Here is a 113,761-nt window from a genome sequence, read left to right on the forward strand (position 1 = left end):
CACCGGCGGCATCCAGGAAGCGGGTCACGCGATCCGACGGCTGCGCGCCCTTGGCGAGCCAGGCCTTGACCTTGTCCATGTCGAGCTTCAGCCGCGACTCATTGTCTTTCGGCAGCAGCGGGTTGAAGTGGCCGAGACGCTCGATGAAGCGGCCATCACGGGGAAAGCGCGAGTCGGCGACGACGACGTGATAGACCGGGCGCTTCTTGGTGCCTGCGCGAGCGAGGCGGATAACGACTGACATTTGGTTCTCCTGAGTGTGGGTTCGATTAAGTGTTGGTCGGGTACGCCGTCATTGCGAGGAGCGAAGCGACGCTCGCAATGACGGAAGAGGTCATTTCTTCTTCCCCGGAAAGCCGCCGAGGCCCGGCAAGGTCGGCTTGCCGCTGAGGCCCGTGAGGCCCGGCACGTTCGGCAGGCCCTGGCGCAGGCCAACGGGAAGATCCTTCGGCAAATTCGGCAGGCCGCCGGCGCCGCCCTGCATCTTTTCCGCCATCGCCTTCATCTCTTCGGCTGAGGGCGGCTTCATGCCGCCGCCAAAGCCCATCGCCTGCGCGATGCCGGCCATCGGGCCGCGCTTGCCCGAACCCATGGCCTTCATCATGTCGGCCATGTTCCGGTGCATCTTGAGCAGCTTGTTGACTTCCTGGACCTCCAGCCCGGCGCCGGCGGCGATGCGCTTCTTGCGGCTGGCCTTGAGGATGTCGGGATTCTTGCGCTCCTGCCGCGTCATCGAATCGATCACCGCGACCTGGCGCTTGATGATCTTGTCGTCGATCCCGGCCGCCGCGATCTGGTTCTTCATCTTGGCGACACCGGGCATCATGCCCATCAGCCCGCTGATGCCGCCCATGTTCGCCATCTGCAGCAATTGCTCGCGCATGTCGGTCAGGTCGAACTGGCCCTTGCGCATCCGCTCGGCGGTGCGCGCGGCCTTTTCTGCGTCGATATTTGCGGCTGCCCGCTCGACCAGCGACACCACGTCGCCCATGCCGAGGATGCGGCCGGCGATCCGGCTCGGATGGAAATCTTCCAGCGCGTCGGTCTTTTCGCCGGTGCCGATCAGCTTGATTGGCTTGCCGGTCACCGCGCGCATCGACAGTGCGGCGCCGCCGCGGCCGTCGCCGTCGACGCGCGTCAGCACGATGCCGGTGAGGCCGACGCGCTGATCGAAGGCGCGCGCGAGATTGACGGCGTCCTGACCGGTGAGCGAATCCGCGACCAGCAGCACTTCATGCGGATTGGCGGTGGATTTGATCTCAGCCGCCTCGCTCATCATTTCTTCGTCGAGCGTGGTCCGGCCGGCGGTGTCGAGCAGCACCACGTCGTAGCCGCCGAGTTTGCCGGCCTCCAGCGCGCGCTTTGCAATCTGCGCAGGCTTCTGGCCCGCCACGATCGGCAGTGTCGGAATGTCGAGGTCGCGCCCCAGCACGGCCAATTGCTCCATCGCCGCCGGGCGGTAGATGTCGAGCGAGGCCATCAGCACCTTGCGCTTGTCGCGCTGGGTCATGCGGCGGGCGAGTTTTGCGGTGGTGGTGGTTTTGCCGGAGCCTTGCAGACCGACCATCATGATGGCGACCGGCGGCACCGCGTTGAGATCGATGGTCTGGCCGTCGGAACCAAGCGTGGCGACCAGTTCGTCATGGACGATCTTGACCACCATCTGGCCGGGCGTAACCGACTTGACGACGGTGGCGCCAACCGCCTGCTCGCGGACGCGATCGGTAAAGCTTCTGACGACCTCGAGCGAAACGTCGGCTTCCAGCAACGCGCGGCGCACCTCGCGCATCGCGGCGTCGACATCGGCCTCCGACAGCGAGCCGCGGCCCGTCAGACGATCGAGTATCCCACCAAGCCGTTCCGACAGATTGTCGAACAATGCCGTTGTCCTGTTGCTGCCCTCACCCTGACGAGCAGGCGAAGCCTGCGTCTCGAAGGTGGCGGCGACCACCGTGGCCTCATCCTTGGAGACGCCGCTACGCGGCTCCTCAGGATGAGGGTCATCCAAACACTTTCGCGCCCGAGGGCGCATCGCGCTGTCGGGCGTTGGCCTCCGGTCTCAAGGGCCGGGCGGCAGGTCGAAAAGAAGATCTTTCCGAGAAAGTGCGCGGGTTAAACCCCCGGGGAGGGCCAAAGTCAAGGAAAGTCTAGTCGGAGGTTTGATATTACCTCGATCAAGCTGCTGTAATATTTAGCTTTTGCGGAATCATAACATTTTCACCCGGTCTCCTCGGCGCCTCGGTGCCGCAGGTTCCAACTTGGCTTTCGCACGCCATATAACGTTCATGTCTTACCTCCCCTCCCGCCTTTTCTGATCTCGCCCGTGGCCATCACCCGACGCCGTGTTTTTGCCGTGCTTGCCGGTGCCGCCGCGGCCGTCGGTGTGCCGTCACTCTGGATGAGCAACATGAAAACCTATGACGGCCCAGTCTCCGACCATTTTGACGGGACGCACTTCTTCGATCCCGACGGGGTGCCGCCGAAATCGCTCGGCGAAGTGCTGCGCTGGCAGTTCGGTACCGACCGCAAGCGCGCGAACTGGCCGGATTGGGTGCCGAATGCCCACGGCGATACGCCGCCGCCGCGCGTTTCCGGCGACAAGGTGCGGCTGTCGTTTGTCGGCCATGTCACCTGGCTGATCCAGACCCGGGACCTCAACATCCTCGTCGATCCCGTGTGGTCGATGCGCGCTTCGCCGGTTTCCTTTGCCGGGCCGCATCGGCACAACGATCCCGGCATCGCCTTCGACGCCCTGCCCAAGATCGACGTCGTGCTGGTGTCGCACGGCCACTACGACCATCTCGATATTGCGACGCTGTCAAAACTGTCGGTAAAATTTTTGCCGCGCGTAATCACCCCGCTCGGCAACGACGTCACCATGCGCGACTCCGATTCGGCGATCAAAGCCGAGGGTTTTGACTGGCAGGACCGCGTCGAACTCGGCAACGGCATCGCGGTGACGCTGGTGCCGACGCGGCACTGGTCGGCGCGCGGATTGTTCGATCGCAACAAGGCGCTGTGGGCGAGTTTTGTGCTGGAAACGCCGGCGGGGAAAATCTACATCGTCTGCGATTCCGGCTATGGCGAGGGCAAACATTTCCGCCGCGTCGCCGAGAAGCACGGCCCGCTGCGGCTGGCGATCCTTCCCATCGGCGCTTATGAGCCGCGCTGGTTCATGAAGGACCAGCATATGAATCCGTTCGATGCGGTGCAGGCGCTGGCCGATTGCGGCGCGAGCCAGGCGCTGGCGCATCATCACGGCACGTTCCAGCTGACGGATGAGGCGATCGACGCGCCGGTCAATGCGCTGGCGGACGCGCTCAAGGAGGCGAATATCGCGCCGGAGCAGTTCGCGGCGCTGAAGCCGGGGCAGGTAGTGGAGATCTAACGTTCGTCGCGTAGGCCAACCTCAGTCCAAACCCGCCCGGCGAAAGCCTTCCAGATAATGCTCGCGGTCAGCGTCGTGCTGGATAGGTACGTGATCCGCAACCCAAGCCAGCGAGATGTTGGGCTGAGCGCGGCGAAGCTCCTGCAACGCTGTCGCAGCGACCTCCGGAGATGCGGCCATGCCGGCGGCGGCGGTCAGAACGCGGTGGGCGCCGGCGTAATCGCTGCGAAGGCGCACGGCGATGCGCGCCAGTCGTATCGCTTCCTCGTAATTGCGTCCGATGTACTGGGCGAGGCAGGCCGAGCCGTAATACAGCGCCAGGAACGGATCGCGCGGACTCAGCTGGATCGCGCGATGCGCCGCCTCGACGGCTTGTTCCCAGCGGCCGCAAAACCCCAACGCCGCGGCGTAATAGTTCTGGGCCTGCGAGAAATTCGGATTGAGGCGCAGCGCCAGTTCAAATTCGGCCAGTGAATCGTCGAAGCGTCGCGTGATCAGATAGAAGGCGCCGAGTGCGTAGTGCGCCCAAGAGTCTTCGCTGTCGGCCCGAATTGCCGCCAGCGCGTCGCGCTCGGCGGCATGTGCGATATCTTTCAGTTCCACCCACCCCATATGGGCGCCGAAAGTATAGCTGGCGCTAAGCACGCCGAGCGCCTGGCCATAATGCGGGTCGATGGCGATTGCCTTCTCCAGCAGCTCCTGCGCGACGGCATGATCCTGCCGCGTTACCCGCCAGTAGTATGACAGCGCCCGCATCACCAGGTCCCAGGCGTCGAGGCTGCCGGGCTGCTTGCGCCGGGCACGAAAATTTTCCGCCGCGTAAAGCTGCGGCTCGATCGCGGCAACGATCGCCTCGGTGATTTCGTCCTGTACGGCGAACAGATCGGCAAAGTCCCGATCGTAGCGTTCCGCCCAGACGTGGCTGCCGTTGATGACGTCGTTGAGCTGTGCGGTGATGCGCACGCGCCCGCCACTCCTTCGCACGCTGCCTTCGACGACATAGCCGACGCCGAGTTCTTCGCCGATCTGCTTTACGTGGACAGCCCTGCCTTTGTAGAGGAACGAAGAATTGCGCGCGATGACGAAGAACCAGCGCAGTTTGGACAGCGCGGCAATGATGTCTTCGCTGATCCCGTCCGAAAAATATTCCTGCTCCGGGTCGCCGCTCATGTTGTTGAAGGGCAGCACGGCAATGGCGGGACGGTCGGGCATCGGCCTGGTCTGTTGCGCGAGCATGTCCGCGTCTGATAACGGCGACCGCATGGTGTGCTGCGGTGCGTCGTCGGTTTGTATGCGTACCTCGCCGACGAAGCGGATGCCTTTGCGGGCGATCGTGCGGATCAGATTTTGCTTCCGGCCGTTGTCGCCGATCGCCCTTCGCGCCGCGTAGATGCGGCTGGTCAGCGTCGTGTCCGATGTGATCCGCCCACCCCAGATTGACGCGATGAGATCATCCCTGGTGACGACCCGATCATTGTTCTCGATCAGGTAGATCAGCAAATCGAGAACCTGCGGCTCGACCGCAATGTGATCGGACCCGCGGCGCAATTCGCGGCGGTCGGCGTCAAGTATGTAATCGGCAAAATGAAACAGCACGTGGGTGCCCTAACCGGCGGTGGTCACCAGGTCGTGACCTGTAACACATCTGTGTTCGGGAAACTTCAGAAAATCTCGCGGACAATTCAAGGACGTCTGGAGCGCGGCTTCAAGCCAGCTGTGCGAGCGGCGGCTAACCGTGAAGCTGAGGGGCTCTCTCTTCGGAAGGATGTTTCGATCATGGCTATCACGGCGTCGTTTTCTGCCAGCAACGGTTTTCTTTCGATATTCGGTGACGCGACCAGCAACAACATTCGAGCAAGCCGCGATGCGGCTGGTAACATTCTCGTCAACGGCGGCGCTGTCCCGATCCTGGGAGGTAAAGCGACCGTCGCCAACACCGTCAAGATCCAGCTGTTCGGCCTCGACGGCAACGACACGATGACCGTCGACGAAGCCAACGGCGCAATGCCTGCCGTCCAGATGTTCGGTGGCGCGGGCAACGACACGCTGACCGGCGGCTCCGGCAACGACATGCTATTCGGCGAAGCGGGCAACGACATCCTGCTCGGCAAGGGCGGTAACGATCTGCTGTTCGGCGGCGCCGGCAACGACACCCTCACTGGTGGCGCGGGTGACGACCAGATGTTCGGCCAAGCCGGCGACGACCGCATGATCTGGAATCCAGGCGACGGTACCGATCTGATGGAAGGTGGCGACGGCAACGATACCGCCGAAGTCAATGGCGGCAACGGCGCCGAAGTCTTCACGATCACGCCCAACGGCACGCGCGTGCGCTTCGATCGCGTCACCCCGGCTCCGTTCTCTCTCGATATTGGCACCACCGAAAATCTCGTGGTCCACGCCAATGGCGGTGACGACGTCATTACCGCAAGCAATGGTCTCTCCGCCCTGATCCATCTCACCCTCGACGGCGGTGCGGGCAACGATACCATCACTGGCGGCGATGGCGCCGACCTCCTGATCGGCGGCGACGGCAATGATCTGATCAACGGTGGCCGCGGCAACGACACCGCCCAGCTCGGCGCGGGCGACGACACCTTCGTCTGGAATCCTGGCGACGGCAACGACGTCGTCGAAGGCGGAGACGGGACGGACACGCTCCAGTTCAACGGCGCGAACGTCAACGAGAACATCGACATCTCGGCCAATGGCAGCCGTGCACGGCTGACGCGCAACGTCGCCAACATCACCATGGATCTCAACGACGTCGAACAGATCAACGTCGCGGCGCTGGGTGGTGCCGACAACATCACGATCGGCGATCTGAGCAAGACCGATGTCAAGCGGGTGAACGTCGACCTGAGTGCTGCGCCCGGCAACGGCGTCGGCGACGGCCAGGCGGACACCGTGACGGTCAGCGGCACGGGGAGCAACGACCAGATCCAGATCGTAGGCTCGCTCAAGGACGTTACTGTCAGCGGGCTTTCGGAACAGGTCGTCATTACCGGCCCGGAGACCGGGGATACGCTGAGGATCAACGGCGGCGCCGGCAACGACACGATCACCGCGGCCGGCATGACGACCGCGATCATGAACCTCGTTCTGGATGGCGGTGCCGGCAACGACACCATTATCGGCGGCGCGGGCAACGACACCCTGCTGGGCGGCGACGGCAATGACGCCGTCAACGGCGGGCGGGGCAATGACACGGCCTTGCTCGGCAGCGGCAATGACACCTTCACCTGGAATCCGGGCGACGGCAGCGACACCGTCGAAGGTCAGGACGGCACCGATACGCTGGTGTTCAACGGCTCCAATGCCGTGGAGAACTTCGACATCTCGGCTAATGGCGGGCGCGCTCGGCTGTTCCGTGACGTCGGCAACATCACCATGGATCTCAACAGCGTCGAGCGCATCAAGCTTAATGCGCTCGGCGGTGCCGACGCCATCACCGTCAACGACCTGACTGGCACCGGCGTCACGCAGGTGGCCGTTGATCTCGGCGCCACGCCCGGCGCCCCCGGCGGCGATGGTCAGCCAGATACGGTGACCGCCAATGCCACCTTCGGCAACGACACCATCAACGTCGTCAACAGCGGCGGGTCGCTGACGGTCAATGGCCTCGCGGCGCAGTTGTCGATTGCGAACGCCGAAGCCGGCGACACGCTCGTCGTCAACGGCCTTGGCGGCAACGACACCATCGACGCGTCGACGATCAAGGCCGGCCAGGTCAAGCTCACGCTCAACGGGGGCGACGGCAACGACATCATCAAGGGCAGCGCCGGCGATGACCTCGTTCTCGGCGGGCGCGGCAACGATACGGCGTTGCTGGGCGCCGGCAACGACACCTTTGTCTGGAATCCCGGCGACGGCAACGACATCGTCGAGGGGCAGTCCGGCACCGACACGCTCCAATTCAACGGCGCGAACGTCAACGAGAACATCAACATCTCGGCCAATGGCAGCCGTGCACTGCTGACGCGAGACGTCGCCAACATCACGATGGATCTCAACGGTGTGGAAAACATCAATGTTACCGCGCTGGGAGGTACCGACACCATCACGGTCAACGATCTGACCGGGACCAGCGTCAGTGACGTTGCGATCGATCTCGGCAGCACGCCGGGCGGTGCCGGTGACGGCCAGCTGGACACGATTGTCCTTAACGCGACCAACGGCAATGATGTCATCACCATCACCAACAACAACGGTGTGGTCACGGTGACGGGTCTCGCCGAGGATGTGACGATCCGGGGGTTCGATGCAACCGATCGCATCGTGATCAACGGCCTCGGTGGCGACGACGTGATCAATGCGTCGGGGTTTACCGGCATGCTGGTCACCGCCAATGGCGGCGATGGTGATGACGTGCTGATCGGAAGCGCCGGCAACGACATCCTGACCGGCGGCGCGGGAGACGACATCCTGCTCGGCGGTGGCGGGCAAGACGTGCTCGACGGCGGGCCCGGCGCCAACGTCGTCATCAACGGCTTCGCGGGCAATGCCGCCGTCCTGGGCCAGTTCATGGCGTCGAGCTTCGTCTCGGCGGGTGACAGCCTGGGTGCGACGCCGATTGCCGATCCGCAGGCCGGTCACCAGCCGGTGCTGGCAATACCGCAGCACGCGTAAGCATTGCCGCCCTGGAGAATGCTGATGAGCGCTGAAACCGACGGCATGCGACGAGTCGACTCGGGACTCGAAGCTCTCGTGACGTTGTTGCATTTCCAGGGCGTCGCTGCTGATCGCCAGCAGATCAGGCATCGGATGGCAACGGACAGGATTGGCGCATCGGAGATTCTCCGGTGCGCCAAGGATTTGGGATTGAAGGCCCGGGCCTGCCGCAGTCAGTGGTCGCGGCTGGCCAAGACGCCGTTGCCCGCGATCGCGCCCTTGCGCGATGGCACCTTCATGGTGATTGCCAAGGCCGATGCGGACAAGGTTCTGGTTCAGTCCCCGGCGTATTCCCGTCCCGTCCTGATAACGCGGACCGAGCTGATTGCCATCTGGGACGGCGAGTTGATCCTGATGACGCGCCGGGCCGGGTTGTCCGACATCACCCGGCGCTTCGACATCACCTGGTTTGTTGGCGCGATCCACAAATACCGGCGCCTCCTGGGCGAGGTGCTGGTCGCATCATTTCTTCTGCAAACCTTTGCGTTGGTATCGCCGCTGTTCTTCCAGGTGGTGATCGACAAGGTGCTGGTGCATCGATCGCTGAATACCCTCGACGTGCTGGTGATCGGGTTGGTGGCGATCTCGCTGTTCGAGACCGTGCTGGGAATCCTGCGCACCTATTTGTTCTCGCATACCACCAACCGCATCGACGTCGAACTCGGGGCACGCCTGTTCAATCATCTGCTGGCGTTGCCGATGGCCTATTTCCAGGCGCGGCGCGTTGGCGATTCGGTGGCGCGGGTCCGCGAACTGGAAAACATCCGCAATTTTCTCACCAGCTCGGCTCTGACGCTGGCGATCGACCTGCTGTTCACCTTCGTGTTTCTGGCGGTCATGTTTGCCTACTCACCGTTGCTGACATGGATCGTGCTTGGCTCGTTTCCATTCTACATCGCGATCTCGGCCGGCGTGACGCCGCTGTTCCGGCGACGGCTCGACGAGAAATTTCGGCGCGGCGCCGAGAATCAGGCCTTTCTGGTCGAGAGCGTGACCGGGATCGAAACGCTGAAGTCGATGGCAGTCGAGCCGCAGATGCAGCGGCGCTGGGAAGAGCAGCTTGCCGGCTACGTTGCGGCCAGCTTCGGGGTCCTGAGCCTCGGCAATACCGCCAGCCAGATGGTGCAGTTCGTCAGCAAGCTCGTCACCGCGGGTGTGCTTTATTTCGGTGCCAGGCAGGTCATCGACGGCGGCCTGTCCGTGGGTGAGCTCGTAGCCTTCAACATCCTGGCCGGGCGGGTGAGTGCGCCGGTATTGCGTCTGGCGCAGATCTGGCAGGACTTTCATCAAGCGCGGCTGTCGGTCCTCAGACTGGGTGACATCCTCAACACAACGGCTGAACCGACCTATTCGGTAGGACGCACGCAGCTGCCGGCGATCCGCGGCAACATCATCTTCGACCACGTGACATTTCGCTATCGGGTCGACGGGCAGGAAGTGCTGCACGACGTCAGCTTCGATGTTCCCGCCGGGCAAATGGTCGGTATTGTCGGGCCTTCGGGATCAGGCAAGAGCACGTTTGCGAAGCTGGTGCAGCGGCTCTATGTGCCGGAAAGCGGCCGTGTCCTGATCGACGGCATGGATCTCGCGATGGCCGATCCGGCCGGGTTGCGTCGCCAGATCGGCGTCGTGTTGCAGGAAAACGTGCTGTTCAACCGCTCGGTGCGCGAGAATATCGCGCTCGCCGATCCAGCCATGTCGATGGAGCGCGTCATCGCGGCGGCAACACTGGCGGGTGCGCATGAATTCATTCTCGAACTGCCTGAAGGCTACGACACCATCGTCGGCGAGCGGGGCTCCACGCTTTCCGGCGGTCAGCGCCAGCGGATTGCGATTGCGCGCGCGTTGATCTCCGATCCGCGCATTCTGATTTTCGACGAGGCGACGAGTGCGCTCGACTACGAGAGCGAGCGGATCATCCAGCAGAACATGAAGGAGATAGCCAAGGGACGAACGGTTCTGATCATCGCGCACCGCCTCTCCACCGTGCGATCCGCGGATCGCATCGTAACGCTCGAGCGCGGCCGTTTGGTCGAAGACGGTACCCACGACACCCTTATCAAGACCGGTGGCCGTTATGCGACGCTGCACAGGCTGCAGGGAGGAATCTATGGAGTCGGCTAATCGCGTGTCGCCCGTCAAGCAGAAGGAAGTCGTCGTTCCCTTCAAGCGCGCGCAGGAGCGGCGCGGCAACGAACTCGCATTCCTGCCGGCGGCGCTGGAAATCGTAGAGACCCCGCCATCGCCGGTCGGCCGTTTGACCGTGGCGATCATCACTTTGCTGTTTGGCTCGGCGGTGATCTGGTCATATTGGGGGACGATCGACATTGTGGCGTCGGCAACCGGAAAAATCGTGCCGAGTGGCCGCACCAAGATCATCCAGCCGTTCGAGACCGGGGTGGTACGTTCGATCCGGGTGCAGGACGGGCAGGCCGTCAAAGCCGGCGAGGTTCTGATCGAGCTCGATCCGACCGTCAACGCCGCGGAGCGTGACCATCTTTCCAACGACCTCCTCGCCGAGAAACTCAACACCGCGCGGTTGCGCGCCGCGCTCGCGGCCGTGGACGATCGCGAGGCCGATTTCACACCGCCTGCCGGAGCGGACCCGGTATTGGTCAGCGCCCAGCGCCAGCTCCTGCTCAGCCAGGTCACCGAACACCGCGCCAAGATCGCCGCGCTGGGGCGGCAACAGGCGCAGAAGGAAGCCGAACGGGCCACCGCCGGAGCCACCATCCACAAGCTCGAGGCGATGATTCCCGTGGTCCAGCAGCGCGTCGATATCCGCAAGACGCTGATGGAGAGGGAGCTGAGTTCGAAGATCACCTATTTCGAGATTTTGCAGTTGCTGGTCGAACAGCAGGAAGAACTCAGTGTCCAGAAAAGCCATCAGCAGGAAGCTGAGGCTGCGGTGGCGGCCATTCGCGAGACGGGACGCCAGGCGGTGGCTGAATACCGGCGCACCTTGTCAGACGAACTCGCAAAGGCCGAGCAGAAGGCAAGCGGGCTTGCCCAAGACCTGATCAAGGCTGAACGGAGGACCGGACTTCAGCAGCTTGCGTCACCGGTTGACGGCGTGGTGCAGCAACTCGCGATCCACACGGTCGGCGGCGTCGTCACGCCGGCGCAGGCCCTGCTGGTGATCGTCCCGAACGACAGCCGGCTGGAAATCGAGGCGATGGTGTCGAACAGCGACATCGGCTTTGTTCACACCGGACAGCAGGCCGAGATCAAGATCGATACCTTCAATTTCACCCGCTACGGTCTTTTGCGCGGCCAGATTATCGGCGTTTCGCAGGACGCGATCATTCGCGACCAGCCGCAGGACCGCACTGGCGACCGGAGGCCGGGAATGCAAAACGGCTCCAGCGAACCGAAGGGCCAGGAGCTGAACTACAGCGCACGCATTTCACTCGATCGCACCAAAATGCAGATCGACGACCGGATGGTCGATTTGTCGCCGGGCATGGCGGTGACGGTGGAAATCAAGACTGGATCGCGCACCATCCTGAGCTATCTGCTTTCGCCGCTGTTGCGCTATCAACAGGATGTCCTGCGCGAACGGTGAGGCGAGCGGAAACTTTCACCGCCAGAGCGGGCGAGGCCTTGAAGCGACATTATTGCGTCGGCTTGATCGCCCAGGTCACGCTCACCGTCACCGACAGCGTCTCTTCGCCTTGCGCCACCGGTGCGCCGGCGGCCATCGGCGCCGCCATCTTGCCGCGGAACATCGGCGTCGGCGCGCCTTCCTCGGAAATGCTGATGGGCTCGCCGAGCGTCACGCCGGCGGCCTTGGCGTAGATCTCCGCCTTGCGGCGTGCATCGGCGATCGCCTTTTCGCGGGCCTCGTCGAGGGCTTTTGAGGCTTGCGTTACCGTGAAATTGATGCCGCCGATTTCGTTGGCGCCGGCGCCCACCAGCACGTCGATGACATTGGCGACCTTGGTGATATCACGTACCTTGACCGTGACACGGTTGCTGGCGCGGAAGCTGACGATGCCTGGGCGGTCCGAGACTTTGGACGGCGTGGCAAACTGCGGCTGCAGCGACAGCCGCGAGGTCTGGTAGTCCTTCTCGTCAATACCGGCGCCCTTGAGCGCCAGCAGCACCTTGCCCATCGCGGCGTTGTTGGCGTCCGACGCCTCGCGCGCGGTCTTGGCGTCCGACGTCACCCCGCCTTCGATCTGGGCCTGATCGGGTGCCACCGACACGTTGGCTTCGCCGGTCACGGAAATGGCGGGCGGCATCGTCTGCGCCAGCGCGGGCGCGGCGAGGAATGTCGCAGCAATGACGGGGCCGAACCAGCGCTTCATCTGTTTCACCGCAGCGGCACGTAGACGTTGATCACCAGCTTGTCCTCCGCCGTCTTCAGCGGGTCGGTGATGTATTCCTCGATGAACGTGTCCTTGGCCTCGAGCTTCTTGTCGTCGAGGTGGTTGGTGATCGCCTCATAGGTGTTGTCCATGTTGTCGTAGGAGCCGCGATGGACGAACTTCAGCGCCTTGCCCTCGGGCGACTTGGCGATGCTCATGTCCTTGGTCAGGTTCTTCGGCTCCTGGTCGACCGGGATTTCCGCCAGAAACGTGAAGCCGGTGTCGTCGGTCGAGGTGTAGACGATCATCGAATTGCCCGTGGCCTTGATGCCCTGCTTGTCGAGCAGGGCGGTCAGCGCCTTGAACGCATCGATCAGGGTGTCGAAGGCGCCATCCCAGTTGGCGGTGCCCTTGATGACCACCACTTTCTTGGGCTGGAGTGCGAACTCCTCGCCGAAGGGGTCGGCGGTCTGGACGCTGGCGGCGGGAGGCGGGGGCGCCGGCGCAGGGGCTTTTTCGGCCGTTGGGGCATCCGCCGGCGACTTGGTTTCGGCCGGCGGCGGGACCGGCACCGCCGACGGTGCGGGGCTGGGCACAGCCGACGGGCTCGGAGCCGGCGAGGCCGAGGGTGCCGGCGACTGGGCGAGGGCGGCGTCGGTGAACGCAACCATGGAGAGCGCGACCAGGGCCGCACGGAAAGTGCTGATACGGTTCATTTCAGGTATTCTCCATCCACCCCACCCGGCGGCGGAATGTCCCCCGCGCCCGCCAGGATGGTGCCATTTTCTAACACGCAAGGTCCGCGTTCGTCCCATGACAGATGCGTCATATGCCCCCGCGTACTAGGCAATGCGGCAAGTTTCGCCATATAAGGCAGGCAGAATTTAGGAAATTCCATGAGCACGCTGGCCAACCACGCATTTGCCAAGATGAACGGCATCGGCAACGAAATCGTCGTGGTCGATCTGCGCGATTCCAAGGCCACTGTCACGCCGGAAGACGCACGCGCGGTCGGCTCTCCGGCAGGCGTGCCCTACGACCAGTTGATGGTATTGCAGCCGCCGCGGCTTTCGGGCACCGAGGCCTTCATCCGCATCTACAACAATGACGGCTCGGAAGCCGGCGCCTGCGGCAACGGCATGCGCTGCGTGGTGCGCCGCCTGTTCGAAAAGACCGGCCAGACCGCTGTGACGTTCGAGACCCGTGCCGGCCTTTTGAATTGCTGGCAGGGCCCGGCGCCCGATCTCTACACCGTGGACATGGGAGCCCCGAAGTTCGGCTGGCAGGATATTCCGCTGGCCGAAGAATTTCGTGACACCCGCTATATCGAACTCCAGGTAGGTCCCATCGATGCGCCGGTGCTGCATTCGCCATCGGTGGTCTCGATGGGCAATCCGCACGCGATCTTCTGGGTCGACGACGTCAACGCCTATGACCTCGAACGCTTCGGGCCGCTGCTGGAAAACCACCCGATTTTTCCCGACCGCGCCAACATCACGCTGGCCCATGTCGTCGATCGCGACCACGTCACGATCCGTACCTGGGAACGCGGCGTCGGCCTGACCAGGGCCTGCGGCTCGGCCGCGTGTGCGACCGCGGTCGCCGCCGCCCGGCTGAAGCGCACCAATCGCAGCGTCGAGATCACGCTGCCCGGTGGCAAGCTTGCGATCGAGTGGCGCGAGCGCGACGACCATGTGCTGATGACCGGCACCGCGCATTTCGAGTATGAAGGCCGCTTCGATCCCGCGCTGTTCGCCAGCGTCGCCTGAGAGCCATGAGCGTCGACGTCCTCACCTTCGGCTGCCGTCTCAACGCCTTCGAATCCGAGGTGATCGCCCGCGAGGCGGAGCGCGCCGGACTTTCCGACACCATCGTCATCAACAGCTGCGCGGTCACCAACGAGGCGGTGGCGCAGGCGCGGCAGTCGATTCGCCGGCTGAAGCGCGAGCGGCCGGACGTGCGCATCGTCGTCACGGGCTGCGCGGCGCAGACCCAACCAAAAATGTTTGCCGAAATGGCCGAGGTCGATCGTGTCGTCGGCAATGACGACAAGATGCGCGGCGAGGCGTGGCGGGACGCGCGCGCGGCGTTCGACGCGGGCTTTGGGGTCGAGACAAGCGAAAAGATCGCGGTCGCCGACATCATGGCGGTGCGCGAGATGGCGCCGCATCTGCTCGATGGCTTCAAGGCCGGCCTGCCGCGGGTTTTCGTGCAGGTGCAGAATGGCTGCGACCACCGCTGCACTTTCTGCATCATCCCTTACGGCCGCGGCAATTCGCGCTCGGTGCCGATGGGTGCCGTCGTCGAACAGGTCCGCGCGCTCACCCAGCGCGGTCATGCCGAGATCGTGCTGACGGGGGTCGATCTGACCAGCTACGGGGCTGACTTGCCGGGCATGCCGAAGCTCGGGCAACTGACAAAACAGATTTTGCGGCATGTGCCGGAGTTGAAACGCCTGCGCATTTCTTCGATCGATTCCATCGAGGCCGATCACGATCTGCTTGACGTCATCTCGGATGATGAGCGGCTGATGCCGCATTTGCATCTATCGCTGCAGTCCGGCGACGACATGATCCTGAAACGGATGAAGCGGCGGCATTCGCGCAAGGACGCGATCGAGTTCTGCGCGCAGGTGCGGCGGCTCCGTCCGGACATCACGCTCGGCGCCGATATCATCGCGGGCTTTCCGACCGAGACCGACGAGATGTTCGCGCGTTCGGAAGATCTGGTCGCGGAATGCGATCTTACGTTTCTGCACGTGTTTCCCTATTCGAAGCGACCCGGCACGCCGGCCGCGCGGATGCCGCAGGTAGCGGGCGGGGCCATCAAGAATCGCGCACGGCGCCTGCGGGCGGCTGGCGACGCGGCCCTGCAGAAGCGGCTGGCATCGGAAATCGGTGCGACGCGTCAGGTTTTGATCGAAAGCGCGACGCAGGGGCGGACGGAGCATTTCCTGCCGGTCGCGATAGCGGGCGAAACATCGGGTGCCGTGATGACGCTAGCGATCAAGGGCCGTGATGGCGCGAGGTTGACGGTGTGAGCCGCAAAATCCGCTGTCGTCGCCCGGCTTGACCGGGCGATCCAGTACGCCGCGGCCCCTCGGTTGATCTCTGGCTTCTCTGGGATACTGGATCATCCGCCTTCGCGGATGATGACAGTGGTGGCTGGGGCGGCGTGTGCTGCTACTCCCCGTTCCAGCCGCACGCCCTGAGCCGCTCGCGCATATGCTCCGGCGCGGGTGCTGTCACGCGCACTGGCTCCTTGTTTTTCGAAATCGGAATCACGATCTCGCGGGAATGCAGATGCAGGATAGGCTCGCCGAATCTTGGCCCGTTGCCGTAGATGTTGTCGCCGACAATCGGCCAGCCCGTCGCAGACGTGTGTACGCGCAATTGATGGGTGCGGCCGGTCACTGGTTCCAGCGCGAGCCAACAAAGGCCGTCGCCGCGGCCGCGCACTTTCCAGGTGGTGACGGCTTTCTGGCCCTCCGGGTCCGGCTTCTGCCACCAGCCGCGCTCGGCGTTGAGCCGGCCGATCGGCATGTCGATGGTGCCTTCGTCCTCGGCAGGTCCGCCCTCGACCACGGCCCAATAGGTCTTGCCGATCTTGCCGTGCTTGAACAGCAGCCCGATCGAGGCGGTGGCCTTGCGATGGCGTCCGAGCACCAGACAGCCGGAGGTATCCTTGTCGAGCCGGTGGGCCAGCACCGGCGGCCGCGGCAGGCCAAATCGCAAGCCGTCAAAGGATGCTTCCAGATTGGCGCCGCCCTTGGGGCCCCGATGTACCGGCAGCCCGGCAGGCTTGTCGATCACAAGCATCAGCCCGTCGCGGTGGAGCACACGAGCCTGGATTTCGTCTGCCGTTAAGCCACGGACATCAAGCGATGTCCGGGGGGCATCAAAGGATGGCCCGGGCACATCGAGGGATGGCCCGGAGACATCAAGGGATGCTCCGGGAACATTGATGGATCTGTTGTGACTTCCGCTCATGGCGCGAAACCGCTAACACGTCTCCAACATGAGCGATACCACTCCCGGAACCCCCAAACTGAGCTGGTGGCGGCGGCTTTCGAGCGGCCTGAAGCGGACCTCGAGTTCGCTAGGCTCCGCCGTTGCCGACCTCGTCACCAAGCGCAAGCTCGACCGCGCCATGCTCGACGATATCGAGGATGTGCTGCTGCGCGCCGATCTCGGCACCGCCGTGGCGGTACGGATTGCGGACGCCGTCGGCGCCGGCCGTTATGACAAGGCGATCTCGGCCGATGAGGTGAAGACGGTTGTTGCAACCGAGGTCGAGAAGGTGCTGGCGCCGGTGGCGAAGCCGCTGGAGATCGACGCGGCGCAAAAGCCGTTCGTCATTCTCGTGGTCGGCGTCAACGGCTCGGGCAAGACCACGACGATCGGCAAGCTCGCCGCGAAACTGAGTGCCGAGGGCCGCAAGATCATGATGGCGGCCGGCGACACGTTTCGCGCCGCGGCGATCGAGCAGCTCAAGGTGTGGGGCGAACGCACCAGGTCGCCGGTCATTGCGGGTGCGCAGGGTTCGGATTCGGCGAGCCTTGCCTTCAACGCGCTGACCGCGGCGAAAGAACAGAATATCGACGTGCTGCTGGTCGATACCGCCGGACGCCTGCAGAACAAGGCCGAGCTGATGAAAGAGCTCGAAAAGGTCGTTCGCGTCATCAAGAAGGTCGATGCATCGGCCCCGCATGCGGTGCTGCTGGTGCTCGATGCCACGGTGGGACAAAATGCGCTGTCGCAGGTCGAGGCATTTCATCGTACCGCTGGCGTCACCGGCCTCGTGATGACGAAGCTCGACGGCACCGCGCGCGGCGGCATCCTGGTGGCGCTGGCGGAGAAATTCAAATTGCCGGTGCACTTTGTCGGCGTCGGCGAAGGCGTCGACGATCTCGCCCCATTCACCGCGCGGGATTTCGCCAACGCGATCGCAGGTATCGATAGGGCATGATCCCGAAAAGTGAGAACCGGTTTTCGGACAAGATCATGCCCAAACAAAGAACGAAGTGAAACGATGGACAAGACCCAGCCGCATCCGATGTTCAAGCTTGCGACCGAACTCGGTCCGCTCCTCGTGTTCTTCGTGGCGAATGCCAAGTTCAACCTGTTTGTCGCGACCGGCGCCTTCATGGTGGCGATCGTGGCCGCGATGATCGCCTCCTATGTGGTGGTGCGGCATATCCCCATCATGGCGATCGTCACCGCCGTCATCGTGCTGGTGTTCGGCACGCTGACGCTGGTGCTGCACGACGAGACCTTCATCAAGGTCAAGCCGACCATCATCTACGGCCTGTTCGCCGCGATCCTCGGCGGCGGGCTGTTGTTCGGCCGCTCCTTCATCGCGATCCTGTTCAATCAGATGTTCAACTTGACGCCGAAGGGCTGGCGCGTTCTGACCATGCGCTGGGCGCTGTTCTTTTTCGCCTTGGCGATCCTGAACGAATTTATCTGGCGCACGCAGTCGACTGATTTCTGGGTCAACTTCAAGGTATTCGGCGTGACGCCGCTGACGATGATCTTTGCGATCGCCCAGATGCCGCTGATCAAGCGCTATCATCTGGAGCCGGCCACGCTGGAAGCCAGCGAGGCCGAAGCGGGCGATGTGAGCAAGGGGTAGGTCTGCTCCCTCGCCCCGCTCTTCGCGGGGAGAGGGTTGGGGTGAGGGGCTCTCTCCGCAAACTCTGCAGGTCGTTGGACCTGTACCCCCTCACCCGGAATTCGCGCTCCGCGCAAATTCCGACCTCTCCCCGCAAGCGGGGTGAGGTAAGAAAGAAGGCCTCAGCTCTTTTGCTTGGCGATGATCTTGTCCTTGATCTTGTCGTAGGTCGCTTGCGGGACGATGCTCTTCTGCACCAGCTCGTCCTTGCCCTTGTACGGCCGGCCCGCGATGATTTTGGCGGAATAGGCCTTGCCGACACCCGGCAGCGCGTCGAGCTGGTCGGCGGTCGCCGAGTTGATGTCGAGCAGTTCCGCCTTCGGGGCGGGCGCCATCTTCGACTCCGAGGCCTTTGGCGCGGGAGCCATCTTGCTGTCGGATTTGGCCGCGGGCTGCGCGGTCTGGGCCATCGACGGGGTCGCCGTCAGCATGCCCAGGGTAAGTGCGGTTGCGAGAAGAGAAGCGAGCGTGAAATGACGCATAGGGTGTCCCTCCAAGGACGGTTCAAGTAACGCCATCAAGCTAGCTGTGAATTCGTGGCGGCGCCATGGCTGCGAAATGAACGGCAGATAAAAGCCAAAAATTATTTGGATGCTTCGAACGGCGAACCGCGCATGGCCGACTGGTCGGTACCGCTCCGTCTCAGCGTGCCGATGCCGGCAGTCGGTCAAAAGGATCAAAGACCGTCCACGCTACCGGAAGTTTCACCTCGACCCCCGACTTGGCGCCTTCCGCGACCAGGAATTGCATCGATGCACTCATGTCGTCGAGTAGCACGGGGATCGGCCGCAGCGGCTGATCGATCGGAGCGGTGAAATCGTCCCAATGGATCGGGATCACCCGCCGGGCGCCGCTGGTCGTCACCAACTCCCGCCAATACTCCGCCATGTAGGACTGGGATTGCTTGCCAAGCTGGCCGATGCCGAGAAACACGACATCAGCGCGCCGTCCGGCAAGGGCGCCCGGAACGAATCCGGCGCTGGCGTTGACCAGCAGACGCCGGCCATCATGTTCGATCTGAACGGCGAAGCTGGTGCCCTCAAGATAGGCGTTGGCGCGCACCGGCGGGACCAGCGGCGCTGTGATTTCGCCGCCGGTGAAGGGCGACGGCACGTGCCGGCTTTGCAACAGCGTTACCGTAAAGCGGCCGAAGGTCATGATGTCGCCGGGACGGCGGGCCGCGATGTTGGCTTCCGGCAAGCCCCAGCCTCGTCCAACATTGGCCGTCGATTCGGAGCCGACCAGCACGGCGCCGGTCTGCGCGGCGACCTCAGGCGCGTCCATCGCGTGGTCATAGTGAGAATGATTGACGATCACCGCGGCGAGCTTTTCGATTCCGGCCCGCTGCAGGCTGTTCTTGATGATCGTCTTGTCGGGCGAAATCTTTTCAAGGAACAACTGCCGGGAATTCGGCCGCGTGAAAAACCCGTCCAGCAGGATTGCGGTGCTGCCGTCGTCAAACAGCAATGTTGACACGCCGAGAAACGTTACCCGCAACGGAGCATTGCGATTGATATCGGGCGCTGCCGTGAGAGCAGCAAATGAGGAGACATCAGGCCGGTGAGTCAGCCCGTAGTAGACATAGGCTCCGGCGCTGGCCAGAACGACCATGATCGCCAGCCCGAATGCAATTGCGTATTTCATTGCCCGCGGCTTCCGTAAAACGTGCCCGTTCAAGGCCTCGCCTTCAACGCCTTCTCGATCTCGACCTTCAACACGCTGTCGAGATTGGCCGGCGTCACCGGCCCGACCATCTTGTAGAGGATGGTGCCGTCGCGGCCGACCACGAAGGTTTCGGGCACGCCGTAGACGCCCCATTCGATCGCGCCGCGGCCATTGGCATCGACGCCGACCATGCTGAACGGGTTGCCGTAGCGGCCGAGGAAGCGGCGGGCGTTATCGGGAGAATCCTTGTAGTTGATGCCGACGATCTGCAGCCGCGTATCCTTCGCCAGTGCGGTCAGCAGCGGCGCCTCGTCGTGGCAAGGCACGCACCAGGACGCCCAGACATTGACGACGGAGACCTTGCCCTTGAAGGCGGCGGGGTCGAGCCCGGGCACCGGCACGCCGTTATTGGCGAGGCCTTCCAGCGCCGGAAGCGTGGTCTGTGGCGCCGGGCGGCCGATCAGGGCGGATGGGATTTTAGAGGGATCGCCGCCATACAGCCGCAGCAGGAACAGCGCGGCGACGGCGAGGAAACCGACCAGCGGCAGCGCCACCAGCCAGCGCCGGCGGCCCGGCTGTTCGTCCGATGTGGCGGGCGTGCTCATCAGATGTCCGTCGCCTGGCGGCCCGAGCGGCGGGAAACGCCGCTGGCCTCGAGTTCGCGCAGGCGCTCCTTCTGGCGGCGATAATCGATGGCGATCCAGACGATGAGAAGCGCCACGACCGCCGCCACCAGCGTGTAGGACGTCACGATAAAGGAGGCGTAGGGACCGAGCGCCATCGCGTCATGCCGCCTGCTGGCTGGCTTGCATCATCTGCAAGCTGCGCACGCGCCGGCGCAGGATCTCGTTGCGCATCGCCGCCAGATGCAGCGTGACGAACAGCAGCGAGAAGCCGACCGCCATCACCAGCAACGGAATCAGGAACGCCTTGTCGAGCGATGTGCCGCCCATGCGCAGGACGGCCGCCGGCTGATGCAGCGTGTTCCACCAGTCGACCGAGAATTTGATGATCGGCAGGTTGAGCGCGCCGACCAGCGTCAGGACGGCGGCGGCCCGCGCCGCCCGCGACGGATCGTCCACGGCGCGCCACAGCGCCATCAGGCCGAGATACATCAGGAACAGGATCAGGACCGAGGTCAGCCGCGCATCCCATTCCCAATAGGTGCCCCACATCGGCCGTCCCCACAGTGAACCCGTGACCAGCGCGAGAAACGTGAATGCCGCGCCGATCGGCGCTGCGGCCTTGGCCGCGACGTCGGCGAGCGGATGCCGCCATACCAGCGTGCCCAGCGCGGCAAGGCTCATGACGCCCCAGACGAACATCGAAAGCCACGCATTCGGCACGTGGATGAACATGATCTTCACGGTGGCGCCCTGCTGATAGTCATCGGGCGCCATCGCCGCCTGATAGAAGCCGATCAACAGCAGGATCGCGGTTGCGCCCGCCAGCCACGGCAGCAAGCGCGCCGTCAGCGACAGGAATTTGGTTGGATTGGCGAGGTCGATCAGCGTCATGGCATCCTGATAGTCGTCAGTGGCGGGGCAGGCAATGCGGCTTGGTTTGTTTCATGTTGCCTCCGCGAGAGTTGATCGGCGTCAAATCATGTCGGTCCAAGCCATCTCAGTCCAAGCCGTGCCGCAGGCTGGCCGCGGCGGCGAACGGTCCGATCACCAGGCTGACCAGCGAAAGCGCGCACAGGATGGAAAACGGTGTTCCAAACGACAGCGGCCCTGTTATGGCGGCCTGCGATGCGGCAACGCCGAAAATCAGCACCGGGATCGATAGCGGCAGCACCAGCACGGCCAGCAACAGCCCGCCGCGGTGCAACGTCACGGCGAGCGCCGCGCCGATCATGCCCGTAAACGTCAGCGCCGGCGTTCCCACCAGCAGCGTCAGCGCCACCGCCGAGGTTGCGGTGGCGTCGAGATTGAGCAGCAGCCCCAGCGCAGGGGTCGCCACGATCAGCGGCACGCCGGCGGCAAGCCAGTGGGCCAGCGCTTTTGCGGCGCAGGCCAGTTCGAGCGGCGCCCGGGCCATCACGATCAGGTCGAGCGAACCATCCTCGTGGTCGGCCGTGAACAGGCGGTCCAGCGTGAGCAGGCTCGCCAGCAGCGCGCCGAGCCACAGGATCGCGGGTCCGAGCCGCGTCAGCAGCGCCAGATCCGGCCCGATCGCGAACGGCATCAGCACCGTGACCGTGAGGAAAAACAGCACGCCGATCAGCGCTCCGCCGCCAACGCGAAGCGCGATCTTGATGTCCCGGCGAATCAGTGAGGTGAGGGCGCTCATTTTCCGCCTCCCATCTGCAGTTCTCTCGCTCCGATCCCGAGCGGGCTGTGGGTCGCGGCGATGATGATGCCGCCGCCGGCGATGTGGTCGCGCATGACGCCTGCGAACAGATCCTGCCCGGCGGTATCGAGCGCCGAGGTCGGCTCGTCCAGCAGCCAGACCGGCCGGCGCACCACCAGCAGGCGGGCGATCGACAACCGCCGCCGCTGGCCGGCGGAGAGATAGGCTGCCGGCAGATGCGTGGCATGGGCAAGCCCCACGGCTGAAAGGCATTGGCTGGTATTGCCGGCCGCGCCGCCCAGAAAATCTCGCCAGAACGACAGGTTTTCCGCCACGCTTAGCGCGGGCTTCAGCGCATCGCGATGGCCGAGATAATGGGATTGCTCCGGCAACGTCAGTTCGTCCTCGCCGCCTTCCAGGTCGACCGACCCGCCTGCCGGCACCAGGAGGCCCGCGATCAGGCGCAACAGCGAGGTCTTGCCGGAGCCGTTCGGGCCGACCACGGCCAGCACCTCGCCCGAGGAGGCTTCGAAATCGAGGCCGGAGAACACTTCGCGGCCGCCCCTGATACAGTCGATGTGACGCCCCGAGAGCCGCATATTGCCTCTTCACAGCCCTCTGAAATTAATGGGTACCGCGCCAGAATTTGTGGGTGCCGCATTGCTGAAGCACGCTTGTCGGTGTGGCGGCGCTTCTAGAAAGATTCTATAAGCCCGGAACTTGATGCAGCACACAATCGGCGGCTGCAAGCCAAGAGGCCAGCCTAGGCTGACGGTGTTTACATACCCTTGCCGGGTATAACTAGAATTTGGGATTTCCTGACATGACCTCGCTCGACAGCTTCAAATGCCGCAAGACCCTCAAGGTCGGCAGCAAGACCTACGTTTATTACAGCCTGCCCGCCGCCGAGAAGAACGGTCTGAAGGGAATTTCCAAGCTGCCCTATTCGATGAAGGTGCTCCTGGAAAACCTGCTACGCAATGAAGACGACCGCACGGTCAAGAAGGCCGACATCATCGCGGTGTCGAAATGGTTGAGGAAGCGTAAACTCGAGCACGAAGTGGCGTTCCGCCCGGCGCGCGTGCTGATGCAGGATTTTACCGGCGTGCCGGCAGTGGTCGATCTCGCCGCGATGCGTAACGCGATGCAGGCGCTCGGCGGCGATGCCGAGAAGATCAACCCGCTGGTGCCAGTCGATCTCGTCATCGACCACTCGGTGATCGTCAACTTCTTCGGCGACAACAAGGCGTTCGGCAAGAACGTGGTCGAGGAATACAAGCAGAACCAGGAACGCTACGAATTCCTGAAGTGGGGCCAGAAGGCGTTTTCGAATTTCTCCGTGGTGCCGCCCGGCACCGGCATCTGCCATCAGGTCAATCTCGAATATCTCGCGCAGACGGTGTGGACAAAGAAGGAGAAGATGACGGTCGGCAAGAAGACCGGCACCTTCGAGGTCGCCTATCCGGATTCGCTTGTCGGCACCGACTCGCACACGACCATGGTCAACGGCCTCGCCGTGCTCGGCTGGGGCGTCGGCGGCATCGAGGCGGAAGCCTGCATGCTCGGCCAGCCGCTGTCGATGCTGCTGCCGGAAGTGGTCGGCTTCAAGCTCAAGGGCCAGCTCAAGGAAGGCGTCACCGCGACCGACCTGGTGCTGACCGTCACGCAGATGCTCCGCAAGCAGGGCGTGGTCGGCAAGTTCGTCGAATTCTTCGGTCCCGGCCTCGACTTCCTCTCGGTGGCGGACAAGGCGACCATCGGCAACATGGCGCCGGAATATGGCGCGACCTGCGGCTTCTTCCCGGTCGACGCCGCGACCATCGATTATCTCAAGACCTCCGGCCGCAAGGCGGATCGCGTCGCGCTGGTTTCGGCTTACGCCAAGGCGCAGGGCCTGTTCCGTACCGCGAAATCGGCCGACCCCGTGTTCACGGAAACGCTGACGCTCGATCTCAAGGATGTCGTGCCGTCGATGGCCGGCCCGAAGCGCCCCGAAGGCCGCGTCGCGCTGCCGGCGGTCGCGGAAGGTTTCTCTACCGCGCTCGCGGGTGAGTACAAGAAGCCCGGCGAAGCCGATAAACGCTACGCAGTCGACAATCACAATTTCGAAATCGGCCATGGCGACGTGGTGATCGCGGCGATCACCTCCTGCACCAACACCTCCAATCCGAGTGTGCTGATCGGTGCGGGCCTGCTGGCGCGTAACGCTGCCGCCAAGGGCCTGAAGGCCAAGCCGTGGGTGAAGACTTCGCTGGCGCCAGGCAGCCAGGTGGTCGCGGAATATCTCACCAATTCCGGGCTGCAGACCGAACTCGACAAGGTCGGCTTCAATCTGATCGGTTTCGGCTGCACCACCTGCATCGGCAACTCGGGTCCGCTGCAGGAAGACATTTCCAAATCCATCAACGACAACGGTATCGTGGCCGCGGCCGTACTGTCGGGCAACCGCAACTTCGAAGGCCGCGTCTCGCCGGACGTGCAGGCGAACTATCTGGCGTCGCCGCCGCTGGTGGTGGCCTACGCGCTGGCGGGCACCGTGACCAAGGATCTCGCGGTCGAGCCGATCGGCACCGGCAAGGATGGCAAGCCGGTGTTCCTGAAGGACATCTGGCCGACAACCAAGGAAATCAACGCCTACATGAAGAAGTTCGTGACGGCGACGATCTTCAAGAAGCGTTACGCCGACGTGTTCAAGGGCGACACCAACTGGCGCAAGATCAAGACGGTCGACAGCGAGACCTATCGCTGGAACATGTCGTCGACCTATGTGCAGAACCCGCCCTATTTCGAAGGTATGAAGAAGCAGCCCGATCCCGTCGTCGACGTGGTCGATGCGCGGATCCTGGCGATGTTCGGCGACAAGATCACCACCGACCACATCTCGCCCGCCGGCTCGATCAAGCTGACTTCGCCGGCCGGAAAATTCCTGAGCGAGCACCAGGTGCGCCCCGCCGACTTCAACCAGTACGGTACACGGCGCGGTAACCATGAAATCATGATGCGCGGCACCTTCGCCAACATCCGCATCAAGAACTTCATGCTGAAGGGCGCCGACGGCAATATTCCGGAAGGCGGCCTCACCAAGCATTGGCCCGACGGCGAGCAGATGCCGATCTACGACGCGGCGATGAAGTACCAGGCGGAGGGCGTGCCGCTGGTGGTGTTCGCCGGCGCCGAGTACGGCAACGGCTCGTCGCGCGACTGGGCCGCCAAGGGTACCCGCCTGCTCGGCGTCCGCGCCGTGATCTGCCAGAGCTTTGAGCGCATCCATCGCTCCAACCTGGTCGGCATGGGTGTGTTGCCGCTCACCTTCGAGGACGGCACGTCGTGGACGTCGCTGGGCCTGAAGGGTGACGAGAAGGTGACGATCCGGGGCCTGCAGGGCGACCTGAAGCCGCGTCAGACCCTGACGGCGGAGATCGTCTCCGGCGATGGCGCACTGCAGCGTGTCCCGCTGCTTTGCCGCATCGATACCCTCGACGAACTCGAGTACTACCGAAACGGCGGCATTCTGCATTATGTGCTGCGCAAACTCGCGGCGTAGAGTTCTCTTTTGACGCGTTTTCTTCACGCGAACCGGTAACCACTTCGCTTGAAAACGCTTTGAAACGCGGATTTGTGATCAGTGCCTCACTTCGAAGTGAGTAGCGAGCAAGAAGAAGGCGGCCTAATGAGAGGGCCGCTTTCGCGCGTTTGGGGCACGCATTTTTGGGATCAGATCATGCCCCGTAAAAATACGGATGGACGCTACCACCGGTTCGCACAATGACAGCGATGATGGCCAATAATCTGATATCGCGATGGTCCGGCGCGCTTGGCGTCTGTGCAATCATCGCCGTCATCCGCCCAGCTCATGCCGATCCGCGTGCCGTGGTCGAACTATTCACCTCACAGGGCTGTTCGTCGTGTCCGCCCGCCGACAAGATCGTCGGCGAACTCGCCAAAGACCCCAACGTGATCGCGCTGAGCATGCCGATCGACTATTGGGATTATCTCGGCTGGAAGGACACGCTGGCGGACTCGCGCTTCAGCGCGCGTCAGAAAGCCTATTCGCATGTCCGCGGCGACCGCAACCTCTATACGCCGCAGATGATCGTCAACGGCTCCGCGGAGGTGATCGGCAGTGATCGCGCCGCCATCGACGGCGCGATCAAGAACACGAGCAAGGCCGAGGGCGTGATGTCGGTGCCGGTGACGATGACGTTGTCGGGCAAACTGATCAACGTCTCGGTCGAGGCGAGCAAGGTGGCGACGGCGGGGCGCGGCGAAGTCTGGCTTTGTTCGGTTTCGCGGGCGGTGCCGATTTCGATTGGGCGCGGCGAGAATCGCGGCCAACAACTCACCTACTACAACGTAGTGCGCAAGCTCGTGAAGGTCGGCGACTGGAACGGCGGCGCGGGAAGCTGGAGCGTTCCGCTGGAAAATATTTCCAGCGACGGCGTCGATGCCGCGGTCGTCTATGTCCAGGACGGCAGTCGCGACAAGCCGGGCGCAATGCTCGGCGCCGCCTACACGTCGCTGCACTAGTTCTCTTCCGGGGCTCGGGTGGCCCGGATGGAGCGCAGCGAAATCCGGGATTCTCAAAGCCGGATAGACCTGCCCCGGATTGCGCTGCGCTCCATCCGGGCTGCGATGCTGCTCTTCTCACGTTTCCGGAATTCGTGTCGCGCCGTTGTTGGCGAAGGCGGGGTCGCGCGTGGCTTTGCAGCCCCCGCAAACGAAAAAGGACCAACTTTCGTTGGCCCAGTATCGGGATTAACTCCCTCTGCGAACAGGCCCGATCCCGACGGCCCCGGGGGGCTGGGGGCTGAGGAATCCGGAACCGAAAGGACCGGGCCAACGCAGTATCTACTTGTCGCAACCTAGCGGGGCGGGCGGTTGGCAGAAGTGGGGCAGCAATAAGATTCCGCTAACGATCCCGTGAATCGGAATTTCCCGTGATGCCGGCGGTTCCGCCCGGTTTCCTTTGCATTTACACCCCCTTGCGGCGTCCTGCGGTTAGCGCGATCATGTCGACCTCGGCATGCTCCCGAAAAGTGGGGACCGGTTTTCGGGGCGAGGGCATGCCTGAGATGACAGGAGGCGCTCCATGAGCTCGATATCGGAGGACACCGATCCAAGCGAGGCCCGCGCGGTGGCGCGCCCTGCCACTGCAACGCCACCGCCAAATCGTGTCACGTTCAATCGTCTCGAACTCAACCGTATCCTCAATCTGTATGGGCGCATGGTCGCCGACGGCGAATGGCGCGACTACGCCATCGACTTTCTGAAAGACCGTGCGGTATTTTCGGTATTCCGCCGCGCTTCCGAGGTTCCGATTTACCGGATCGAGAAGGACCCGCGGCTCGCACGCAAGCAGGGCATGTACAGCGTGATCTCGGCGACCGGCCTGATCCTGCGCCGCGGCCACGAACTCGAACGCGTGCTGCTGGTGATCGATCGCAAGCTGGCGCTGGTGTAGCGAAGCTGCGGTAGGGTGGGCAAAGGCGCGCTTGCGCCGTGCCCACCATCTATCCCCGATGTTAGTCGCGAATGGTGGGCACGCTTCGCTTTGCCCCACCCTACGAATCTACGACGTCGGCACCGTCGAGCCGCCTTCACCGAGCGCGCGCTGCATCATCACGGTGTCGAGCCAGCGGCCGAATTTGAGGCCGACATGGCGATGCGTCCCGATCATCTGGAACCCGCATTTGGTGTGAACGCCGATCGAGCCGGCGTTGGCGGAATCGCCGATAACGGCGATCATCTGCCGGTAGCCGCGCGCCTCGCATTCGGCGATCAGCCGCTGCAGCAGTTGCAGGCCGATGCCGCGGCGGTGGGTCGAGGGCTTTAGATAGACCGAGTTCTCCACCGTGAAGCGATAGGCAGGCCGCGGCCGATAAGGGCCGGCATAGGCATAGCCGATCACATCGCCTTCGACCGATGCCGCAAAATACGGGAAGCCGCCGTCCATCAGGGCTTTGAACCGTCGGGTCATCTCGGCGAGATCCGGCGGGATCAGCTCGAACGTCGCGGTGCCGTAGCGCACCGCGTGCTCGTAGATTTCGGTGATGGCGGGGAGGTCGGCCTCGATGGCGGGCCGGATTTCAGCGGCGGACATGCAGAGAAAGATATCAGCAGCCCAATACGGATCAACATTTTCTGCCATGCCCGGGATGCGCCCCGCCATGACTCTGGCCAAAAGAAAAGCCCCGGCCGTTGGGCCGGGGCTTCGACTTTTAACTTCTGCGGCAGCGCTTAGTCGCGCTGGCCGAGCAGCTGCAACAGCAGCGTGAAAAGGTTGATGAAGTTCAGGTAGAGCGACAATGCGCCGGTAATCGCCGCCTTCTCCGCAATCTCGCCGCCCTGAGAGGCGTAGCCGTAGATGTAGTCGTTCTTCAGCCGCTGGGTATCCCAGGCGGTAAGGCCCGCAAACACCAGCACGCCGACCACGGAGACGATGAACTGCAGCATCGAGCTCGCCAGGAACAGGTTGACCAGGCTCGCGATGATGATGCCGATCAGGCCCATGAACAGGAACGACCCCATGCCGCTCATGTCACGCTTGGTGGTGTAGCCGTACAGGCTCAGCGCGCCGAAGGTCGCCGCGGTGATGAAGAACACCCGCACGATCGAGGTGTGGGTGTACACCAGGAAGATCGACGACAGCGAGATGCCCATCAGCGCCGAGAACACCCAGAACAGCATCTGGGCGGTCGCGGGACGCAGCCGGTTGATGCCGGCCGAGATCGCAAACACCATGGCCAGCGGCGCTAAGATGAACAGCCACTTCAGGGGGCTGACATACATCGCATAGCCGAACTGCGTCAGGTAGGCGTTGCCGAACTTGGCGACGGCGCCGGCCTGGTCGGTGGTCACGGCAGCCATATAGACGCCGAGCGCCGCAAGGCCGGTGATGGCCAGGCCGATGCTCATGTAGTTGTAGATACGCAGCATGTAGGCGCGCAGACCGGCATCGACGGTCGCGGCATCAACGCGCCCGGCGGCCCGGCCGAAAGGAGAAGTGTAATTACGGTCTAGGTCCGACATGGTCGAATTCCCGTTAGGTTGCCCGGCGGAGCGCAAGGGGTTTGCGGCGCCGGTTAGATTTCTATCTCAGATGTCCCGATCTGCCGACGTTAATTTTACGTCATGAACCCGGCCACTGATCTTGGCTGATATGTGGGAAACTAACACATTCGCCGCAACCTTCCACGCGCGGCTGAATGTCGCTTCTGCCGTCGTTCCCGGGCAAAAGCAGCGTTAATTCCGCCTTTCCGCCGCTACAAATTGTCACAAATTCCGCAACACGCTGGCCGGCTTCTGATTCAGGGCCAACAACGTCCCGGCGAGCCCCAGCCCTACCGTGACGACCAGGGCGGCGGCGACCACGCCGGCCGCGCTGCCGGCCTGCCAGATGAAACTGAGCGTCATCAGCCGGGTCACGATCAGCCAGGCCGCGACGGAGCCCGCGATCACGCCGAAAACCGCGGTGGCGAGGCCGATCATCAGGTATTCCAGTGCATAGGCGCCTAGCAGGCGCACCCGGGTTGCACCCAGCGTCTTCAGGATGACGGCGTCATAGACCCGGTGGCGGTGGCCGGCGGCGAGCGCGCCGCCCAGCACCAGGATCGCCGAGATCAGCGTCACCGCGCTGGCGCCGCGGATGGCGAGCACGAGGTTGGTGACGACGGCGCCGACGGTTTCCAGCGCCTCGCGGACCCGCACGCTGGTCACCATCGGGAAGGCGTCCGCCACCTGCTTGATGATCCGGGCATCGCCCGCCGGGTCCGGATGGGCCTCGGACAGCGTCGCGACATGGCTGTGCGGCGCGCCCCTGAACGCGTTGGGCGAGAACACCAGCACGAAATTGATGCCGAGCCCCTGCCAGTCAATGTTGCGCAAATTGCTGATCCTGGCCGGGATGTCGCGGCCGAGCACGTTGACCACGATCTCGTCGCCTATTGTGAGCTTGAGGCCGTCGGCGATCTTCTTTTCCATCGAGACCAGCGGCGGGCCGCTATAATCCGCGCTCCACCATTCGCCCTCGACGATCTTCGAGCCCTTGGGGATTTCGGCGGTATAGGTCAGGCCGCGGTCGCTCTGCAGTACCCATTCGGAATCCTGCGCCGGCTTGAGCTGGTCGGCCTTGAGGCCGCGGGCGCCGACGATGCGCCCGCGCAGCATCGGCACGTCCTCCACCGTCGATTGCGGCGCGACCTGCTTGAGGAAGGCGCCGAAGCGGTCGGCGTCGGCGGTCGGAATGTCGATGAAGTAGAACGACGGCGCGCGCTCCGGCAGCGCGGCCAGGAATTGCCGGCGCAGATTGCCGTCGATCTGGGTGATGGTGACGAGGACCGCGAGCCCGAGCCCGAGCGACATCACGACCGAGGGCGTCAGCGCGCCGGGCCGGTGGATATTGGCAATGGCCAGCCGCAGCATGGTGATGCGGCTGCGGGGCATGCGGCGCGCCAGCGCCATCAGGCCGGCAGCGACACCGCGCAGCAGCGCAAACACTGCAACCGAGGAGACCACGAAGACGGCCGCGACCCGCTTGTCATAGGCAAGCCCGATCGCCACCGCGACCAGCAGCGCGATCACTACCGCCATCAGCGCGAGGTAGCTCCAGCGCGGCCGGTGCCATTCGCGAGCGACCTCCTCGCGAAACAGCGCCGCCACCGGCACGTCATGCACCCGGCCGAGCGGCCATAGTCCGAACGCGAGCGCGGTGAGCAGGCCGTAGATGAACGACAGCGCCAGCTCGTCCGGATGCAGGGCAGGGATCACCGGCAACGGCAGCAGCTTGCCGAACACGCCGACGATGACGAACGGCAGGGCGGCGCCGGCGGCGAGCCCGATCACCGAGCCGATCCCGGCCAGCACCACCACCTGCGTCAGATAGATCGTGAAGACGTCGCGGCCGGTGGCGCCGAGCGCCTTGAACGAGGCGATGACGTCGCGGCGGCGGTCGATGTGGCTCTTGACCGCGTTGGCGACGCCGACGCCGCCGACCAGAAGTGCGGCGAGGCCGACCAGCGTCAGGAACTGCGTGAAGCGACTGATGGTGCGTTCGAGTTGCGGCGAGGCATTGCCGCGGCTACGGATCTCCCAGCCTGCCTCGGGGAGGGCGCTACGCGCGCTCTCGATCAACTGGGTGGCCGCGCGCTCGTCGGCGGCGTTGTCCGGCAGCTTGAGCCGGTAAATCCAGCGCACCAGACTGCCGGGCTGCAGCAGGCCGGTGGCGCGCAGGCTCGCTTCGCTGACAAGAACGCGCGGGCCCAATCCGACATTGCCGGCGAGCTTGTCCGGCTCGGCGCCGACGGCGCTGCGGATCTGGTAGCTGGCGTTGCCGATCGTGATACGGTCGCCGAGCTTCAGATCGAGCCGCGCCAGCAATGTGGAATCGACGGCCGCGCCGAACGCGCGGTCGCGTTCGGCCAACAGATCCACCATCGGCATTTTGGGATCGAGCGTCAGCTCGCCCAGCATCGGGTAGTTGCCGTCCACCGCCTTGAGTTCGACCAGCGCCAGCTTGCCGTCATTGCTGCGCGCCATCACGCGCAATGCCGCCGCGACCGAAAGCTGGCCGCGCGCGCGCAGGAAAGCCGTTTCGTCCGGCTTGGCCTCGCGCTGGATCAGCGAGAACGCCACATCACCGCCGAGCAGCGTGCGGCCTTCGCGCTCCAGACCTTCGCTGAGGCTCGCCGCCACCGAGCCGACGCCGGCAATCGCCATCACGCCGAGCGCGATGCAGGCGATGAAGACGTAAAATCCGCGCAAACCGCCGCGCAATTCGCGCAGCGCATAGCGCAGGGCAAGGGATGACGCGCGGCTGCGGTAAACGGGTTCGGAAACGACGGTCATGAGTGTCCGTCGATCCGGCCCGAGCGCAGCCGCACCACGCGGTCGCAGCGTTGCGCGAGCGATGTGTCGTGCGTCACCAGCACCAGGGTCATGCCGCGCTCGCTGTGCTTGGTGAACAGGAGATCGACGATCTGCTTGCCGGTGGCTTCATCGAGATTGCCTGTCGGCTCGTCCGCGACGAGGATCGCAGGATCGGGCGCCAGCGCCCGAGCGAGCGCGACGCGCTGCTGCTCGCCGCCCGACAATTGCGTCGGGTAGTGGTGCAGGCGATCGCCGAGCCCGACGGATGCGAGCTCCTGCGCCGCGCGCGCTGCGGCGTCGGGATTTCCGGCGAGCTCCAGCGGCACCGCGACGTTTTCCAGCGCTGTCATGGTCGGGATCAGATGAAACGACTGGAACACGATGCCGACCTGGCGGCCGCGGAAGCGCGCCAGCGCATCCTCGTCGAGGGCATTGAACGGCGTGCCGTTGACCACCACCTCTCCGCTGTCGGGACGCTCCAGCCCGGCCATCACCATCAGCAGGGTCGATTTGCCGGAACCGGAAGGTCCGATCAGACCGATCGCCTCACCCGAGGCCACACGAAGGCTGATATCTTTCAGGATATGTACACGTGCGGCGCCTGAGCCGAGCGAGAGGTTGACGTTGGAAATGGCAATGGTGTCCGGCCCGAGGCCGGTCAGCGAAGAGGGTTCGATGAGACTGTCCATGGCTCGGTCATATGGCACATCCGCCACTCGGGTCGAGGGCTTGAAACGGATGTTTGCGCACTTACGCGTGTTGATTGTGGCTTTGATGACGGCCGGACCGGTTTTGGCCCAAACCCCAGCCGCCGCGCCCACCAAATCGGTCAAAATGGTCGTGCTCGGCGATTCCTTGAGCGCCGGTCTCGGCCTTTCTGCCTCGGCGGCGTTTCCGGCGCGTTTACAAAAAGCCTTGGGTGACAAGGGGATAAAGGTCGACATGATCAATGCCGGGGTGTCCGGCGATACCACCTCTGGCGGCCGCGACCGGCTGGACTGGTCGATCCCCGAGGGAACCGAAGCGGTCATCCTCGAACTTGGCGCCAACGATGCCTTGCGTGGCATCGATCCCGCTGTCACCCGCGCCGCGCTCAGCGATATCCTGACGCGGCTGAAGGCGCGCAAGATCGCCGTGCTGATGTGCGGCATGCTTGCGCCACCGAATTACGGCAGCGACTATGCCGCGCGCTTCAACGCGATCTATCCGGAGCTTTCGAAATCCTTTGGCGTGCCGCTCTATCCATTCTTCCTGGAAGGGGTGGCGGCGGATGCAAAACTCAACCAGGCCGACGGTTTGCATCCGACCGCGGATGGCGTGGACATTATCGTGAAGAATATTCTGCCTATGGTGGAGGCATTTCTCGGCACGATCTCCGGGCAGCGGAGTTGAAAAGAATGCAAACGAATAACCTTACCGATGGTTATCCCCGTAGCATTCCGGCCTGCTCGCGGCGCGTGCTTCGCACGGTCATATAAGTCGGATAGAAATTGGTAATCGGTGATTCGTCACCGGGTTTGCTGTCAGGCGTGAGCCTCCAAAGCTGACGCCTTCGCATCGAGGATTTTGCGATGCCGCGTTTGTTTGCTGGACTGGAAATCCCGGCCGAGATCGGCCAGAGCCTTTCCAATTTGCGTGGCGGCCTTCCCGGCGCCCGCTGGATCGATCCCGAAAACTACCACGTCACCTTGCGCTTCATCGGCGATATCGACGGCATGTCGGCGAATGAAATCGCCTCGATGCTGTTTCGGGTCAACCGCAAGCCGTTCGAGGTCAAGGTGCAGGGCCTGCAGAGTTTTGGCGGCAAGAAACCGCGCGCGGTGGTCGCTTCCGTCGAGCCATGCCGGCCGCTGATCGAGCTGCAGGCCGAGCTTGAGCGGCTGATGCAGCGGCTCGGGCTCGATCCCGAGGGCCGCAAATTCACGCCACACGTGACGCTGGCGCGGCTGCATGATGCTTCAAGCCAGGATGTCGCGGATTATCTTTCGGTGCGCGGCTACTTCCCGAGCCGAACATTCATGGCCTCGCGCTTCGTGCTGTTCTCATCCCGCGCTTCTACCGGTGGCGGACCTTATGTGGTCGAGGATTCCTACGCGCTGAGTGCGTGAGGGTTGGTGCGGGTCACGTCCACCGTTGTCATCATCCGCGAAAGCGGATGATCCAGTATACCAGAGACGCCCGAGTTAGAGCTGACGGGCTACGGCGTGCTGGATGCCCGCTTTCGCTGACGTGGCAGATTGTGCTTGCATACCTCCAGACCTAATTAGCGGCTTGCAATTTTCGGCGCGCTGAGGCCGAAAGGGGGCCATGCTGTCGACCGACCCCACCTCGTTCCACGCGCAATATCAGGCGCTGGTTTCCTCCGGCGCCATCGAGGCCGATCCGGCGCAGGCCGATGCCGCCGTGGCGTTCGCAGCGCTCGAAGAGCGACTCGCCAGCTACAAGCCGGCGCGCAAGCTCAGCCTGCTCGGCCGTCTCTTCGGCGACAAGAGCGAGGCGCCGCCACGCGGGCTTTACATTCACGGTGAGGTCGGTCGCGGCAAGACCATGCTGATGGATCTGTTCTTTCAGCACTCGCCGGTCCAGCACAAGCGCCGCGCCCATTTCCACGAATTCATGGCCGAGGCGCATGAGAAGATCTACGCCTATCGCCAGAACATCGCGCGCGGAGAAATCGCAGACGGCGACGTGATCGAGCTGACGGCCAACGCCATCTTTGACGAGGCGTGGCTGCTGTGCTTCGACGAATTCCATGTCACCGACATCGCCGATGCGATGATCCTCGGGCGGCTGTTCTCAAAACTGTTCGAACTCGGCACGGTGGTGGTGGCGACCTCGAACGTCGCGCCCGAAGACCTCTACAAGGGCGGCCTCAACCGCGCGCTGTTCCTGCCCTTCATCACGCATATCGCAGATCGCATGGATGTGCTGCGGCTCGATGCGCGCACCGATTTCCGCCTGGAAAAGCTCGCCGGCGTGAAGATGTGGCTGACGAACGATCCGGAAGCCGAATTCGTCCTCAACCGCGCCTGGGGCAGGATGACCGGCAACGCGCCGTGCAAGTCGCGCGACATCGCTATCAAGGGCCGCAAGCTGCATGTGCCGTGCTCGGCGCACGGCGTGGCGCGATTTTCATTTGCCGATATCTGCGAGAAGCCGCTGGCCGCGTCGGACTATTTGCGGTTGGCGCACGACTATCACACCATCCTGATCGACCGCATTCCAGTCATGGATTACCCCGAGCGCAACGCCGCCAAGCGTTTCATCTCGCTGATCGATACGCTCTACGACAATGCCGTGAAGCTGATGGCCTCGGCCGAGGCCGATCCGGTGTCGCTGTATCTGGCGACCGAGGGCAATGAGGCCAACGAGTTCAAGCGGACCTCGTCGCGGCTGATCGAAATGAGCTCGGAATCCTACCTGGCGCTGCCGCATGGCCGGAAGGATTCCGCGGCGAGCGGGTCGAGTACGGGTTTGGTGGAGACGTAGGACTTTCGCCACCGTCGTTCCGCCGTTATTGCGAGCGAAGCGAAGCAATCCGCCTCTCCGCGCGGGGAAAGATGGATTGCTTCGTCGCTCCGCTCCTCGCAATGACGACGGGTGGGAGGGCGGTTTCCTGGCATACCTGATGGAAATCGAGGCAGGACCGAGAATCGGGCATGCCCCGGCTTGAACCGTTCAATCGAAAGGGATAACCAGCCATCCAACTTCCTTATCCACACCCCTCACTTCGTCTCAGAAGGATAAATTTCCCATGGCGCGCGACAAGATTGCTTTGATTGGCTCCGGTCAGATCGGCGGAACGCTGGCTCACCTCATCGGCCTGAAGGAGCTTGGCGACGTCGTGATGTTCGACATCGCGGAAGGCGTTCCCCAGGGTAAAGCGCTCGATATCGCGCAGTCGTCCCCGGTCGACGGTTTCGACTCCAACCTCACCGGCGCCAATTCCTACGACGCGCTCGATGGCGCCAAGGTCTGCATCGTCACCGCCGGCGTGCCGCGAAAGCCCGGCATGAGCCGCGACGATCTCCTGAGCATCAATCTCAAGGTCATGGAGCAGGTCGGCGCCGGCATCAAGAAGTACGCCCCCGACGCCTTCGTCATCTGCATCACCAACCCGCTGGATGCGATGGTGTGGGCGCTGCAGAAGGCTTCCGGCATGCCGCACAAGAAGGTGGTCGGCATGGCCGGCGTGCTCGACTCCTCGCGGTTCCGTTACTTCCTGGCCGATGAATTCAACGTCTCGGTCGAAGACGTCACCGCTTTCGTGCTCGGCGGCCACGGCGACACCATGGTGCCGTTGACCCGCTATTCCACCGTCGCCGGCATTCCGCTGCCTGATCTGGTCAAGATGGGCTGGACCTCGCAGGCGCGCATCGACGAGATCGTCGACCGGACCCGAAACGGCGGCGCCGAGATCGTCAACCTGCTCAAGACCGGTTCGGCGTTCTACGCCCCGGCCGCTTCCGCGATCGCGATGGCGGAGAGCTATCTCAAGGACAAGAAGCGCGTGCTGCCCTGCGCCGCCTATCTCAACGGCGAATACGGCGTGAAGGACATGTATGTCGGCGTGCCGGTTGTCATCGGCTCGAAGGGGGTCGAGCGTATCGTTGAGATCGAACTGGCCGGCAAGGATCGCGAAGCCTTCGACAAGTCGGTCGGCGCGGTCCAGGGCCTGGTCGACGCCTGCAAAAAGATCGCGCCCGACCTGCTCGGGCGTTGATTTTACTCGGCTTTCCGCCCGGAAACGGGCGGAGGGCATTTTCGGGTTGCAGTTCGATTGGTATATGGTATGCCAACTACCAGTGTAGGTGAACTGTAGAACTCGCCGCATCGGGTTTTGGGGAGCGTCCAGATGAATATCCATGAATACCAGGCCAAGGCTCTGCTGCATGAATTCGGCGTGCCGATTTCGCGCGGTGTGCCGGTCTTGAAGGCCTCGGATTCGGATGCCGCCGCCAAGACGCTTCCCGGCCCGATCTGGGTGGTAAAGAGCCAGATCCATGCCGGCGGCCGCGGCAAGGGCAAATTCAAGGAAGCCTCCGCCGGCGACAAGGGCGGCGTCCGCATCGCCAAATCCGTCACCGAGGTCAACGAGTTCGCCAAGCAGATGCTGGGCGCGACGCTGGTCACGATCCAGACCGGCGCGCACGGCAAGCAGGTCAACCGTCTCTACATCGAGGAAGGCTCCGACATCGACAAGGAGTTCTATCTCTCGATCCTGGTCGACCGCGAAACTTCCGAAGTGTCGTTCGTGGTCTCGACCGAAGGCGGCGTCAACATCGAGGAAGTCGCGCACAACAACCCGGAAAAGATCGTGACCTTCTCGGTCGATCCGGCGACCGGCATCATGGGCCATCACGGCCGCACGGTGGCCAAGGCACTCAATCTCTCCGGCGATCTCGCCAAGCAGGCCGAGAAGCTGGTGGCGCAGCTCTATAACGCCTTCGTCGCCAAGGACATGGCGATGCTGGAAATCAATCCGCTTGTTGTCACCAAGCAGGGCCTGTTGCGCGTGCTCGACGCCAAGGTGTCGTTCGACGACAACGCCATGTACCGCCATCCCGAGGTCGCCGCGCTGCGCGACGAGACCGAGGAAGACGCCAAGGAAATCGAGGCGTCGAAATACGATCTCAATTACGTCACGCTCGACGGCACCATCGGCTGCATGGTCAACGGCGCCGGCCTTGCCATGGCGACCATGGACATCATCAAGCTCTATGGCATGGAGCCCGCCAACTTCCTCGACGTCGGCGGCGGCGCCAGCAAGGAGAAGGTGGCGGCGGCCTTCAAGATCATCACCGCCGATCCCAACGTGAAGGGCATCTTGGTCAACATCTTCGGCGGCATCATGAAGTGCGATATCATCGCCGAGGGCGTGGTCGCCGCCGTCAAGGAAGTCGGCCTGAAAGTGCCGCTGGTGGTGCGGCTCGAAGGCACCAATGTCGACGCCGGCAAGAAGATCATCCGCGACTCCGGCCTCAACGTGGTGCCGGCCGACAATCTCGACGATGCCGCACAGAAAATCGTGAAAGCCGTCAAGGGAGGCTAGCGATGGCTGACCATCTCGCCGCACCGACTGCGCTGGAAGAACACCGCAAGCTCGCGGTCTTTGCGGGCGAGTGGACCGGCGAGGAAATGGTCTATCCGTCGCGCTGGACCGCCGGCGGTCCGGCGACCTCGCATGTGGTGGCGCGGATGGATCTCAACGGCTTCTACCTGATCCAGGACACCCGCCAGATGCGCGACGGCAAGGAAACCTTCGCCACCCACGGCGTGTTCACCTACGACCGCGACGACCGGACCTACAAATTGTTCTGGCACGATTCGCTCGGCTACTATTCGCCGGCGCCGGCCTCCGGCGGCTGGAGCGGCAAGACGCTAATTCTCGTGCGCGGCTCGCTGCGCGGGAACGCGCGCCACGTCTACGAAGTCGTCGACGACGACAACTACACCATGAAGATCCAGTTTTCACCCGATGCCGAAGGGTGGGCCGACGTGCTCACCGGCGTCTACCGGCGGATTCACTAAACCCATCGTTCCCGGTCACCTACGAAAGCGTCCTCAACCATGTCCGTTCTGATCGACAAGAATACCAAAGTCATCTGCCAGGGATTCACCGGCAAGAACGGCACGTTCCATTCGGAAGCCGCGATCGCTTACGGCACCAAGATGGTCGGCGGCACCTCGCCGGGTAAGGGCGGCTCGACCCATCTCGGCCTGCCTGTGTTCGACACTGTCGCCGAAGCGCGCGGGAAGACAGGCGCTGATGCCAGCGTCATCTACGTCCCGCCGCCGGGTGCGGCCGACGCGATCTGCGAAGCGATCGACGCGGAGATCCCGCTGATCGTTTGCATCACCGAGGGCATTCCGGTGCTCGACATGGTGCGCGTGAAGCGTTCGTTGTCGGGTTCGAAGTCGCGGCTGATCGGGCCGAACTGCCCCGGCGTGATGACTGCGGGCGAGTGCAAGATCGGCATCATGCCGGCCAACATCTTCAAGCCCGGCAGCGTCGGCATCGTCTCCCGCTCGGGCACGCTGACCTATGAGGCCGTGTTCCAGACCACCCAGGAGGGCCTCGGCCAGACCACCGCGGTCGGCATCGGCGGCGACCCGGTCAAGGGTACTGAATTCATCGATGTGCTGGAGATGTTCCTGGCCGACCCGAAGACCACCTCGATCATCATGATCGGCGAAATCGGCGGCTCCGCCGAGGAAGACGCCGCCCAGTTCATCAAGGACGAGGCCAAGCGCGGCCGCAAGAAGCCGATGGTCGGCTTCATCGCCGGCGTCACCGCCCCTCCCGGCCGCCGCATGGGTCATGCCGGCGCGATCATCTCCGGCGGTAAGGGCGACGCCGGATCCAAGACCGCGGCCATGGAAGCGGCCGGAATTACGGTCTCTCCGTCGCCCGCCCGGCTCGGCCACACCCTTGCCGAAAAGTTGAAGTCTTAATTCAGTCCTTGGTTCTTTTAGGCGGGAATATCCGTCCTAAATAGGGTAAAGGTGCTTTACCGAGCTGGTTCGGGCTTCCGGACCGGCTAAAGCGCCGTTTTCCACGCGCAAAGCGAAAATTACCAGGACGCCATCATGTCTCGCCAGGACGCGAATGCAGCATTTGCCCTCTCTTCATTTTTGCAGGGCACCAACGCCACCTACATCGACGATCTCTACGCCCGCTACGAGCAGGACCCCGCGTCGGTCGACGCCGAGTGGCAGGAATTCTTCAAGAGCCTGAAAGACACCCCGGCCGACGTCCAGAAGAACGCCGAGGGTCCCTCCTGGGGCCGCGACAACTGGCCGCCCACCCCGCGCGACGACCTGACCTCGGCGCTGGACGGCAACTGGGCCACCGTCGAGAAGGCGGTCGGCGCCAAGCTCGCCGCCAAGGCGCAGGTCAAGGGCGCCGCCGAACTGTCGACCGCCGACATCAACCAGGCGACGCGCGATTCGGTCCGCGCCCTGATGCTGATCCGCGCCTATCGCATCCGCGGTCATTTCTTCGCCAAGCTCGATCCGCTGGGCATCGAGGCGCAGCGCGATCGCGAAGAGCTGGATCCGCGCACCTACGGCTTCAGCGACGCCGATTTCGACCGCAAGATCTTCCTCGATCACGTGCTCGGCCTCGAATACGGCTCGCTGCGCGAGATCGTTGCGATCTGCGAGCGCACCTACTGCCAGACGCTCGGCGTCGAGTTCATGCACATCACCAACGCGGCGCAGAAGGCCTGGATACAGGAGCGCATCGAGGGTCCGGACAAGGAAATCAGTTTTACGCGCGAGGGCCGTCGCGCGATCCTCAACAAGCTGATCGAGGCCGAAGGCTTTGAGAAATTCTGCGACCTCAAGTTCACCGGCACCAAGCGCTTCGGGCTCGACGGCGCAGAATCGTTGATCCCGGCGCTCGAGCAGATCATCAAGCGCGGCGGCAATCTCGGCGTGAAGGAAATCGTTTTGGGCATGCCGCATCGCGGCCGGCTCAACGTGCTGACCCAGGTGATGGGCAAGCCGCACCGCGCGCTGTTTCATGAATTCAAGGGCGGCTCGGCCAACCCGGACGCGGTCGAAGGCTCCGGCGACGTCAAATACCATCTCGGCGCGTCGTCCGACCGCGAGTTCGACAACAACCGGATCCACCTGTCGCTGACCGCCAACCCGTCGCATCTGGAAATCGTCGATCCCGTGGTACTCGGCAAGGTGCGCGCCAAGCAGGACCAGCATGGCGACCCGCCGGACATGCGTATCTCCGTGCTGCCGATGCTGATGCATGGCGACGCGGCGTTCGCCGGCCAGGGCGTGGTGGCCGAATGCTTCGCTTTGTCCGACCTGAAGGGTTACCGCACCGGCGGCTCGCTGCATTTCATCGTCAACAACCAGATCGGCTTCACCACCTATCCACGCTATTCGCGCTCCTCGCCCTATCCGTCCGACGTGGCGAAGATGATCGACGCGCCGATCTTCCACGTGAACGGCGACGATCCGGAAGCCGTGGTGTTCGCGGCCAAGGTTGCGATCGAATTCCGGCAAAAGTTCCACAAGCCGGTCGTCATCGACATGTTCTGCTACCGCCGCCACGGCCATAACGAGGGCGATGAGCCCGCGTTCACCCAGCCGGTGATGTACAAGAAGATCGCAACGCATCCCGGTACGGTCGAGATCTATTCCAAGCGGCTGATCGCCGACGGCGTGATGACCGAAGGCGAGGTCGAGAAGGCCAAGGCCGACTGGCGCGCGCGGCTCGATGCCGAGCTCGAGGCAGGTTCCGGCTACAAGCCCAACAAGGCCGACTGGCTCGACGGCAAGTGGGCGGGCTTCAAGTCCGCCGATCAGGAAGAGGAAGCCCGCCGCGGCGTCACCGGCGTCGACGTCAACGTCCTGAAGGATATCGGCCGCAAGATCACCAAGGTGCCTGATGGTTTCAGGGTTCACCGCACCATCCAGCGTTTCCTGGAAAACCGTCTCAAGGCCATCGACAACGGCGTCGGTATCGACTGGGCGACCGGCGAGGCGCTGGCGTTCTGCACGCTGCTGCAGGAAGGCCGCCATGTCCGGCTGTCGGGTCAGGACTCCGAGCGCGGCACGTTTTCGCAGCGCCATTCGGTGCTGATCGACCAGGAAGACGAGAGCCGTTACACGCCGTTCAACCATCTCGGTCACGACCAAGGCCATTACGAGGTCATCAACTCGCTGTTGTCAGAAGAGGCTGTGCTCGGCTTCGAGTACGGCTATTCGCTGGCCGAGCCGAAGGCGCTGGCGATGTGGGAAGCGCAGTTCGGCGACTTCGCCAACGGCGCCCAGGTGCTGTTCGACCAGTTCATCTCGTCGGGCGAGCGCAAATGGCTGCGGATGTCCGGCCTCGTCTGCCTGCTGCCGCATGGCTATGAAGGGCAGGGGCCGGAGCATTCCTCGGCGCGGCTCGAGCGTTTCCTGCAGATGTGCGCCGAAGACAACATGCAGGTGGTGTATCCGACCACGCCGGCGAATTACTTCCACGTGCTGCGGCGCCAGCTGCATCGCGAAATCCGTAAACCGCTGATTCTGATGACGCCGAAGTCGCTGTTGCGGCACAAGCGCGCGGTCTCGCGGCTCGACGAACTGGGGGCGGACACCACCTTCCACCGCATCCTGTACGATGACGCCCAGATGCTGCCCGACGAGAAGATCAAGCTGGTGGCGGACGACAAGATCCGCCGCGTCGTGCTGTGCTCGGGCAAGGTCTATTACGATGTCTACGAGGAGCGCGAGAAGCGCGACATCGACGACATCTACATCATGCGCGTCGAGCAGCTCTATCCAGTGCCGCTCAAGGCGTTGGTGCAGGAACTCGGACGCTTCAAAAACGCCGAAGTGGTCTGGTGCCAGGAAGAGCCCCGTAACATGGGCGCATGGCACTTCATCGAGCCCTATCTCGAATGGGTGCTGAACCAGATCCATGCGCCGAACCGGCGTCCGCGTTACGCGGGCCGCGCGGCATCGGCGGCAACCGCTACCGGTTTGATGTCGAAGCATCTGGCGCAGCTCAAGGCGCTGCTGGATGAGGCGCTGAACTAGGAATCCGTCATGCCCCGCCTTGTGCGCAATCGCGCACAGCGGCGGGGCATCCAGTACGCCGGGCTTTTCATTTTTTAGATCACGAGCGTCTCGAAGTACTGGATCGTCCGCCCCAGTACGCAATTGCGTACAAGGCGGACGATGACCGTGGAAGCAATTGAGGAAAAAGATCATGACTGAAATTCGTGTTCCGACGCTCGGCGAATCCGTGACGGAAGCCACCATCGGCCGCTGGTTCAAGAAAGCCGGCGACGCCGTCGCGGTGGACGAGCCGCTGGTCGAGCTCGAAACCGACAAGGTCACCATCGAAGTGCCGGCGCCCTCCGCCGGCGTGCTCGGCGAGATCGCGGCCAAGGACGGCGAGACCGTCGCCGTCGGCGCGCTGCTCGGTCAGATCAACGAAGGTGGCGCCGCGAGCGCGCCGAAGCCCGCCGCCGCACCTGCCAAGGCGGCTGCGGCGCCCGCCGCAGCGCCTGCCGCGGCGCCGAAGGCTGTCGCAGCGGATGCGCCGCTGGCGCCGTCGGTTCGAAAACTCTCCACGGAGAGCGGAATCGATGCCGCGACCGTTCCCGGTTCCGGCAAGGACGGCCGCGTCACCAAGGGCGACATGCTGGCCGCGATCGAGAAGGCGGCGTCCGCGCCGACCCCGGTCAATCAGCCGGCTGCCTCGGTGCAGGTGCGTGCGCCTTCGCCGGCCGACGACGCCGCGCGCGAAGAACGCGTGAAGATGACGCGGCTGCGCCAGACCATCGCGCGGCGGCTGAAGGACGTGCAGAACACCGCCGCGATGCTGACGACCTTCAACGAGGTCGACATGACCCACATCATGGCGATGCGCGCGCAGTACAAGGACGTGTTCGAGAAGAAGCATGGCTCGAAGCTCGGCTTCATGGGCTTCTTCACCAAGGCCGTCGTGCAGGGGCTGAAGGATATCCCTGCCGTTAATGCCGAGATCGACGGGACCGACCTGATCTACAAGAACTACTACCACATCGGCGTCGCCGTCGGCACCGACAAGGGCCTGGTCGTGCCCGTGGTGCGCGACTGCGATCACAAGTCGATCTCCGACATCGAAAAGGGGATCGCCGATTTCGGCCGCCGCGCCCGCGATGGCCAGCTCAAGATCGACGAGATGCAGGGCGGCACCTTCACCATCACCAATGGCGGCATCTACGGCTCGCTGATGTCGACGCCGATCCTGAACGCGCCGCAGTCCGGCATTCTCGGCATGCACAAGATCCAGGAGCGACCGATGGTGGTCGGCGGCAAGATCGAGGTCCGCCCGATGATGTATCTGGCGCTGTCCTACGATCACCGCGTGATCGACGGCAAGGAAGCGGTGACCTTCCTGGTTCGCGTCAAGGAGAGCCTGGAAGATCCGGCGCGGCTGGTGCTGGATCTCTGAGGGAGGCCTTGATGGAGGAGCCATCGCTTTCGCAAGCGCTGATTTCTATGGTGCCATTCTTGCTGGTCACTTTTATTTGCTTCCTCTTTGCGATTCCGATCAGTCGCAGGAAGGGTAAGGGCGTCGGCTTCGCTAGGTGGTGCCTAATCCCATTCGCCACTCCTTTCATAATGTTCTATCTGGCGAGTCTAACCGACAGCTCTGTGCTGGAGCGGTTGGCGGCTCTCGAGGACAAGACTCAGTAGCGTCGCAGCGAAGAACGAAAGAGCGGATCCGGCCTTGAAGGTCGAAATCGAGACAGTTGGTTTGGCGCGAGCGTCCATTTTGAGGGGGCCGATGTGACGGATAAGGTTGCGATCATCACTGGCGGCAGCCGCGGCATCGGCCGCGCTACCGCGCTCGCCGCCGCCGCGCGCGGCTATCGCATCGTGGTCGGCTACGCCAGCAACAAGGCGGCGGCCGACGAGGTTGTCTCGCTGATTGAGGGCAAGAACGGCAAGGCCGTCGCGGTGAAATGCGATGTCGCCGAGGAGGGCGATATTCTCAAGCTGTTCGAGGCTGCCGACAAGTTCGGCACGCTTGGGGCGCTCGTCAACAATGGCGGCATTGTCGGCAAGAGTGGTGTGCGCGTCGACGAGATGTCGGCCGAGCGCATCCAGCGCGTGATGGCGATCAATGTCACCGGCAGCATTTTGTGCGCGCGGGAGGCGGTGAAACGCATGTCGACGAAGCACGGCGGCAAGGGCGGCGTCATCGTCAACCTCTCCTCGGTCGCCGCCAGGCTCGGCGCACCCAATACCTATGTCGACTATGCCGCCTCCAAGGGCGCGATCGATTCCTTCACCATCGGTCTTGGCTATGAGGTTGCGGGCGAGGGCATCCGCGTCGCAGGAATTCGCCCCGGACTCATCGATACTGAAATCCACGCCGCTGGCGGCGAGCCGGACCGCGCGCATCGGCTGGCGCACATGGTGCCGATGAAGCGCGTCGGTACCGCGGATGAAATCGCCAACGCCATCGTCTGGCTGATGTCGGACGAGGCTTCCTACGTCACCAGCACCATCCTTGATGTCTCGGGTGGGCGGTAATACCTGACACGTTTCTCAGCGACAGGACTTCATCATGGCTTCCTACGATCTCGTCGTCATCGGCACCGGCCCGGGCGGATATGTCTGCGCGGTGCGCGCGGCGCAACTCGGCATGAAGGTCGCCGTGATCGAGAAGTGCTCGACGCTCGGCGGCACCTGCCTCAATGTTGGCTGCATGCCGTCGAAGGCGCTGCTGCATGCCTCCGAAATGTTCGAGGAGGCCGGGCACTCCTTTGCCAAGATGGGCGTCAGCGTTTCCGTGCCGAAACTCGATCTGCCCTCGATGATGAACTTCAAGCAGCAGGGCATCGACGGCAACGTCAAGGGCGTCGAGTTCCTGATGAAGAAGAACAAGATCGACGTCATCAACGGCAGGGGTAAGATACTCGGCGCCGGCAAGGTCGAGGTCACGGGCAGCGACGGCAAGGCGCAGACGGTCGAGACCAAAAACATCGTCATCGCCACCGGCTCCGATATCGCGCGTCTGAAGGGCATCGAGATCGACGAGAAGCGCGTCGTGTCGTCGACCGGCGCGTTATCGCTCGACAAGGTGCCGTCGAACCTCCTGATCATCGGCGCCGGCGTGATCGGGCTCGAACTCGGCTCGGTCTGGCACCGGCTGGGAGCGAAGGTCACCGTCGTCGAATTCCTCGACCGCATCCTGCCCGGCACGGATGGCGAGATCGCCAAGCAGTTCCAGCGCATCCTCGAGAAGCAGGGCTTTGCGTTCAAGCTCGGCGCCAAGGTTACTGCCGTCGACACATCAGGAAAAACGCTGAAGGCAACCGTCGAGCCGGCGGCAGGCGGAACGGCTGAGACGCTGGAGACTGACGTGGTCCTGGTCTGCATCGGCCGCGTACCCTACACCGAAGGGCTCGGCTGCAAGGAGGCCGGCATCGCGCTCGACAATCGCGGCCGCGTGCAGATCGACGCGCATTTCTCGACCACCGTGAAGGGCGTCTATGCGATCGGCGACGTGGTGGCGGGACCGATGCTTGCGCACAAGGCCGAGGACGAAGGCGTCGCCTGCGCTGAAATTATCGCGGGCCAGGCGGGCCACGTGAACTACGATGTTATTCCAGGCGTCGTGTATACCACGCCGGAAGTGTCGTCGGTCGGCAAGACCGAGGAAGAGCTGAAGCAGGCGGGCGTCGCCTACACTTCGGGTAAATTCCCGTTCACCGCGAACGGCCGCTCCAAGGTCAACCAGACCACTGACGGTTTCGTGAAGATTCTCGCAGATGCGAAGACCGACCGCGTGCTCGGCGTGCACATCATCGGCCGTGAAGCCGGCGAAATGATCCATGAAGCCTGCGTTCTGATGGAATTTGGCGGCTCCGCCGAAGATCTGGCGCGCACGTGCCACGCCCACCCGACTCGCTCGGAAGCCATCAAGGAAGCCGCGCTTGCGGTCGGCAAACGCGCCATCCATATGTGATCCATATCCGGAACATACCGGGTAGAGTGTGATTGAAGAAGCGGGTATCCGATTACTCGAAAAGATCATGCTTTAAACAAACAGATAGAGCGCAGTGACCAATCAATAGACGTCATTGCGCTCTAGAGATCACTTAGATGATGCGACGCCTGTTACAGCCGTTCTGGGTCCTGCTTGCGGTCATCTTCCTGATCGAAGCCTGGCTGTGGGATCATCTTGAACCGATCGTCGAGCGCATCGTTGCGCTGATCCCGCTGCGCGCCTTCAAGCAATGGCTGTCCGAGCGCGTCGATACGCTGTCGCCGGCGATGACGCTGATTGTATTCGCGGTGCCGGTGATCCCGCTGTTTCCGCTCAAGCTGGTCGGCCTCTGGCTGCTGGCGAATGAATATTGGCTGAGCGCCTGCCTTGTCATCGTGCTCGGAAAATTCGTCGGCGTCGGCGTCACCGCATTCATCTTCGACGTGACGCGCAAGAAGCTGCTGCAGATGGCGTGGTTCAAGAAGGTCTATGAATTCATCCTGGCGATGCGCGCCAAGGCCGCCGCCCTGGTCGAGCCGATCAAGCAGCGCATCAGGGAAATGCTGCGAGGCAACGGCGACGGCTGGTCATCGCGGACGCTGCGGCTGATCCAGCGCTTTCGCAAGAGCGTGCACGAGGCGAGGTGAGGCTTCCGCTCTGTCGTCACCCGCGAAGGCGGGTGACCCAGTATTCCAGAGACGTCAATAATTGAACCGAGAAGCCGCCGCGTACTGGATGCCCCGCCTTCGCGGGGCATGACGGGGAGTGTATTTTTAACGGCTCCCCGAAGCCTCAATGCAAATGCAGCAGATGCGGCGCGTAGAGGCCAAGCGCGGTAATCGCGATGCCTGCGGCCGCCAATATGCCTGACACCCAGGCCAGCAGGATCATGCCGGTGATGATGGTGGCGGACGCCAGCACGATGCCGATCTGGAAGGCGGCCGAGGCGATTTCGTAGTGATGGTATTTCGCGGTGGCCTCGTCGCGCTCGTGCTCGGCGTGCTTGGCGCGTTTGGCGAGTTCTTCCGAACCTTCGCCGGTTTCCGGCTCTGAGCGATAGCGCGCCGCGGTCTTGTTCCAGTCGTCGATCTGCTTCTGCAGCGCCGCCTTCGAAGCATCATCGCCGACGGTGCCGAGGCTGAGCTTGGCGTGTTCGGCGGTGGCCTGCACCACGGTGCGGCGGATACTCTTGGCCTGGAAGAACGCCCACAGGTTGGAGGCCTCGACGTTCTTGCTGATGGCCTCGGTCTGCGCGCCCTTGCCGAGCGTCTCCGACAACGCCAGAAACAAGGCGATCACCGCGATCAGCAACGCGATCTTCTTGTTCGAGCCCGAAGCGTGCTCGGCATGCTCTGCGTGCTCCATGCTTTCATGTGCGCTCATACTTTCCCCTCTCCAGTAAAGTCCAAATCCACGATTGCCGAACAGCCAGTTCAAAGCAAGCGTCTGGCTGCCATTTGAACGGTTGCTTTAAGGGATTTTTTTGTCACTCCTTTTAAACTTTCAATATGACAACCGCCGATTTCGTCGCGGCATGCTTTTGGCCGCTCATCATTCTTTTCGCCGTGCTGCTGAACACCGTCCGCGATCCGGTGCTGTTGCGGTGGATCGGCGCTATCATCGGGCCTTTCATTGCGCTTTGCGTCATACTGTGGGTTGCTTATGGCCCTGGTTCGCTGGTCGGTGTCGTCGACTTTTATCTGTTCTTGTTCATTCTTGGGCTCGGGCTGATCTGGTTCGGACTGCGAGAGTGGTACTTCTTTCGGTCGATTCCGAAAACGACATTGAAGGCCTGCGCAGCCGTACCCGGCGGTGCCGCCCTTGCGGTCGTAATGGGCACGATCCTGATCCAGGACTTCTTTCAGTCACCGATCGTGCTTGAAGGCCGCGTTCAGAACGTGCGAACGCGAGGGAGGCACAACTCCGAATACGTCGCCGACATCGCTGGCCGCACAGTTAAGGTGACGACGCCCGTCTATGACCGGCTGAAATTCCTGCCAGTCGTCCGCGTGGAGGTCGGTCGCGGATCGAACTACGTGTACGCGATTGAATATCTTGCCAACTAACGCATTTCACCCGCGCGGGTGCGCGTTCTTGTACACTTCGAGCAGCCGCTCGGCATCGATGCCGGTGTAGATCTGCGTGGTGGAGAGCGAGGCGTGGCCGAGCAGTTCCTGGATCGCGCGCAAATCGCCGCCGCGGCTGAGGAGGTGGGTCGCGAAGGAATGCCGCAGTGCGTGGGGCGTGGCGCTGTCAGGTAACCCGAGCGCGCCGCGCAGCCGCTCCATGGTGAGCTGGATGATTCGCGGCGACAGCGGTCCGCCGCGCGCGCCGACGAAAATCGGTCCGGCCGGGGGCAGCGAATGCGGGCACATCGCAACGTAATCGGCAATCAGCGCCAGCACGTTTTGCAGCACCGGCACCATCCGGGTCTTGTTGCCCTTGCCGGTTACGATGAGAACGTCGCCTTCGCCCGGCTTGGGCACGTCACGCCGTTTCAGGCCCAGCGCCTCGGAGATGCGCAGGCCCGAACCATAGAGCAGCGCCATCACGGCGGCGTCGCGCGCCCAGATCCAGGGATCGCGCTCCTCGCCGGCACGCTCGTCGGCATCCGCAAAACGCTTGGCGGCGTCGATCTGGATCGGCTTCGGCAGGCTCTTTGCGACCTTCGGCGCGCGGATGGCGGACAGGGCGCCGACCCTGCCTTTGCCCTCGCGTTCAAGATAGCGCCCGAACGAGCGCAAGCCCGCCAGCGCCCGCATCAGCGAACGGCTGCCGATCTCGTCGGCGCGGCGCATCGCCATGAAGGCCCTGACGTCGGTGGCCTCCAGCGCCGCAAATCCTTTCAGCGTGACCTTCCTGGCCCAATGCTGGCTGAGGAAAGTCAGGCACTGGCGGAGGTCGCGGGCATAGGCTTCGAGCGTTTTTGGCGAGAGCCGCCGCTCGGCGCGCAGATGCGTCAGCCAGCGCGCCATCTCCAGCGCAAGACCCTCGTCGGCACAGTCGAGCTCGATCGGTTGCAGTGCCGGAACTTCCTTGGCCATGAGCCCTGCCATGTGCCCTGTCCTGGAGGCGGTTCTTGGAGGCGGTGATTCCATCCATTATATCGCACCTCTTTCGTTTACCGTTCGCTAACTTGGCGGCACGGCGCTAGCCTTGCCCCAAAACACCTCAAGCCGATTCCCCGATGGACCACGCCACAAGCGAAGCCACCTCCTCCGCCTCATCGACCCGCGTCGTCGACGTGCTGGTGCCGGTCGCGCTCAATCAGAACTATTCCTATCGGGTACCGCGCGGCATGGAGCTGAAGCCCGGCGACGTCGTCTGCGTGCCGTTGGGCGCGCGCGAGGTGGTCGCGGTGGTGTGGGCGGAGAACGCCAAACCCGATCCGCGCCTGCACAACCGCCTGAAAGACGTCGGCGAAAAGCTCGACGTACCGCCGCTGAAAGAGGAACTGCGCTCGTTCGTCGATTGGGTTGCCAACTACACCCTGTCGGCGCGCGGCATGGTGCTGCGCATGGCGTTGCGGATGGGCGAAAATCTCGGGCCCGAGCGGATGCGTCTCGGCGTGCGGCTGGTCGGCGAGCCGCCACGGCGTCTGACGCCGGCACGGCGGCGGCTGATCGACGTGCTGTCGGACGGCCTGCTTCACGGCAAGTCCGAAGCGGCGCGGGAAGCCGGCGTCAGCGGCGGCGTGGTCGACGGCCTGGTTGATGAGGGCACGCTTGCGGTCGAGGCGATGCCGCCGCCGCTGGCGCCGCCCGCGCCCGATCCATCCTTCGCGCAGCCGGACTTTTCTCCGCAGCAGCGCACGGCGGTGGACGCGATGCGCGCACTCGCGGCCAACGGCTCTTTCCATGTCGCGCTGCTCGACGGCGTCACCGGTTCGGGCAAGACCGAAGTCTATTTCGAGGCGATTGCGGAAGTCGTCCGGCGGCGAAAGCAGACGCTGATCCTGATGCCGGAAATCGCGCTGACCGGGCAATTCCTCGACCGTTTTGCCCAGCGCTTCGGCGTGCGTCCTTTGGAATGGCATTCCGAGCTGACGCCGCGCACGCGGCAGCGCAATTGGGCGGCGATATCGGCGGGCGAGGCGCCGGTCGTGGTCGGGGCGCGCTCGGCGCTGTTTCTGCCCTATGCAGATCTGGGTCTCATCATCGTCGATGAGGAGCACGACCAGGCCTACAAGCAGGATGACGGCGCGCATTACCACGCCCGCGACATGGCGGTGGTGCGCGCGCATATCGCCAAAATTCCGATCGTGCTGGCATCGGCTACGCCATCGGTCGAAACCGAGGTCAATGCGCGCAAGGGCCGCTATCAGCGCGTCGCGCTGCCGTCGCGCTTCGGCGGCCAGCACATGCCGCATATCGAGGCGATCGATCTGCGCCGCGCCCCGCCGCCGCGGGGCCGCTTCATCTCGCCGCCGCTCGCCGAACAGATTCAGTTCGCGATCGAGAAGCGGGAACAGGCGCTGTTGTTCCTCAACCGCCGCGGCTACGCGCCGCTGACGCTATGCCGGGCCTGCGGCCACCGCTTTGCCTGCACCATCTGCGACGCCTGGCTGGTGGATCACAGATTTCGCCAGCGGCTGGTCTGTCACCATTGCGGCTTCTCGATGCCGCGGCCGAACATCTGCCCGCATTGCCAGGCCGAGGAAACGCTGGTCGCGGTCGGCCCCGGCGTCGAACGCTTGCAGGAGGAGGCAGCCGCGCTGTTTCCGAATGCGCGCACCATGGTGCTGTCGAGCGATCTCATCACCTCGATCGAGACCATGCGCAGCGAGTTGAACGAAATCGCGGAGGGCCGCGTCGACATCATCGTCGGCACGCAACTGGTGGCGAAGGGACATAATTTTCCCCGGCTCAATCTGGTTGGCGTGGTCGATGCGGATCTGGGCCTCGGCAATGGCGATCCGCGCGCCGCCGAGCGGACGTTCCAGTTGCTCAACCAGGTGATCGGCCGCGCCGGGCGCGAGCAAGGCCGCGGCGTCGGCTATCTGCAGACCCTCCAGCCCGAACATCCGGTCATGAAGGCGCTGGTCGCAAGCGATCGCGAGGCGTTCTATGCCAGCGAGATCGAGGCGCGCGAACGCGCCGGCTATCCGCCGTTCGGCCGGCTCGCCAGCCTGATCATCTCCGCGGGCGACCGGCCGACCGCGGAAGGCTTTGCGCGAAGGCTTGCGGCGATCGCGCCGATCGACGAGCGCATCCAGGTGCTGGGGCCTGCCGAAGCGCCGCTTGCGGTCATCAAGGGCCGCTACCGGTTCCGGCTCTTGGTGAAGTCGCTGCGCCATGTCGATCTGTCGGAATATCTGCGCGAATGGCTGGCCGCCGGGCCGAAGACCAAGGGCAACCTCAAGCTCGAAGTCGATGTCGATCCGCAGAGCTTTTTGTAGCGAAGGCAAACTCTTTCAGCGTCATTGCGAGCCAACGGGTCGCGCGAATGCGCGCCCGATGACAGGCTCCACGAAGCAATCCAGCTTTCCGCTTGCTGAGGCATGGATTGCTTCGCTGCGCTCGCGATGACGTGGATGGAGTGGTGGGAAACAAAAAGGCCTGCCGTCATTTGCGACGGCAGGCCTTTGTTGCCGCGGAAAGTTCCGCGACCGTACTTGATCGGATGGACCGGAAAACGGCGCGGTGACGCGCGCTTAGGAGACGACCTCGGCGGTGACGTGGCCGACACCGGCGCCGGTCAGGCCGATGGCACGGGCAGCACCCGTGGACAGGTCGAGCACGCGTCCCTTGATGAAGGGCCCACGGTCATTGATCGTGACGACGACGCTCTGGCCACGATGGGTCACCCGGAGCTTGGTGCCGAACGGCAGCGAGCGGTGGGCCGCGGTCATGGCGTTCTGGTTGAAGCGCTGACCGGAGGCGGTGCGGCTGCCGGATTCATTGCCGTAGTAAGAGGCTCTTCCCGAGAAGCCGCGCCCGGAGCTCTGTGAGCCGATCGAGGCATTGGCGTCCAGCCAGCTGCCGCCGGCTGCCTGAGCCTTGGCGTGATGGGAATGGTGGCGGTGGTGCCTGGATTTGGCGGAAGCCTCGGAGATGCTGCCGCCGACCAGGAGAGTCGCGGCGATCAAGGCGAAGGCCGTACGCGACCGGGTCAGAGTTCCCGACACCACTTTATTGGTATTCAGCATTAAACTAGTCCCTCAGATAGTATTGCCACATAAGTGACAAATGGAACCCCCGTCCCAGTTCAGTGGGTGCCGTTTGATAAGGCAATAAGGCATGATTTGGGCAGTAGTTCCTAATTGTTGGCGGCTGACATATCTTGTTACCGAGATCAACTAATCAAACGATATTCCGTAATCTTGCGCATTAACGGATTTTTAACTTATTAAATACTTACTGTTACTTGCGAATACAGTCATCCTTCGATGCGAAAAGATTTAGGCAAGTAATGGGCAAATGAAGCGGGTTGGCCTCCGTCGTTCCGCGCTGCCGCCTCATGGCCGCCATGCAAATCCGAAAGGAACGGATGCGCCCAATGGGAATGTGTGATCGCTGCCCGGTGTCGTGGGCCGGAATTCGGGCGCGCTGATCTCGGTCAAAACAGCGTTCTGCCGCACCTGAAAATAGACGTGCGACAAGGCATCGCCTGAACGCGCGGTCATGTTGCACCTGCGCGCTCGCTATGTTAGCAAAGCCGCGATTTTAACGACCCCGGCACCTCGCGTGCCGGTCGAAAATCGAAGTCCCGCTTGAATTCCAAGGGCTTGGATCGCTAGGCGCCGCTACTTGTGGCGACGGTTTTTCCCTTGCGAGTTTGACAGCTGAAAAGAGCGAGTTGTGGCTGCTGAAGATCCGTCCGTTTCGGGAGTGTCCGGTCGTTATGCTACGGCCTTGTTCGAGTTGGCGCGCGACGAGAAATCCGTCGACGCAGTGAAGGCCGATCTCGATAGTTTCGAGGCCATGCTGAACGAAAGCGCCGATCTGAAGCGCCTGGTTCGCAGCCCGGTTTTCTCGGCAGATTCGCAGTCAAAGGCGCTCAATGCCGTGCTCGACAAGGCCGGAATTTCCGGCACCTCCGCCAAGTTCCTTAAAGTCCTGACCGCCAACCGCCGGCTGTTCGCAGTCGCCGACGTGATCCGCGCCTTCCGCGCGCTGGTGGCGAAGTACAAGGGCGAGGCGACCGCCGACGTCACCGTCGCCGAACAGCTCAATGAAAAGAATCTCGACGCGCTGAAGACCGCACTGAAATCGGTGACGGGCAAGGACGTCGCGCTCAACGTGAAAGTCGATCCCTCCATCATCGGTGGCCTTGTGGTCAAGCTCGGCAGCCGCATGGTGGATAGTTCGCTTCGCACCAAACTCAATTCGATCAAGCACGCGATGAAAGAGGCAGGCTGATGGACATCCGCGCCGCGGAAATTTCCGCGATCCTCAAGGACCAGATCAAGAATTTCGGCCAGGAGGCTGAGGTTACCGAAGTCGGACAGGTGCTGTCCGTCGGTGACGGTATCGCCCGCGTCTATGGTCTGGATAACGTCCAGGCCGGCGAAATGGTCGAGTTCGAGAATGGCACGCGCGGCATGGCGCTGAACCTCGAAACCGACAACGTCGGTATCGTGATCTTCGGCGCCGACCGCGAGATCAAGGAAGGCCAGACCGTCAAGCGCACCCGCGCCATCGTGGACACGCCGGTCGGCAAGGGCCTGCTCGGCCGCGTGGTCGACGCGCTCGGCAATCCCATCGACGGCAAGGGCCCGATCCAGGCCGACAAGCGTATGCGCGTCGACGTCAAGGCGCCCGGCATCATTCCGCGCAAGTCGGTGAGCGAGCCGATGGCGACCGGCCTCAAGGCGATCGATGCGCTGATCCCGGTCGGCCGCGGCCAGCGCGAGTTGATCATCGGCGACCGTCAGACCGGCAAGACCGCGATCGCGCTCGACACCATTTTGAACCAGAAGCCGCTCAACGCGCAGCCGGACGAGAACATCAAGCTGTATTGCGTCTACGTCGCGATCGGCCAGAAGCGTTCGACCGTTGCCCAGTTCGTGAGGGTGCTGGAAGAGCAGGGCGCGCTCGAATACTCGATCATCGTTGCCGCCACCGCCTCCGATCCGGCGCCGATGCAGTACATCGCGCCGTTCACCGGCTGCACCATGGGCGAGTACTTCCGCGACAACGGCATGCACGCCGTCATCATCTATGACGATTTGTCGAAGCAGGCCGTCGCCTATCGCCAGATGTCGCTGTTGCTGCGCCGTCCGCCGGGCCGTGAAGCCTATCCGGGCGACGTGTTCTATTTGCATTCGCGCCTGCTCGAGCGCGCCGCGAAGCTCAACAAGGACGAGGGATCGGGTTCGCTGACCGCGCTGCCGATCATCGAAACCCAGGCCAACGACGTGTCGGCCTACATCCCGACCAACGTGATTTCGATTACCGATGGCCAGATCTTCCTGGAAACCGACCTGTTCTTCCAGGGCATCCGCCCGGCGGTCAACGTCGGTCTGTCGGTGTCGCGCGTCGGTTCGTCGGCGCAGACCAAGGCGATGAAGAAGGTCGCCGGCAAGATCAAGGGTGAGCTGGCGCAGTACCGCGAAATGGCGGCGTTCGCGCAGTTCGGAAGCGACCTCGACGCCTCGACGCAGCGCCTGCTCAACCGCGGCTCGCGTCTGACCGAACTCCTGAAGCAGCCGCAGTTCTCGCCGCTGAAGATGGAAGAGCAGGTCTGCGTGATCTGGGCCGGCACCAACGGCTATCTCGACGCGCTTCCGCTCAACAAGGTGCGCGCCTTCGAAGACGGCCTGCTGTCGCTGTTGCGCGGCAAGAACGTCGAGATCCTCAACGGCATTCGTGACAGCCGCGATCTCTCCGACGATCTCGCCGGCAAGCTGAAGAGCGTGGTCGAAAGTCACGCCAAGGCGTTTGCTTGATGATTTGCGGTTGCGGCCCGGCATTGGCCGGGCCCGGCCAAAAGAGTGGCTTGCGGTCGGGTCTTTGAGGGCCTGATCGCCGGGGTGAACTAAGAATGGCTTCACTGAAAGACATGCGGGTCCGCATCGCCTCGACCAAGGCGACGCAGAAGATCACCAAGGCGATGCAGATGGTCGCCGCGTCAAAGCTGCGCCGTGCGCAGACCGCTGCCGAAGCGGCGCGGCCCTATGCCGAGAAAATGGACGCGGTGATCTCCAATATCGCCAGCGCCGCAGCCGGTTCGCCCGGCGCCCCGGCGCTGCTGGCCGGCACCGGCAACGATCAGGTGCATCTGCTGCTGGTCTGCACCGGCGAACGTGGCCTGTCCGGCGCCTTCAATTCCTCGATCGTGCGTCTGGCGCGCGAGCGTGCGTATTCGCTGCTCAACCAGGGCAAAGAGGTCAAGATTTTCTGCGTCGGTCGCAAGGGCTACGAGCAGCTCCGCCGAACCTTCGAGAAGAACATCGTCGAGCACCTCGACCTGCGCTCGGTTCGCCAGCTCGGCTTCGTCAATGCCGAGGATATCGCCAAGAAGGTTCTGGCGCGCTTCGAGGCCGGCGAGTTCGATGTCTGCACGCTGTTCTATTCACGCTTCAAATCCGTGATCTCGCAGATCCCGACCGCCCAGCAGATCATTCCGCTGGTGGTGGAAGCGCCGGCAGCGAATGCCGGCCCGGCCACGTCCTACGAATACGAGCCGGAGGAAGACGAGATCCTGACGCGCCTGTTGCCGCGCAATCTCGCGGTACAGATCTTCCGCGCGCTCCTGGAAAACAACGCCTCGTTCTACGGCGCGCAGATGAGCGCGATGGACAACGCCACCCGCAACGCCGGCGACATGATCCGCAAGCAGACCCTGATTTACAACCGAACCCGTCAGGCCATGATCACCAAGGAGCTGATTGAAATCATCTCCGGCGCCGAGGCGATGTAACGGCGACAGGCACGATCAAACTGACGGTTTCTAGATACGAATTCGAAGGAGAGAGTTTATGGCCACACCAGCCAACCAGACCGGACGCATCACGCAGGTCATCGGCGCCGTCGTCGACGTGCAGTTCGAGGGACATCTGCCCGCCATTCTGAACGCGATCGAGACCAAGAACGGCGGCAACCGTCTGGTGCTCGAAGTGGCGCAGCATCTCGGCGAATCCACGGTGCGCACCATCGCGATGGACACCACCGAGGGTCTGGTCCGCGGTCAGGAAGTCACCGACACCGGCAACCCGATCATGGTGCCGGTCGGCGCCGGTACGCTCGGCCGCATCATCAACGTCATCGGCGAGCCGATCGATGAAGCCGGCCCGGTGGTTTCGGAAGGCCTGCGCGCGATCCATCAGGAAGCGCCGACCTATACCGACCAGTCCACCGAAGCTGAAATTCTCGTTACCGGCATCAAGGTCGTCGACCTGCTGGCGCCTTACGCCAAGGGCGGCAAGATCGGCCTGTTCGGCGGCGCCGGCGTCGGCAAGACCGTGCTGATTCAGGAACTGATCAACAACGTCGCCAAGGCGCATGGTGGTTACTCGGTGTTCGCCGGCGTCGGCGAGCGTACCCGCGAAGGCAACGACCTCTATCACGAGTTCATCGAATCCAAGGTCAACGCCGATCCGAAGAATCCCGATCCGAGCGTGAAATCGAAATGCGCGCTGGTGTTCGGCCAGATGAACGAGCCCCCGGGCGCCCGCGCCCGCGTCGGCCTCACCGGTCTTACGGTTGCCGAGCACTTCCGCGATCAGGGCCAGGACGTGCTGTTCTTCGTCGACAACATCTTCCGCTTCACCCAGGCCGGCTCCGAAGTGTCGGCGCTGCTGGGCCGTATTCCTTCGGCCGTGGGTTATCAGCCGACGCTCGCCACCGACATGGGCGCGCTGCAGGAGCGCATCACCACCACGCACAAGGGTTCGATCACCTCGGTGCAGGCGATCTACGTGCCGGCCGACGACTTGACCGACCCGGCGCCCGCAACCTCGTTCGCACATTTGGACGCGACCACGGTGTTGAACCGCGCGATCTCGGAAAAGGGCATCTATCCGGCGGTGGACCCGCTCGACTCGACCTCGCGCATGCTCTCCCCGCTGGTCGTCGGCGAGGATCACTACAACACCGCGCGCATGGTCCAGCAGGTGCTGCAGAAGTACAAGTCGCTGCAGGACATCATCGCCATTCTCGGCATGGACGAATTGTCCGAAGAGGACAAGATCGCTGTGGCCCGCGCCCGCAAGATCGAGCGCTTCCTGTCGCAGCCGTTCCACGTCGCCGAAGTCTTCACCGGCTCGCCCGGCAAGTTCGTCGACCTCGCCGACACCATCAAGGGCTTCCGCGCGATCTGCGAAGGCAAGTACGATCACCTGCCGGAAGCCGCCTTCTATATGGTCGGCACCATCGAGGAAGCCGTCGAGAAGGGCAAGAAGCTGGCTGCCGAAGCAGCCTAAGAGGCGAATAGGGAGTAGCGATTAGCGCGCTCCCATTCTTCCCACTCGCTACTCGCAGGTTTTCAATGGCTACCTTTCATTTCGATCTCGTCTCTCCCGAAAAGCTCGCCTTCTCCGGCGAGGTCGATCAGGTTGACGTTCCCGGCTTGGAAGGCGATTTCGGCGTGCTCGCCGGACACGCGCCTGTCGTCGCCGCGATCCGCCCGGGCATCTTGACCATCATCGCCGGCGGCACCCGTCAGAAGGTGATCGTGCTCGGCGGCCTTGCCGAGATGTCGGACAACGGCCTCACCGTGCTCGCTGACGTCGCTACCTCGCTGGAAGATATCGACCGCGCGCAGTTCGCCGAGTCGATTGCCGAGATGGAAGCCAAGCTCGCCGAAAAGGAAGGCTCCGAACTCGATAGCGCGATCGAGCGGCTGGACCACTACAAGAGCATCCAGCAGGAGCTCACTTCGACGGCTATGCACTAAGCCCCGGGGTACCACTCCGGGGCATCCTGAAGGCCCCGCTAAAGCCAGCGCTCGTCACCCCGTGACGGGCGCTTAGCTTTTTGCGGCCGCATTTTCTCTCGTGACGCCGCTCCCCGGGCGCTGCTCGGAACCGCTATGGTTGCGCCGGGGAACTTCTGGCGGCATTCTGCCGCACCAGATCGTGGTTCGGGGCTGCTTTCGATGAAACGCAAGATCGCGGCGATTTTTGCGGCCGATATTGCCGGCTACTCCAGGCTGGTCGCCGAGGACGAAGAGGAGACGCTGCGCAGGCTGGCGTCCTACCGTCAGGTGACCGACGATTTCATCGCCAAGGGCGGCGGCCGCATTTTCAATACCGCTGGCGACGCCGTGCTCGCCGAATTTCCGAGCGCGGTCGAAGCTGTGCGCTGCGCGATCGATATCCAGGAGAGTCTCCGTACCCGCAACATGGCTTATCCGCCCAGCCGGCAGATGGCCTTTCGCATCGGCATCACGATCGGCGACGTGGTCGAACGCGATGGCGATCTGCTGGGCGATGGCGTCAACATCGCGGCCCGCCTGGAGGGCCTCGCCGAAGTCGGCGGCATCTGTATCTCGCGCGCGGTGCACGAGCAGGTCGCCAACAAGCTGTCGGTGCAGTTTGCTGACATCGGCGCGCAGGAGGTGAAGAACATCCCGACGCCGGTGCACGCCTACATGGTCGCGATGCGCCGCGAAGACGGTACCTATTCGACGCCGCAGGTCAAGAAGCCGGCGAAGGCGCAAGGCGCGGCGCAGCCGAACTGGATGTGGCCGGTTGCGGTCACCGTGGTCAGCCTGGCCGCGATCGGTGTCGGTGGCTTTCTTTATTTCACCCAGCTTGAAACGTCGGCGCCATCAAAGGTCGCCGCGGCAGGCAGTGCTCCGAATCCGCCGCCGGTCGCCGCGGCGGCTCCGCCGGCAGCGGCTTCACCGGCTGCTGCTTCAGCGCCGGTCCCTGCCGCAACGGCCGCAATCGTGCCGCCGCCTTCGTCGCCGATGGCCGTATCGTCGGACAAATTCGCCGCCGCCAGCATTCCCTTCATTAGTGACAAGGTGCGCGCCACGCTCGCTTCCGACTACGCGGCGGCTGCCGATTTCAAGGCATTCTCGCTCAATGTCGGCGGGTCCAACGCTTTCGTCACCGCTCAACCGAGCGAGGAGGCTGCGAAATCGGCCGCGGTGGAGCAGTGCCAGAAGCGCGCCGATGCGGTGCAGTCGCCGCGCAAATGCGAACTCTACGCGGTTGGCGACGCCGTCGTTTATGCGCCCGGCCGGCCGCCAATGCCGCCACTGCCCTGGATCAGACACGACGCCGCGACCGAACAGCCCTTCGCCGCCAGGACTGTCCCGCTCGTCCGCGACGGCGGCAAGGCGCGGCTTGAGGCGATCTATGCGCAGGCGCGAAAGAACAAGGCGCTCGCGCTGGGCCCCGGCGGCGCACTTTTCTTTCCTATTGCGCTTGATAGTGTCGAGGAAGCCGTACGGCGTGCCCTGGAGTCATGCGGCGGAATCGCCGGCGTCCCCTGCACGATCGTCGCGCTCAACGATAATTTCGTGGTTCCGATTCCGGCCTCGCTCAAGATAACCGGCTTCTTCAAGGCTGCCGGCAATACGATGATCTCAGCCGACGCGCGCGACGACGTCGCGCGCCGGCTCGCGGATGCTTCGAGTGGCTGGAATGCCGTTGCGGTCGGTACGGCGGGCCGTCCAGGGTTGGGATTGAAGGCGGCGACCGAACAGGCTGCGGTCAATGCTGCGCTTGCCGAATGCGTCAAGCGTGACAGCAATTGCCAGGTCGTTGCGATTGGCCCATTTTCGGTCGGGCCTAACTAGACCACGACGTGCTGGCGCCTGAATTCGATTGATCTGTTGTTGGGAAAGTCTCGGAAGCCGTGAAGGCAGCGGGCCTCCGGCCGATGGCCAATAGCAGGAACAGGCTCCGGTAACCCTGGTAGCGGGCAGCCGGACGGCTACGCTCGCGCCCGTGCATGAGCAGCGTGCCATTCTGCGCGAGAACCCGCCACTCCCAACTGCGGCGGCGCTTGGTTACAGTCACTTCCATCATGTGAGGCAAGACACCGAACGGCGTGAATTATTCAAGGCTGTGCCCATTAGTCTGCGCACGATGGCAAAAGGTTCGCAGACGGCGAGCCGTCGGCGGCATCGGCGTTTTCTGTGAACGGAATGCAAAGATTTGGCGAAAGGTCGCCGCCAAAAGGTAATCGCCAGCCCGGCCCGGCCGTGCAAACCTATCGGGCGAACCCCGTAAATTCACGGGCCACCATCCGGTACACCTCGCGCCGGAACGGCACCACGAGGTCGGCGACGCGATCGAGCCGTTCCCAGCGCCACGAATCGAATTCGGCCGGCTGGCCGTTACGCGGTGTCAGCGGGTCGATCTCATCGTCGCGGCCGGTGAACCGCAGCGCGAACCACTTCTGCCGTTGCCCGCGGAACTGGGCCAGGCGATGCGTGCCCGGTCCGTCGTAGGGTGGAAATTCATATTTTATCCAATCGGTCTCGCCGAGATATTCGGCGCCGACCACCCCGGTCTCCTCCCAGAGCTCGCGCATGACGGCCTCGCGCGGGTTCTCGTCGGCGTCGATGCCGCCCTGCGGCATCTGCCATTCCAGCCCGGGAAGAATGATTTCCGGTCCGTCGTCCCGGAAGCGCCGCCCAATCAGCACCTCGCCGGAGGTGTTGAACAGCGCAATCCCCACATTGGGCCGATAGGGTTTGTCGGACATGGCGTTTGAGGGGTTACCGTGTGTAGCGCGAAGACAGTGCGTTCGACATGAAAAGAACTAGCCGCCCGCGAGGCCGGAGAATTCCTTGACCACGCGCTCGTAGACCGGCCGCTTGAACGGAACGATCAGGTTCGGGAGATTCTTCATCGGCTCCCAGCGCCAGTTCACGAATTCGGCCTTGTGTCCGCCGCCGCCAGGGCTTGAGACATTGATTTCAGCGTCCTTGCCGGTAAAGCGCACCGCGAACCATTTCTGCCGTTGCCCGCGGTAGCGGCCCTTCCAGGCGCGGCCGGCCACCGTGCGTGGAATGTCGTAGATCAGCCAATCCGGGACTTCGCCCAGCTTCTCAACCGAGCGGACGCTGGTTTCCTCGTAAAGCTCGCGCTTGGCGGCCTCCCAGGTGTCTTCGCCGGGATCGACGCCCCCCTGCGGCATCTGCCAGACGTGGGTTTCATCGACATGTTCGATGCCGCCGGCGCGGCGGCCAATGAAGACCAGCCCGGCCGCATTGATCAGCATCATGCCGACACAGGTCCGGTATGGCAGGTCCTCGTAGCGCGCCATGTCCCTCACGATTCCCTTGCTTGCATCAAGCCACATCCGCCCGCAATTGGTCGATCCGACGCAGTCCGGAAAATTCCGGATCGCCGCCATCGGCTTGATCTCTAGCCTGATTTTGATTTCAGCATCGCCGTTGTCAATGGCACAAGCATGATGCCACGGCTGTCGAGTGTCTTGATCCAGGCGGCCAGCCGCTCGATTGAAATCGGCAACGCCGAGGCTATGCCCACGGCCAGCCCTCGCTCTTTGGCGAGCGTCTCCAGCTTGACCAGCGTCCGGTCGATCTCGGCCGAGGTCGGCACGGCATCGATGGTGAAATCGGCCTTGGCGAAGGGCATCGATTGGGCCGCCGTCAGGGACGGTGCGGCGCTGCGCGGCGAGGAGCCGTCATCGAGATAACCGAGACCGCGCTTGGCCGCCTCGCGGATGATCGGCTGCATCACGGCGTCGGTGGCCGTGAAACGCGCCCCCATGAAATTGGCAATCCCCGCGTAGCCCTGGAACCGGCTGAGGTGCCAGTACAGCCGATCGATGTTCTGCTCCGGCGGCAGCGTCGTGAGCAGGGTCTGCGGGCCGGGGTCATTGTCGGGATAGTCGAACGGCTCCATCGGAACCTGAAGCAGGATCTCGTGGCGCTGCGCCCGGGCCCGCTCGGCGAGCTTGGCGGGGTCCGCCCCGTAGGGGGTGAATGCCAGCGTCACGGCCGGCGGCAGCTTCATGATGGCATCGGCCGTCTTGGCGGCACCGACCCCGAGCCCGCCGACGACGATGGCGACGACGGGCATCTTGGCGGCCTTGGCGCGGTCGGCGTCGGCCGCATAGACGGTAAAGGGCTTCAGGCCGTCGGCAACCATCGGGATCATGCCGTACTTGGACTTTTCCAGCAGCCGCTGGTCGATGCCGGTCATGGCCATCGACGGCGCGGGCTCTGCGCCGCTTTTGTCGGCCGCATCGCCGCCAATCACGATGTCCTGGCGCTTGCCGCTGGAGCCGTCGATGATGGTGACGGTCTTGTTGTCGCCGGCTGGAGCCTGCGGACCAGATTTCGCAGCCGGCTCGGGGCGGCCGGAGGCCGCCGCGGGTAGCTTTTCATCCCCCGGATTGCGCAGCGCGATGCGGGCGACCGGCTCGCCGCCAAACGGGTTGTCGGCGAAAAGCGCGACGGCGAAGAACACGACCAGGAACAGGCCAAACAGCACTGCCAGCGCCTGCATCGCAGTGAAGGGCAGCCGGAACCGGCGCTTCTGGCGCTCTGTCTTCTGTCCGAGCGGCGCGCTCAGATCGTCGGTCGTTTCCGTCATGGCCCTCCCCGAATCACCGGGGCCGACGATACCACGGCGGGGCAGGGCCACGGCAGTTCCGCCGCGGTCCCTGTCTTGGCCGAATCGCGGATGGCGCGGCTACTCCACCGCCCAGCAAAAAGGGCGACCCGAAGGCCGCCCTTTTTTCAAATGCTGTGTGCTGGAGCCGATCAGTTAGCGGCCTTGGTGGCCGGCTTTTCGACCGCTGCCTTGTCGCCGGTTGCCGGCGTTGCAGTTGCGGTCGACTTGATGCCATGCAGCAGGTCGGCGGCGGCCTTCAGCGCCTTGTCGTCCTTGGCGTCCGGCGGCACGTAGGATTGCGAGCCGGTCTTCTCGTCGCCGTCGTTCTTCAGATGGCCGCGCAGCGAGGCTTCACCCTTGGTGTCGGTGCGCGCCTTCAATTCTTCCGGCACGTCCTGCAGCACTTCGATGTCGGGCACGATGCCCTTGGCCTGGATCGATTTGCCTGACGGCGTGTAATAGCGCGCGGTGGTGAGCCGCAGCGCGCCATTGCCACTGCCGAGCGGAATGATGGTCTGCACCGAGCCCTTGCCGAACGAGCGCGTGCCGACCAGCGTGGCTCGCTTGTGGTCCTGCAGCGCGCCGGCGACGATTTCGGAGGCCGAGGCGGAGCCGCCATTGACCAGCACGATGATCGGCTTGCCCTTGGTCAGGTCGCCCGAATGGGCGGCGCGGCGCTGGGTTTCCTCGGCATTGCGGCCGCGGGTCGAAACGATCTCGCCGCGCTCCAGGAAGGTGTCGGAAACGGTGACCGCTTCCTCCAGCAAGCCGCCGGGGTTGTTTCGGAGATCGATGATGTAGCCCTTCAGCTTGTCGCCGAGCTGATTCGAGAGGTTGCCGATCTCGCGCTTCAGGCCTTCGGTGGTCTGCTCGTTGAAGGTGGTGACGCGGATATAGGCGATGTCGTCCTGTTCGACGCGGGCGCGCACCGAGCGGACGCGGATGTTGTCGCGCACCAGGGTAACTTCGATCGGATTGTCCGAGCCCTTGCGGATGATCTTGAGGCGGATCTTGGTGTTGACCGGTCCGCGCATCTTCTCGACCGCCTGATTGAGGGTGAGACCCTGCACGGCTTCGTCGTCGAGATTGGTGATGATGTCGTTGGCCATGATGCCGGCCTTCGAGGCCGGGGTGTCGTCGATCGGCGAGACCACCTTGATCAGGCCGTCTTCCATCGTGACCTCGATGCCGAGTCCGCCGAATTCACCGCGGGTCTGCACCTGCATGTCGCGAAAACTCTTTGCATCCATGTAGCTCGAATGCGGATCGAGGCCGGCCAGCATGCCGGAGATCGCCGATTCGACCAGCTTGGAGTCGTCGGGCTTCTCGACATAGTCGCTGCGCACGCGCTCGAACACGTCGCCGAACAGATTGAGCTGGCGGTAAGTGTCCGAGGTGGCCGCACGCGCACTCGATCCCATCAGTATGGAACGAGGCTGTGTAACGAAGAGCGTCAAAGCCGCACCGGTGGCGGCGCTGAGAAGAATTACAGAAGTCTTGCGCATCATCCGCGAACCTTTTCGCCTTCGTTAGCGGCCCACCATGGGCCTGAGTCGATTGGAGTGCCGTCCTTACGGAACTCGACATAGAGCACCGGCTGGCTCGCGGTCGTCGCGAGAATGGATGCAACCTGGGACGTTGTCCCCATGGTCGCGACCGGCTCTCCCGTTAATACAAACTGGCCGATGTTTACCGAAATGCGCTCCATCCCGGCGATCAGGACATGATACCCGCCCCCGGCATTGAGGATCAAGAGTTGTCCATAGCTGCGGAAGGGTCCAGCGTAAACAACCCAGCCGTCACACGGTGTTGTGACCTGAGCCCCGGCCTTGGTTGCCAAGGAAATGCCTTTTTCTACGCCACCCGCACCGTCGGAACCGCCAAATTCGCGAATCTTGCGGCCGTTAACCGGGAACGAAAACAGGGCCTTGGCGGAGGCAAAGGCGATGGCCGGGCTCAATCGGGCAGGGTCCTTCAGCGCGCCCAGGTTGGGTTTGCCGCCCGGAGCAGCCGGAGCGCCCTGCAGGCTGGCGGTTGCGGCCGCCTTGGCCGCGCTCTTCAGGTCCTGCTCCATTTTCGTGATCAGGCCCTGCAGGCCTTCGACCTGCCTGGAAAGGTTAATGGCGCGCGCGCCTTCGGCCTCGACGTCCTTTTCGATCGCGCTCTGCTTGCGCTGTCGTTCTTCCACCAGCGCAGCCAGCCTGACGGAATCGTCCTTCAACTTGTCGCGATTCCGCGCCAGATCGTCGCGCTTGGTGGCGATGCGCTGGCGCAAATTCACCAGCTCGCCGAGATCGGCGGCGAGCTTCTCCGCGCGGCCGCGCAATTCGGGCACGACGGATCCAAGCAGCATGGCGGTGCGCAGCGATTGCAGCGCGTCTTCGGGCCGGACCAGCAGCGCCGGCGGCGTGCGCCGGCCGGCGCGTTGCAGCGCCGCCAGCACCTCGACGATTTCGGCGCGGCGTGAATCGAGCGAAGCCCTGACCGCCTGTTCGCGGCTGTCGAGCGGGCGCAGCTCGACCTCGGTCTCGCCGATACGGGTCTCGACGGTGCGCACCTGGGTAGCGATGTCGATCAGTTGCTGGTTGAGCTTGGAGCGGTCCTGACCGATGGCCGCGATATCGGCCTTTAGTTTCTGCTGCAGCTCGGCCGCCTTGCGCTGCTGCTCGCGCGTCGCCTCCAGTTCCTCCTCGCGCTGCTTGATGGCATCGGGAGAAACGGCCGTCGCTTGCTGTCCGGGGGCTGCGGACTGCGCTACCGCCGGCGAAAGCGATGCCGCGGCGAGGCTAGCGGAAAGCAGCAGCACGGAAAGCGAGACAGCCGACATCAGCGGCCTGCCGCCGCCTGTGGTGTCGAATGAGTGAATGTCCCGCGTTGAATGCATCCGGTCTATTCGGCGTTGTCCGTATTCACGTCACCGTGCCTAGGCACGATGGTAGGGGTGGCCGGCCAGAATGGTCGCGGCCCGGTAAATCTGTTCAAGAAGCATGACGCGGACCATTTGATGCGGCCAGGTCGCCGAGCCGAACGCAATGCGTAATTTAGCCTTGCGCTGCAAATCGGGCGAAAGTCCGTCCGCGCCGCCGATCGCGAAAATTGTGTTGGCAATCCCTTGATCCCGCCAATCGCCGAGATGCCGGGCGAAACTCGCGCTATCGATGCTCTTGCCATGCTCGTCCAGCGCCACCAGCACGGATTTCTCCGGTATTGCCGCCGCAATCGCCGTGGCTTCCTCCGATATCCGGGTCGCGGTGTCGCGCGCGCGGCTTTCGGGAATTTCATGAATCGCGAGGCCGCGAAAGCCGAGCTTGCGGCCGATATCCTCGAAACGCTCGCGATAGCGTTCGGCCAGTTCCTGCTCCGGACCCTGCTTCAGCCGGCCAATTGAGACCACGACAAGGCGCATGAATGCTGTTTCTGGCGTGCACTTTCCGGCACGCGCGCTTTTTGGCGCACGTCAGGCAGACTACATGCGCTTCAGCCGATTCGCATCGGCCTGGCGTTCAGATCGCCGCCGCCGCCGGGTTTTGCGTCCACAACCTTTCGAGATTGTAGAATTCGCGTACCTCGGGTCTGAACACGTGCACGACCACATCGCCGGAATCAATCAGCACCCAGTCGCAATTGGGCAAGCCCTCGACATGGATGTTCTTGATGCCGTTTTCCTTCAGGGCTTTGGTGACGTTTTCCGCGATCGCGCCGACATGCCGGTTGGCCCGGCCTGTGGTGACGATCATGTAGTCGGAAAATGCGGATTTGCCGCGAAGGTCGATGGTGATCGTTTCTTCCGCCTTCATATCGTCGAGGCGGGAGAGGATCACATTCAGCGTCTTGTCGGCGTCGGGTTGCGCCTTCAAGGCCGCAGCTTGCGTCGATGTTTTACGCGGGGTCTTGGCAGACTTGCCAGGAGTCTTGCTCGTCTTGCTACCAGTCGCCTTGGGTAAAACAGACTTGGACAATACAGATGTGGCCAGGGACCATTCCTTTCACTGTATCGCGAACGCCGAATCCTGACGTCCGCCGACTATATTAGGCATGTGGGGTTAATGGTTTCAATATTCCAGTGAATCCCACGGCCGGTTCGAACCAAACTGTCACTTCTTTGCCTTCCAGCTCCCGTCGGAGTTCCGAAGCCCGGTGGACGACAGGTTCAGTTTCATGCCGGTGAGGAAAACCCAGGCAGGGGCCTGCTGATCGGCTAGCCGGGCCGCCTGGTTCTCAGGCACACGGTAGCGCGCCAGCGCCTGCGCGGCGGGGGCTGCGAGCGCCCGGAAACTCTGCGGCGGACGGTCGATCACGGCGATCGGCACCTCGGAAGCGATGCGCCGCCAATCCTTCCAGCGATGGAACTGCGCGAGATTGTCGGCGCCCATGATCCAGACGAAGCGCACGCCGGAAACGCGGCGGCGCAAATGAATGATCGTGTCGACAGTGTACCTGGTGCCGATGACAGCTTCGAGACAGCTGATATCGATGCGCGGATCGTCGGCGACGTCGAGCGCGGCGCGCGCGCGTTCGGACATTCCGTGCAGCCGGCCGGTGTCCTTGAGCGGATTGCCGGGCGTCAGCAGCCACCAGACGCGATCGAGCTTCAGGCGTTTCAGCGCAAACTGGCTGATGGCGCGATGTGCTGCGTGCGGCGGATTGAACGAGCCCCCGAGCAGGCCGATGCGCATGCCCCTGGTGTGGAAGGGGATGGCTTGCGCGGCAGATTGCGATTGCATCAACCGGGTCACCGCACGCGCTGGGTTCTGGTCACGGCCGCGTCTGCCCGGTGCCGTGAATGCGATATTTGAAGCTCGTCAGCTGCTCGGCGCCGACCGGACCGCGGGCGTGGAATTTGCCGGTGGCAATCCCGATCTCCGCGCCGAAGCCGAACTCGCCGCCATCGGCAAACTGCGTCGATGCGTTGTGCAGCACGATCGCGGAATCGACTTCGTTGAGGAATTTCTGCGCAGCGCCGGCGTCTTCGGCCACGATCGCATCGGTATGATGCGAGCCGTGATTGTGGATATGCGCGATCGCCTCGTCGAGGCCGTCGACGACCCTTGCCGAGATAATCGCGTCTTCATACTCGGTGTCCCAATCCTCGTCGGAGGCGGGCTTCACACGCGCATCGATCTTCTGCACGGCGTCGTCGCCGCGCACCTCGCAGCCGGCATCGATCAGCATCTCGACCAGCGGCTTCAGGCTCGTGGCAGCACCGGCGCGATCGACCAGCAGGGTCTCGGCGGCGCCGCAGACGCCGGGACGGCGCATCTTGGCATTGAGCACGATCTTCTTCGCCATTTCGAGATCGGCCGAACGATCGACATAGACGTGGTTGACGCCTTTCAGATGCGCGAACACAGGCACGCGGGCTTCCGCCTCGACGCGTGCGACAAGGCTCTTGCCGCCGCGCGGCACGATCACATCGACGCCGCTGTTCAATCCGGTGAGCAGCAGGCCGACGGCCGCACGGTCGCGCGTCGGCACCAGCGTGATTGCGGCCTCGGGAAGGCCCGCCTCGCGAAGCCCCTGCGCCAGGCAGTCATGGATGGCACGGCAGGAACGAAAACTGTCGGAGCCGCCGCGCAGGATCACGGCGTTGCCGGACTTCAGGCACAGCACGCCGGCATCGGCCGCGACATTGGGACGGCTTTCGAAGATCACGCCGATGACGCCGAGCGGCACGCGCACGCGCTCGATGGTCATGCCGTTTGGCCGCTGCCAGCTCTCGGTGACGGCGCCGACCGGATCGGGAATGCCGCGCACTGTGGCGACGCCATCAGCCATGGAATCGATCCGCGCTGGCGTCAGCGTCAGGCGATCGACGAAGGCAGAGGTTGCGCCGCTGGCGCGTGCTTCCGCCACATCCTCGGCATTGGCCGCCAGGATCTTTGCTGAGTTGGCGCGGATCGCCCGTTCGATGGCCTGAAGCGCACGATCCTTCTGCTCCGGCGGCGCCAGCGCCAGCACCCGCGCGGCCGCGCGCGCCTGGGCAGCGAGGTCGGTCATCAGAGCGGGCAGATCGGCGTTGCCGTCAATTGCCTTGAGGGGAGCGGTCATTCAGAGGTCTCAAGTCTCGAGTAAGGCTATGTCCTAGCACGGAAATCCCGCTCTTGCGAGGTCCGGAACCGGCATGGCTGATTGGCGAATCCGAAACAGGCAGCTCGGCCAGTGGCTTACTTTGCCGGAATGGCCCCGGCCGGCCCCACCACGAGGTCATCCCGGTGGATCATCTCCGCCCGGCCTGAGATGCCGAGGATTGCCATCACGTCCGGCGAGGAGCGGCCTTTGACCTTTTCGGCGTCCTCGGCGTCGTAGGCGACGAGGCCGCGGCCGATCTCGTGGGTGTCGGGGCCGCGCACCACGACGGCATCGCCGCGGGCGAACTGGCCGTCGATCCGGATCACGCCGGCCGGCAGCAGGCTTTTGCCCGCACGGAGTGCGGCGACCGCGCCGGCATCGATGGTCAGCGTGCCCTTGGGCTCCAGCGAGCCAGCAATCCAGCGTTTGCGCGCGGTGACAGGATTGGCCGGCGTCAGGAACCAGGTGCAGCGCCCGCCATCTGATATCGCCTGCAATGGATGCTCGATCTTCCCCGACGCGATCAGCATATGCGTGCCTGACGTCGTCGCGATCTTCGCCGCCTCGATCTTGGTGAACATGCCGCCGCGCGACAATTCGGATTCGGCCGCGCCCGCCATACCCTCGATCTCCGAGGTGACGGATTCGACGATCGGAATCAGTTTTGCGTTGGGATTGGCGCCGGGCGGCGCGTCATAGAGGCCGTCGATATCGGACAACAGGATCAGGAGATCGGCGCTCGCCATGGTGGCGACGCGCGCGGCGAGGCGATCATTGTCGCCGTAGCGGATTTCGTTGGTGGCGACCGTGTCGTTCTCGTTGATCACGGGCACCGCGCGCCATTCCAGCAGTTTTGCGATCGTCGAGCGGGCGTTGAGATAGCGGCGGCGCTCCTCGGTGTCCTGCAGCGTCACCAAAATCTGTCCGGCGCCGATGCCGTGAGCCCCGAGCACTTCCGACCAGATCCGCGCCAGCGCGATCTGGCCGACCGCGGCGGCACCCTGGCTTTCCTCAAGCTTCAGCGGGCCGCGCGGCAATTTCAGGCGGCTGCGCCCGAGCGCAATCGAACCCGATGAGACCACCAGGACGTCGCGGCCTTCGCCGTGCAGCTTGGCGATATCGGCGGCCAGCGCGGACAGCCAAGCCGAGCGCACCTCGCCGGCATGGGAGTCGATCAGCAACGAGGAGCCGACCTTGACGACGATGCGGCGAAAGTTTTTGAGCGCGGGGCGTTTCATGGGTGCGGTCGAATAATACGGGTGTTCGGAAGCAATACGCGCCAGCTCCCGGATTTGGAAGTGGCGCGGCCGGCGCAGGCTCAGGTTTGCATCAGCCCTGCGGCGGCGTTACCGGCGCCCACGGCTCCGCCTGGCCGCCCTTGGCCTTCAGCGAAACCGGAGCTTCGCCAATCACCTCGACCAGCGCCTTGAGCGCTTCCGGCACGCCTTCGCCGGTCACGCCCGAGAGCAACAGCGGCGTTTTCTTCGCGGCGCGTTTCAGGCGATCGCGCTGCTTCTTCAATTCGTCAGGCGCCACCGCGTCGATCTTGTTCAGCGCGACGATCTCGATCTTGTCGGCCAGATGCCCTTCATAGGCCTCGAGCTCGGTCCGGACCGTCTTGTAGGCCGTGCCGGCATGTTCGCAGGTGGCGTCGATCAGATGGAGCAGCACGCGGCAGCGCTCGACATGGCCGAGAAAGCGGTCGCCGAGCCCGGCGCCTTCATGGGCGCCCTCGATCAGCCCGGGAATATCGGCGAGCACGAATTCGCGGCCCCCTGCATTCACGACACCGAGCTGCGGATGCAGCGTGGTGAAGGGATAGTCCGCGATCTTCGGTTTCGCGGCGCTGACGGCGGAGAGGAAGGTCGATTTGCCGGCATTGGGCAGACCGACGAGGCCGGCGTCCGCTATCAGTTTCAGCCGCAGCCAGATCCAGCGCTCTTCGCCCTCCTGGCCGGGATTGGCGTTGCGCGGCGCTCGGTTGGTGGAGGATTTGAAATGGGCGTTGCCGAAGCCGCCATTGCCGCCTTCGGCCAGCACGAATTTTTCGCCGAGCTCGGTGAAGTCGTGGATCAGCGTTTCGCGGTCTTCGTCGAAAATCTGGGTGCCGACCGGCACCTTCAGCACGATCGATTTGCCGTTGGCGCCATGGCGGTCCTTGCCCATGCCATTGGTGCCCTTCGGCGCCTTGAAATGCTGCTGGTAGCGGTAGTCGATCAGCGTGTTCAGTCCGTCGACGACCTCGACGATGACGTCGCCGCCGCGGCCGCCATTGCCGCCGGAGGGCCCGCCGAACTCGATGAATTTTTCGCGGCGGAACGCCACGCAGCCGTTACCGCCGTCGCCGGAGCGGATATAGACCTTTGCCTCGTCCAGGAATTTCATGATGGCTTCTAGGTAAGGCAGGGGGGCCCTCGCGGCAACCCTCAAGCCGCCAAACATTGGCGAAAAGCCTTAATTTTGGGGCGCTTTTGCGATTTCGACCCAGAAAGCCGGGGGTTCTTATGAGGTCGGCCGCCGCCGCACCAGAAACTTCTGCATTCCTTCCAGCACCAGCTCCTTGCGCTGGTTGAACACGGTCGAGCGCAGCGTCACCACGCCGGTGCTGCGGCCGGGAACCAGTTCGGTCACTTCGAGCGCGGGATAGATGGTGTCGCCGGCATAGACCGGCTTTAAGAACTTGCTCGATTGTTCGAGGAATCCGACCAGCGATTCCTCGACGATGTAGGGAAACAGCCCGGCCCCCGGCGCGGTGTGGATCAGGGTCTGGAACCCATGCGCGAGCAGGTCCGGCATGCCGCGGGCGCGGCAATATTCGACGTCGTAGTGGATCGGATGGGTGTCGCCGCTCGCGGTCTGGAACGCGGCGAATACCGCCGAGGTCTGGGTCCGGCTCGGAATCACAAAACGTTCGCCGAGCACGAAGTCTTCGAACCAGCGCTGTTCGCGCACCATGCGATGCTGTCCGGGGTCGAAGTCGGTCATGTCGGGTTTCCTGCCGTTCTTTTTGATGCGACCTACCGGTACCGCAGGGGTGGAGCTGCGGCAATTCGTTCAATTCGTCATGCCCGGGCTTGTCCCGGGCATCCACGCCCTTAAAACAGCGACACAAGAAACGTCGATGGCCGGAACAAGTCCGGCCTGCAGGAAGCGCCGCATCCCTGATGAGCCTGTTCGCCAAGATCTCCACCTATGACGAGCGTTCCGCGCGGCTGGCCGGCATCGGCTTGATGCTGCTGTCGATCTTCATGTTCTCGTTTGGCGATGCGCTCGGAAAATTCATGGTCGCGACCTACTCGGTCGGGCAGTTGATGTGGCTGCGCGCCTGCGCGGCGCTGCTCGTGCTGCTGCCGATCATCTGGCGGCAGCGCGCCGAATTCAAACGTATCGAACGGCCCTGGCTGCAGCTGCTTCGCGTGTTGCTGTCGACGCTCGAAGTCGCCGCGTTCTTTCTCGCCACCGTCTATCTGCCGCTCGCCGACGTCATCACCTATTATCTGGCCTCGCCGATTTTCGTCACCGCATTGTCGGGCATCGTGCTCGGCGAGCACGTCGGCTGGCGGCGCTGGACTGCGATTCTGATCGGCTTCTGCGGCGTGCTGATCGCCCTGCGCCCGTCCACGCAGACCGTGAGCTGGCCCGCGATGATCGCGCTCGGCGGCAGCCTGTCGTTTGCGTTCCTGATGCTGATCACGCGCTCGCTGCGGTCGACCCCGGATATCGTGCTGACGACGTCGCAATTCGGCGGCACGTTTCTGCTCGGCGCGCTGATGTCACCGATCGGCTGGGTGACGCCGACCCTCGGCAGTCTGGCTCTGTTTGCGGCGGCGGGAGTTACGTCGGTCGTCGCGCTGCTGTGCATCAACCGTTCGCTGAAACTGGCGCCGGCGAGCGTGGTGGTGCCTTATCAATATTCGATGATCGTATGGGCGGTGATCTTCGGCTTTGTGGTGTGGGGCGATGTGCCGTCGCTCTCGACCCTGATCGGCGCGGCGATCATCATCGGCGCCGGCTTCTACATCTTCCTGCGCGAGCAGCAGCTGGGCCGCGAGGAAACGGTAGTCAATCCGCCGGCGTGAGCAACTTGCACAGCCGTCGTCCCTGCGAACGCAGGGACCCATAACCACCGATGCCAGTTTGTTACGAAGGCTATAACACCACCGCCCTACTGAAGAGCCGTGGCGTATGGGTCCCTGCGTTCGCAGGGACGACATCTGTTGTTGAGCGGCAGTGATCTACCGCTCTCTCCGCGTCGAACTTCCCCAGTTCTTCAGCGACGACCACACGCCGCGCGTCAGGCGGAAGCGGTCGACCGGGGTCGAGGATCCCAGCGCCTCGAAGCGGTGCAACTCGACGCCGCTCCACTGGAAGCCGCATTTCTCCAGGATGTTGCGCGAGGCCGGATTGGCGACGCGGGCGCCCGAAATCAGGTGCTCGGCATCGAATTCCTCGAAGAAGAAGTCGATCACCGCGCGCGCGGCTTCGGTGCCAAAACCCTGGCCCCAATGTTCGACGCCGAGCCAGTAGCCGAGTTCCGGCGCGTCCGGTTCGCTGCGGTCGATACCGACCATGCCGACGGGCGAATAGTTCTGTTCGATCAAGAACACCGACTCGCCGTCATTGGTGGACGTCGCGCGTACGAATTCGACCGCGTGATCCTGCAAATAGGGGTGCGGGAGGCGGCGGGTGTTTTCCGCAATGCGGCCATCATTGGCGAGATGCGCAATCGCTTTTACGTCCGCGAGCGTCGGCCGGCGCAATGTCAGCCGTTCGGTCTCGAGGACGCAGCTACTTGCCTCACGCAAGACCGGCGTTGAGATCGGGATGTCCTGCAACATGTCGGGCTCCTGATTGCGAAAATGCGCAAAAATAAAAAGGGGAGGCCGGTTTCCCGCCTCCCCTTGGAGCCCTTTTCGACTCCGCCGGTTCAACAGGACCCGGCGGACTCGGATGTGTGTCCACCGTCTATTCGGCCGCCTCCGCCATCGGAACTACCGATACGAAAGTGCGGCCGTTGGTTTTTGCACGGAACTCGACATGACCTTCGACCTTGGCAAAGAGAGTATGGTCGGTGCCCATGCCGACATTAAGGCCGGGATGCCAGGTGGTGCCGCGCTGACGCGCGATAATGTTGCCGGGAATCACGTGCTCGCCGCCATAGGCCTTGATGCCCAGGCGCTTGCCCGCTGAATCGCGACCGTTTCGCGATGAACCGCCTGCTTTTTTGTGAGCCATGGCCCGTCTCCGACTTCGCTAAATTTTAGATCAATTCCTTGACGGAATCATTTCACTTTTAATCACGCTTCAACTTTTCGTTGAAGCGCATCACTTCTTGTCGCTCTTCGCGGCGGCCTTCTTGGCCGGAGCCTTCTTTGCGGCGGGCTTCGCCGCAGCCTTTTTCGCGGGCGCCTTCTTCTTGGCGGCCGGTGCCTCGTCGCCATCGGCGGCGGGCACTACGACCTTTTCCCGCTTCGGCCGTGGGCCGATCGAAGGCTTGGCGTTATCGGTCAGGATCTCGGTGATGCGAAGCACCGTGATCTCGTCGCGATAGCCGCGCTTGCGGCGCGAATTCTTGCGGCGACGCTTCTTGAACGCGATCACCTTGGGGCCGCGCTTGTGGTCCAGCACTTCGGCCGCAACGGTAGCGCCTGCCACCGTCGGCATGCCCAGCACCGGCGTGTCACCGCCGACCACCAGAACTTCGCCAAGCTGCACGATCGTGCCGACATCGCCGGCGATCTTGCCTATCTCGAGCACATCATCCGGAACGACGCGGTATTGCCGGCCGCCGGTTTTGATGACTGCGAACATCGTTTTATTCCTTCGTGTTCGATCCCGGCCTCGGACATATTCCCAACAGGGTTTGCCCGGGTCGGCTTTTTGGTCAGTCGTTATGGGTACGATTTTCGCGCGGCCGGGGAGCAAGCCCCCAAGGAATTCGCGCAAAAACAAGCGGCGCGAGAAATCCCGCGCCGGATGCGGGGACTTATAGCCGCCGAATGCTATGAGTCAAGGCGAAATGGCCCAAAAAACCGCCAAAAGTGAACGGTTTGGCCGCGAATAGCGAGTGGCGAAGGGGGCAGCTACCCGTCGCCCGGCGCTCTCTATTTGCGATTTGCCATTCGCCGCCCGCCCTTCTCATTGAAACCAAAGGGTTCCCCGCCCGTTGTCGCCAACGAAAACCGGCAGGGGCTCAAGGCACATGGCAGAAGACACCATAACGACCACGGGCATCGCCCGCCACGGCGCCACCAGGCTGCCGTCGGTCGAGGTCGACAGTTTCAACGTCGAATTGAAGGATGACGAAGGCTTTCTCGGCGACCGCGCCAGCAAGGGGGCCTTCCGTAAGATACTGGACAGCCTGCGCAAGCCGCTGAAGAAAAACGGCGACGACCCCCTCGGCAAAAAGAGCACAGACGAGATCCCCAAAAGCGATCTCGACGCGGCGCTGATTGGCGACGATGTCGCCGCCGCAGCCTTGGTGCACGGTGCGATCGAGGAATTCGCCCAGGAACTGGCCTATGTGACCGGGCGGTTTCTCAAGACCAAGGCGTGGGCCGATACCGAACGCATCGTGGTCGGCGGCGGCTTTCGGCAGAGCCGGGTCGGCGAACTCGCCATCGCCCGCACCGATATCATCCTTAAAGCCGAGGATTTCGACGTCGATCTGGTGCCGATCCGCTTTCATCCCGATGACGCCGGCCTGATCGGCACGCTGCATTTGGCGCCGTCATGGATCTTCGAGGGCCATGACAGCATTCTCGCGGTCGATATCGGCGGCACCAATATCCGCTGCGGCGTCGTCGAGACGCGCTGGAAGAAGGCGCCCGACCTTTCCAAGGCCGACGTCTGGAAGTCCGAGCTGTGGCGGCATGCCGACGACGAGCCGACGCGTGAAGGCGCAGTGAAGCGGCTGGTCAAGATGCTGAAGGATCTGATCACGACCGCAGAGGCCGAAGGCCTCAAGCTCGCGCCCTTCATCGGCATCGCCTGTCCCGGCGTGATCAACGGGGACGGCTCGATCGAAAAGGGCGCGCAGAATCTGCCGGGCAATTGGGAGAGCTCAAAGTTCAACCTGCCGGCAAGCCTGGTGGAAGCGATCCCGCAGATCGGCGATCACGACACCGCCGTGCTGATGCACAATGACGGCGTGGTGCAGGGCCTTTCCGAAGTTCCCTTCATGCAGGACGTCGAGCGCTGGGGCGTGCTGACCATCGGCACCGGGCTTGGCAATGCGCGCTTCACCAACCGGCGCAAGGAAAACGGCAAGGACGAGAAAAAGTCGAAGAAGGGCCGGGACTAGAACATGATCCGGAAAAGTGGGTGCCGGTTTTCCCTTAGCTAACAAACGCGGAACGCGTTTGCGCGGAGATCACGCTCTAGTTCCGGAATTAACGTTTTGCGCGGGTAGTAAGGTTGACTGGTTAGGTTAAAACCGGCTTCGCGTTGCCGTTCCCACTGCGGTCGCTACCGTCGTTTCGTCGCTCCGGCTGGCTGGCGAAGCCGCACTTCCCGGCCAGAATTTCAAAGCAGCGGCACGGGACCGTCAGTTTTTTGTCGCGTCTGGCGGTCCCACCCCCTTTGCTCAACTCCAGCCGATGCGCGTAAAGAACGCCGCGATCTCAGATGCGGCGCGATCGGGATCCTCACGATGGGGAAAGTGGCCGACATCGGGAAACATCGCGAGATCGAGATTGGTAAAGGTCTCGCCGAGCCGGTCGGTCCATTGATACGGAAACAGCGGATCATGCTCGGCCCAGCGAACACAGGTCGGCACGCTAATCGGCGCTAGCGTTGGCGCTTCGCCCTTCATCATCCTGACCCGGCCGGCATGGGCTGCGCGGTAATGCGCGAAGCCGCCGGCAAGGTTTCCGTCCTTGAGAAAATTGTCGGTGAAGGCGTCGAGGTGATCGTCAAAGGCGTGCTTGCGATGCGACCAGGCTTTCAGGAAATGCCCGATATAGCGCCGGCAGCTTTCGCGGCTCGCGCCGATCAGGGCAGGCGCCATCTCCATCTGGTGAAAGGATTGATACCAGATGTTGTTGAGGCGCTCAGGCTCCGCCATCCGCGGCCCGATACCAGGATAGACGAAATCGAAGAAGAACAGCCCGGCGATCCGCGCGGGCGCCTTTCGCGCCAGCGGCTGCATCAAGGCGCCGCCGACATCGTGACCGACGATGCCGGCCTGCGGCAGCCCAAGCGCATCCATCAGCGCCAGCATGTCGGCGGCCTGCTGGTCGGGCCCGAACAGCCCGTCGGGCTTGTCGCTGTCGCCGAAGCCGCGCAGGTCGGGCGCATACAGCGTGAAGCGATCGGCGAGCCGCGTCATGACCGGCTCCCAGGTCAGCCAGAATTCCGGCCAGCCATGCAGCAACAGCAGCGGCCGCCCCGCGCCCACGCGGACCACGTGAAGTGCCGCGCCATTGGCCTGAACCGTCAAATGCTCCATTTTGGGCTCCTTTTTGCTTCCCCAAGCGGGGGCGGATTTCTTGGCGCCCCGCCTTGCCCGGCCCGCCATCCTCGCCTAGAACTCGCCCCGACCGCGGGTCGAGGAATCACCCGTCATGGCGCCTGGAGAGGTGGCAGAGTGGTCGAATGCACCGCACTCGAAATGCGGCATAGGTGCAAGCCTATCGGGGGTTCGAATCCCTCCCTCTCCGCCATTTCAGAACAGAACTGCGAACGCCGCCGGTAGCCGATTTTACGCCGGAAATCGCAGAGAGCGTTCGGAGCAAATCGCTTTTCGATCCATGATGCGGACCTCGCGGTCGTCAACCTCGACCCTCTGAGCCAGGGCGCGCAGATGGTCGCGGCGATATCCCCCGCCCTCGATCCGCATCCGCTTACGGGCCGTGGCCGCGAACTTGCGTAGCGCCGGGCCGTATGATTCACCAAGTTCGGGAAGTCGGTTTCGCGTTCGATCTTCATTCAACAACGGACTTAAGACCGTCATGCCGACATGTCTCAAATGGGCCGATATTGTTGCAAAAGTCGAAAATCGAGCGACCCGGAAAATCTCGCGAAAGTTGATCTTTTGACTTCTGCGCAGCTTCGTCGCTTTTCAACGCCACTGCGGAGGTTCGTGATCGATTTTGGATGAAACGATATGGTCCCTCACGTTGCCGCGCATAAAGCGCATCAGCGGCTCTAAGAATTTTCGTTCGCCACCCCAAAAAGACTTTCGCAACAATATCGGCCAAAAGCGGGGCTGATCCGCATCGATTAGCTCGCGTCAGTGGTTTCGGAAGGCCGGCTTGACTGCAGGAACCTCACCACCGCGTCGTGACCTTTGCGTTCGGCAATCGTCAGCGCCGTGAAGCCTTCGGCGTCCTTGACGTCGAGGTTGGCGTTTGCCGCTACCAGCAACTGTACCACGTCCAGATGACCGTTCATCGCGGCCAGTGTCACCGCCGTTCTGCCGTACTGGATCCGGGCATCCACGTTGGCTCCGGCCTCAAGCAGGATTTTCACGACCTCGATATCGCCGTTGGCCGCGGCCCCGATCAGCGCCGAAGAGCCATCCGGGCCGCTGGCATTGACATCGGCGCCGGCGCTGATCAGGCGCTGCACCAGATCGCGAAAACCGTGGCCGGCGGCCGCGATCAGCGCGGTCTGGCCGCTCTCGGCGGCGGCGTGCACGTCGGCGCCGGCCGCGAGCAGGCGCCGCGCCGTTTCAGGCCCATTCCAGGACAGAGACAGGATCAATGCCGTAAACCCATAGTCGGTGCGCGCATTCACTTCGGCGCCGGCGTCGAGCAGGTCCTGGATGATGTCGGAAAGGCCATCGCGGGAGGCCTGGATCAGCGGCGTCCAACCCGAAGAAGCCTGCACATTCGGATCGGCGCCGGCAGCCAGCAGCAGCCGCGCCACCGCGACATGGCCGGACTGGTCGATCGCGCCTCCCCAGATGGTGGCCTGATCCATGGGCCGGCTGCAGGCCAATGACAGCGCCGTGCCGCTCTCCTTCGATTGTGCGTTGACGTCAGCACCGGCTTCGATCAGGGCGCGGACGATCTCCAAATGCAGGCCGCGCGTGGCCGCCATCAGCGCGGTATGGCTGCCAGCCGCCTTGAGGTTCACCTTGGTCTTGACCTTTCCCTTGGATCTCCCATTCAGCAAGTCGTTGACTATCTCGATCTGGCCCTCTTGCGCGGCAAGCAGCAAGGCGGTGGCGCGGTCGGTGGTGCGGCGCGCGTTGACATCGGCCCCGGCGGCCAGCAGCAACGCCAGGACAGCTCGCCGGCCTTTCGCGGCCGCGGCCATCAACGCTGTCGCACCATCGGTCAGCCAGTCCGGGCCGCCCGTCATCGGCGCATCGATGTTGGCCCCGGCGGCCAGCCCGGCCCGCACCGTCTCGATGTCGCCCTCCCGCGCCGCCAGCACGAACGCCTTGGTGTCGGTGATCGATACCACGTTCGGCTGCGGGCTTCCGCTCTCGCTGGCCAGGCGCCTCGCCAGCTCCAGCCTGGATGCGAAATAGGCTCCAAGCTCCGCCTCGTTCCAGGGCCCCTGGGCTATTCTTTTGATATTGGTCCAGCCATCCATGTAGTTGGTGGCCTGCAGACAAATCGACCGCCATCTGCGATCCAGATCACCCCCGTCGTCATCGACGCCGAAGCTGCCATAGCGCCGCTCCAGCGCGTCGGCGGACAGATGCTGCTCCGCCGCTGCCGCGATCACCTCCCTGATCGAATCCAACCGTGAGCGCTTGATGTCATAGCCGAGGCCGGCAAGATGCGCATGCACCGTCACAAGAAAGGCCGCATGATCATCGGCGCCGATCGCGGCCAGCGCCTCGATGGTCTGCTCCATCACCGCCTTCGACCAATTGATCTCGTGAAGGAAATCCTCCAGATCATCCATCGGCTCAGTGCGAAGCACGAGTTCGGTCGCGCGATGGACGTGCAGCAGCGGCTTCGGCACCTCATGCTCGGCAAAGCCGAACTGCGCGAGCCGCTCGGCGTAGACACTCACCTCCATGCAGTAACGGAAGCAGTCCTCGGGCGACCGGTCGCGACGACCCGCTTCGGTGAACGGCTCAGCCGAAACGAAAATGCTGTCTATGATTTCAGTCATCTGCGCCCCTACGGAACCGAGCGACGTTAGATCGCAACCATGAACGCCTCTAGCAACCATTGCGGGTCCCGCAAAAGTCCGCAATGGGTCATCCGCGTCGTTTTGGCATCCTCCTGTCAACTTTCGGCCTACCTCCAAGACCGGACATGAGCCCAATTGCGGGGAGTTTTCGCACCCGAGGGCTCAATGGGGACGAGCGCAGCGCTGGAAACGGCCCCGAGCTGGCGGAACACCTGGTGCGTCTTCCAGGTCTGGCGAGCTGTGGGCTCCGGTATCATAGAGCTACGGCGAAGCAGTGTTGCTCATCATCGTCGCTCGTGGTCCGCCATACCGCTCACACGAAGAAGACTCTTTGAATCCAAGCGTTCCGTAGAGCGCTGATAGCCTACGCCTAATCCGGCTTCTTCGCGCTATCGAGAAATGCACTCGTTTCCCTGTTGAGGAATTCCACATCCGCCGGAATCCCGCCGCCGGCCGCCGCATGGCCGGTAACGCTGCCCGGGCTGATCGTCATCACCCTGGCGCCGGCGATGTTCTTGCCTGCCTCGATCGGCTCGAATTCGGGATTGAGCAGATCCTTGGTGCCGGTGAGGATCAACGTCTTCGCCTTGATCGAGGCGAGCGCTTTGGCGGTGTCGCCGTTGAAGCCCGGTGTGGTGCCGACGTCGTGGCGCTCATAGGCCCAGGTCTGGTAGATCCAGTCGTTGGCGTCGAACGCCTTGATCATCGCGGTCTCCTGGCTTTCCAGCCAGGGCAGCACGTCCATGCCGTTCTTGAACTGCGCGGAATACATGTCCGGCGTGCAGGCTGACAGCAGCGAGAGAATGTCGCGCCACAGGCGGATGCCCTTTTCCGGCGGCGCTTCGTAATTGCCGTCCTTCCAGGCGGCGTCGTTCATGATCGCCTTGCGTGAGGCCTCCAGCACCGCGACCGTCCACGCCGGCGTCTTGGCCAGCGGCACCATCGCGACCAGCGCGTCCATGTAATCGGGATGGCTGACGCCCCATTGCAGCACCTGCATGCCGCCCATCGAGGGGCCGACCACGGCGACGACGTGATCGATGCCGAGTTTTTCCTTCATCAGGCGGTACTGCGATTGCACCATGTCGCGGATGGTGAATTTCGGGAATTGCATGCGCGGCTGCGCCTTCGAATTGCTCGGCGAGGTCGTGAGACCGTTCGCGATCGCGTCGGTACAGACGATGAAATGTTTGTCGGTGTCCAGCGCCTTGCCGGGGCCGATCAAGAAGTCGAGCCGGTGGTGATTGCCCGAGATCGCTGTCACCATCAGGATCGCGTTGGACTTCTTGTCATTGAGTTGGCCGTGGGTGACGTAGGAGATCGAAAAATCCCTGATCACCTCGCCGCTTTCGAGCTTGAGATCGCCTTCGCTGTAGGCCTGGTGCGGCGGCTGTTGCGGGGAATGCGCTGCGGCAGGCAGCGACAACAGCAGTCCGGCGGCGACGACGTATCCGATGCGATTCATTCGGTTTTCTCCCCTTGGGCTCACAAGATCTGCGCGGCTTCTGAACGGCCCGATGCGCTTGCACACAAAACCCTCTTGGGATCAGAATATTCCCTAGCTGCGAGTTTTGGACTGGCAAAGTTTGGGGAGCGCGCGCTTGTTGGTGTTTGGCAAGTCCGAGCGAGCAGCGCAAAGGCCCGCTGCTGACAAACGAGCCGGCCATCACGATCGACTCTACGCTGAATCTGAAGCTACTGTCGCGCCAACACCGGGAGAATGTGATAGCGGCCGATCTCATGGGGAAATTCGCCGCGGTTGGCCAGGAGAAGCAACCCGATCTTTCTTGCCGGCACCAATCCCATATAGGCCGACGCATTATTGAGGCCGCCCGGCTTGTCGACGATGGCGACGTCGCCGAGATCGACATTTTCCCAGGCCATCGCTTGTCCGAATTCCTGGTCGACATGGAATGCCTCGCGCTGGGTCATGCGCAAGGCCTCGCGCAATTGCGGATCGGCCACGTTGCCGCCGGTGCAGGCGGCCATCAAGGTGGCGAGGTCCCGTGCGGACGAGAACATTTGTCCGGTGCCCGGAAAGTCGAAATAGCTCTGCTGGTTTCCGGGAGGGCCAATCGGCGTGCCCTGGTCGGAATAACCCTGGACGGTTTTCTGTAATAGCTCCGGCGGCATGATCGCACGGTTATCCTGCCCGCGTTCCGGGATCAGCGTCGAATGCATGCCGAGGGGCGTCAGGATACGGCTTTCGACAAGTTGTCCGATCGGAACGCCATAGCGACGCTCGAGTGCGAGCTGGAGCAGGACGTAGCCCGCATGCGTATAGATGCGCTGCTTGCCGGGCTCCTCGCCGGCATGCGGCGTCCAGGCATTCAACATGTCGAGGAATTCGGCGAGCGAGTACGAGGCGTTTGGCCACGGCGGATGATCGGTCGGCAGCAAAAGGCCGGAAGTGTGCGTCACGAGCTGGCCAATGGTCACCCGGCCGATATAATCGCCGTGCAATTCGGTGACGTATTTGTTGACCGGATCGTCCAGCCTCAATTCGCCGCGGAGCACGCCGAGCGCGACCAGCGTTGCCTCGAACAGCTTTCGCACCGAAGCGACATTGAACAGCGTGTCCGGCGTGACGGGCCGCCTCTTGGCCTCATCAGCGAACCCGAAATTGAAGAACTGTATCCGGCCGGCGACGTAAGCGGCGGCGGCAACGCCGCCGGGATGGTCGGCCGTCGTCACCGCCGCAAGGTTGTCCGTTACGATTTCGCGTATGTGCGCGTCCATCTCGGGATCCGCAAGAATGGCCCGCGTCCCGCCGAGCATGAATAACAGCGAGAGGCACAGACCTGCGCTTGAGCGGCAAAGCCACAATCGCGTTGAACCCGCCGTCATACAAACCTGCATGCGAGATCGCCGGGCGCAGGCAAGCGAGCCCGCGATCTGAATGTAGCCGTTTGGAAGCCTGCGTGCGGCAACCTAAAAAGCCGCAGCGCGAGAGCCCAATCACTTCAAGCGGTGGCCTGAGCACGATTGGTTGATGAAGCCGGGCTCTCCGCCAAACGTGATCCGCTCGAGCTGGTCGCGTCCGGCGCCACGCCCCAGATTGGTGGCATGGGCCGTTTCGCAACAACCGCTGCGCTGTACGAGCAATTCCGTCCACCCTATTCGCCCGAGTTCTTTGGGGCTGTCGGGGAAAGGCTGAGGCTTGGCAAGCGGCATGCGCTGATCGATCTCGGGACGGGTCCGGGACTGCTCGCCCTCGGCTTTGCCCCGTATGTCGGACGGATCGTCGGCGTGGATCCGGAGCCGGCCATGCTTGAGGTCGCGGCACGGGCCGCCGCGCGCGCAGGACATGATCTTGCGCTGATAGAGAGTGCGGCCGAAGCATTGCCGCGCGACGTCGGCTCGTTTGACGTCGTTACCATCGGTCGTGCGCTGCACTGGATGGATCTCGATCTGATCGGCCCGCTGCTGCAGCGGCTGGTCGCTCCAGGCGGCGTCGTCCTGGTCTGCTCGGCGCGCTCCGCAACCGATGGCCGCAACAAATGGCTCGAGGCATATAACGAGGGGCGGCGCTATTGGTCCGGAACGGCCGACCGCACGAATTATCGCCCGGATCTCGCGACCGTTGTTGCCGATACACGATTTCGCATCGGGGAGACGATCGCGGTGGAAGGCAGTCACGAATTGAGCGCAAGCGATTTGGCTCACCGCGTGCTTACGCTCTCGGGCTCTTCACCCGCCGTACTCAGCAACAAAGTCGACGCCATGCTGCAGGATGTCGAGCAGCGCCTGTTGCCGTTCAGCCGTGCCGGATTGCTCAGGGAAGTTGTCATTGCGAATGCGGACGTTGCGATCGCGCCCGTACCCTAGTGGATCGGGCAAGCGGCGTTGCGGGCATCTCGTGCGCCGACATCCTTCAATCAACTTCCCGTAAGGCGGGGTGGCCTGAGGCCGGCGCCGGGCTCGATGGCGTCATCGGGTCGCCTCAGCGGCGGCAAGGCAAGCGGTCCGAGTGCTGCGAACCGGCCCCATCCTACTTTGCATGGGGTTGTTTTCGATATTTTGTGTCTGGGCCGGCAATCGGGGCTTCTAACTCACCGCCTCGCAAATCGCTTCGCCCCCGCCTTGTGCGGTAATCTCCGCGATCTTGCCGTCGACGATATGGATGCGGCGGTCGGCGCGGGCGGCCAGCGCGGGATCGTGGGTCACCACAATCACGGTCTGGCCCTGGTCCGCGATGTCGCGGAGAATCGCGAAGACCTGTTCCGTCGACTTTGTATCGAGCGCGCCGGTCGGCTCGTCGGCGACGATGATCTCGGGGCGGTTGGAAAGCGCACGCGCAATGGCGACGCGCTGGCGCTGGCCGCCGGAGAGCTGGTTGGGACGCTTGTTGGCGTGCTCGGCAAGTCCGAGCGAGCCGAGCAGGGCAACGCCGCGCTCGCGCATCTCTGCTTCAGACATCTTGCCCGCCGCCCGCATCGGCAGCAGCACGTTGTCGAGCGAGGTGAACTCCGGCAGCAGGAAGTGGAACTGGAACACAAAACCGCATTTGGTCAGGCGGACATCGGCCCGGTCCGATTCCGATAATTTCGAGGTCGGCTGACCGCAGATGATGACCTCGCCTTCGCTGGGCGCATCGAGCAGGCCCAGCAAATAAAGCAGCGACGATTTGCCCGATCCCGACGGCCCGGTGATGGCGACGAACTCGCCCTTGTTCACGGCCAGATCGATGCCGTCGACGAGGGTGTGTGTAATGGTCCCCTCGATGCGGCGAACCAGCTCCACCGCCTGCAATGCAACCTCGGTCATGACGCCCCCCTGATGATTTCAACTGGATGGACCCGCGTCGCCTTGCGCGCCGGGAAATAGGCCGCGCCTGCGCAGCACAGCAGCGATATGCCGCCGGCGATCAGATAGTGCATCAGCGAGTAATAGATCTGCAGGGGCACGGTCGTGCCCGTCAGCGGATTGAAGATCGTAATCTTCGACCAGCCGAAGCAGAGCAGGTAACCCAGGACCCACCCGAACAGGATGCCGACCACGCCGATCATGGCGGCTTCGATGATGAAAATCCGTCGCACCGCATACTCGCGCATGCCGAGCGATTTCATGATCGCGATGTCCTGGCGCTTCTCGTGCGTGATCGTCGAGATGATGTTGTAGGTGGCAAAGGAGGACGTCAGCAGCATCGCGCCCATCACGGTGAGCACGATGAAATCGCGCACGGAAAAGGTCGACAATAAGTCGGCATTGGCTTCCTGCCAGGACACCGACTTGTAACCTGTCTGCGCTTCGACCTGGGCCGCGACCTTTTGCGCCGACATCGGATCGGTCAACCGCAGCCGGAGCTGGTTGACGACGCCGCCTTGCCCCATCATGAGCTGCGCCGGCCCCATCAGCGAATAGATCTGGCTCTCATCGACGCGCTTCAAACCGGAGCGATAGAGCCCGGCCACCGTCGAATTCAGCTGGACGCCCTGGCCGCCGATCAGGAGAACGGTATTGCCGGTTTTCACGCCGAGTTTTTCGGCCAGCGCCTCGCCGATGATGATGCCGTTCGGCGTACGCTGGAGATCGTCGAGCTTGCCCTCGCGCATTTGCGCGGCGAGTTTCGAGACAAGAATCTCGCGGCGCGGGTCGATACCGGACAAGGTGATGCCGATACGCGCGCCGCCGTGATTGATGATCGCGGTGGTCCTCACCGAGGGCGCCACGTCGCCGGGTATCCAGGAGCGCAGCGAGCTCATCACGGATTCCGGATATTTGATGCCGGGACGTTTGCCGACATTGGCGATGTCGGGCATCTGGACCGCCGCATATTCCTGCTCGGCGGGCTGCGTCGGCACCGAGCGCCGCTCATCCTCGACCGTGATATGCGGCATGGTGTCGACGAGCTGGCGCAGGAAGTCGATCTGCGAACCCTGCATCAGGCCCGCCATCATGATGGTGAAGCCGACGCCCATGGACACGCCGGCCATACCCACCAGGGTCTGCCGCACCCGGGAGCTGACATGGGTCCATGCAATGCTGAAAATGAGTTTCACGGCGGCTACCGGCTGTTGCTGATGAAGTTGCGACGCGCGTCACTGACGACGGAATCGACGTGGGCGGTCATGGCTGCCGAAATCACCGCATCATCGGGATCCGAAGGCGCTGTGGTGACCGAAGCTACCACGGACGCTTCGGGTGTTGCGGCAGGCTGATCGGCCGGCTCACTCGCGACCGCTGGTTCCGCGGCCCTGGTCAGGCTGTTGTCGATGCGAATCCTGGCGCCGTCAGCGAGATCCCTGCGGGCGGGCGAAAGCACAGTGGTGCCCTTGGATATGTCGCCGATGATCTCGGTGTTGCGGCTGCCGCGGATGCCGATGGTCACGGGCACGCGCCTGATCTGGCCGTCATCGACCATCTGAACCGCATCGCCTGCGATGGCCTCTGCCGGCACGACGATGGCCGCCGGCTTCTCACGGAAAATGATGTTGGTCTCGACTGACATGCCAATCCGCAGCGGCGTGTCCTGTGGCAGCCGCAAATAGACGCGGAAGGTCTTGCGGGTCGGGTCGCCCTTGGGCGTGATCTGGGAGACCGTGGCGCGCAGCGCCCTTCCGGGAAAGGCTTCGCTTCGCAGAAAAGCCTTCTGGCCAGCCGCGATGCGGTTGATTTCCTCCTCATTGATTTCAGCAACGACCTGCATCGGCGCAGGCGGTCCGACCCAGAACAGGACATCGGTGGGACCGGCGATCTCGCCGACCTCGCTGTCGCGCCGCAGGACCATGCCGTCGAGCGGAGCTCTCAGAATCAGCGAGTCGAGCCGCACCTTCTGCGCGGCGATCCGCGACTTTGCTTCCTCGAGCTTGGTCCAGCGCTGCTCGTACTCGGTACGCGTGGCGTCGTTCTTGTCGCGATCCTTCTCGGCGCGCGCCAGATCGCGTTCGAGCTGGCCGCGATTGATGTCCATCTGCTCCAGTGCGCTGCGCTCCTCGGCGTCGTCCTGGCGGCCGAGGATCTGGCCGGACTTGACCACCTGTCCCTCGCATTTGCAAAGCTCGACCAACCGGCGGCGCTGCAGGGGCACCACCTTGGCCCAGCGCTCGGGCTCGACGGTGCCTGTTCCGTAAACGGCTTCGGAAACCGCCGCGAGACTCGCAAAGCTGGTGGTCACCAACGGTGGATGAAGCAAATTGGAATAGGCGTAATAGCCGGCCCCTGCGGTGGCGATGGCCAGAATTCCGGTTGCGACGAGATGCTGAAATTTCATGGTGCGTCCCCTTAAATCAGAAGCCAAATCGCTTGCGCAGGCCAGGCGGAACCTGGTCGAGCAGCTCGCGAGCATCATCTCGCTTCGCATTCTTCACTACGGGCGCCGACGTGGCCTTGGGAGATGCCGGCAATGCCGTGACGGTGGATGGCGCCGACTGCGCGACCGTAGGCGAAGCTGCGGGCGCCGGCACCGGCTGCACGACCACAGGGGCGGGTGGCGGCGCAGCCGCCACGGGCTGGTCCTGCTCCAGAGCTCTTTCGATACTCGCAGTCTTGCCCGCGCCAGCAACCCGCACGGCGCGCCAGGCTCTTGCGGCCACCACCGCGCGGCCGATCTCATCGCTCGTCATCTTTTTCATGAGCAGCGACATCAGTTGCCGCGCACCGTTGCGGTCCTCGTCGAGCTTGCTCGCCGAGGAGACGATGTAGGCCCAGCTATAGGCCTTCACATTGTCCTTCGCGACGCCGCGCCCGCTCGCGTAGAGGCCGGCAACGATCAAGCTGGCATGGGCGTGCCCCTGATCGGCCGCGCGTGAGAACCAGCGAAATGCCTCGGCGTCGCTACGCGTACGGCCGACGCCGGCGGAATGAAGCGCCCCAAGATAGAACTGGGCGTCGTCATCGCCGGCTTGCGCCGCCTGTTCGTAATAATTGGCCATCTTCTGATCGGACACGGAATCGGCAAGGGCAGGGCGGAGGTTGATCGGCGCGACGAGGCAGCAAGCAGCAACCACAACTGCCCGGGCCATGGCCGATGAAATCGCGTAACGAAATCCTGACCGCAGTGATCGGTGCGCGACAGGGTCGATCGATCGGAAATTTGAGATGCGCGACATGGTTTGTACGCTTTCGGTTTTGATCTTTCGTGCAGGAAAGGCGTTTGAGCCGCGCTGACGCGGGCGAAATCTCCCCCAGCACCTTTCGTGAATTGAACCCTAGCGCAGCTGCGCGCCGATAAATGTGCGGGCCATCACACATCTGGCTTGCCGCCGTCAGCACTCGGACTTTCTTTTGCCGGTACCGTTTGGCGCGCATCGAATGCGAATCCAGGGCAAATGCGTTCAACAACGTGGCGCTTGAGGCAAATATCGAAGCTTAAGCTCGCAATTGAACCCAGCGCTTTGAGCGCCCGCCGGATCCTGACTGGATCTCGCCACGATCGGACGGTGCCGCTGAGCTGGTACAGCGCAGAACCGGCAGACCGCTCCGGCGGCTGCAGATGCCTTGGCGCAGCAGGGGAAGCCTGTGGCCGACCTCAGGAAAGGGCAACCTCAACAGGCGTTGCGGTCCGGCAAGCCGATGAGCGTGCAACGCGATCGATTGCAGGGCCCGGCAGAAGACCGCGGTGATCGTCACATACGAAAAACTCGCCCGAGCCTCCCGGCCCGGACGAGCTTTTTCTTCTCTTGGTCTCGAAATCAATAATAGCGGTTGCAGACATTCACCGGGCCGTAGGGGCTCCATTTCCAGCAGCTGTTATAAGCGAAGAAATGGCGATGATGGTGGTGATGACCACCCCCAAAAGGGCCGGGGCCAAAATGGCCGCCGCCGATCCCGTGGTGGCCGTGGCCGCCATGCCCGCCGTGACCTCCCGCGAAAGCCTGGCCCGGGACGGCCAGGGAAGCGGTGGTCAGCGCCAGAGCAGCAATCGCGGCGGTAGTGATCATCTTGATCTTTGTCATGGACGTCTCCTGGGTTGGGCAGAGCGGGGGTCGCTCTGCGATGATCCACCCCTAGAGGCGCGGGCTGCGATGCGATGTGACGGAGGTCACTCAATTGGCAGGTCACTCGATTGGTATGACCGGGCGAGTGAGATATCTTGCGCAGCCGGGGCGCGATGATGGGCTGAACCGGGCCTGCCCGGGCTCAAGGCGCCATGCTTCAAGGCCATTAATATGCCCATCGGCGAACTCTTCATCCTCGGCTTCTTCGGCAAGGCCGTCCCGGTGTGGCTGAAGCAATTCGCCGCCCGCTACGGCCTCGGCGGCGTGATCCTGTTCGACTATTCCTGCCGCACGCAACAATACGACAACAACATCGAATCGCCCGAACAGGTGCAGCGTCTTTGCGGGGAGATTGCCGCGTTGCCGTCAGGCCCGATGGTGTTCATCGATCAGGAGGGCGGCCTGGTGCGGCGGCTGAAGGAAAGCCGCGGCTTTGCGCCGCTGCCGAGCGCAAAGGAATTCAACCATCTCGCGCCGGATCGCAAGCGCGCTATCCTCGACGCGAGCTTTGCCGAGATGCGGCGGCTCGGCATCCACTATGATTTCGCGCCGGTGATCGACGTCGATTACAATCCTGAAAACCCCAATATCGGCAGGATCAAGCGGTCCTATTCCGCCGACATCGCCGAGGTGGAAGCCAATGCGCTGCTGGCAAGCGAGGTGGCGCGGGCACACCGCATCGGGCTGTGCCTGAAACATTTTCCTGGCATCGGCGGCGCGGCGGTGGATTCGCATCAGGAATTTATGGACATCTCCGATGGGCTTCGGGATGAACAGGAAGCGCTGTTCTATTCGCTCGCGCCAAGGATGTTCGGCGATGCGGTGCTGGTCAGCCATGCCATCGTCAGCCAATGGGACAAGGACCGTCCCATGACGCTGTCCGCGGCGGGGCTTGGCCGTTTGCGCAAGCGCCTCCCGGACACGCTGCTGATCACCGACGACATGCAGATGCAGGGATTGCAGAAGGCCCTGGGCACCAGGGAGGCCAGCCTGCAATCGCTCAAAGCCGGCATGGACATGCTCTGCATCGGCAACAACCTGTTCGATCAAGAGCAGGAAATGGCGGCGATTGCCGAATACGTCGAACAGAGCCTGCGCGACATGACCTTGTCCGGTCCAGCCATAGAGAAATCGATCGCGCGGGTGGCCAAGCGAAAGGCGCTGTTGACGGCCTGACCGGTGGAACCCGTAATCGTCCCGGGTCAAATCCGCCAAACGATTAGTTGCCTTGCGAGGCCGTTGAGTCTACAAGCCTTTTTTCCAATGGAAAGTCCGGCGATGGCCCACAACTTCGCGATCAATGACGACGTTCACCACCAGCAGCAGGGCCCGCAGGGCCGCGCCACGGCGAAGGAACGCAGCATCTACACCATCGTGACCTGCCTGCCGATCGAGGCCGACGGCCGCCCGCGCTATCGTATCAAGAGCAAGACTGAGAACATCGAGCGCGTCGTGACCGAGGAACAGATATCCAGGCTCGGCTGATCCCTTCGCGCATCGGAACGGTTCAGCGCTGCCCTACTGCGCCTGTGCCTTCTCGTGCGCCGCGATGCCGATCGCCTTGTAATCATAGGTCGGATAGAACTCGGTGCGGTAGCTGCCCCAGGCGGTGTTCTCGAAGATGCGGTTGATTTCGCGCAACCGCGACGCCGGCAGCCGCAGCGTCACCACCTGGCCTACTCCCATCATCACATACCAGCTCACGACCTCGACGCCTTCAGGCGGGAATGCCTTGTAATATCCCTGGCGCTGGAGTTGTGCGTTGAGCTCGCTCAGCGGTCGCGACTGGTCGTGCTTCAGGAATACAGTCAGCATCACGGCATTGTCGGCCGTCGGCGCCGCGTTCTCTGCGGGTGCCGGTGCCGGTGTGGTTTGTGCCGCCGCGCCCGAACTGAACGCCAGGACGCCGGCCAGCACGGCCATTCTCATCCATGATCCCCTTGCCTGCGACATCGCGGTCTCCTTTTTGGATTCGTTGCGGGATGATTGGGGCCCTGATCATTGCGGGGCTACCGGGGCCTGTAAATCGGAATCGGCGAAAATCGGCGGCGTCGCCCGCCTGCGTTTTCGTGGCCGGTTGTGAGGCAAATCATACGCACGTGAGGGAGCTTGCGTTAATCTGCAGTGAAGCGCGGCCGCCCTAGCTCAGCAAGGATCGAACCGATGAACGCGCGGCGCATGGCCTATTGGTGGTTCAGGTTTGTCGTCTCGGGACGGTTTTTCGAAAAATTCCTCAGGCTGCGTCGCCCCTGATCCGTCGCGATGGCCCGATCCTGGTCTCATCCCTTCAGACCGACGACCTCGCACTCCGCTCGATGCCAAGACACGCGGAATGTCGGGTCCGAGCCCAGGCGTGGACTCGCGTGCCGAATGGCTCGGGAAACCGGAAAGAGAAATCGGTTGAAGTCCATTAACAAAGTAAATGCAGATACCGTACTAATGCGGGGGTAACGGGCTACGGTATTTACCTTTCGGCCCTCCATTTCGATCGAAAACAGCTGAATTCCAGTAAATATCGCCCAGTTTTGGCCGGCTGACGATGTGGTTTGATCGACTTCTCCGTATTCTTACTGGCCGAGAAATTAACCATGAAAGAGGGTGCAACCGATAAAATAGTTATATGTCAGGACAAGACCATCGCGCCGCTGATTCGCACTTCACGAAGTGGATGGAAAGCATCACACCTCTCGAGGAGAATCCTGAGATCGTCCAGCTGTCCGCCGCGCGTTCGCGTGTTGCGGAAGAGGCGAGCGCTACGATCGCCCGGCAGTTGAACGGACCCCTGACGGCGTTGCTGCTCTATATGAATGAGATCAAGCAGCACAGCCACCAGTTCTCGCAGGCGCCCGGCAACCGGCTGTACCTGCAGCAGGTGGTGGAGAATGCGCTTCAGCAAACCGAGCGCGTCTGCGCCCTGGTGAAGCAGATGTCGGACTGTCATCCGGCGCCGGCCTCCGATGCCGGCGGCAAGCAGACAAGCGAGGCCCAGGCCCGCCGCTCCGCGGATGGCGTCCGCAGGTCGGGCCAAATGTTCGCCCTGGAGAACGGTCAGAAGCCGCTGACCAAGCGTGAGCGTGAGGTACTGAGCCTGATCAGCGAAGGCTGCTCCAACAAGCAGGGCGCCTTGCGGATGAGTATCAGCCCAAGGACATTCGAAAGCCATCGAGCCGAGGCCATGCGCAAGCTTGGCGCCCGCAACACCGCGGATCTGGTTCGCAAGGCGCTGCTGCAGCCGGCCTGACTTTCTTTTCCCGAATATGATGCCTGCGATGCGCCGCTAAGCGCGCAGCTCAAACCTGTCGATGTGCCGGAAGCGGGGCAGGCCGGACGTTTCGGGCGAAGCATGCCCCCGGACTTGATCCGTGGACGGAGACCACATCGCGTCGAGAACGCGCCGAATCGAGAATCCGGAGCTCCGTTTCGATTTCATCGAAACCGAGAAAGTTCCAAATCGCGCGTTGTGTCGTTCAGCGCAAATCTTCTACGAAGGAGCGCACTCGTGTCGCGGGCCGCAACGCGAGCGTCGGCTTGGGCTCTTCCGGGATGATCGTGATGGTCCACGCCGCGGGAACACTCGACTTGTTTTCCACGATCGATCGAACGTAGCCGGTGACCGGCGATCCGGCGGAACGCACGGTTGCGGTCCTGCCATTGAACTGGGCGATACGGAAACGCCGCACTTCCTTTTGATCGCTCGATTCAAACGTAAACATGAGGGGACTCCGTTGGTCCCCGCAACTATCGTCAGTCAACGTTATCCGGAAGTGAAAATCTCTAACCGTAGTAGTACGGCTAACCGCGCGTTTGCGGTGCGAGCCGGCTCTCGAAAAGATATCGTGTGAGGAGTGCCAACTCGCCGATGGTTGCGGCGGCAGCGACGGCGGGCGTGCAGCGTGGCCCAGAGGCGGCGATGCGCTCCCGGCGGGTGTCAGCCGGCTGCGTCGGGAAACACCGCTTCCATCTTGGTCTTCAATGTTGCGGCATTGAACGGCTTGACGATGTAATTGTTGACGCCCGCCTTCTTGGCGGCAATGACGTTTTCGGTCTTGGATTCCGCCGTGATCATAATGAAGGGCGTCTTGGAGAATTCCGGGCTGGCGCGGACTTCCTTGAGCAGGTCGTAGCCTGTCATCGGCTCCATGTTCCAGTCGGAGATCACGAGGCCGTACCGCTTGGTCTGCATCTTGGCGAGCGCGGCCGATCCGTCGCTGGCCTCGTCGACATTCTCGAATCCGATCTGCTTCAGGAGGTTGCGGATGATGCGGATCATGGTGCTGTAGTCATCGACCACCAGGATCGGCATCGACAAGTCAAAAGCCATGTCCTTAACTCCGCGCAAACAGCAAGCCGCCGAACACAGGTGAATGCGGGTTGCACGCGAAAAGAATCTCGATTGTCTTTTCTCGAACCCGCACCCGTCGGCACCGTGACAACTATCAGGGCTCATTGAACAGCGCGTTAACTCGGGGCCGGCGGAAACGCCGGAAAGGCCGCGACTGGTCGTAATAATACGGTAAGATTCCCGCGGATTTCGCAATCCTCGCGCGCAACGACGGCGCGATGCGTATCAGAGATCGGGATGCGCCCGCCGTCGATGGCGGAAGCCGTCATGCGGCGGCGCAGGTGATGCGCGGATGCAGCAGCCTCGTGTATTGCGACTTGACCGTCGCGTAGCACTCGCAGGAGGTCTTGATCAGGCCGTCCACGTTGGTGATTTCGATATGTCCGCGGCTATAGTGGATGAAGTTTGCCTGCTGCAGCGTGTTGGCGACCAGCGAAACGCTGTTGCGACGCGCGCCGATCATCTGGGCCATCGCTTCCTGCGTCAGAATGAGCTTGTCGCTGCCGGAGAGGTCGCGCGTATGCAACAGGCATCGCGCCAGCCGGGACTCCACCGTGTGCGAGGCGTTGCAGCCAGCGGTCTGCTGGATCTGCGCATAGACCGCGAGGCCGTGCCGCGCCAGCGCGGCACGCAAGGTGGCGCTCTGGTCTGCGGCATTTCGAAGCTGATCGAGATCGATCGTCGAGGCGGCGCCGGGCACCAGCACCACGGCGGTATTCAGCGCAGCTGCGTCGCCGAGCGCGGAGAACGCACCGAAAATGCTGTCGCGGCCGATCATCGCGATCTGGACATGTTCGCCGCGCGCGAGCTTGACGACCAGCGAGATGACGCCTTTGTGCGGGAGGTACGCGCGCTTGAGCGCTTCGTCGACTTCGACCAGCACCATGTCCTGGCTGAGATCGGCGGTACGCAGATGTGGACGAATCAGTTCGAAGTCGTCCGCAGTCAGCGAGGACAAAAATCCATTCGGAGAACGAGGGGCTGAATCCAAAGCAGTCTCCTGCCTTACGGGCCAAGCCGGTCTCTGGCGTCTACTGCGTGCAATCCGAAATGCAGGATGATCCTTGCATGTTTTATTGGCAAGCAGAAATGGCAAATAGACGCACGCGGTCGGCGCCGCGCCGGACTTGCCGAGACGCAAGCGTCCTTGGGGCAGGTGCCCGTAAGGGTGGCAGCTATTCGCCGATCAGTTGCGCAAGGACGTTGCGGGCCGGCGGCGGTGCCGTGCTGTCAGACAAATCCCGCGCGCAGCCACAAGCGATAGGCGCGGCTCGACGGGGTGCGATGCGCGGCGCGACGCAGATTGCGAGGCCTGCATTGATAGCGTCTGCTTATACCGTGTCATTTGTTTTTGAAATGCGCTGTGTCGCATGGCGGCTCGAAAATCCGCGCCGGCGAAGGTCGTGCCGGCGCGACGTGGGCCGCGTTGGTCCGCACCGGTCCGTCGTCGAGCGCCGCCGAAGCTGGTGTGAGATGTTGGCAAGTGATGCGAACTCCGCCGCGGCAAGCTCCAACACAAGGCCTCCAAACATAAACTGCTGCAACACAAGACCTGCAACAATTGATGGGGAGGGCGCGATTCCGTTCGCATCGAAGACGGGGCTTGAACGGCCGCGTCATCCATGGCGACGAGTGGCGTGCCATCTTAGGTATAAATTCACCCGCGTAGTGGCGTCAGATTGTGGAACGCGCCTTATACACTGTGGAGGGCTGACAGCCCGGTGATTTGCGACGGAAATGCGGTAGTGTGCTGATTCGCAAGGTAAAAACCGCCGCGCGTTTGAGTGAAAGGCCGTCCTTTCTTTGGCAGGGACCCGCCGACACATCGCATCCGAAGCCGCAAGGGAGGAGGTCATGCGTCGCATCTTGGAGGTCGACGACCGCCAGCACACCCGCCTTGCCATCGGCATATGGCTCAAGCAATGCGGATTCAGGGAGAGAGAGGGCAAATACGGGCTGAGCTGCCAGGGAGAGGCCATGCGGCATTCGCTGCTTTCGTCGCCCTGAGGAGGCGGCGGAAATCACCGGCACCTCCCGTCAAGCCAGAAAAGCCAGACAGCCCCATGATGATTGCGACGGATGAATGATTGGACTGAAAGTACGTTATCTGCTTCCGGGGGGCTGACATGACACGCGTTCTAATCGTCGATGACGATCCCATGGTCTGCGCGGCCATCGAGATCTATCTTGAGCGTCACGGCTTTGACGTGACGATAGCCGATGGCGGCGAAGCCGGGCTTCGTGCGCTGGAAGATGCCGGCTTCGACTTGATGCTCGTCGACATATTCATGCCGCACATGCGCGGCTTCGAATCGATCAGGATATTCCACGAGCGTGCGCCGACCGTTCCGCTGGTTGCGATGTCGGGATACGCGTTTGCCAACCTCGACGCGCCGGCGCCGGACTTCCTGCGCATGGCGCTCGAACTCGGCGCCGCGCGCTGTCTGCGCAAGCCGTTCACGCCGGGAGCGCTGCTGACGGTCGTTAACGAATGTCTTGCCGAAGCCCGCTTCAGCGGCGTCGTCAAGTCAGGCTAGCTATTCGCCTGATCTCGCGCCAGGCGCGTGGCTTTAGCAAATCCCCTCGAAACAAATGGGTTCGAGTAAACGTCCGCGCGGGCGGCTGACGGCGTGCAGTCATCAGTGCCTCTCGCGATTGATCGGCGATGCCGCATCAGCTGTCGGAAGGCCTGTAATGAAACCGTGGCCTGCGTCGGTAAGATTCTGTTTACCGTATCGAGTTTGACCGCGTGCCCCTGCCGCTTGCCGGCGAGGCATTTACATATCGTCGATCGCATCTCGATAACGTCGTTGCATCGCCGTCACGAGCGGCTGATGACCACATTATTCACCATATCCGTATTAGCACGGAGGATGAAATTAACGTGGCCGTGAAATCCCGATGGTTACTCTGCAGCAGGCCGATATCTGATTTTTTTTGGAAGGCATATTCATATGGACGACCTGTTGCGGGAGTTCCTGACGGAGACCAGCGAGAGCCTGGATACGGTCGACAATCAGTTGGTGCGATTCGAGCAGGACCCGAGCGACGCGAAGATTCTGGATAACATCTTCCGCCTGGTCCACACCATCAAGGGCACCTGCGGCTTCCTGGGGCTGCCGCGGCTGGAAGCGCTGGCGCACGCCGGCGAGACGCTGATGGGCAAATTTCGCGACGGCATGACGGTCAAGGCCGAAGCCGTGACGCTGATCCTGTCGAGCATCGACCGCATTAAAGAGATTTTGGCCGGCCTCGAAGCCACCGAGACCGAGCCCGAGGGCACCGACGAAGACCTGATCGAGCAGTTGCATGCGATGGCCGAAGGCGCCAAGCATGCGGCGGCAGAAGCGCCCGCTGCACCCGCGCCCGCGCCCGTCGTGGCCGCACCGCCGGTGCAGCCCGCGATCACCCCGGAAGTTGCCAAGGGTACGCTGGTGGACCAGGTGCTGGAACGCCCGCTGCGTCCCGGCGAAGTTTCACTCGACGACCTCGAGCGCGCCTTCCGCGAGACCGAGACCGAAGCCGCGCCCAAACCCGCGCCGGCCCCCGTCGCCAAGCAGCCGGCACCCGCGCCCGAAGCTGCTCCTGCGCCGAGCGCCGCCAAGGAAGCCGTCAAGGAAGCCAAGGCAAAGCCGGCCAAGAAGGCCGCCGTCGCCGGTGAGCCCGACGTCCAGGAAGCCGACAAGATCGCCAACCAGTCGATCCGCGTCAACGTCGACACGCTCGAACATCTGATGACCATGGTCTCCGAGCTGGTGTTGACCCGCAACCAGCTTCTGGAAATCTCCCGCCGCAACGAGGACACCGAGTTCAAGGTGCCGCTGCAGCGGCTCTCCAACGTCACCGCCGAACTGCAGGAAGGCGTCATGAAGACGCGGATGCAGCCGATCGGCAACGCCTGGCAGAAGCTGCCCCGCATCGTCCGCGATCTCTCCGGCGAACTCGGCAAGCAGATCGAACTCGAGATGCACGGCGCCGACACCGAACTCGATCGCCAGGTGCTCGACCTGATCAAGGATCCGTTGACGCACATGGTGCGCAACTCCGCCGACCACGGCCTGGAGACCCCGGCCGAGCGGCTCGCCTCAGGCAAGGGCGAGCAGGGCACCATTCGCCTCTCCGCCTATCACGAGGGCGGCCACATCATCATCTGCATCGCCGACAATGGCCGCGGGCTCAACACCGAGCGGATCAAGGCCAAGGCAGTCCAGAACGGTCTCGTCAGCGAGGCCGAACTGGAGAAGATGACGGAAGCCCAGATCCACAAGTTCATCTTCGCGCCGGGCTTCTCCACCGCGGCTGCCGTCACCTCGGTCTCCGGCCGCGGCGTCGGCATGGACGTGGTGCGCACCAATATCGACCAGATCGGCGGCACCATCGACATCAAGTCGGTGGCCGGCGAGGGGTCTTCCGTCACCATCAAGATCCCGCTGACGCTCGCCATCGTCTCGGCCCTGATCGTGGAAGCCGCTGGCGACCGCTTTGCGATCCCGCAGCTCTCGGTCGTGGAACTGGTTCGCGCCCGCGCCAACTCCGAACACCGCATCGAGCGCATCAAGGACACCGCGGTTCTTCGCCTGCGCAACAAGCTGTTGCCGCTGATGCACCTGAAGAAGCTCCTGAAGATCGACGACGGCTCCTCAAGCGACCCCGAGAACGGTTTTATCGTGGTGACGCAGGTCGGCAGCCAGACTTTTGGCATCGTGGTCGACGGCGTGTTCCACACCGAAGAAATCGTGGTCAAGCCGATGTCCACCAAGCTGCGGCACATCGACATGTTCTCCGGCAACACCATTCTGGGCGATGGCGCCGTGATCATGATCATCGACCCCAACGGCATTGCCAAGGCGCTCGGCGCCTCCGGCTCCTCGTCCCATGAGCTGGCCGACGAGGCCTCCGCAGCGCATGCGATCGGCGGCGAACAGCTCACCTCGCTGCTGGTGTTCCGCGCCGGCTCCTCGCAGCCCAAGGCGGTGCCGCTCGGCCTCGTCACCCGGCTGGAGGAGATCGCCACCGACAAGATCGAACTCTCAAACGGCCGCTACATGGTGCAGTACCGCGACCAGCTGATGCCGCTGGTGCAGATGGCCGAGGTCACGGTCCAGACCCAAGGCTCGCAGCCGATCCTGGTGTTCGCCGACGACGGCCGCTCGATGGGCCTTGTGGTCGACGAGATCATCGACATCGTCGAGGAGCGGTTGCACATCGAGGTCGCCGGCCAGAAGGACGGCATTCTCGGTTCCGCCGTGATCAAGGGCCAGGCCACCGAAGTGATCGACGTCGGCCACTTCCTGCCGATGGCGTTTGCCGATTGGTTCTCGCGCAAGGAGATGCGGGAGTCATCGACGGCACGATCGGTGCTGCTGGTCGACGACTCCGCGTTCTTCCGCAACATGCTGGCGCCGGTCTTGAAGGCCGCCGGCTACAAGGTGCGGGTCGCGGTCAACGCGCAGGAGGGCCTCGCCGCGCTGCGCTCGAGCCACACCTTTGACGTGGTGCTGACCGACATCGAAATGCCTGACATGAACGGCTTCGAGTTCGCCGAAACCATCCGTGCCGACCACAATCTGAGCACGATGCCGATCATCGGTTTGTCCTCGCTGGTGTCGCCGGCGGCGATCGAGCGCGGGCGGCAGGCCGGCTTCCACGATTACGTCGCCAAGTTCGACCGTCCCGGCCTGATCGCGGCGCTGAAGGAACAGTCCGCCGAGACCAGGAAAGCGGCATGAACAAGTTCAGCCCGGCATAAACGCGTTTAGCCCGGCGTAAGCGCGCTCAGCCGGGGCACAAGGAAACAAGATCATGACAACCAAGACCGAGACCATCGAGGGCACCGTGGCCGAATACGTTACCGCCTTGATCGGCGGACAATTGTTCGGCCTGCCGATCTCGCGGGTGCAGGACGTGTTCATGCCGGAGCGGCTGACGCGGGTGCCGTTGTCGTCGGCCGAGATCGCCGGCGTGCTCAATCTGCGCGGCCGCATCGTCACCGTGGTCAACATGCGCGCCCGTCTCGGCCTGCCCAACAACGACGACGGCAAGCCGCCGATGGCGGTTGGCGTCGATCTGCGCGGCGAATCCTACGGCCTGCTGATCGACCAGATCGGCGAAGTCTTGAAACTCCAGGATAACGGCCGCGAGGAAAACCCCGTCAATCTCGATCCCCGCATGGCCAAGCTCGCCGGCGGTGTTCACCGCCTCGACGGCCAGCTCATGGTCGTCCTCGACATCGATCGTGTTCTCGAAATCGTGCCGAAAACAACCCTCGCAGCGTAGCCCCGTGGGCATCCGCCGCTCGCAAGTAGGATAGTGGATATGAAAACGTGTCTCATTGTTGAGGACTCCAGCATTGTTCGTAAAATGGCTCGCCGCATCCTGGAAGGGCTCGGTTTTGAAGTCGTCGAAGCCGAAGACGGTGTGGATGCCTTGGTCGTTTGCAAGCGCGCGATGCCTGAGGCGATTTTGCTCGACTGGAACATGCCGGTGATGGACGGCTACCACTTCATGTGTCATCTGCGCCGCATGCCTGGCGGCGATGAGCCCAAGATTGTGTTTTGCACGACCGAAAATGGCATCGATCATATCGAGCGCGCACTCGACGGCGGTGCCAACGAATACATCATGAAGCCGTTCGACAAGGACATCATTGCGGCGAAGTTCCAGGAAGTAGGCCTGATCGAGCTCCCGGAACCGAGTCTGGTTTGAAATTCTTCTGCTTACCATCGAGAGGCCACCCGTGACCCCGCCAGACTATGAGTATCTGCGTAAGCTCCTGAAGGATCATTCCGGTCTCGACCTGTCCGCAGACAAGCAGTATCTGATCGAAAGCCGCCTGCTTCCGCTGGCGCGCAAATGCGGCGTGCCGGGCATCGGCGAACTCGTGCAGAAGATGAAGGGCGGATCGTCATCGATCATCGCCCAGGTGGTCGAAGCCATGACCACCAACGAAACCTTCTTCTTCCGCGACAAGGTGCCGTTCGAACACTTCCGCGACACGATCATGCCGGAAGCGTTGAAGGCGCGCGCCAACCGAAAGAGCATCAGGATCTGGTGCGCCGCCGGCTCGACCGGCCAGGAGCCGTATTCGCTTGCCATGTCGCTGAAGGAAATGGGCGCGGCGCTGGCGGGATGGCGCGTCGAAATCATCGCGACCGACCTGTCCACGGAAGTGCTCGAAAAATCGAAATCCGGCGTCTATAGCCAGTTCGAGGTCCAGCGTGGCCTTCCGATTCAGCTGCTCGTCAAATATTTCAAGCAGAACGGCGAGCTCTGGCAGATCAGCCCGGAACTGCGCGCGATGGTTCAGCACCGGCAACTCAACCTGCTGCACGATTTCTCGCAGCTTGGCACCTTCGACGTCATCTTCTGCCGCAACGTGCTGATCTATTTCGATCAGGAAACCAAGATCAATATCTTTGGACGTCTCGCCAAGGTGATGGAAGGCGATGGCTTCCTGGTGCTGGGTGCGGCGGAAACGGTCGTCGGCCTGACGGATGTCTTCAAGCCGTTCCCGGACAAGCGCGGTCTCTATCGGCCGAGCGGCGGGCGCGCCGCGTCTCCGCTGGGTGCGGGGTCGATGCCAAAAATAGCGGCGATGGCGGGACGGTGAACGATGTCAGAAGACGGCAAAGGCGCAGAGCGGGTTACGTTCAGCCGGGGCTATGACGTCTGCCTGATGGCGATCGACGGGACGTGGCGCAGGGACTGTCAGCTCAACTCGATCTCGGACACCGACGCCACGCTGACGGTGGAAGGCTCCATTCAAGGCCTCAATCTCAAGGAGTTCTTCCTGCTGCTGTCGTCGACCGGCCTTGCCTATCGCCGCTGCGAACTCGTTCGCGTCAACGGCACGGAAATGGACATCCGCTTCCTGAGAGGCAAGCACGCCAAGAAGCGTCCGGGCGCCTCGTCAAAGGCCGAAGAGGCGATGCACTAAGGCCCGCAGGGCCGCATACCCGGCGCTGGCCGGTTCAACGGACGCCGGCAAATTTCTCGCGCGCGCCGGCAAGACCCGCCACCAGATGCTGGTAATGCGCAATCGGCTCCGGCCGGCCGATCAGATAGCCCTGAATCTGACACGCTTCACGCGTCTCCTGCAGGTAGGACAGCGATGAATAGCCGGTGCCGAAATCGTCCGTCGCGATGCGCACGCCGAGACCCTTGATCCGGCGCAGGATGGCAAGCGCCGTTCGAAATCCTCGAACAGCACACCCTCGGTGATTTCGACTTCAAGACGTTGCGGATCGAGGCCGGTTTCGACGAGCGTCGCAAGGATCGTCGCTGCCGCGCAAATCGACCGGCGACGGGTTTACCACCCGACGCGCAGGCAGTCGGGCGCCAGTCTGTGCATTTTGACGTAGCGATCGTTCCACGGCAGCAGGCGATTGTCGGGACCGAACATGCAAAGGCCGTGGCTCATACTATTGAGCGCTGCGTCCAGTTTCTCCATCGTCGTGGCGGCATTCGGGCTCGGCGGCGCGCCCGTGGCATGCCGGAGGCCACGCAGCGATCGCAGCTGACGGTTGACCGCGCGAGAAAATCCGGGGAGAAATTTGCGGCGGAGGAGCATCGTACGCTCCAGCGGATCAGCGCCGCGTCGGCCTTACGCCCCGGTGACCGGAAGCGCGGGCAGGCTTGCGGCACAGGGATCGCTATCGCTGGAATCGAGCAGGGAGCGCAGCGCGATGCCAAGATTGACATCGCAGGCTTGCGGAGCCGCATCGGCCTTCATGTAGCGTGGAGATATGTCGTCGAGCACGATGATGTTGGTGGAACTCTCGGGGCTGCCGGGCGTCATTTCCGGTGAAGTTTCCCTCGCGATCGTCTGTTCGATCAGCCGCAGGCTCTTCTGAACGTGCTCGACCAGGCTCACGAGGTCTGAAATCACGGCGCGGTAGGTGGCATTCTGGTCGTGGGCCGCCAGTGCGACGCCGTTGCCTGCTGCATTCTGCATAGGTGCACTCCTGAGTTATTTTTTTAGGGGCGCGTTGCTACTTGTGCGTTAAGCTGTGGTCCCGTACAAATACGGTCCGGTATGGAGTTCGATACCGTTATCCGAGTGTGCGTCGCATTCAACCACGCATGGACGATGGAACATGACTGAGAAAGCCCCCTCCCGCGGGGAGATCTTTGTAGTCGATGACGACCCTGCCGTTCGCGACACGCTTTCGATGGTCTTGTCGGCAGGCGGCTATCAGGTCATCTGTTTCGCCGACGGCGCAGCTTTGCTGGCGATTGCACGAACGCGGACGCCAGCCTGCATCCTGCTCGACGTGCATATCCCCGGTAAGTCTGGTCTCGATATCCTGAGAGAGCTTCATGGCGAGGACTATCCCGCGCCGATCTTCATGATCTCGGGGCAGGGCGATATCGCCATGGCGGTCAGCGCCATCAAGAACGGCGCGCTGGACTTCATCGAAAAGCCGTTTCGCGGCAGTGAAATTGTGGCGAGACTCGATGAGGCGATCGAGGCGTACGCGCGTCGGCAGGCGCAAAACGCGCCGTCGCGCATTGCGACCCTGCATTTTCCGGGGCGCGAACCGCTCACGCGGCGCGAACGCGAGGTGCTGGAGCAGTTCACCGCCGGTGCGTCCAACAAGGAAGCGGGGCGGCATCTCGGGATCAGTCCGCGCACGATCGAGGATCACCGCGCCAATATCATGAAGAAGCTCGGCGCGCGGAATGCCGCTGACCTGGTCCGAATCGTGATGACCACGCAGCGTCAGGGACAAGCCTGACGAGAGTCTGGTCTGACGCGAGTTCTGGTCTGATTGCAGGCCGGCCGGATAAGACGTCGCGGTGGTGATCAACCGGTGAGCGCCTTTCGGATCATGATCGCCATATCCGATTTCCGATAGGGCTTGGCGAGCAGCAATACGCCTTCGTCGAGCCGGCCGTGATGAATGATGGCATTCTCGGTGTAGCCCGAGGTGAACAATACCCTCAACCCGGGCCTGACCTTCATGATCTCGTCGGCGAGCTGACGGCCGTTCATGCCGGGCATGATTACGTCGGTAAACAGCAGGTCGAACGGATGGCCGGTGTGGGCGAGCACCAGCGCCTCGCTCGCGTTCGCCGCATCCAGCGTGACGTAGCCGAGTGAATGCAGTTGCGTCAGCACATAGTTGCGCACCAGCGTGTCGTCTTCCACGACCAGGATTGTTTCATGGCCGCCCTCGACGGCAGGCGCCAGCGTCGGCTCGGCCACTGGCAAGGCGCCGGTAGCGGGCGGCAGATACATCTTGATCGTCGTGCCGTGGCCCTCCTCGCTGTAGATCATGATGTGCCCGGCCGATTGCTTGACAAAGCCGTACACCATGCTCAGCCCCAGGCCGGTGCCCTTGCCCGGGCCCTTCAAGGTGAAGAACGGATTGAATACCTTGTCGAGGATCGCGGCCGGGATGCCGGTTCCGGTATCGCTCACCGCGATCATGGCATAGCGGCCGGGCCGGACGTCGCTGTGCATCCTCGCATAATTGTCATCGAGAATGACGAAGCCGGTCTCGATGATCAGCTTGCCCCCGTCCGGCATGGCGTCGCGGGCGTTGAGGGCAAGGTTGAGGATCGCGGTGGCGAGTTGATTGGGATCGACGATCGCCGGACAGGTCTCGTCGCCGAACACCGATTCGATCTCGACGTGCTCGCCGAGCGTTCGCTGCAGTAGTTTCGCGGTGTCGATGATCAGCGTGTTGACGTCGGTTATCTTTGGTTCGAGGGGCTGCTTGCGCGCGAAAGCGAGCAAATGCTGGGTAAGGTCGGCGCCGCGCGACGCGGCCTCGTCGATCATTCGCGTGATGGCGGCAAGCTGCGGTTCGCCCTTGACGGCGTCGGCCAGGATCTCGATCGTTCCGGTGATCACGGTCAGGATATTGTTGAAGTCGTGCGCGATGCCGCCGGTGAGCTGGCCGACCGCCTCCATTTTCTCGGCCTGCCGGATCCTGTCCTCGGCCGCGATCCTGTCGGTGAGGTCGCGGACGAATCCGTTGAACACGAAGCCCCCACGCGTCCTCAGCGCGGCGATGCTCAGCTCAACCGTGATTTCCTTGCCGTCCCGCTGCCTGATCTGGAGTTCGCGGCGGGGCTGACGGACGACCTCTTCGCCGGAAAGCAGGAAGGCTTGCATGGCTTTCTTGAGAGGTCCTTGCCCGTCCGGCTGGCCCATCAGATCGAACACATTGCTGCCGAGCGCTTCATCGCGCGGCCAGCCGAAGATATTCTCGGCCTGCGCATTCCAGTCCCGGATCAGGCCCTTCTCGTCGACCTGGACGAAGGCGTCGAGCGCGGTGTCGATGATGCCGCGCGCGAGTTGCTCGCTTTCGCGCAACGTCTCCTGCGCCAACCTGCTCTCGGTCATGTCGCGGCCGACGAAGAAGAAGCGTTTGACCGGTTCGGACCACGTTCCGAGCCAGGATAGCCAAACCTGGCGCCCGTCCTTGTGAATGCAGCGCGTGTCGGACATCTTCGGCCGCCGCCCGGCCCGCGCCGCCCGCATTTCCGCGCGGGAATTTTCGAGATGGTCGGGATGAATGAAGTCGACGCCGCTGCGGCCGATCATTTCCGCAGGCCGGTAGCCCAATATGGCCTCGCAGCTCGGACTGATCTGAACCAGAAATCCCCGCGCATCCATCACCATGATCAGATCCTGCGAGGTCTCGAAGATGCGGCGCAGCTCCTCCGTCTGTTGCTGCAGCACCTGTCTGGTCTTGTTGGCGTCGGTGATGTCGCGCGCGACCTTCGAGATTCCGATGGTCGCGCCCGAGGGGGACTTGATCGGGGAAATGCTGAGCGAGACTTCGATCCGTCGGCCATCCTTGTGCAGGCGCACCGTTTCATTATTCTCGAAGCGCTCACCCCAGCCGATCCGTCGCAACGTGTCCTGTATCTCCGGCAGACGGTTGACGGGTACGAGCAGCGTGATGTTCTTGCCCGTGGCTTCCGCTGCGGAGTATCCGTAAAGCCGCCCGGCGGCCGAGTTCCAGCCGGTGATGGTGCCGTCGAGTGACGTCGTGATGATGGCGTCGTTGGAGGATTCGACCGCCGCGCTGAACAGTTGCTCCCGCTCGGCATGATGGTCGCGCGCCGCGATGGTGCGGCGATGCTCCTGAACCTCCTGCTCAAGTGCGACGGTCTTCGCATTCACTTCCCCGATCGCTTGCGCAAACGCGCGCGCGAGCACGCCGGTTTCGCCGGGGGCATCGATGGGAATGGCGACCGTTCCCTTTTTGGCCGCCCCCTGAACGGCTTCGGTCAGCCGGACGATCGGCCGGGTCAGCGACCGCGCGATCAATAGCGCCAGCATCGCCGCTGACAATACCGCGATGGCTCCGACCAGAAGCGAGGTGTTCCTGATGCTCGCAGCCGGCGCCATGATCACGGCGTACGGGGTAGTTTCGATGACGCCGACCCATTCGGTCCCGGCCAAAAGGGCAGGGGCGAGAGCTATCCCGTCGAGCCGGGCCGCATGATCCGGCACGATGTCGGCGATCGCGCGTGTTGTCCCGGCCAGCGACGCCAGATTCGGGAAGTCGGCTTTCCAGTTGTTAGGCTTGCCGAGCAATGCGCCGAACTCGCGCGAACGATCGGGGTGGATGAGATAGTCGCCCTGCCGGTTGACGACGTAGATCGTCTCGCCTGGCCATGCCGATGACCTGATACGGTCGAAAGCCCGTCGCATATCGACATTGATCATGAAAAGGCCGAACGGCTTGCCGTCAGCGAAGATCGGCGCGGCGACGCGAATCGTTGGCCGGTGTATCTCTTCGATCAGTCCGTTGCGGCGGCCGAGATCGAGCGACGAAACGTAGATTTCTCCGGGACCGAGCCGGGCCGTTTCCTGGAAATAGCTTCGATTGCTTCTCTTTTGCAGTTCGTCCTCAGGAACGATCCGAACCGTTTCGTTTGGTCCCCCGCGGTCGACGCGGACCAGCTCGCGCCCGTCGTCATCAAAGCCGATGATCCGAAACATCGCGTAGAAGGGTTTGGCTTCGAGTTCGGCCGCAAGTCGCGATGCGATCCGGTCGCGCCAGGTCTTTTCGGAGACGCCGTCGATCGGATCGGTGCCGCCCGCCTTGCGGGCGCGGATCAGTCCGTGCAGCGCCACCGCCGAACGAAAGCCCGCAACATCTCCGGTTGCGCTGGCGGCGTAGTATTCGAGGTCGGTCGCGAGCTGCCGCGAATGCGTCTCGATGCGGTCGCGGGCTCGCTGCAGCAGCGCCTGTTCCAGGTTGCGATAGCTCAGCCATCCGACCGCGGAAACCGCGATCGCGACCAACGCAATCATCGCGATGGCAAGCCTGGTTGTAAGCGTCATGTCGGTGGTCGCTCACCCTCCCGCCCCGCCCGGCAAGTCCACTGGGCCGAGTCGGATGCTATGGCGCATTACGGGGAGGACGCAACACCGCCGGCCGGTCGCGGCGATCCGCGCTCGGCGGCTTCCAGGCAGTCCGTGACGGCGGCCAGCAGGTCCGCCGGCCGGAACGGCTTCTGCAGGCTGGAGATCGCACCGAGCTTGGTCGCCATGGTCAGGAAGTCAGGGGCGGTGTCCGCCTCCGAAGAGATCGGCCGGCCGGAGGTGACGATGATCGGAATCTGCGGCCGGTGCTGGCGAACCATCCGCATGGTTTCAAAGCCATCCATTCCCGGCATGAAGATGTCCAGGAACAACAGATCGAAATCTCCGGTCTGGCATAATGCCAAGCCCTTTCGCCCGTCGTCGGCCGTGACCACGCTATGGCCGGCCCGCTCGAGCAACAGGCGGACGGTCACCTGGACCGCCGCATCGTCATCCACGACCAGTATTCTTGCCAAAGTAAAAAGTTCTCCGGGTCCTGCGGGAATCAAATCAACGGCAGGTTGCGAGTTTTGCCGAATCCTCGTGTTGTCGCAACTGCTTCCCCGACAGGAACGTTCCAGCTGGTGCGTCAAAAGGCCGGAACAATGCGCCGCTATCCGCCCGTTGCCGGGCAGACAAATACCAACCTGCCTGGGCAACCGAGCGTGGTTCACCGTTGCAGGCCACCGCATGCGACGAGGCCGCAACGGGCCGCAAGGATCAGTTGCTGAGATATTCCGGATGGCGCGCTCGAATCCGGACAAGTTCGCTGAGCGTGCCCGACAGATGGGTGCGCAGGTGTTTTTGCGCCTCGTCGGGCTCCCCGGCATCGATCGCCTTCGCGATCAGCCTGTGATGCCGCACGATATCCTGCGCCTTGCCGGGCGAGGGCAGATGCATCCGGCGCAGCCGGTCGATATGCCCGCTGCGGCTGCGCACCAGCGCCCAGATGTCCTGCTTGTCGGCGGCCGAATAGAGCTGGCTGTGGAATTCGTTATCGGCCGCCATGAATTTTTCGAAATCGCCGGCCTTGGCATATTGCTGCTGGCGGGCAATCGTCGCGTGAAGTTCGGCGACGAGCACCTCATGGTGCTGGATCGCGAGCGCACGCACGATTTCGAGTTCGACCGCCTGCCGCAGGAAATGCGCCTGCTGCGCCAGCCGTACGTCGACCCTGGAGACCACGGTTGCATACTGCGGGAAGACGTCGACCAGCCCTTCCTCCTCAAGCCGCATCAGCGCATCGCGGATCGGCGTCGAGCTGACACCGAACTGGCCGGCGAGCGCGGCGCGCGACAGCGGCGATCCCGGCGGCAGTTCCAGCGAAATGATCATGCCGCGCAGGCGCTCGAATACCTGCGGCGCGGCCTGACGGTCGCGATCGAGCCCGCCTGTGGAACGCGGGGCTGCGCGGCGGGAGGCGGTTTGCGAGGGAGCCATCGGGCGACCGGCCGTTTCAGAAGGGACTTGCTTCAAATACACTAATACATTAGTGCATCTCCCCGGAAGCGTCAACGCGGCGCCGGAGGAGATGCACAATGAAAAACGGGATGTGGAGCGCCTGGGTGGGCGCCGTTGCGATGCTGATGTCGCTGCCGGGCGCGCCGGCTTCGGCGCAGCAGAAGGCCGAGATCGCGCTGTCGCGGCAGCCGGGCATTTTCTACATGCCCTCGCACATCATGGAAAAGAACAAACTGATCGAGAAGCACGCCGCTTCGCTCGGCGTTCCCGGCGTGTCAACCAAATGGATCAACCTGAGCGGCGGCGGCGCGCAGACCGATGCTTTCCTGGCCGGTGGCGTCGACATCCTCAACACCGGGACCGGTAATCTGCTGCTGCTGTGGGATCGCACCCGCGGCGGCGTCAAGGGCATCGTCGCCACTTCGGCGCAGCCGATGACGCTGATCAGCCGCGACGCCAATATCAAATCGATCAAGGATTTCGGCCCGAACGACAAGATCGCGGTGCCTACCGTGAAGGTCTCGACGCAGGCGATCGTGCTGCAGATCGCGGCCGCCGAAGCCTTCGGCGCCGATCAATGGTCGAAGCTCGATGTCAACACTGTGCAGCTCGGCCATCCCGACGCCTATGTGGCGCTGACCAACGCCCAGCACGAGGTCCGCAATCACTTTTCGATCCCGCCGTTCACCTTCCTCGAATTGAAGAACGTGCCCGGCGCGCACGTGGTGCTGACCTCGCCCGACGTGATGGGTGGCCCGCTCAGCCAGGCGCAGTTCTTCACCACCACCAAATTCGCCGACGCCAATCCGAAGATCGTGCAGGCGGTGCGTGATGCCACCAAGGAGGCGCACGACCTGATCCGCAGCGACACCAAGGCTGCAGTCGAGATCTACAAGGAAGTCACCGGCGACAAAACCAGCGTCGAGGATCTGCTGGCGTGGCTCAAGGAGCCAGGCATGATGGAATGGAACCTGCAGCCGCAGGGCACCATGAAATTCGCCGCCCATCTGTTCAAGACCGGTACGCTGAAGACGATGCCAAAAGCCTTCACCGACTATTATCTGCCGGTCGCGCACGACCTGAAGGGCAATTGATCGACATGGCCGCGCTTCTCGATGTCAGCGACGTAACGCTGCGCTACAAGACTTCGAGCGCGGTGGTGACCGCGACCGAGCGGGTCTCCTTCACGGTCGATCGCTCCGATCGCTTCGTGCTGCTCGGCCCCTCCGGTTGCGGCAAGTCCACGCTATTGAAGGCGGTCGGCGGTTACATGACGCCGAGCGAAGGCAAGATGCGCATCTCGGGTCGCGAAATATCCGAGCCCGGCGCCGATCGCATGATGATCTTCCAGGAGTTCGACCAGCTGCTGCCGTGGAAGACCGTGCTGGAAAACGTGATGTTTCCGCTGTTGATGACGCGCCGCCTGCCGCGCAAGGAAGCGGAAGTGCGGGCGCGCGCTTATATCGAGAAGGTCAGCCTCACCCGTGTCGTCGATGCCTATCCACACACGCTGTCCGGCGGCATGAAGCAGCGCGTGGCGATCGCGCGCGGCATGGCGATGGAGCCGGATATTTTGTTGATGGACGAGCCGTTTGCCGCGCTGGACGCGCTGACGCGGCGGACCTGCCAGGACGAATTGCTGCAACTCTGGGCGGAAACAAAGTTCACCGTTCTGTTCGTCACCCATTCGATCGCGGAAGCGATCAAGATCGGCAACCGCATCCTGCTGCTGTCGCCGCATCCGGGCCGGGTCAAGGCCGAGGTCATCGATGTCGATCGGGTCTCCGGCGAGGACGGCAGCGCCGCGCGGCTGGAAAAGCAGATCCACGATCTGCTGTTCGCCGACGCCGTCACGGCACATTGAGGGAACGCGCCATGGGTGAAGCAAGAATCCTGCTGCGCGATACCGCCGACCTTGCCGCGACCGTGCCGGCCGAAGTCGAGCGCAAGCTCACCGTGCTGGAGCTGCTGTGGAACGACGGCTTCGTCCGCAAGACGGTGATCATTCTCTTTCTCGCAGCCGCATGGGAGATCTACGGCACCATCCTCGACAATCCACTGTTGTTTCCGACCTTCCACGACACCATCCTGACGATGTTCGACAAGGTGCGCGACGGCACCATTCCGTTGCGCGCCTGGGCGTCGCTAAAAGTGCTGTTCATGGGCTACGCCGCCGGCATCATCCTCGCGGCGATCTTCACGATTCTCGCGATCTCGACCCGGATCGGCACCGATTTTCTCGAAACCATCACCGCGATGTTCAATCCGCTGCCGGCGATTGCGCTGCTGCCGCTGGCGCTGATCTGGTTCGGTCTCGGCAATGGCAGCCTCGTGTTCGTGCTGATCCATTCGGTGCTGTGGCCGGTCGCGCTCAACACGCATTCCGGCTTCAAGAGCGTGTCCAACACGCTGCGCATGGTCGGCCGCAATTACGGCCTGCGCGGCTTGCCCTATGTCGCGCGCATTCTGATCCCCGCCGCCTTCGGCTCGATCCTGACCGGCCTGAAGATCGGCTGGGCGTTCGCCTGGCGCACGCTGATCGCCGCCGAACTGGTGTTCGGCGTCTCGTCGGGGCAGGGCGGCCTCGGCTGGTTCATCTTCGAGAACCGCAATCTCCTGGATATTCCCGCGGTGTTCGCCGGCCTGTTGACGGTGATCGCGATCGGCTTGATTGTTGAGAACCTGATCTTCCGCACCATCGAGCGCAACACCGTCCAGAAATGGGGCACGCAGTCATGAGCAACAAGAAGAACCCCGACGACCTCCGCAGCGCCCGCTGGTTCGCACCCGATGATCTCCGCGCCTTCGGTCATCGTTCGCGCGCGATGCAGATGGGTTATGCGCCGGAGGAGTGGAAGGGCCGGCCGGTCATCGCGATTCTCAACACCTGGTCGGATGCGCAGCCCTGCCACATGCACTTCAAGAGCCGCGTCGACGATGTCAAGCGCGGCATCCTGATGGCGGGCGGTTTTCCGATGGAGCTGCCGGCGCTGTCGCTGTCGGAATCGTTCCTGAAGCCGACCACCATGCTCTACCGCAACATGCTGGCAATGGACGCCGAGGAATTGCTTCGCGGCCATCCCGTCGACGGCGTCGTGCTGATGGGCGGTTGCGACAAGACCACGCCGGGTCTCCTGTTGGGGGCCACCAGCATGAACCTGCCGACGATCTATCTGCCGGCCGGGCCGATGCTGCGCGGCAACTGGAAGGGCAAGACGCTGGGCTCGGGCTCGGACGCCTGGAAATTCTGGGATGAGCGGCGCGCGGGGAAAATCTCCGACAAGGATTGGGTCGATGTTGAGGCCGGCATCGCCCGCAGCTACGGCACCTGCATGACCATGGGCACCGCGTCCACCATGACGGCAATCGCGGAGTCGATCGGCATGACGCTGCCGGGCGCCTCCTCGATTCCCGCCGCCGATGCCGGCCACATCCGCATGGCCTCGGAATGCGGCCGCCGCATTGTCGAGATGGTGTGGGAAGATTTGACGCCGCAGAAGATCCAGACCCGTAAGGCCTTTGAGAACGCCATCACCGTCGCGATGGCGATGGGCTGCTCGACCAATGCGATCATCCATCTGATCGCGCAGGCCCGCCGCGCCGGTCAGGACATCGGGCTCGACGATTTCGAGACCGCCAGCCGCAAGGTGCCCGTGATCGCCAATGTGCGGCCGAGCGGCGACAAATATCTGATGGAAGATTTCTTCTATGCCGGCGGCCTGCCGGGCCTGATGAGCCGCATCAAGGAGCATCTGCATCTCGACGTCATGACGGTGACAGGCCAGAGCCTCGGCGACAACATCGCCCGCGCCGAAGTCTACAATGACGACGTCATCCGCACCGTAAAGGATCCGATCTACGCCGAGGGCGCGCTCGCCGTGCTCAAGGGCAATCTGGCGCCCGACGGCTGCGTGATCAAGCCGAGCGCCTGCGAGCCGCGTTTCCTCAAGCACACCGGCCCGGCGCTGGTGTTCGACGATTACCCTTCGATGAAGAAGGCGATCGACGATCCCAATCTCGACGTCACCGCGGATCACGTGCTGATCCTGCGCAATGCCGGCCCGCAGGGCGGGCCGGGCATGCCGGAATGGGGCATGTTGCCGATCCCGACCAAGCTGGTGAAGCAGGGCGTGCGCGACATGGTGCGGCTGTCGGATGCGCGGATGAGCGGCACCAGCTACGGCGCCTGCATCCTGCACGTCTCGCCGGAATCCTATATCGGCGGCCCGCTGGCGCTGGTGCGGAACGGCGACAAGATCACGCTCGATGTCAACGCGCGCACCATCAATCTCGATGTTCCGGACGCGGAGCTCGCAAACCGCCGCGCCGCGTGGAAGGCGCCGGAGCCGCGCTACGAGCGCGGTTATGGCTGGATGTTCACCCGACACATCAAACAGGCCAATGAAGGCTGCGACTTCGATTTTCTGGAGACCGGATTTGGCAAGCCGGTCGACGAGCCGTCGATTTACTAGCCGTAGTTCCGGGGCACGAACCGTCATCCGTCATTGCGAGCGAAGCGAAGCAATCCATCTCACGGCATAAAAGAAGAATGGATTGCTTCGCCTCGCTCGCAATGACGAGGATAGAGCTAAGACCAAACAAAAAGCATCACAAGGGGAGGACGACCAATGAACGTGACCCGACGCAACCTGCTCGCAGGGGCCGGCGCCGCCGCTGCTTCGACACTTCTCGCCCGCGCCGCCGGCGCACAATCATTCCCGTTCACGCCGAACCAGCGCTATCCCGATCCAGCGGTGCAGATCCTCGATCCCGGTTTTGCAAAATACCGGATCTATTCGTCGACCGTCGAACAGGTCGCCACCGGCATGCGCTGGGCCGAAGGGCCGGCCTATTTTCCCGAGGGCGGCTATCTGCTGTTTTCTGACATCCCGAACAACCGCATCATGAAATTCGACGAGAAAACCAACCAGACCTCGGTCTTCCGCGCCAACGCCAACTACGCCAACGGCAATGCGCGCGACCGTCAGGGCCGGCTCGTCACCTGCGAGCATTCGGTCACCCGCCGCATCACCCGCACCGAGAAGGATGGCAAGATCACCGTGCTAGCCGACAAGTTCGAGGGCAAGCGGCTGAACGCACCGAACGACATCGTAGTGAAGTCCGATGACACCATCTGGTTCACCGATCCCATATTCGGCATTAACGGCGAATGGGAAGGCAAGAAGGAAAAGCCGGAGCAGGCCGCCACCAACGTCTATCGCCTCACCAAGGACGGCAAGCTCAGCGCCGTCCTTACCGATATCGTCAATCCCAATGGCCTGGCCTTCTCGCCCGACGAGAAGAAGCTCTATGTCGTGGAATGGAAGGGCACGCCGAACCGCAGTATCTGGAGTTATGACGTCAAGGACGATGGCACGCTGGACGGCAAGACCAAGCTGATCGACGCCGCGGATCAGGGCGCGCTCGACGGTTTCCGCGTCGACCGCGACGGCAATCTGTGGTGCGGCTGGGGCTCCAACGGCGCGTTGCAGTCCGAACCGGCGGATGTAGGCAGCCGAAAAGTGTTTCAGCTCAAGGGCAAGTCCGAGGACCTCGACGGCGTCATGGTGTTCAGCCCCGCCGGCAAGCCGCTCGCCCATATCCGCCTGCCGGAGCGCTGCGCCAATCTCACCTTCGGCGGCCCGAAGAATAACCGCCTCTACATGAC

103 protein-coding genes, 1 tRNA gene and 1 pseudogene (2 of these 105 running past the window's edge) are annotated in these 113,761 nt (G+C 63.1%); 51 read left to right on the top strand and 54 right to left on the bottom strand.

The window, feature by feature from the left end; translation table 11 throughout:
- On the bottom strand, positions 1-244 hold the 5' portion of the coding sequence (gene rpsP, locus ACPPVP_RS02145) for a 30S ribosomal protein S16 (RefSeq protein WP_426530860.1). 89 nt of this gene lie to the left of the window's left edge; only the first 244 of its 333 coding nucleotides appear in the window; its start codon is at positions 242-244; the stop codon falls past the left edge of the window.
- 90 nt (positions 245-334) lie between these two features.
- Entirely contained in the window at positions 335-1,879 is a 1,545-nt protein-coding gene (ffh, locus tag ACPPVP_RS02150; protein WP_426538395.1) for a signal recognition particle protein, read from the bottom strand.
- A gap of 444 nt (positions 1,880-2,323) precedes the next feature.
- Here ffh and ACPPVP_RS02155 point away from each other — a divergent pair, with 444 nt between their 5' ends.
- Positions 2,324-3,388, top strand: a complete 1,065-nt coding sequence (locus ACPPVP_RS02155) for an MBL fold metallo-hydrolase (RefSeq protein WP_426530862.1) — start codon at positions 2,324-2,326, stop codon at positions 3,386-3,388.
- Between the two features lie 21 nt (positions 3,389-3,409).
- On the opposite strand, the gene ACPPVP_RS02160 is transcribed toward ACPPVP_RS02155, so the two are convergent.
- Entirely contained in the window at positions 3,410-4,984 is a 1,575-nt protein-coding gene (locus ACPPVP_RS02160; RefSeq protein ID WP_426530864.1) for a winged helix-turn-helix domain-containing tetratricopeptide repeat protein, read from the bottom strand.
- Positions 4,985-5,164: 180 nt separating this feature from the next.
- Between ACPPVP_RS02160 and ACPPVP_RS02165 the strand changes: the two genes are divergently transcribed.
- From ACPPVP_RS02165 to ACPPVP_RS02175, 3 genes are read left to right on the top strand one after another with little or no spacing between them, the layout of a single operon-like run.
- Positions 5,165-8,017 (top strand): beta strand repeat-containing protein, encoded by a 2,853-nt coding sequence (locus ACPPVP_RS02165; protein WP_426530866.1) that lies wholly within the window; start codon positions 5,165-5,167, stop codon positions 8,015-8,017.
- A 24-nt stretch (positions 8,018-8,041) separates the two neighbouring features.
- Positions 8,042-10,183, top strand: a complete 2,142-nt coding sequence (locus ACPPVP_RS02170; protein WP_426530868.1) for a type I secretion system permease/ATPase — start codon at positions 8,042-8,044, stop codon at positions 10,181-10,183.
- A complete protein-coding gene (locus ACPPVP_RS02175; protein WP_426530870.1) occupies positions 10,170-11,624 on the top strand; it encodes an HlyD family type I secretion periplasmic adaptor subunit in 1,455 nt (484 codons plus the stop codon). Before ACPPVP_RS02170 ends, ACPPVP_RS02175 begins: the two co-directional genes overlap by 14 nt.
- Positions 11,625-11,673: 49 nt before the next feature.
- Here ACPPVP_RS02175 and ACPPVP_RS02180 read toward each other — a convergent pair whose 3' ends face one another.
- Positions 11,674-12,369: an SIMPL domain-containing protein gene (locus tag ACPPVP_RS02180; RefSeq protein ID WP_426530872.1), complete on the bottom strand. Its 696-nt coding sequence runs from the start codon at positions 12,367-12,369 to the stop codon at positions 11,674-11,676.
- A gap of 5 nt (positions 12,370-12,374) precedes the next feature.
- A complete protein-coding gene (locus ACPPVP_RS02185; protein ID WP_426530874.1) occupies positions 12,375-13,085 on the bottom strand; it encodes a GyrI-like domain-containing protein in 711 nt (236 codons plus the stop codon).
- Positions 13,086-13,265: 180 nt separating this feature from the next.
- Between ACPPVP_RS02185 and dapF the strand changes: the two genes are divergently transcribed.
- Both dapF and mtaB read left to right on the top strand, forming a co-directional pair.
- On the top strand, positions 13,266-14,138 hold the full coding sequence (dapF, locus tag ACPPVP_RS02190; protein WP_426530876.1) for a diaminopimelate epimerase: 873 nt from the start codon (positions 13,266-13,268) through the stop codon (positions 14,136-14,138).
- A 5-nt stretch (positions 14,139-14,143) separates the two neighbouring features.
- Positions 14,144-15,409, top strand: a complete 1,266-nt coding sequence (gene mtaB / locus ACPPVP_RS02195; protein WP_426530878.1) for a tRNA (N(6)-L-threonylcarbamoyladenosine(37)-C(2))-methylthiotransferase MtaB — start codon at positions 14,144-14,146, stop codon at positions 15,407-15,409.
- Between the two features lie 142 nt (positions 15,410-15,551).
- Here mtaB and ACPPVP_RS02200 read toward each other — a convergent pair whose 3' ends face one another.
- Complete coding sequence (locus tag ACPPVP_RS02200) at positions 15,552-16,187, bottom strand: RluA family pseudouridine synthase (protein WP_426530880.1); 636 nt, start codon at positions 16,185-16,187, stop codon at positions 15,552-15,554.
- A gap of 199 nt (positions 16,188-16,386) precedes the next feature.
- On the opposite strand from ACPPVP_RS02200, the gene ftsY reads away from it, so the two are divergent.
- Together ftsY and ACPPVP_RS02210 are read left to right on the top strand one after the other, a co-directional pair.
- Entirely contained in the window at positions 16,387-17,337 is a 951-nt protein-coding gene (gene ftsY / locus ACPPVP_RS02205; RefSeq protein ID WP_426530882.1) for a signal recognition particle-docking protein FtsY, read from the top strand.
- A gap of 63 nt (positions 17,338-17,400) precedes the next feature.
- Complete coding sequence (locus tag ACPPVP_RS02210; RefSeq protein ID WP_426530884.1) at positions 17,401-18,003, top strand: septation protein A; 603 nt, start codon at positions 17,401-17,403, stop codon at positions 18,001-18,003.
- A 161-nt stretch (positions 18,004-18,164) separates the two neighbouring features.
- On the opposite strand, the gene ACPPVP_RS02215 is transcribed toward ACPPVP_RS02210, so the two are convergent.
- From ACPPVP_RS02215 to ccmA, 7 genes are all read right to left on the bottom strand, one after another.
- Positions 18,165-18,524 carry a ComEA family DNA-binding protein gene (locus ACPPVP_RS02215; RefSeq protein ID WP_426530885.1) on the bottom strand — a complete coding sequence of 120 codons (360 nt, stop codon included), beginning with the start codon at positions 18,522-18,524 and terminating at the stop codon, positions 18,165-18,167.
- 160 nt (positions 18,525-18,684) lie between these two features.
- Complete coding sequence (locus tag ACPPVP_RS02220; RefSeq protein WP_426530887.1) at positions 18,685-19,686, bottom strand: MBL fold metallo-hydrolase; 1,002 nt, start codon at positions 19,684-19,686, stop codon at positions 18,685-18,687.
- A gap of 29 nt (positions 19,687-19,715) precedes the next feature.
- Entirely contained in the window at positions 19,716-20,312 is a 597-nt protein-coding gene (locus tag ACPPVP_RS02225) for a DsbE family thiol:disulfide interchange protein (RefSeq protein WP_426530889.1), read from the bottom strand.
- Positions 20,312-20,488 carry a heme exporter protein CcmD gene (gene ccmD, locus ACPPVP_RS02230; protein ID WP_426530891.1) on the bottom strand — a complete coding sequence of 59 codons (177 nt, stop codon included), beginning with the start codon at positions 20,486-20,488 and terminating at the stop codon, positions 20,312-20,314. The genes ACPPVP_RS02225 and ccmD overlap by 1 nt, the downstream gene beginning before the upstream one ends.
- A gap of 4 nt (positions 20,489-20,492) precedes the next feature.
- Positions 20,493-21,224, bottom strand: a complete 732-nt coding sequence (locus tag ACPPVP_RS02235; protein WP_426530892.1) for a heme ABC transporter permease — start codon at positions 21,222-21,224, stop codon at positions 20,493-20,495.
- A 106-nt stretch (positions 21,225-21,330) separates the two neighbouring features.
- Positions 21,331-21,999, bottom strand: a complete 669-nt coding sequence (gene ccmB, locus ACPPVP_RS02240) for a heme exporter protein CcmB (protein WP_426530894.1) — start codon at positions 21,997-21,999, stop codon at positions 21,331-21,333.
- Positions 21,996-22,598 (bottom strand): heme ABC exporter ATP-binding protein CcmA, encoded by a 603-nt coding sequence (ccmA, locus tag ACPPVP_RS02245; RefSeq protein ID WP_426530896.1) that lies wholly within the window; start codon positions 22,596-22,598, stop codon positions 21,996-21,998. Before ccmA ends, ccmB begins: the two co-directional genes overlap by 4 nt.
- 224 nt (positions 22,599-22,822) lie before the next feature.
- Between ccmA and acnA the strand changes: the two genes are divergently transcribed.
- The 3 genes from acnA to ACPPVP_RS02260 all read left to right on the top strand — a co-directional run bounded on the left by acnA (position 22,823) and on the right by ACPPVP_RS02260 (position 27,460).
- On the top strand, positions 22,823-25,543 hold the full coding sequence (gene acnA / locus ACPPVP_RS02250) for an aconitate hydratase AcnA (protein ID WP_426530898.1): 2,721 nt from the start codon (positions 22,823-22,825) through the stop codon (positions 25,541-25,543).
- A 221-nt stretch (positions 25,544-25,764) separates the two neighbouring features.
- Positions 25,765-26,526 (top strand): DUF1223 domain-containing protein, encoded by a 762-nt coding sequence (locus ACPPVP_RS02255; RefSeq protein WP_426530900.1) that lies wholly within the window; start codon positions 25,765-25,767, stop codon positions 26,524-26,526.
- 562 nt (positions 26,527-27,088) lie between these two features.
- Positions 27,089-27,460: a DUF2794 domain-containing protein gene (locus ACPPVP_RS02260; RefSeq protein WP_426530902.1), complete on the top strand. Its 372-nt coding sequence runs from the start codon at positions 27,089-27,091 to the stop codon at positions 27,458-27,460.
- 108 nt (positions 27,461-27,568) lie between these two features.
- On the opposite strand, the gene ACPPVP_RS02265 is transcribed toward ACPPVP_RS02260, so the two are convergent.
- From ACPPVP_RS02265 to ACPPVP_RS02280, 4 genes are all read right to left on the bottom strand, one after another.
- Positions 27,569-28,099 (bottom strand): N-acetyltransferase family protein, encoded by a 531-nt coding sequence (locus ACPPVP_RS02265; RefSeq protein WP_426538397.1) that lies wholly within the window; start codon positions 28,097-28,099, stop codon positions 27,569-27,571.
- A gap of 137 nt (positions 28,100-28,236) precedes the next feature.
- Positions 28,237-29,028 (bottom strand): Bax inhibitor-1/YccA family protein, encoded by a 792-nt coding sequence (locus tag ACPPVP_RS02270; protein WP_426530904.1) that lies wholly within the window; start codon positions 29,026-29,028, stop codon positions 28,237-28,239.
- 243 nt (positions 29,029-29,271) lie between these two features.
- The gene (locus tag ACPPVP_RS02275) at positions 29,272-31,842 is read right to left on the bottom strand and encodes an ABC transporter permease (RefSeq protein ID WP_426530906.1); all 2,571 of its coding nucleotides are present in this window, start codon (positions 31,840-31,842) and stop codon (positions 29,272-29,274) included.
- Entirely contained in the window at positions 31,839-32,552 is a 714-nt protein-coding gene (locus ACPPVP_RS02280; RefSeq protein WP_426530908.1) for an ABC transporter ATP-binding protein, read from the bottom strand. Before ACPPVP_RS02280 ends, ACPPVP_RS02275 begins: the two co-directional genes overlap by 4 nt.
- Between ACPPVP_RS02280 and ACPPVP_RS02285 the strand changes: the two genes are divergently transcribed.
- The 12 genes from ACPPVP_RS02285 (at position 32,551) to ACPPVP_RS02340 (ending at position 47,013) form a co-directional block, all read left to right on the top strand.
- Positions 32,551-33,255 (top strand): arylesterase, encoded by a 705-nt coding sequence (locus tag ACPPVP_RS02285; protein WP_426538399.1) that lies wholly within the window; start codon positions 32,551-32,553, stop codon positions 33,253-33,255. The two genes, ACPPVP_RS02280 and ACPPVP_RS02285, sit on opposite strands and share 2 nt — an antisense overlap.
- A gap of 179 nt (positions 33,256-33,434) precedes the next feature.
- A complete protein-coding gene (gene thpR, locus ACPPVP_RS02290; protein ID WP_426530910.1) occupies positions 33,435-33,971 on the top strand; it encodes an RNA 2',3'-cyclic phosphodiesterase in 537 nt (178 codons plus the stop codon).
- 199 nt (positions 33,972-34,170) lie between these two features.
- Complete coding sequence (zapE, locus tag ACPPVP_RS02295; protein ID WP_426530912.1) at positions 34,171-35,352, top strand: cell division protein ZapE; 1,182 nt, start codon at positions 34,171-34,173, stop codon at positions 35,350-35,352.
- 265 nt (positions 35,353-35,617) lie between these two features.
- On the top strand, positions 35,618-36,586 hold the full coding sequence (mdh, locus tag ACPPVP_RS02300; RefSeq protein WP_426530914.1) for a malate dehydrogenase: 969 nt from the start codon (positions 35,618-35,620) through the stop codon (positions 36,584-36,586).
- 132 nt (positions 36,587-36,718) lie between these two features.
- Positions 36,719-37,915, top strand: coding sequence for an ADP-forming succinate--CoA ligase subunit beta (gene sucC / locus ACPPVP_RS02305; RefSeq protein WP_426530916.1), 1,197 nt, complete (start codon positions 36,719-36,721; stop codon positions 37,913-37,915).
- A 2-nt stretch (positions 37,916-37,917) separates the two neighbouring features.
- A complete protein-coding gene (locus ACPPVP_RS02310; RefSeq protein WP_426530918.1) occupies positions 37,918-38,394 on the top strand; it encodes a DUF1579 family protein in 477 nt (158 codons plus the stop codon).
- A gap of 39 nt (positions 38,395-38,433) precedes the next feature.
- Positions 38,434-39,318 carry a succinate--CoA ligase subunit alpha gene (gene sucD, locus ACPPVP_RS02315; RefSeq protein WP_426530920.1) on the top strand — a complete coding sequence of 295 codons (885 nt, stop codon included), beginning with the start codon at positions 38,434-38,436 and terminating at the stop codon, positions 39,316-39,318.
- Positions 39,319-39,453: 135 nt separating this feature from the next.
- Complete coding sequence (locus tag ACPPVP_RS02320; protein WP_426530922.1) at positions 39,454-42,414, top strand: 2-oxoglutarate dehydrogenase E1 component; 2,961 nt, start codon at positions 39,454-39,456, stop codon at positions 42,412-42,414.
- Positions 42,415-42,586: 172 nt separating this feature from the next.
- Positions 42,587-43,819, top strand: coding sequence for a 2-oxoglutarate dehydrogenase complex dihydrolipoyllysine-residue succinyltransferase (odhB, locus tag ACPPVP_RS02325; RefSeq protein WP_426530924.1), 1,233 nt, complete (start codon positions 42,587-42,589; stop codon positions 43,817-43,819).
- A 338-nt stretch (positions 43,820-44,157) separates the two neighbouring features.
- On the top strand, positions 44,158-44,907 hold the full coding sequence (locus tag ACPPVP_RS02330; protein ID WP_426530926.1) for an SDR family oxidoreductase: 750 nt from the start codon (positions 44,158-44,160) through the stop codon (positions 44,905-44,907).
- Between the two features lie 34 nt (positions 44,908-44,941).
- A complete protein-coding gene (lpdA, locus tag ACPPVP_RS02335) occupies positions 44,942-46,345 on the top strand; it encodes a dihydrolipoyl dehydrogenase (protein ID WP_426530928.1) in 1,404 nt (467 codons plus the stop codon).
- 137 nt (positions 46,346-46,482) lie between these two features.
- A complete protein-coding gene (locus ACPPVP_RS02340; protein WP_426530930.1) occupies positions 46,483-47,013 on the top strand; it encodes a hypothetical protein in 531 nt (176 codons plus the stop codon).
- Positions 47,014-47,158: 145 nt separating this feature from the next.
- Here the strand turns inward: ACPPVP_RS02340 and ACPPVP_RS02345 are convergent, their stop codons facing one another.
- On the bottom strand, positions 47,159-47,749 hold the full coding sequence (locus tag ACPPVP_RS02345; protein ID WP_426530932.1) for a DUF4337 domain-containing protein: 591 nt from the start codon (positions 47,747-47,749) through the stop codon (positions 47,159-47,161).
- Between the two features lie 125 nt (positions 47,750-47,874).
- On the opposite strand from ACPPVP_RS02345, the gene ACPPVP_RS02350 reads away from it, so the two are divergent.
- Entirely contained in the window at positions 47,875-48,432 is a 558-nt protein-coding gene (locus ACPPVP_RS02350; protein ID WP_426530934.1) for a hypothetical protein, read from the top strand.
- 6 nt (positions 48,433-48,438) lie between these two features.
- Here the strand turns inward: ACPPVP_RS02350 and ACPPVP_RS02355 are convergent, their stop codons facing one another.
- Positions 48,439-49,410 carry a tyrosine recombinase XerC gene (locus ACPPVP_RS02355; RefSeq protein ID WP_426538401.1) on the bottom strand — a complete coding sequence of 324 codons (972 nt, stop codon included), beginning with the start codon at positions 49,408-49,410 and terminating at the stop codon, positions 48,439-48,441.
- Between the two features lie 143 nt (positions 49,411-49,553).
- Here ACPPVP_RS02355 and ACPPVP_RS02360 point away from each other — a divergent pair, with 143 nt between their 5' ends.
- Entirely contained in the window at positions 49,554-51,764 is a 2,211-nt protein-coding gene (locus ACPPVP_RS02360) for a primosomal protein N' (RefSeq protein ID WP_426530935.1), read from the top strand.
- 255 nt (positions 51,765-52,019) lie between these two features.
- Here the strand turns inward: ACPPVP_RS02360 and ACPPVP_RS02365 are convergent, their stop codons facing one another.
- Positions 52,020-52,514 (bottom strand): septal ring lytic transglycosylase RlpA family protein, encoded by a 495-nt coding sequence (locus tag ACPPVP_RS02365; protein WP_426530936.1) that lies wholly within the window; start codon positions 52,512-52,514, stop codon positions 52,020-52,022.
- A 652-nt stretch (positions 52,515-53,166) separates the two neighbouring features.
- Between ACPPVP_RS02365 and ACPPVP_RS02370 the strand changes: the two genes are divergently transcribed.
- From ACPPVP_RS02370 to ACPPVP_RS02395, 6 genes are all read left to right on the top strand, one after another.
- On the top strand, positions 53,167-53,727 hold the full coding sequence (locus tag ACPPVP_RS02370; protein ID WP_426530938.1) for a F0F1 ATP synthase subunit delta: 561 nt from the start codon (positions 53,167-53,169) through the stop codon (positions 53,725-53,727).
- The gene (gene atpA, locus ACPPVP_RS02375) at positions 53,727-55,256 is read left to right on the top strand and encodes a F0F1 ATP synthase subunit alpha (protein ID WP_426530940.1); all 1,530 of its coding nucleotides are present in this window, start codon (positions 53,727-53,729) and stop codon (positions 55,254-55,256) included. The genes ACPPVP_RS02370 and atpA overlap by 1 nt, the downstream gene beginning before the upstream one ends.
- A gap of 95 nt (positions 55,257-55,351) precedes the next feature.
- Positions 55,352-56,230, top strand: a complete 879-nt coding sequence (locus ACPPVP_RS02380; RefSeq protein ID WP_426530942.1) for a F0F1 ATP synthase subunit gamma — start codon at positions 55,352-55,354, stop codon at positions 56,228-56,230.
- Positions 56,231-56,288: 58 nt separating this feature from the next.
- Positions 56,289-57,731: a F0F1 ATP synthase subunit beta gene (gene atpD / locus ACPPVP_RS02385; protein ID WP_426530944.1), complete on the top strand. Its 1,443-nt coding sequence runs from the start codon at positions 56,289-56,291 to the stop codon at positions 57,729-57,731.
- A 65-nt stretch (positions 57,732-57,796) separates the two neighbouring features.
- Positions 57,797-58,204: a F0F1 ATP synthase subunit epsilon gene (locus tag ACPPVP_RS02390; protein ID WP_426530946.1), complete on the top strand. Its 408-nt coding sequence runs from the start codon at positions 57,797-57,799 to the stop codon at positions 58,202-58,204.
- Between the two features lie 201 nt (positions 58,205-58,405).
- Positions 58,406-60,058, top strand: coding sequence for an adenylate/guanylate cyclase domain-containing protein (locus ACPPVP_RS02395; protein WP_426530948.1), 1,653 nt, complete (start codon positions 58,406-58,408; stop codon positions 60,056-60,058).
- A 416-nt stretch (positions 60,059-60,474) separates the two neighbouring features.
- On the opposite strand, the gene ACPPVP_RS02400 is transcribed toward ACPPVP_RS02395, so the two are convergent.
- The 12 genes from ACPPVP_RS02400 to ACPPVP_RS02455 form a co-directional block, all read right to left on the bottom strand.
- On the bottom strand, positions 60,475-60,972 hold the full coding sequence (locus ACPPVP_RS02400; RefSeq protein ID WP_426530950.1) for an RNA pyrophosphohydrolase: 498 nt from the start codon (positions 60,970-60,972) through the stop codon (positions 60,475-60,477).
- A 57-nt stretch (positions 60,973-61,029) separates the two neighbouring features.
- Positions 61,030-61,536 carry an RNA pyrophosphohydrolase gene (locus ACPPVP_RS02405; RefSeq protein WP_426538403.1) on the bottom strand — a complete coding sequence of 169 codons (507 nt, stop codon included), beginning with the start codon at positions 61,534-61,536 and terminating at the stop codon, positions 61,030-61,032.
- Positions 61,537-61,637: 101 nt separating this feature from the next.
- Complete coding sequence (locus ACPPVP_RS02410; protein WP_426530952.1) at positions 61,638-62,834, bottom strand: divergent polysaccharide deacetylase family protein; 1,197 nt, start codon at positions 62,832-62,834, stop codon at positions 61,638-61,640.
- Between the two features lie 170 nt (positions 62,835-63,004).
- A complete protein-coding gene (locus ACPPVP_RS02415; RefSeq protein WP_426530954.1) occupies positions 63,005-64,363 on the bottom strand; it encodes a S41 family peptidase in 1,359 nt (452 codons plus the stop codon).
- A complete protein-coding gene (locus ACPPVP_RS02420; protein WP_426530956.1) occupies positions 64,360-65,739 on the bottom strand; it encodes a murein hydrolase activator EnvC family protein in 1,380 nt (459 codons plus the stop codon). Before ACPPVP_RS02420 ends, ACPPVP_RS02415 begins: the two co-directional genes overlap by 4 nt.
- 39 nt (positions 65,740-65,778) lie before the next feature.
- Positions 65,779-66,261: a 23S rRNA (pseudouridine(1915)-N(3))-methyltransferase RlmH gene (rlmH, locus tag ACPPVP_RS02425; RefSeq protein ID WP_426530958.1), complete on the bottom strand. Its 483-nt coding sequence runs from the start codon at positions 66,259-66,261 to the stop codon at positions 65,779-65,781.
- 97 nt (positions 66,262-66,358) lie between these two features.
- Complete coding sequence (gene rsfS / locus ACPPVP_RS02430; protein WP_426530960.1) at positions 66,359-66,712, bottom strand: ribosome silencing factor; 354 nt, start codon at positions 66,710-66,712, stop codon at positions 66,359-66,361.
- A gap of 237 nt (positions 66,713-66,949) precedes the next feature.
- A complete protein-coding gene (locus tag ACPPVP_RS02435; protein WP_426530962.1) occupies positions 66,950-67,579 on the bottom strand; it encodes a nicotinate-nucleotide adenylyltransferase in 630 nt (209 codons plus the stop codon).
- Positions 67,580-67,610: 31 nt separating this feature from the next.
- On the bottom strand, positions 67,611-68,903 hold the full coding sequence (locus ACPPVP_RS02440) for a glutamate-5-semialdehyde dehydrogenase (protein ID WP_426530964.1): 1,293 nt from the start codon (positions 68,901-68,903) through the stop codon (positions 67,611-67,613).
- Between the two features lie 116 nt (positions 68,904-69,019).
- Positions 69,020-70,162, bottom strand: a complete 1,143-nt coding sequence (proB, locus tag ACPPVP_RS02445) for a glutamate 5-kinase (RefSeq protein WP_426530965.1) — start codon at positions 70,160-70,162, stop codon at positions 69,020-69,022.
- Between the two features lie 91 nt (positions 70,163-70,253).
- Positions 70,254-71,309: a GTPase ObgE gene (gene obgE / locus ACPPVP_RS02450; RefSeq protein ID WP_426530967.1), complete on the bottom strand. Its 1,056-nt coding sequence runs from the start codon at positions 71,307-71,309 to the stop codon at positions 70,254-70,256.
- A 117-nt stretch (positions 71,310-71,426) separates the two neighbouring features.
- Complete coding sequence (locus ACPPVP_RS02455) at positions 71,427-71,909, bottom strand: MaoC family dehydratase (protein ID WP_426530969.1); 483 nt, start codon at positions 71,907-71,909, stop codon at positions 71,427-71,429.
- 179 nt (positions 71,910-72,088) lie between these two features.
- Here ACPPVP_RS02455 and ACPPVP_RS02460 point away from each other — a divergent pair, with 179 nt between their 5' ends.
- Complete coding sequence (locus ACPPVP_RS02460) at positions 72,089-73,003, top strand: DMT family transporter (RefSeq protein ID WP_426530971.1); 915 nt, start codon at positions 72,089-72,091, stop codon at positions 73,001-73,003.
- Positions 73,004-73,159: 156 nt separating this feature from the next.
- On the opposite strand, the gene ACPPVP_RS02465 is transcribed toward ACPPVP_RS02460, so the two are convergent.
- The 3 genes from ACPPVP_RS02465 to rplU all read right to left on the bottom strand — a co-directional run bounded on the left by ACPPVP_RS02465 (position 73,160) and on the right by rplU (position 74,735).
- Positions 73,160-73,762: a GNAT family N-acetyltransferase gene (locus ACPPVP_RS02465; RefSeq protein WP_426530973.1), complete on the bottom strand. Its 603-nt coding sequence runs from the start codon at positions 73,760-73,762 to the stop codon at positions 73,160-73,162.
- A 127-nt stretch (positions 73,763-73,889) separates the two neighbouring features.
- Positions 73,890-74,159 carry a 50S ribosomal protein L27 gene (gene rpmA, locus ACPPVP_RS02470; RefSeq protein WP_426530975.1) on the bottom strand — a complete coding sequence of 90 codons (270 nt, stop codon included), beginning with the start codon at positions 74,157-74,159 and terminating at the stop codon, positions 73,890-73,892.
- Between the two features lie 90 nt (positions 74,160-74,249).
- The gene (gene rplU, locus ACPPVP_RS02475; protein WP_426530977.1) at positions 74,250-74,735 is read right to left on the bottom strand and encodes a 50S ribosomal protein L21; all 486 of its coding nucleotides are present in this window, start codon (positions 74,733-74,735) and stop codon (positions 74,250-74,252) included.
- A 391-nt stretch (positions 74,736-75,126) separates the two neighbouring features.
- On the opposite strand from rplU, the gene ACPPVP_RS02480 reads away from it, so the two are divergent.
- Positions 75,127-76,227 (top strand): ROK family protein, encoded by a 1,101-nt coding sequence (locus ACPPVP_RS02480; RefSeq protein WP_426530979.1) that lies wholly within the window; start codon positions 75,127-75,129, stop codon positions 76,225-76,227.
- A 282-nt stretch (positions 76,228-76,509) separates the two neighbouring features.
- On the opposite strand, the gene ACPPVP_RS02485 is transcribed toward ACPPVP_RS02480, so the two are convergent.
- The gene (locus ACPPVP_RS02485; protein WP_426530981.1) at positions 76,510-77,373 is read right to left on the bottom strand and encodes an alpha/beta fold hydrolase; all 864 of its coding nucleotides are present in this window, start codon (positions 77,371-77,373) and stop codon (positions 76,510-76,512) included.
- A 124-nt stretch (positions 77,374-77,497) separates the two neighbouring features.
- Between ACPPVP_RS02485 and ACPPVP_RS02490 the strand changes: the two genes are divergently transcribed.
- Positions 77,498-77,587, top strand: a tRNA-Ser gene (locus tag ACPPVP_RS02490).
- Between the two features lie 559 nt (positions 77,588-78,146).
- Here ACPPVP_RS02490 and ACPPVP_RS02495 read toward each other — a convergent pair.
- From ACPPVP_RS02495 to ACPPVP_RS02505, 3 genes are all read right to left on the bottom strand, one after another.
- A complete protein-coding gene (locus ACPPVP_RS02495) occupies positions 78,147-80,000 on the bottom strand; it encodes an ankyrin repeat domain-containing protein (RefSeq protein WP_426530983.1) in 1,854 nt (617 codons plus the stop codon).
- A gap of 391 nt (positions 80,001-80,391) precedes the next feature.
- Positions 80,392-81,486 carry an alpha/beta fold hydrolase gene (locus ACPPVP_RS02500; protein ID WP_426530985.1) on the bottom strand — a complete coding sequence of 365 codons (1,095 nt, stop codon included), beginning with the start codon at positions 81,484-81,486 and terminating at the stop codon, positions 80,392-80,394.
- 230 nt (positions 81,487-81,716) lie between these two features.
- On the bottom strand, positions 81,717-82,760 hold the full coding sequence (locus ACPPVP_RS02505) for a serine hydrolase (protein ID WP_426530987.1): 1,044 nt from the start codon (positions 82,758-82,760) through the stop codon (positions 81,717-81,719).
- A 246-nt stretch (positions 82,761-83,006) separates the two neighbouring features.
- Between ACPPVP_RS02505 and ACPPVP_RS02510 the strand changes: the two genes are divergently transcribed.
- The gene (locus ACPPVP_RS02510) at positions 83,007-83,849 is read left to right on the top strand and encodes a class I SAM-dependent methyltransferase (RefSeq protein ID WP_426530989.1); all 843 of its coding nucleotides are present in this window, start codon (positions 83,007-83,009) and stop codon (positions 83,847-83,849) included.
- A 219-nt stretch (positions 83,850-84,068) separates the two neighbouring features.
- Here the strand turns inward: ACPPVP_RS02510 and ACPPVP_RS02515 are convergent, their stop codons facing one another.
- The 5 genes from ACPPVP_RS02515 to ACPPVP_RS02535 form a co-directional block, all read right to left on the bottom strand.
- Positions 84,069-84,788: an ABC transporter ATP-binding protein gene (locus ACPPVP_RS02515; RefSeq protein WP_426530991.1), complete on the bottom strand. Its 720-nt coding sequence runs from the start codon at positions 84,786-84,788 to the stop codon at positions 84,069-84,071.
- Positions 84,785-86,023 (bottom strand): ABC transporter permease, encoded by a 1,239-nt coding sequence (locus tag ACPPVP_RS02520; protein ID WP_426530993.1) that lies wholly within the window; start codon positions 86,021-86,023, stop codon positions 84,785-84,787. Before ACPPVP_RS02520 ends, ACPPVP_RS02515 begins: the two co-directional genes overlap by 4 nt.
- Before the next feature lie 5 nt (positions 86,024-86,028).
- Positions 86,029-87,234, bottom strand: coding sequence for an efflux RND transporter periplasmic adaptor subunit (locus ACPPVP_RS02525; protein ID WP_426530995.1), 1,206 nt, complete (start codon positions 87,232-87,234; stop codon positions 86,029-86,031).
- A gap of 16 nt (positions 87,235-87,250) precedes the next feature.
- Positions 87,251-87,985: a tetratricopeptide repeat protein gene (locus ACPPVP_RS02530; protein ID WP_426530997.1), complete on the bottom strand. Its 735-nt coding sequence runs from the start codon at positions 87,983-87,985 to the stop codon at positions 87,251-87,253.
- A 669-nt stretch (positions 87,986-88,654) separates the two neighbouring features.
- Entirely contained in the window at positions 88,655-88,918 is a 264-nt protein-coding gene (locus tag ACPPVP_RS02535; RefSeq protein ID WP_426530999.1) for a hypothetical protein, read from the bottom strand.
- Between the two features lie 213 nt (positions 88,919-89,131).
- Between ACPPVP_RS02535 and ACPPVP_RS02540 the strand changes: the two genes are divergently transcribed.
- Positions 89,132-90,136 carry a glycoside hydrolase family 3 N-terminal domain-containing protein gene (locus tag ACPPVP_RS02540; protein ID WP_426531001.1) on the top strand — a complete coding sequence of 335 codons (1,005 nt, stop codon included), beginning with the start codon at positions 89,132-89,134 and terminating at the stop codon, positions 90,134-90,136.
- A 102-nt stretch (positions 90,137-90,238) separates the two neighbouring features.
- The gene (locus ACPPVP_RS02545) at positions 90,239-90,445 is read left to right on the top strand and encodes a hypothetical protein (protein WP_214488408.1); all 207 of its coding nucleotides are present in this window, start codon (positions 90,239-90,241) and stop codon (positions 90,443-90,445) included.
- Between the two features lie 33 nt (positions 90,446-90,478).
- On the opposite strand, the gene ACPPVP_RS02550 is transcribed toward ACPPVP_RS02545, so the two are convergent.
- Positions 90,479-90,889: a hypothetical protein gene (locus tag ACPPVP_RS02550; RefSeq protein ID WP_426531003.1), complete on the bottom strand. Its 411-nt coding sequence runs from the start codon at positions 90,887-90,889 to the stop codon at positions 90,479-90,481.
- A gap of 739 nt (positions 90,890-91,628) precedes the next feature.
- On the opposite strand from ACPPVP_RS02550, the gene ACPPVP_RS02555 reads away from it, so the two are divergent.
- A complete protein-coding gene (locus ACPPVP_RS02555; protein WP_426538405.1) occupies positions 91,629-92,201 on the top strand; it encodes a LuxR C-terminal-related transcriptional regulator in 573 nt (190 codons plus the stop codon).
- 226 nt (positions 92,202-92,427) lie between these two features.
- On the opposite strand, the gene ACPPVP_RS02560 is transcribed toward ACPPVP_RS02555, so the two are convergent.
- The 3 genes from ACPPVP_RS02560 to ACPPVP_RS02570 form a co-directional block, all read right to left on the bottom strand.
- Positions 92,428-92,673 (bottom strand): hypothetical protein, encoded by a 246-nt coding sequence (locus ACPPVP_RS02560; RefSeq protein ID WP_426531005.1) that lies wholly within the window; start codon positions 92,671-92,673, stop codon positions 92,428-92,430.
- A gap of 215 nt (positions 92,674-92,888) precedes the next feature.
- Positions 92,889-93,281, bottom strand: coding sequence for a response regulator (locus tag ACPPVP_RS02565; RefSeq protein ID WP_426531007.1), 393 nt, complete (start codon positions 93,279-93,281; stop codon positions 92,889-92,891).
- Between the two features lie 286 nt (positions 93,282-93,567).
- Positions 93,568-94,293, bottom strand: a complete 726-nt coding sequence (locus tag ACPPVP_RS02570) for a Crp/Fnr family transcriptional regulator (protein WP_426531009.1) — start codon at positions 94,291-94,293, stop codon at positions 93,568-93,570.
- Positions 94,294-95,156: 863 nt separating this feature from the next.
- Between ACPPVP_RS02570 and ACPPVP_RS02575 the strand changes: the two genes are divergently transcribed.
- The 7 genes from ACPPVP_RS02575 (at position 95,157) to ACPPVP_RS02605 (ending at position 101,238) form a co-directional block, all read left to right on the top strand.
- Positions 95,157-95,309, top strand: a complete 153-nt coding sequence (locus ACPPVP_RS02575; protein ID WP_426531011.1) for a hypothetical protein — start codon at positions 95,157-95,159, stop codon at positions 95,307-95,309.
- A gap of 119 nt (positions 95,310-95,428) precedes the next feature.
- On the top strand, positions 95,429-95,839 hold the full coding sequence (locus ACPPVP_RS02580) for a response regulator (RefSeq protein ID WP_426531013.1): 411 nt from the start codon (positions 95,429-95,431) through the stop codon (positions 95,837-95,839).
- A gap of 417 nt (positions 95,840-96,256) precedes the next feature.
- The gene (locus tag ACPPVP_RS02585; protein WP_426531015.1) at positions 96,257-99,031 is read left to right on the top strand and encodes a hybrid sensor histidine kinase/response regulator; all 2,775 of its coding nucleotides are present in this window, start codon (positions 96,257-96,259) and stop codon (positions 99,029-99,031) included.
- A gap of 73 nt (positions 99,032-99,104) precedes the next feature.
- A complete protein-coding gene (locus ACPPVP_RS02590) occupies positions 99,105-99,578 on the top strand; it encodes a chemotaxis protein CheW (protein ID WP_426531017.1) in 474 nt (157 codons plus the stop codon).
- Positions 99,579-99,617: 39 nt separating this feature from the next.
- Positions 99,618-100,007, top strand: a complete 390-nt coding sequence (locus ACPPVP_RS02595) for a response regulator (protein WP_426531019.1) — start codon at positions 99,618-99,620, stop codon at positions 100,005-100,007.
- A 31-nt stretch (positions 100,008-100,038) separates the two neighbouring features.
- Complete coding sequence (locus ACPPVP_RS02600) at positions 100,039-100,911, top strand: CheR family methyltransferase (RefSeq protein WP_426531021.1); 873 nt, start codon at positions 100,039-100,041, stop codon at positions 100,909-100,911.
- Positions 100,912-100,914: 3 nt separating this feature from the next.
- Positions 100,915-101,238: a PilZ domain-containing protein gene (locus ACPPVP_RS02605; RefSeq protein ID WP_426531023.1), complete on the top strand. Its 324-nt coding sequence runs from the start codon at positions 100,915-100,917 to the stop codon at positions 101,236-101,238.
- Between the two features lie 34 nt (positions 101,239-101,272).
- Here the strand turns inward: ACPPVP_RS02605 and ACPPVP_RS02610 are convergent.
- From ACPPVP_RS02610 to ACPPVP_RS02620, 3 genes and pseudogenes are all read right to left on the bottom strand, one after another.
- Positions 101,273-101,577, bottom strand: a pseudogene (locus ACPPVP_RS02610) (EAL domain-containing protein); the annotation flags it as partial.
- A gap of 33 nt (positions 101,578-101,610) precedes the next feature.
- Positions 101,611-101,871 (bottom strand): PAS-domain containing protein, encoded by a 261-nt coding sequence (locus tag ACPPVP_RS02615; protein ID WP_426531025.1) that lies wholly within the window; start codon positions 101,869-101,871, stop codon positions 101,611-101,613.
- A 33-nt stretch (positions 101,872-101,904) separates the two neighbouring features.
- Positions 101,905-102,255, bottom strand: a complete 351-nt coding sequence (locus ACPPVP_RS02620) for a hypothetical protein (RefSeq protein WP_426531027.1) — start codon at positions 102,253-102,255, stop codon at positions 101,905-101,907.
- Between the two features lie 142 nt (positions 102,256-102,397).
- Here ACPPVP_RS02620 and ACPPVP_RS02625 point away from each other — a divergent pair, with 142 nt between their 5' ends.
- Positions 102,398-103,039 (top strand): response regulator transcription factor, encoded by a 642-nt coding sequence (locus ACPPVP_RS02625; protein WP_426531029.1) that lies wholly within the window; start codon positions 102,398-102,400, stop codon positions 103,037-103,039.
- Positions 103,040-103,107: 68 nt separating this feature from the next.
- Here the strand turns inward: ACPPVP_RS02625 and ACPPVP_RS02630 are convergent, their stop codons facing one another.
- The 3 genes from ACPPVP_RS02630 to ACPPVP_RS02640 form a co-directional block, all read right to left on the bottom strand.
- Entirely contained in the window at positions 103,108-106,611 is a 3,504-nt protein-coding gene (locus tag ACPPVP_RS02630) for a PAS domain S-box protein (RefSeq protein WP_426531031.1), read from the bottom strand.
- A 68-nt stretch (positions 106,612-106,679) separates the two neighbouring features.
- Entirely contained in the window at positions 106,680-107,108 is a 429-nt protein-coding gene (locus ACPPVP_RS02635; RefSeq protein WP_426531033.1) for a response regulator, read from the bottom strand.
- Positions 107,109-107,352: 244 nt separating this feature from the next.
- Positions 107,353-108,072, bottom strand: coding sequence for a GntR family transcriptional regulator (locus ACPPVP_RS02640; protein WP_426531035.1), 720 nt, complete (start codon positions 108,070-108,072; stop codon positions 107,353-107,355).
- Positions 108,073-108,182: 110 nt separating this feature from the next.
- Between ACPPVP_RS02640 and ACPPVP_RS02645 the strand changes: the two genes are divergently transcribed.
- The 5 genes from ACPPVP_RS02645 to ACPPVP_RS02665 all read left to right on the top strand — a co-directional run.
- Positions 108,183-109,187 carry an ABC transporter substrate-binding protein gene (locus ACPPVP_RS02645; protein ID WP_426538407.1) on the top strand — a complete coding sequence of 335 codons (1,005 nt, stop codon included), beginning with the start codon at positions 108,183-108,185 and terminating at the stop codon, positions 109,185-109,187.
- Positions 109,188-109,192: 5 nt separating this feature from the next.
- Positions 109,193-109,957: an ABC transporter ATP-binding protein gene (locus tag ACPPVP_RS02650; protein WP_426538409.1), complete on the top strand. Its 765-nt coding sequence runs from the start codon at positions 109,193-109,195 to the stop codon at positions 109,955-109,957.
- 11 nt (positions 109,958-109,968) lie between these two features.
- The gene (locus tag ACPPVP_RS02655) at positions 109,969-110,832 is read left to right on the top strand and encodes an ABC transporter permease (protein WP_426531037.1); all 864 of its coding nucleotides are present in this window, start codon (positions 109,969-109,971) and stop codon (positions 110,830-110,832) included.
- Positions 110,829-112,565: an L-arabinonate dehydratase gene (gene araD / locus ACPPVP_RS02660; RefSeq protein ID WP_426531038.1), complete on the top strand. Its 1,737-nt coding sequence runs from the start codon at positions 110,829-110,831 to the stop codon at positions 112,563-112,565. The genes ACPPVP_RS02655 and araD overlap by 4 nt, the downstream gene beginning before the upstream one ends.
- Before the next feature lie 156 nt (positions 112,566-112,721).
- Positions 112,722-113,761: the 5' portion of an SMP-30/gluconolactonase/LRE family protein gene (locus ACPPVP_RS02665; RefSeq protein ID WP_426531040.1), read on the top strand. It continues 52 nt past the right edge of the window; only the first 1,040 of its 1,092 coding nucleotides appear in the window; it begins with the start codon at positions 112,722-112,724; its stop codon lies beyond the right edge, outside the window.

Origin of the sequence: Bradyrhizobium sp. McL0615 (assembly GCF_049993905.1) — a bacterium.
In the GTDB taxonomy this organism is placed as follows: domain Bacteria; phylum Pseudomonadota; class Alphaproteobacteria; order Rhizobiales; family Xanthobacteraceae; genus Bradyrhizobium.

Excerpts from the sequence above, each read along its gene's own strand:
- ACPPVP_RS02165 (WP_426530866.1), top strand. The coding sequence starts at position 5,165 with ATGGCTATCACGGCGTCGTTTTCTGCCAGCAACGGTTTTCTTTCGATA.
- ACPPVP_RS02170 (WP_426530868.1), top strand. The coding sequence starts at position 8,042 with ATGAGCGCTGAAACCGACGGCATGCGACGAGTCGACTCGGGACTCGAA.
- ACPPVP_RS02175 (WP_426530870.1), top strand. The coding sequence starts at position 10,170 with ATGGAGTCGGCTAATCGCGTGTCGCCCGTCAAGCAGAAGGAAGTCGTC.
- ACPPVP_RS02180 (WP_426530872.1), bottom strand. The coding sequence starts at position 12,369 with ATGAAGCGCTGGTTCGGCCCCGTCATTGCTGCGACATTCCTCGCCGCG.
- ACPPVP_RS02185 (WP_426530874.1), bottom strand. The coding sequence starts at position 13,085 with ATGAACCGTATCAGCACTTTCCGTGCGGCCCTGGTCGCGCTCTCCATG.
- dapF (WP_426530876.1), top strand. The coding sequence starts at position 13,266 with ATGAGCACGCTGGCCAACCACGCATTTGCCAAGATGAACGGCATCGGC.
- mtaB (WP_426530878.1), top strand. The coding sequence starts at position 14,144 with ATGAGCGTCGACGTCCTCACCTTCGGCTGCCGTCTCAACGCCTTCGAA.
- ACPPVP_RS02200 (WP_426530880.1), bottom strand. The coding sequence starts at position 16,187 with ATGCTTGTGATCGACAAGCCTGCCGGGCTGCCGGTACATCGGGGCCCC.
- ftsY (WP_426530882.1), top strand. The coding sequence starts at position 16,387 with ATGAGCGATACCACTCCCGGAACCCCCAAACTGAGCTGGTGGCGGCGG.
- ACPPVP_RS02210 (WP_426530884.1), top strand. The coding sequence starts at position 17,401 with ATGGACAAGACCCAGCCGCATCCGATGTTCAAGCTTGCGACCGAACTC.
- ACPPVP_RS02215 (WP_426530885.1), bottom strand. The coding sequence starts at position 18,524 with ATGCGTCATTTCACGCTCGCTTCTCTTCTCGCAACCGCACTTACCCTG.
- ACPPVP_RS02220 (WP_426530887.1), bottom strand. The coding sequence starts at position 19,686 with ATGAAATACGCAATTGCATTCGGGCTGGCGATCATGGTCGTTCTGGCC.
- ACPPVP_RS02225 (WP_426530889.1), bottom strand. The coding sequence starts at position 20,312 with ATGAGCACGCCCGCCACATCGGACGAACAGCCGGGCCGCCGGCGCTGG.
- ccmD (WP_426530891.1), bottom strand. The coding sequence starts at position 20,488 with ATGGCGCTCGGTCCCTACGCCTCCTTTATCGTGACGTCCTACACGCTG.
- ACPPVP_RS02235 (WP_426530892.1), bottom strand. The coding sequence starts at position 21,224 with ATGACGCTGATCGACCTCGCCAATCCAACCAAATTCCTGTCGCTGACG.
- ccmB (WP_426530894.1), bottom strand. The coding sequence starts at position 21,999 with ATGAGCGCCCTCACCTCACTGATTCGCCGGGACATCAAGATCGCGCTT.
- ccmA (WP_426530896.1), bottom strand. The coding sequence starts at position 22,598 with ATGCGGCTCTCGGGGCGTCACATCGACTGTATCAGGGGCGGCCGCGAA.
- acnA (WP_426530898.1), top strand. The coding sequence starts at position 22,823 with ATGACCTCGCTCGACAGCTTCAAATGCCGCAAGACCCTCAAGGTCGGC.
- ACPPVP_RS02255 (WP_426530900.1), top strand. The coding sequence starts at position 25,765 with ATGACAGCGATGATGGCCAATAATCTGATATCGCGATGGTCCGGCGCG.
- ACPPVP_RS02260 (WP_426530902.1), top strand. The coding sequence starts at position 27,089 with ATGAGCTCGATATCGGAGGACACCGATCCAAGCGAGGCCCGCGCGGTG.
- ACPPVP_RS02265 (WP_426538397.1), bottom strand. The coding sequence starts at position 28,099 with ATGTCCGCCGCTGAAATCCGGCCCGCCATCGAGGCCGACCTCCCCGCC.
- ACPPVP_RS02270 (WP_426530904.1), bottom strand. The coding sequence starts at position 29,028 with ATGTCGGACCTAGACCGTAATTACACTTCTCCTTTCGGCCGGGCCGCC.
- ACPPVP_RS02275 (WP_426530906.1), bottom strand. The coding sequence starts at position 31,842 with ATGACCGTCGTTTCCGAACCCGTTTACCGCAGCCGCGCGTCATCCCTT.
- ACPPVP_RS02285 (WP_426538399.1), top strand. The coding sequence starts at position 32,551 with ATGGCTCGGTCATATGGCACATCCGCCACTCGGGTCGAGGGCTTGAAA.
- ACPPVP_RS02280 (WP_426530908.1), bottom strand. The coding sequence starts at position 32,552 with ATGGACAGTCTCATCGAACCCTCTTCGCTGACCGGCCTCGGGCCGGAC.
- thpR (WP_426530910.1), top strand. The coding sequence starts at position 33,435 with ATGCCGCGTTTGTTTGCTGGACTGGAAATCCCGGCCGAGATCGGCCAG.
- zapE (WP_426530912.1), top strand. The coding sequence starts at position 34,171 with ATGCTGTCGACCGACCCCACCTCGTTCCACGCGCAATATCAGGCGCTG.
- mdh (WP_426530914.1), top strand. The coding sequence starts at position 35,618 with ATGGCGCGCGACAAGATTGCTTTGATTGGCTCCGGTCAGATCGGCGGA.
- sucC (WP_426530916.1), top strand. The coding sequence starts at position 36,719 with ATGAATATCCATGAATACCAGGCCAAGGCTCTGCTGCATGAATTCGGC.
- ACPPVP_RS02310 (WP_426530918.1), top strand. The coding sequence starts at position 37,918 with ATGGCTGACCATCTCGCCGCACCGACTGCGCTGGAAGAACACCGCAAG.
- sucD (WP_426530920.1), top strand. The coding sequence starts at position 38,434 with ATGTCCGTTCTGATCGACAAGAATACCAAAGTCATCTGCCAGGGATTC.
- ACPPVP_RS02320 (WP_426530922.1), top strand. The coding sequence starts at position 39,454 with ATGTCTCGCCAGGACGCGAATGCAGCATTTGCCCTCTCTTCATTTTTG.
- odhB (WP_426530924.1), top strand. The coding sequence starts at position 42,587 with ATGACTGAAATTCGTGTTCCGACGCTCGGCGAATCCGTGACGGAAGCC.
- lpdA (WP_426530928.1), top strand. The coding sequence starts at position 44,942 with ATGGCTTCCTACGATCTCGTCGTCATCGGCACCGGCCCGGGCGGATAT.
- ACPPVP_RS02340 (WP_426530930.1), top strand. The coding sequence starts at position 46,483 with ATGATGCGACGCCTGTTACAGCCGTTCTGGGTCCTGCTTGCGGTCATC.
- ACPPVP_RS02345 (WP_426530932.1), bottom strand. The coding sequence starts at position 47,749 with ATGAGCGCACATGAAAGCATGGAGCACGCAGAGCATGCCGAGCACGCT.
- ACPPVP_RS02350 (WP_426530934.1), top strand. The coding sequence starts at position 47,875 with ATGACAACCGCCGATTTCGTCGCGGCATGCTTTTGGCCGCTCATCATT.
- ACPPVP_RS02355 (WP_426538401.1), bottom strand. The coding sequence starts at position 49,410 with ATGGCCAAGGAAGTTCCGGCACTGCAACCGATCGAGCTCGACTGTGCC.
- ACPPVP_RS02360 (WP_426530935.1), top strand. The coding sequence starts at position 49,554 with ATGGACCACGCCACAAGCGAAGCCACCTCCTCCGCCTCATCGACCCGC.
- ACPPVP_RS02365 (WP_426530936.1), bottom strand. The coding sequence starts at position 52,514 with ATGCTGAATACCAATAAAGTGGTGTCGGGAACTCTGACCCGGTCGCGT.
- atpA (WP_426530940.1), top strand. The coding sequence starts at position 53,727 with ATGGACATCCGCGCCGCGGAAATTTCCGCGATCCTCAAGGACCAGATC.
- ACPPVP_RS02380 (WP_426530942.1), top strand. The coding sequence starts at position 55,352 with ATGGCTTCACTGAAAGACATGCGGGTCCGCATCGCCTCGACCAAGGCG.
- atpD (WP_426530944.1), top strand. The coding sequence starts at position 56,289 with ATGGCCACACCAGCCAACCAGACCGGACGCATCACGCAGGTCATCGGC.
- ACPPVP_RS02390 (WP_426530946.1), top strand. The coding sequence starts at position 57,797 with ATGGCTACCTTTCATTTCGATCTCGTCTCTCCCGAAAAGCTCGCCTTC.
- ACPPVP_RS02395 (WP_426530948.1), top strand. The coding sequence starts at position 58,406 with ATGAAACGCAAGATCGCGGCGATTTTTGCGGCCGATATTGCCGGCTAC.
- ACPPVP_RS02400 (WP_426530950.1), bottom strand. The coding sequence starts at position 60,972 with ATGTCCGACAAACCCTATCGGCCCAATGTGGGGATTGCGCTGTTCAAC.
- ACPPVP_RS02405 (WP_426538403.1), bottom strand. The coding sequence starts at position 61,536 with ATGGCGCGCTACGAGGACCTGCCATACCGGACCTGTGTCGGCATGATG.
- ACPPVP_RS02410 (WP_426530952.1), bottom strand. The coding sequence starts at position 62,834 with ATGACGGAAACGACCGACGATCTGAGCGCGCCGCTCGGACAGAAGACA.
- ACPPVP_RS02415 (WP_426530954.1), bottom strand. The coding sequence starts at position 64,363 with ATGATGCGCAAGACTTCTGTAATTCTTCTCAGCGCCGCCACCGGTGCG.
- ACPPVP_RS02420 (WP_426530956.1), bottom strand. The coding sequence starts at position 65,739 with ATGCATTCAACGCGGGACATTCACTCATTCGACACCACAGGCGGCGGC.
- rlmH (WP_426530958.1), bottom strand. The coding sequence starts at position 66,261 with ATGCGCCTTGTCGTGGTCTCAATTGGCCGGCTGAAGCAGGGTCCGGAG.
- ACPPVP_RS02435 (WP_426530962.1), bottom strand. The coding sequence starts at position 67,579 with ATGCAATCGCAATCTGCCGCGCAAGCCATCCCCTTCCACACCAGGGGC.
- ACPPVP_RS02440 (WP_426530964.1), bottom strand. The coding sequence starts at position 68,903 with ATGACCGCTCCCCTCAAGGCAATTGACGGCAACGCCGATCTGCCCGCT.
- proB (WP_426530965.1), bottom strand. The coding sequence starts at position 70,162 with ATGAAACGCCCCGCGCTCAAAAACTTTCGCCGCATCGTCGTCAAGGTC.
- obgE (WP_426530967.1), bottom strand. The coding sequence starts at position 71,309 with ATGAAATTCCTGGACGAGGCAAAGGTCTATATCCGCTCCGGCGACGGC.
- ACPPVP_RS02455 (WP_426530969.1), bottom strand. The coding sequence starts at position 71,909 with ATGACCGACTTCGACCCCGGACAGCATCGCATGGTGCGCGAACAGCGC.
- ACPPVP_RS02460 (WP_426530971.1), top strand. The coding sequence starts at position 72,089 with ATGAGCCTGTTCGCCAAGATCTCCACCTATGACGAGCGTTCCGCGCGG.
- ACPPVP_RS02465 (WP_426530973.1), bottom strand. The coding sequence starts at position 73,762 with ATGTTGCAGGACATCCCGATCTCAACGCCGGTCTTGCGTGAGGCAAGT.
- rpmA (WP_426530975.1), bottom strand. The coding sequence starts at position 74,159 with ATGGCTCACAAAAAAGCAGGCGGTTCATCGCGAAACGGTCGCGATTCA.
- rplU (WP_426530977.1), bottom strand. The coding sequence starts at position 74,735 with ATGTTCGCAGTCATCAAAACCGGCGGCCGGCAATACCGCGTCGTTCCG.
- ACPPVP_RS02480 (WP_426530979.1), top strand. The coding sequence starts at position 75,127 with ATGGCAGAAGACACCATAACGACCACGGGCATCGCCCGCCACGGCGCC.
- ACPPVP_RS02485 (WP_426530981.1), bottom strand. The coding sequence starts at position 77,373 with ATGGAGCATTTGACGGTTCAGGCCAATGGCGCGGCACTTCACGTGGTC.
- ACPPVP_RS02495 (WP_426530983.1), bottom strand. The coding sequence starts at position 80,000 with ATGACTGAAATCATAGACAGCATTTTCGTTTCGGCTGAGCCGTTCACC.
- ACPPVP_RS02500 (WP_426530985.1), bottom strand. The coding sequence starts at position 81,486 with ATGAATCGCATCGGATACGTCGTCGCCGCCGGACTGCTGTTGTCGCTG.
- ACPPVP_RS02505 (WP_426530987.1), bottom strand. The coding sequence starts at position 82,760 with ATGGACGCGCACATACGCGAAATCGTAACGGACAACCTTGCGGCGGTG.
- ACPPVP_RS02515 (WP_426530991.1), bottom strand. The coding sequence starts at position 84,788 with ATGACCGAGGTTGCATTGCAGGCGGTGGAGCTGGTTCGCCGCATCGAG.
- ACPPVP_RS02525 (WP_426530995.1), bottom strand. The coding sequence starts at position 87,234 with ATGAAATTTCAGCATCTCGTCGCAACCGGAATTCTGGCCATCGCCACC.
- ACPPVP_RS02530 (WP_426530997.1), bottom strand. The coding sequence starts at position 87,985 with ATGGCCCGGGCAGTTGTGGTTGCTGCTTGCTGCCTCGTCGCGCCGATC.
- ACPPVP_RS02535 (WP_426530999.1), bottom strand. The coding sequence starts at position 88,918 with ATGACAAAGATCAAGATGATCACTACCGCCGCGATTGCTGCTCTGGCG.
- ACPPVP_RS02540 (WP_426531001.1), top strand. The coding sequence starts at position 89,132 with ATGCCCATCGGCGAACTCTTCATCCTCGGCTTCTTCGGCAAGGCCGTC.
- ACPPVP_RS02545 (WP_214488408.1), top strand. The coding sequence starts at position 90,239 with ATGGCCCACAACTTCGCGATCAATGACGACGTTCACCACCAGCAGCAG.
- ACPPVP_RS02550 (WP_426531003.1), bottom strand. The coding sequence starts at position 90,889 with ATGAGAATGGCCGTGCTGGCCGGCGTCCTGGCGTTCAGTTCGGGCGCG.
- ACPPVP_RS02555 (WP_426538405.1), top strand. The coding sequence starts at position 91,629 with ATGGAAAGCATCACACCTCTCGAGGAGAATCCTGAGATCGTCCAGCTG.
- ACPPVP_RS02560 (WP_426531005.1), bottom strand. The coding sequence starts at position 92,673 with ATGTTTACGTTTGAATCGAGCGATCAAAAGGAAGTGCGGCGTTTCCGT.
- ACPPVP_RS02565 (WP_426531007.1), bottom strand. The coding sequence starts at position 93,281 with ATGGCTTTTGACTTGTCGATGCCGATCCTGGTGGTCGATGACTACAGC.
- ACPPVP_RS02575 (WP_426531011.1), top strand. The coding sequence starts at position 95,157 with ATGCGTCGCATCTTGGAGGTCGACGACCGCCAGCACACCCGCCTTGCC.
- ACPPVP_RS02580 (WP_426531013.1), top strand. The coding sequence starts at position 95,429 with ATGACACGCGTTCTAATCGTCGATGACGATCCCATGGTCTGCGCGGCC.
- ACPPVP_RS02585 (WP_426531015.1), top strand. The coding sequence starts at position 96,257 with ATGGACGACCTGTTGCGGGAGTTCCTGACGGAGACCAGCGAGAGCCTG.
- ACPPVP_RS02590 (WP_426531017.1), top strand. The coding sequence starts at position 99,105 with ATGACAACCAAGACCGAGACCATCGAGGGCACCGTGGCCGAATACGTT.
- ACPPVP_RS02595 (WP_426531019.1), top strand. The coding sequence starts at position 99,618 with ATGAAAACGTGTCTCATTGTTGAGGACTCCAGCATTGTTCGTAAAATG.
- ACPPVP_RS02605 (WP_426531023.1), top strand. The coding sequence starts at position 100,915 with ATGTCAGAAGACGGCAAAGGCGCAGAGCGGGTTACGTTCAGCCGGGGC.
- ACPPVP_RS02615 (WP_426531025.1), bottom strand. The coding sequence starts at position 101,871 with ATGCTCCTCCGCCGCAAATTTCTCCCCGGATTTTCTCGCGCGGTCAAC.
- ACPPVP_RS02620 (WP_426531027.1), bottom strand. The coding sequence starts at position 102,255 with ATGCAGAATGCAGCAGGCAACGGCGTCGCACTGGCGGCCCACGACCAG.
- ACPPVP_RS02625 (WP_426531029.1), top strand. The coding sequence starts at position 102,398 with ATGACTGAGAAAGCCCCCTCCCGCGGGGAGATCTTTGTAGTCGATGAC.
- ACPPVP_RS02630 (WP_426531031.1), bottom strand. The coding sequence starts at position 106,611 with ATGACGCTTACAACCAGGCTTGCCATCGCGATGATTGCGTTGGTCGCG.
- ACPPVP_RS02640 (WP_426531035.1), bottom strand. The coding sequence starts at position 108,072 with ATGGCTCCCTCGCAAACCGCCTCCCGCCGCGCAGCCCCGCGTTCCACA.
- ACPPVP_RS02645 (WP_426538407.1), top strand. The coding sequence starts at position 108,183 with ATGTGGAGCGCCTGGGTGGGCGCCGTTGCGATGCTGATGTCGCTGCCG.
- ACPPVP_RS02650 (WP_426538409.1), top strand. The coding sequence starts at position 109,193 with ATGGCCGCGCTTCTCGATGTCAGCGACGTAACGCTGCGCTACAAGACT.
- ACPPVP_RS02655 (WP_426531037.1), top strand. The coding sequence starts at position 109,969 with ATGGGTGAAGCAAGAATCCTGCTGCGCGATACCGCCGACCTTGCCGCG.
- araD (WP_426531038.1), top strand. The coding sequence starts at position 110,829 with ATGAGCAACAAGAAGAACCCCGACGACCTCCGCAGCGCCCGCTGGTTC.